The 115343-nt window shown below is 53.0% G+C and carries 102 protein-coding genes, 1 tRNA gene, 1 other RNA gene, 1 pseudogene and 1 riboswitch (2 of these 106 only partly in view); of the genes and pseudogenes, 55 read left to right on the top strand and 50 right to left on the bottom strand.

Annotated elements, in window-relative coordinates; genetic code table 11:
• Positions 1–314 carry the start of a 4,5-DOPA-extradiol-dioxygenase gene (ygiD, locus tag ABOC97_RS06585; protein WP_349595429.1) on the bottom strand. The gene continues 475 nt to the left of window position 1, outside the view, so only the first 314 of its 789 coding nucleotides appear in the window; its start codon is at positions 312–314; the stop codon falls past the left edge of the window.
• Between the two features lie 194 nt (positions 315–508).
• On the opposite strand from ygiD, the gene zupT reads away from it, so the two are divergent.
• The gene (gene zupT / locus ABOC97_RS06580) at positions 509–1282 is read left to right on the top strand and encodes a zinc transporter ZupT (protein WP_061284378.1); all 774 of its coding nucleotides are present in this window, start codon (positions 509–511) and stop codon (positions 1280–1282) included.
• Positions 1283–1336: 54 nt separating this feature from the next.
• Here zupT and ribB read toward each other — a convergent pair whose 3' ends face one another.
• Entirely contained in the window at positions 1337–1990 is a 654-nt protein-coding gene (ribB, locus tag ABOC97_RS06575; RefSeq protein WP_349595425.1) for a 3,4-dihydroxy-2-butanone-4-phosphate synthase, read from the bottom strand.
• 105 nt (positions 1991–2095) lie between these two features.
• A riboswitch (FMN riboswitch) is annotated at positions 2096–2246 on the bottom strand.
• A gap of 121 nt (positions 2247–2367) precedes the next feature.
• Between ribB and ubiK the strand changes: the two genes are divergently transcribed.
• The gene (gene ubiK, locus ABOC97_RS06570) at positions 2368–2637 is read left to right on the top strand and encodes a ubiquinone biosynthesis accessory factor UbiK (protein ID WP_349595422.1); all 270 of its coding nucleotides are present in this window, start codon (positions 2368–2370) and stop codon (positions 2635–2637) included.
• A 56-nt stretch (positions 2638–2693) separates the two neighbouring features.
• Here the strand turns inward: ubiK and hldE are convergent, their stop codons facing one another.
• The 3 genes from hldE to ABOC97_RS06555 are packed head-to-tail and all read right to left on the bottom strand — an operon-like array spanning position 2694 to position 8338.
• A complete protein-coding gene (gene hldE / locus ABOC97_RS06565) occupies positions 2694–4127 on the bottom strand; it encodes a bifunctional D-glycero-beta-D-manno-heptose-7-phosphate kinase/D-glycero-beta-D-manno-heptose 1-phosphate adenylyltransferase HldE (protein WP_349595420.1) in 1434 nt (477 codons plus the stop codon).
• A gap of 47 nt (positions 4128–4174) precedes the next feature.
• Positions 4175–7015, bottom strand: coding sequence for a bifunctional [glutamate--ammonia ligase]-adenylyl-L-tyrosine phosphorylase/[glutamate--ammonia-ligase] adenylyltransferase (gene glnE / locus ABOC97_RS06560; protein ID WP_349595417.1), 2841 nt, complete (start codon positions 7013–7015; stop codon positions 4175–4177).
• Positions 7016–7036: 21 nt separating this feature from the next.
• Positions 7037–8338, bottom strand: a complete 1302-nt coding sequence (locus ABOC97_RS06555; protein ID WP_349595414.1) for a CYTH domain-containing protein — start codon at positions 8336–8338, stop codon at positions 7037–7039.
• Positions 8339–8572: 234 nt separating this feature from the next.
• On the opposite strand from ABOC97_RS06555, the gene ABOC97_RS06550 reads away from it, so the two are divergent.
• Complete coding sequence (locus tag ABOC97_RS06550) at positions 8573–9193, top strand: TIGR04211 family SH3 domain-containing protein (RefSeq protein ID WP_234508360.1); 621 nt, start codon at positions 8573–8575, stop codon at positions 9191–9193.
• 91 nt (positions 9194–9284) lie between these two features.
• Positions 9285–10526, top strand: coding sequence for a multifunctional CCA addition/repair protein (locus tag ABOC97_RS06545; protein WP_349595410.1), 1242 nt, complete (start codon positions 9285–9287; stop codon positions 10524–10526).
• A gap of 11 nt (positions 10527–10537) precedes the next feature.
• Here the strand turns inward: ABOC97_RS06545 and bacA are convergent, their stop codons facing one another.
• Positions 10538–11359 carry an undecaprenyl-diphosphate phosphatase gene (gene bacA / locus ABOC97_RS06540; RefSeq protein WP_349595407.1) on the bottom strand — a complete coding sequence of 274 codons (822 nt, stop codon included), beginning with the start codon at positions 11357–11359 and terminating at the stop codon, positions 10538–10540.
• Between the two features lie 92 nt (positions 11360–11451).
• Positions 11452–11811 carry a bifunctional dihydroneopterin aldolase/7,8-dihydroneopterin epimerase gene (gene folB / locus ABOC97_RS06535; RefSeq protein ID WP_349595404.1) on the bottom strand — a complete coding sequence of 120 codons (360 nt, stop codon included), beginning with the start codon at positions 11809–11811 and terminating at the stop codon, positions 11452–11454.
• A gap of 107 nt (positions 11812–11918) precedes the next feature.
• On the opposite strand from folB, the gene plsY reads away from it, so the two are divergent.
• Positions 11919–12536 (top strand): glycerol-3-phosphate 1-O-acyltransferase PlsY, encoded by a 618-nt coding sequence (plsY, locus tag ABOC97_RS06530; protein WP_349595401.1) that lies wholly within the window; start codon positions 11919–11921, stop codon positions 12534–12536.
• 52 nt (positions 12537–12588) lie between these two features.
• On the opposite strand, the gene tsaD is transcribed toward plsY, so the two are convergent.
• A complete protein-coding gene (gene tsaD / locus ABOC97_RS06525) occupies positions 12589–13602 on the bottom strand; it encodes a tRNA (adenosine(37)-N6)-threonylcarbamoyltransferase complex transferase subunit TsaD (protein ID WP_234508368.1) in 1014 nt (337 codons plus the stop codon).
• A 235-nt stretch (positions 13603–13837) separates the two neighbouring features.
• Here tsaD and rpsU point away from each other — a divergent pair, with 235 nt between their 5' ends.
• From rpsU to ABOC97_RS06490, 7 genes are all read left to right on the top strand, one after another.
• Positions 13838–14053 carry a 30S ribosomal protein S21 gene (gene rpsU / locus ABOC97_RS06520; protein ID WP_001144069.1) on the top strand — a complete coding sequence of 72 codons (216 nt, stop codon included), beginning with the start codon at positions 13838–13840 and terminating at the stop codon, positions 14051–14053.
• A 115-nt stretch (positions 14054–14168) separates the two neighbouring features.
• A complete protein-coding gene (gene dnaG / locus ABOC97_RS06515) occupies positions 14169–15914 on the top strand; it encodes a DNA primase (protein ID WP_234508370.1) in 1746 nt (581 codons plus the stop codon).
• 271 nt (positions 15915–16185) lie between these two features.
• Complete coding sequence (gene rpoD, locus ABOC97_RS06510; RefSeq protein ID WP_234508372.1) at positions 16186–18030, top strand: RNA polymerase sigma factor RpoD; 1845 nt, start codon at positions 16186–16188, stop codon at positions 18028–18030.
• Between the two features lie 885 nt (positions 18031–18915).
• A complete protein-coding gene (locus ABOC97_RS06505) occupies positions 18916–20067 on the top strand; it encodes a capsule biosynthesis protein (RefSeq protein ID WP_181539117.1) in 1152 nt (383 codons plus the stop codon).
• 25 nt (positions 20068–20092) lie between these two features.
• On the top strand, positions 20093–21766 hold the full coding sequence (locus ABOC97_RS06500) for a polysaccharide biosynthesis/export family protein (RefSeq protein WP_104652377.1): 1674 nt from the start codon (positions 20093–20095) through the stop codon (positions 21764–21766).
• A 110-nt stretch (positions 21767–21876) separates the two neighbouring features.
• Positions 21877–23901, top strand: coding sequence for a capsular polysaccharide biosynthesis protein (locus ABOC97_RS06495; RefSeq protein ID WP_349595396.1), 2025 nt, complete (start codon positions 21877–21879; stop codon positions 23899–23901).
• Positions 23902–23930: 29 nt separating this feature from the next.
• Complete coding sequence (locus ABOC97_RS06490) at positions 23931–25175, top strand: capsule biosynthesis protein (protein WP_349595534.1); 1245 nt, start codon at positions 23931–23933, stop codon at positions 25173–25175.
• 20 nt (positions 25176–25195) lie between these two features.
• On the opposite strand, the gene ABOC97_RS06485 is transcribed toward ABOC97_RS06490, so the two are convergent.
• The 5 genes from ABOC97_RS06485 to mug all read right to left on the bottom strand — a co-directional run bounded on the left by ABOC97_RS06485 (position 25196) and on the right by mug (position 30794).
• Positions 25196–25816 (bottom strand): CatB-related O-acetyltransferase, encoded by a 621-nt coding sequence (locus tag ABOC97_RS06485; RefSeq protein WP_349595393.1) that lies wholly within the window; start codon positions 25814–25816, stop codon positions 25196–25198.
• A 3-nt stretch (positions 25817–25819) separates the two neighbouring features.
• Complete coding sequence (locus ABOC97_RS06480; RefSeq protein ID WP_349595390.1) at positions 25820–28111, bottom strand: capsular polysaccharide export protein, LipB/KpsS family; 2292 nt, start codon at positions 28109–28111, stop codon at positions 25820–25822.
• Positions 28112–28119: 8 nt separating this feature from the next.
• A complete protein-coding gene (locus tag ABOC97_RS06475) occupies positions 28120–28791 on the bottom strand; it encodes an ABC transporter ATP-binding protein (RefSeq protein WP_349595387.1) in 672 nt (223 codons plus the stop codon).
• Entirely contained in the window at positions 28788–29564 is a 777-nt protein-coding gene (locus ABOC97_RS06470) for an ABC transporter permease (RefSeq protein ID WP_349595384.1), read from the bottom strand. The genes ABOC97_RS06475 and ABOC97_RS06470 overlap by 4 nt, the downstream gene beginning before the upstream one ends.
• Before the next feature lie 723 nt (positions 29565–30287).
• Positions 30288–30794 (bottom strand): G/U mismatch-specific DNA glycosylase, encoded by a 507-nt coding sequence (mug, locus tag ABOC97_RS06465; protein ID WP_349595381.1) that lies wholly within the window; start codon positions 30792–30794, stop codon positions 30288–30290.
• Between the two features lie 127 nt (positions 30795–30921).
• On the opposite strand from mug, the gene ABOC97_RS06460 reads away from it, so the two are divergent.
• Positions 30922–30997 (top strand) — tRNA-Ile (locus ABOC97_RS06460).
• A 98-nt stretch (positions 30998–31095) separates the two neighbouring features.
• On the opposite strand, the gene ABOC97_RS06455 is transcribed toward ABOC97_RS06460, so the two are convergent.
• The 3 genes from ABOC97_RS06455 to ABOC97_RS06445 form a co-directional block, all read right to left on the bottom strand.
• Complete coding sequence (locus ABOC97_RS06455) at positions 31096–31395, bottom strand: DUF1889 family protein (protein ID WP_234508301.1); 300 nt, start codon at positions 31393–31395, stop codon at positions 31096–31098.
• 201 nt (positions 31396–31596) lie between these two features.
• Positions 31597–33150 (bottom strand): peptide MFS transporter, encoded by a 1554-nt coding sequence (locus tag ABOC97_RS06450; RefSeq protein WP_349595378.1) that lies wholly within the window; start codon positions 33148–33150, stop codon positions 31597–31599.
• A 467-nt stretch (positions 33151–33617) separates the two neighbouring features.
• The gene (locus ABOC97_RS06445) at positions 33618–34382 is read right to left on the bottom strand and encodes a siderophore-interacting protein (protein ID WP_349595375.1); all 765 of its coding nucleotides are present in this window, start codon (positions 34380–34382) and stop codon (positions 33618–33620) included.
• A 237-nt stretch (positions 34383–34619) separates the two neighbouring features.
• Between ABOC97_RS06445 and ABOC97_RS06440 the strand changes: the two genes are divergently transcribed.
• Positions 34620–35189 carry a PadR family transcriptional regulator gene (locus ABOC97_RS06440; protein WP_349595373.1) on the top strand — a complete coding sequence of 190 codons (570 nt, stop codon included), beginning with the start codon at positions 34620–34622 and terminating at the stop codon, positions 35187–35189.
• Here ABOC97_RS06440 and ABOC97_RS06435 read toward each other — a convergent pair.
• A complete protein-coding gene (locus ABOC97_RS06435) occupies positions 35186–36706 on the bottom strand; it encodes a methyl-accepting chemotaxis protein (protein WP_349595370.1) in 1521 nt (506 codons plus the stop codon). The genes ABOC97_RS06440 and ABOC97_RS06435 overlap by 4 nt on opposite strands.
• Before the next feature lie 355 nt (positions 36707–37061).
• Between ABOC97_RS06435 and ygjG the strand changes: the two genes are divergently transcribed.
• The gene (gene ygjG, locus ABOC97_RS06430) at positions 37062–38453 is read left to right on the top strand and encodes a putrescine aminotransferase (protein WP_349595367.1); all 1392 of its coding nucleotides are present in this window, start codon (positions 37062–37064) and stop codon (positions 38451–38453) included.
• Positions 38454–38489: 36 nt separating this feature from the next.
• Here the strand turns inward: ygjG and ABOC97_RS06425 are convergent, their stop codons facing one another.
• Genes ABOC97_RS06425 through ABOC97_RS06400 form a run of 6 tightly spaced genes read right to left on the bottom strand, consistent with a single transcriptional unit; the run spans position 38490 to position 45041 of the window.
• Positions 38490–39410: a DUF1861 family protein gene (locus ABOC97_RS06425; RefSeq protein WP_349595531.1), complete on the bottom strand. Its 921-nt coding sequence runs from the start codon at positions 39408–39410 to the stop codon at positions 38490–38492.
• Positions 39410–40468 carry a glycoside hydrolase family 130 protein gene (locus tag ABOC97_RS06420; RefSeq protein ID WP_349595364.1) on the bottom strand — a complete coding sequence of 353 codons (1059 nt, stop codon included), beginning with the start codon at positions 40466–40468 and terminating at the stop codon, positions 39410–39412. Before ABOC97_RS06420 ends, ABOC97_RS06425 begins: the two co-directional genes overlap by 1 nt.
• Positions 40449–42035, bottom strand: coding sequence for an alpha-glucosidase (locus ABOC97_RS06415; RefSeq protein WP_349595361.1), 1587 nt, complete (start codon positions 42033–42035; stop codon positions 40449–40451). The genes ABOC97_RS06420 and ABOC97_RS06415 overlap by 20 nt, the downstream gene beginning before the upstream one ends.
• An 11-nt stretch (positions 42036–42046) precedes the next feature.
• Positions 42047–42874 carry a carbohydrate ABC transporter permease gene (locus tag ABOC97_RS06410; protein WP_349595358.1) on the bottom strand — a complete coding sequence of 276 codons (828 nt, stop codon included), beginning with the start codon at positions 42872–42874 and terminating at the stop codon, positions 42047–42049.
• Positions 42875–43741: a carbohydrate ABC transporter permease gene (locus tag ABOC97_RS06405; RefSeq protein WP_349595355.1), complete on the bottom strand. Its 867-nt coding sequence runs from the start codon at positions 43739–43741 to the stop codon at positions 42875–42877.
• Positions 43742–43751: 10 nt separating this feature from the next.
• Positions 43752–45041: an ABC transporter substrate-binding protein gene (locus ABOC97_RS06400; RefSeq protein ID WP_349595352.1), complete on the bottom strand. Its 1290-nt coding sequence runs from the start codon at positions 45039–45041 to the stop codon at positions 43752–43754.
• 179 nt (positions 45042–45220) lie between these two features.
• On the opposite strand from ABOC97_RS06400, the gene ABOC97_RS06395 reads away from it, so the two are divergent.
• The 4 genes from ABOC97_RS06395 (at position 45221) to ABOC97_RS06380 (ending at position 50926) form a co-directional block, all read left to right on the top strand.
• Positions 45221–46297: a LacI family DNA-binding transcriptional regulator gene (locus ABOC97_RS06395; protein WP_349595348.1), complete on the top strand. Its 1077-nt coding sequence runs from the start codon at positions 45221–45223 to the stop codon at positions 46295–46297.
• A 29-nt stretch (positions 46298–46326) separates the two neighbouring features.
• Positions 46327–47703 (top strand): phosphohexomutase domain-containing protein, encoded by a 1377-nt coding sequence (locus ABOC97_RS06390; RefSeq protein ID WP_349595345.1) that lies wholly within the window; start codon positions 46327–46329, stop codon positions 47701–47703.
• The gene (locus tag ABOC97_RS06385) at positions 47700–48770 is read left to right on the top strand and encodes an ABC transporter ATP-binding protein (RefSeq protein ID WP_349595342.1); all 1071 of its coding nucleotides are present in this window, start codon (positions 47700–47702) and stop codon (positions 48768–48770) included. The genes ABOC97_RS06390 and ABOC97_RS06385 overlap by 4 nt, the downstream gene beginning before the upstream one ends.
• A gap of 137 nt (positions 48771–48907) precedes the next feature.
• Positions 48908–50926: an NADPH-dependent 2,4-dienoyl-CoA reductase gene (locus tag ABOC97_RS06380; protein ID WP_349595339.1), complete on the top strand. Its 2019-nt coding sequence runs from the start codon at positions 48908–48910 to the stop codon at positions 50924–50926.
• 13 nt (positions 50927–50939) lie between these two features.
• Here ABOC97_RS06380 and ABOC97_RS06375 read toward each other — a convergent pair whose 3' ends face one another.
• The 3 genes and pseudogenes from ABOC97_RS06375 to rlmG all read right to left on the bottom strand — a co-directional run bounded on the left by ABOC97_RS06375 (position 50940) and on the right by rlmG (position 53025).
• Positions 50940–51356, bottom strand: coding sequence for a helix-turn-helix domain-containing protein (locus ABOC97_RS06375; protein WP_349595336.1), 417 nt, complete (start codon positions 51354–51356; stop codon positions 50940–50942).
• Positions 51353–51666: pseudogene (locus ABOC97_RS06370) on the bottom strand (type II toxin-antitoxin system HigB family toxin). Before ABOC97_RS06370 ends, ABOC97_RS06375 begins: the two are co-directional and overlap by 4 nt.
• Before the next feature lie 222 nt (positions 51667–51888).
• Positions 51889–53025: a 23S rRNA (guanine(1835)-N(2))-methyltransferase RlmG gene (gene rlmG, locus ABOC97_RS06365; RefSeq protein ID WP_349595333.1), complete on the bottom strand. Its 1137-nt coding sequence runs from the start codon at positions 53023–53025 to the stop codon at positions 51889–51891.
• 83 nt (positions 53026–53108) lie between these two features.
• Between rlmG and ABOC97_RS06360 the strand changes: the two genes are divergently transcribed.
• The 4 genes from ABOC97_RS06360 to sstT all read left to right on the top strand — a co-directional run bounded on the left by ABOC97_RS06360 (position 53109) and on the right by sstT (position 57402).
• Entirely contained in the window at positions 53109–53609 is a 501-nt protein-coding gene (locus tag ABOC97_RS06360) for a YgjP-like metallopeptidase domain-containing protein (RefSeq protein WP_234508503.1), read from the top strand.
• Positions 53610–53681: 72 nt separating this feature from the next.
• Positions 53682–54668, top strand: a complete 987-nt coding sequence (locus ABOC97_RS06355) for a Gfo/Idh/MocA family protein (RefSeq protein ID WP_349595330.1) — start codon at positions 53682–53684, stop codon at positions 54666–54668.
• Positions 54669–54939: 271 nt separating this feature from the next.
• Positions 54940–55908, top strand: a complete 969-nt coding sequence (locus ABOC97_RS06350) for a TerC family protein (RefSeq protein ID WP_349595327.1) — start codon at positions 54940–54942, stop codon at positions 55906–55908.
• Between the two features lie 243 nt (positions 55909–56151).
• Positions 56152–57402 carry a serine/threonine transporter SstT gene (gene sstT, locus ABOC97_RS06345; RefSeq protein WP_349595324.1) on the top strand — a complete coding sequence of 417 codons (1251 nt, stop codon included), beginning with the start codon at positions 56152–56154 and terminating at the stop codon, positions 57400–57402.
• 19 nt (positions 57403–57421) lie between these two features.
• Here sstT and ABOC97_RS06340 read toward each other — a convergent pair whose 3' ends face one another.
• The 3 genes from ABOC97_RS06340 to uxaC form a co-directional block, all read right to left on the bottom strand.
• Entirely contained in the window at positions 57422–57973 is a 552-nt protein-coding gene (locus ABOC97_RS06340; protein WP_234508494.1) for a YgjV family protein, read from the bottom strand.
• Between the two features lie 84 nt (positions 57974–58057).
• Positions 58058–59545: a UxaA family hydrolase gene (locus ABOC97_RS06335; protein ID WP_349595321.1), complete on the bottom strand. Its 1488-nt coding sequence runs from the start codon at positions 59543–59545 to the stop codon at positions 58058–58060.
• Between the two features lie 14 nt (positions 59546–59559).
• Positions 59560–60972 (bottom strand): glucuronate isomerase, encoded by a 1413-nt coding sequence (gene uxaC / locus ABOC97_RS06330; protein WP_349595318.1) that lies wholly within the window; start codon positions 60970–60972, stop codon positions 59560–59562.
• A 471-nt stretch (positions 60973–61443) separates the two neighbouring features.
• Between uxaC and ABOC97_RS06325 the strand changes: the two genes are divergently transcribed.
• The 11 genes from ABOC97_RS06325 (at position 61444) to ABOC97_RS06275 (ending at position 68811) form a co-directional block, all read left to right on the top strand.
• Entirely contained in the window at positions 61444–62748 is a 1305-nt protein-coding gene (locus ABOC97_RS06325) for an MFS transporter (protein WP_349595315.1), read from the top strand.
• Positions 62749–62877: 129 nt separating this feature from the next.
• On the top strand, positions 62878–63654 hold the full coding sequence (exuR, locus tag ABOC97_RS06320; RefSeq protein ID WP_234508486.1) for a transcriptional regulator ExuR: 777 nt from the start codon (positions 62878–62880) through the stop codon (positions 63652–63654).
• 314 nt (positions 63655–63968) lie between these two features.
• Complete coding sequence (gene yqjA / locus ABOC97_RS06315) at positions 63969–64631, top strand: DedA family general envelope maintenance protein YqjA (protein ID WP_234508484.1); 663 nt, start codon at positions 63969–63971, stop codon at positions 64629–64631.
• Between the two features lie 2 nt (positions 64632–64633).
• A complete protein-coding gene (mzrA, locus tag ABOC97_RS06310; RefSeq protein WP_349595310.1) occupies positions 64634–65014 on the top strand; it encodes an EnvZ/OmpR regulon moderator MzrA in 381 nt (126 codons plus the stop codon).
• A 148-nt stretch (positions 65015–65162) separates the two neighbouring features.
• On the top strand, positions 65163–65531 hold the full coding sequence (locus ABOC97_RS06305; RefSeq protein ID WP_349595307.1) for a DUF1090 domain-containing protein: 369 nt from the start codon (positions 65163–65165) through the stop codon (positions 65529–65531).
• A gap of 26 nt (positions 65532–65557) precedes the next feature.
• Complete coding sequence (locus tag ABOC97_RS06300; protein ID WP_052283711.1) at positions 65558–65863, top strand: ElaB/YgaM/YqjD family protein; 306 nt, start codon at positions 65558–65560, stop codon at positions 65861–65863.
• 2 nt (positions 65864–65865) lie between these two features.
• Entirely contained in the window at positions 65866–66264 is a 399-nt protein-coding gene (locus ABOC97_RS06295) for a phage holin family protein (RefSeq protein ID WP_349595304.1), read from the top strand.
• On the top strand, positions 66261–66542 hold the full coding sequence (locus ABOC97_RS06290) for a YqjK-like family protein (RefSeq protein WP_349595301.1): 282 nt from the start codon (positions 66261–66263) through the stop codon (positions 66540–66542). The genes ABOC97_RS06295 and ABOC97_RS06290 overlap by 4 nt, the downstream gene beginning before the upstream one ends.
• A gap of 284 nt (positions 66543–66826) precedes the next feature.
• Positions 66827–67219, top strand: coding sequence for a DoxX family protein (locus ABOC97_RS06285; protein ID WP_234508472.1), 393 nt, complete (start codon positions 66827–66829; stop codon positions 67217–67219).
• Positions 67220–67328: 109 nt separating this feature from the next.
• Positions 67329–68315 (top strand): glutathione S-transferase family protein, encoded by a 987-nt coding sequence (locus tag ABOC97_RS06280; RefSeq protein ID WP_349595298.1) that lies wholly within the window; start codon positions 67329–67331, stop codon positions 68313–68315.
• A 130-nt stretch (positions 68316–68445) separates the two neighbouring features.
• Positions 68446–68811: a DUF805 domain-containing protein gene (locus ABOC97_RS06275; protein WP_349595295.1), complete on the top strand. Its 366-nt coding sequence runs from the start codon at positions 68446–68448 to the stop codon at positions 68809–68811.
• Positions 68812–68893: 82 nt separating this feature from the next.
• Here the strand turns inward: ABOC97_RS06275 and ABOC97_RS06270 are convergent, their stop codons facing one another.
• A complete protein-coding gene (locus ABOC97_RS06270; protein ID WP_234508466.1) occupies positions 68894–69790 on the bottom strand; it encodes a LysR family transcriptional regulator in 897 nt (298 codons plus the stop codon).
• 104 nt (positions 69791–69894) lie between these two features.
• Here ABOC97_RS06270 and ABOC97_RS06265 point away from each other — a divergent pair, with 104 nt between their 5' ends.
• Together ABOC97_RS06265 and ABOC97_RS06260 are read left to right on the top strand one after the other, a co-directional pair.
• Positions 69895–70596: a pirin family protein gene (locus ABOC97_RS06265; protein WP_234508465.1), complete on the top strand. Its 702-nt coding sequence runs from the start codon at positions 69895–69897 to the stop codon at positions 70594–70596.
• Positions 70597–70618: 22 nt separating this feature from the next.
• Complete coding sequence (locus ABOC97_RS06260; protein ID WP_349595291.1) at positions 70619–70783, top strand: hypothetical protein; 165 nt, start codon at positions 70619–70621, stop codon at positions 70781–70783.
• Positions 70784–70818: 35 nt separating this feature from the next.
• Here ABOC97_RS06260 and ABOC97_RS06255 read toward each other — a convergent pair whose 3' ends face one another.
• The 13 genes from ABOC97_RS06255 to ABOC97_RS06195 form a co-directional block, all read right to left on the bottom strand.
• Positions 70819–72123 (bottom strand): L-cysteine desulfidase family protein, encoded by a 1305-nt coding sequence (locus tag ABOC97_RS06255; RefSeq protein WP_349595288.1) that lies wholly within the window; start codon positions 72121–72123, stop codon positions 70819–70821.
• A gap of 16 nt (positions 72124–72139) precedes the next feature.
• Entirely contained in the window at positions 72140–73465 is a 1326-nt protein-coding gene (locus ABOC97_RS06250; protein WP_349595285.1) for an SLC5/6 family protein, read from the bottom strand.
• A 600-nt stretch (positions 73466–74065) separates the two neighbouring features.
• Complete coding sequence (locus ABOC97_RS06245) at positions 74066–75430, bottom strand: L-serine ammonia-lyase (protein WP_349595283.1); 1365 nt, start codon at positions 75428–75430, stop codon at positions 74066–74068.
• A gap of 78 nt (positions 75431–75508) precedes the next feature.
• Positions 75509–77803, bottom strand: coding sequence for a formate C-acetyltransferase (pflB, locus tag ABOC97_RS06240; protein ID WP_349595280.1), 2295 nt, complete (start codon positions 77801–77803; stop codon positions 75509–75511).
• A 34-nt stretch (positions 77804–77837) separates the two neighbouring features.
• On the bottom strand, positions 77838–79046 hold the full coding sequence (gene tdcD, locus ABOC97_RS06235) for a propionate kinase (RefSeq protein ID WP_349595277.1): 1209 nt from the start codon (positions 79044–79046) through the stop codon (positions 77838–77840).
• A gap of 31 nt (positions 79047–79077) precedes the next feature.
• Complete coding sequence (tdcC, locus tag ABOC97_RS06230; RefSeq protein WP_349595274.1) at positions 79078–80409, bottom strand: threonine/serine transporter TdcC; 1332 nt, start codon at positions 80407–80409, stop codon at positions 79078–79080.
• A gap of 93 nt (positions 80410–80502) precedes the next feature.
• Positions 80503–81492 carry a bifunctional threonine ammonia-lyase/L-serine ammonia-lyase TdcB gene (gene tdcB, locus ABOC97_RS06225; protein ID WP_349595271.1) on the bottom strand — a complete coding sequence of 330 codons (990 nt, stop codon included), beginning with the start codon at positions 81490–81492 and terminating at the stop codon, positions 80503–80505.
• A gap of 113 nt (positions 81493–81605) precedes the next feature.
• Positions 81606–82529 carry a transcriptional regulator TdcA gene (tdcA, locus tag ABOC97_RS06220; protein ID WP_349595268.1) on the bottom strand — a complete coding sequence of 308 codons (924 nt, stop codon included), beginning with the start codon at positions 82527–82529 and terminating at the stop codon, positions 81606–81608.
• A gap of 712 nt (positions 82530–83241) precedes the next feature.
• Positions 83242–83623, bottom strand: an RNA gene (gene rnpB, locus ABOC97_RS06215) — RNase P RNA component class A.
• A 32-nt stretch (positions 83624–83655) separates the two neighbouring features.
• Positions 83656–84801 carry a glycerate 2-kinase gene (garK, locus tag ABOC97_RS06210; RefSeq protein ID WP_349595265.1) on the bottom strand — a complete coding sequence of 382 codons (1146 nt, stop codon included), beginning with the start codon at positions 84799–84801 and terminating at the stop codon, positions 83656–83658.
• Between the two features lie 95 nt (positions 84802–84896).
• Positions 84897–85787, bottom strand: coding sequence for a 2-hydroxy-3-oxopropionate reductase (gene garR / locus ABOC97_RS06205; RefSeq protein ID WP_349595262.1), 891 nt, complete (start codon positions 85785–85787; stop codon positions 84897–84899).
• Between the two features lie 29 nt (positions 85788–85816).
• Positions 85817–86587, bottom strand: a complete 771-nt coding sequence (gene garL / locus ABOC97_RS06200; RefSeq protein WP_349595259.1) for a 2-dehydro-3-deoxyglucarate aldolase — start codon at positions 86585–86587, stop codon at positions 85817–85819.
• 26 nt (positions 86588–86613) lie between these two features.
• A complete protein-coding gene (locus ABOC97_RS06195; RefSeq protein WP_234505611.1) occupies positions 86614–87954 on the bottom strand; it encodes an MFS transporter in 1341 nt (446 codons plus the stop codon).
• A 414-nt stretch (positions 87955–88368) separates the two neighbouring features.
• Between ABOC97_RS06195 and garD the strand changes: the two genes are divergently transcribed.
• Positions 88369–89940 carry a galactarate dehydratase gene (gene garD, locus ABOC97_RS06190; protein ID WP_349595254.1) on the top strand — a complete coding sequence of 524 codons (1572 nt, stop codon included), beginning with the start codon at positions 88369–88371 and terminating at the stop codon, positions 89938–89940.
• Positions 89941–89986: 46 nt separating this feature from the next.
• On the opposite strand, the gene ABOC97_RS06185 is transcribed toward garD, so the two are convergent.
• Positions 89987–90802: a DeoR family transcriptional regulator gene (locus ABOC97_RS06185; RefSeq protein WP_234505618.1), complete on the bottom strand. Its 816-nt coding sequence runs from the start codon at positions 90800–90802 to the stop codon at positions 89987–89989.
• Positions 90803–91051: 249 nt separating this feature from the next.
• Between ABOC97_RS06185 and kbaZ the strand changes: the two genes are divergently transcribed.
• From kbaZ to ABOC97_RS06125, 12 genes are all read left to right on the top strand, one after another.
• Complete coding sequence (gene kbaZ, locus ABOC97_RS06180) at positions 91052–92347, top strand: tagatose-bisphosphate aldolase subunit KbaZ (protein WP_349595251.1); 1296 nt, start codon at positions 91052–91054, stop codon at positions 92345–92347.
• A 19-nt stretch (positions 92348–92366) separates the two neighbouring features.
• On the top strand, positions 92367–92840 hold the full coding sequence (agaV, locus tag ABOC97_RS06175; RefSeq protein WP_061281745.1) for a PTS N-acetylgalactosamine transporter subunit IIB: 474 nt from the start codon (positions 92367–92369) through the stop codon (positions 92838–92840).
• 10 nt (positions 92841–92850) lie between these two features.
• A complete protein-coding gene (gene agaW / locus ABOC97_RS06170) occupies positions 92851–93630 on the top strand; it encodes a PTS N-acetylgalactosamine transporter subunit IIC (protein WP_061281743.1) in 780 nt (259 codons plus the stop codon).
• Positions 93620–94498 carry a PTS N-acetylgalactosamine transporter subunit IID gene (agaE, locus tag ABOC97_RS06165; protein ID WP_349595246.1) on the top strand — a complete coding sequence of 293 codons (879 nt, stop codon included), beginning with the start codon at positions 93620–93622 and terminating at the stop codon, positions 94496–94498. Before agaW ends, agaE begins: the two co-directional genes overlap by 11 nt.
• 17 nt (positions 94499–94515) lie before the next feature.
• The gene (gene agaF / locus ABOC97_RS06160) at positions 94516–94950 is read left to right on the top strand and encodes a PTS galactosamine/N-acetylgalactosamine transporter subunit IIA (RefSeq protein ID WP_349595243.1); all 435 of its coding nucleotides are present in this window, start codon (positions 94516–94518) and stop codon (positions 94948–94950) included.
• Positions 94947–96080, top strand: coding sequence for an N-acetylglucosamine-6-phosphate deacetylase (gene nagA / locus ABOC97_RS06155; protein ID WP_349595241.1), 1134 nt, complete (start codon positions 94947–94949; stop codon positions 96078–96080). The genes agaF and nagA overlap by 4 nt, the downstream gene beginning before the upstream one ends.
• 301 nt (positions 96081–96381) lie before the next feature.
• On the top strand, positions 96382–97536 hold the full coding sequence (locus ABOC97_RS06150; RefSeq protein WP_349595238.1) for an AgaS family sugar isomerase: 1155 nt from the start codon (positions 96382–96384) through the stop codon (positions 97534–97536).
• Between the two features lie 12 nt (positions 97537–97548).
• Positions 97549–98418: a tagatose-bisphosphate aldolase subunit KbaY gene (gene kbaY, locus ABOC97_RS06145; RefSeq protein ID WP_349595236.1), complete on the top strand. Its 870-nt coding sequence runs from the start codon at positions 97549–97551 to the stop codon at positions 98416–98418.
• Between the two features lie 194 nt (positions 98419–98612).
• On the top strand, positions 98613–99089 hold the full coding sequence (gene agaB, locus ABOC97_RS06140; protein WP_349595233.1) for a PTS galactosamine transporter subunit IIB: 477 nt from the start codon (positions 98613–98615) through the stop codon (positions 99087–99089).
• Between the two features lie 43 nt (positions 99090–99132).
• The gene (agaC, locus tag ABOC97_RS06135; protein ID WP_349595230.1) at positions 99133–99936 is read left to right on the top strand and encodes a PTS galactosamine transporter subunit IIC; all 804 of its coding nucleotides are present in this window, start codon (positions 99133–99135) and stop codon (positions 99934–99936) included.
• On the top strand, positions 99926–100717 hold the full coding sequence (agaD, locus tag ABOC97_RS06130; RefSeq protein WP_349595227.1) for a PTS galactosamine transporter subunit IID: 792 nt from the start codon (positions 99926–99928) through the stop codon (positions 100715–100717). The genes agaC and agaD overlap by 11 nt, the downstream gene beginning before the upstream one ends.
• 43 nt (positions 100718–100760) lie before the next feature.
• On the top strand, positions 100761–101480 hold the full coding sequence (locus ABOC97_RS06125; RefSeq protein WP_349595224.1) for a galactosamine-6-phosphate isomerase: 720 nt from the start codon (positions 100761–100763) through the stop codon (positions 101478–101480).
• Positions 101481–101556: 76 nt separating this feature from the next.
• Here ABOC97_RS06125 and rsmI read toward each other — a convergent pair whose 3' ends face one another.
• Positions 101557–102420 carry a 16S rRNA (cytidine(1402)-2'-O)-methyltransferase gene (gene rsmI, locus ABOC97_RS06120; RefSeq protein ID WP_349595222.1) on the bottom strand — a complete coding sequence of 288 codons (864 nt, stop codon included), beginning with the start codon at positions 102418–102420 and terminating at the stop codon, positions 101557–101559.
• Positions 102421–102482: 62 nt separating this feature from the next.
• Here rsmI and ABOC97_RS06115 point away from each other — a divergent pair, with 62 nt between their 5' ends.
• The 4 genes from ABOC97_RS06115 to dolP are packed head-to-tail and all read left to right on the top strand — an operon-like array spanning position 102483 to position 106094.
• The gene (locus ABOC97_RS06115) at positions 102483–104555 is read left to right on the top strand and encodes a penicillin-binding protein activator (protein WP_349595220.1); all 2073 of its coding nucleotides are present in this window, start codon (positions 102483–102485) and stop codon (positions 104553–104555) included.
• Complete coding sequence (locus tag ABOC97_RS06110; RefSeq protein ID WP_349595218.1) at positions 104513–104899, top strand: YraN family protein; 387 nt, start codon at positions 104513–104515, stop codon at positions 104897–104899. The genes ABOC97_RS06115 and ABOC97_RS06110 overlap by 43 nt, the downstream gene beginning before the upstream one ends.
• Before the next feature lie 19 nt (positions 104900–104918).
• Positions 104919–105509, top strand: coding sequence for a DnaA initiator-associating protein DiaA (gene diaA, locus ABOC97_RS06105; protein ID WP_234505658.1), 591 nt, complete (start codon positions 104919–104921; stop codon positions 105507–105509).
• A gap of 9 nt (positions 105510–105518) precedes the next feature.
• Positions 105519–106094, top strand: coding sequence for a division/outer membrane stress-associated lipid-binding lipoprotein (gene dolP, locus ABOC97_RS06100; protein ID WP_349595214.1), 576 nt, complete (start codon positions 105519–105521; stop codon positions 106092–106094).
• An 18-nt stretch (positions 106095–106112) separates the two neighbouring features.
• Here the strand turns inward: dolP and ABOC97_RS06095 are convergent, their stop codons facing one another.
• The 5 genes from ABOC97_RS06095 to ABOC97_RS06075 all read right to left on the bottom strand — a co-directional run bounded on the left by ABOC97_RS06095 (position 106113) and on the right by ABOC97_RS06075 (position 113261).
• Positions 106113–106751, bottom strand: a complete 639-nt coding sequence (locus ABOC97_RS06095; RefSeq protein ID WP_349595211.1) for an NAD-dependent epimerase/dehydratase family protein — start codon at positions 106749–106751, stop codon at positions 106113–106115.
• A 355-nt stretch (positions 106752–107106) separates the two neighbouring features.
• The gene (locus tag ABOC97_RS06090; protein WP_349595208.1) at positions 107107–110250 is read right to left on the bottom strand and encodes a CusA/CzcA family heavy metal efflux RND transporter; all 3144 of its coding nucleotides are present in this window, start codon (positions 110248–110250) and stop codon (positions 107107–107109) included.
• Positions 110251–110260: 10 nt separating this feature from the next.
• The gene (locus tag ABOC97_RS06085) at positions 110261–111502 is read right to left on the bottom strand and encodes an efflux RND transporter periplasmic adaptor subunit (protein WP_349595205.1); all 1242 of its coding nucleotides are present in this window, start codon (positions 111500–111502) and stop codon (positions 110261–110263) included.
• Between the two features lie 5 nt (positions 111503–111507).
• Positions 111508–111852 (bottom strand): copper-binding protein, encoded by a 345-nt coding sequence (locus ABOC97_RS06080; RefSeq protein WP_349595202.1) that lies wholly within the window; start codon positions 111850–111852, stop codon positions 111508–111510.
• A gap of 23 nt (positions 111853–111875) precedes the next feature.
• Positions 111876–113261, bottom strand: a complete 1386-nt coding sequence (locus ABOC97_RS06075; RefSeq protein ID WP_349595199.1) for a Cu(I)/Ag(I) efflux RND transporter outer membrane protein — start codon at positions 113259–113261, stop codon at positions 111876–111878.
• A 514-nt stretch (positions 113262–113775) separates the two neighbouring features.
• Here ABOC97_RS06075 and ABOC97_RS06070 point away from each other — a divergent pair.
• Both ABOC97_RS06070 and ABOC97_RS06065 read left to right on the top strand, forming a co-directional pair.
• Positions 113776–115062, top strand: a complete 1287-nt coding sequence (locus ABOC97_RS06070; RefSeq protein WP_349595196.1) for an ABC transporter substrate-binding protein — start codon at positions 113776–113778, stop codon at positions 115060–115062.
• Between the two features lie 103 nt (positions 115063–115165).
• A protein-coding gene (locus ABOC97_RS06065) for a copper/silver response regulator transcription factor (RefSeq protein ID WP_349595193.1) crosses the window boundary here: on the top strand, positions 115166–115343 show its 5' portion. Its footprint extends 506 nt past the window's final position; 178 of the gene's 684 nt are visible here — the first part of the coding sequence; it begins with the start codon at positions 115166–115168; its stop codon lies off the right edge, out of view.

Raw genomic sequence — 115343 nt, 5'->3', positions numbered from 1 at the left:
GTATCCAACGCGACAGGAACCGGTGACAGCAGCTCCACAAGCTTCTGCGCCAGCTCCGGTGAGCCAGGTGCCGGATAATGCGTGTCGTACAATGCCTGTGGGAAACCGCCAAAATCGTGGATCGTTTTAGGCGCTTCCATGGCCGTGACTCCCGTACCACGGGTAAACCAGTGCGCAGAGACGACGACTATCGCTTTCGGCCGCGGTAATGTCTCACCGAGGTGCTGCCAGGTACGGGTATACAGGTTATCTTCCAGTACGTTCATCGGGCTACCGTGACCTAAAAACAGTGCTGGCATTCGGCTACGAGACATGATGTTATCCTTCCAGAGGCATATTTGAATAACACCACATTAACCTGTTTTCCGTGAGGATAAACTCAGATAAGCGTGATGATGATCTTCAGAAAATTTGAATGTAAGGATGCAGTAAAGAATCTATTCGCCTCTCGCCAGGCGTGATGAATTCCAATATCATGAATGATAATCATTATCATAAGGAGTAAGCGATGTCGGTACCGCTGATTCTGACATTACTGGCAGGCGCTGCCACCTTCATTGGCGCCATTCTTGGTGTTATTGGACAAAAGCCGTCAAATCGGGTTTTGGCCTTTTCACTCGGTTTTGCCGCTGGGATTATGCTGCTGATCTCGCTGATGGAGATGCTGCCCGCGGCGCTTGGCACCGAAGGTATGTCGCCGGTGTTAGGCTACGGCATGTTCGTGGTGGGGCTTATTGGTTACTTCGCGCTGGATCGCGCGCTGCCGCATGCTCATCCGCAAGATCTGATGCAAGAAACCACTCAGCCGCTGCCGCGCAATATCCGCCGCACGGCGGTCTTGTTGACCCTTGGGATCAGCCTGCACAACTTCCCGGAAGGGATAGCCACCTTCGTCACCGCTAGCAACAATTTAGAGCTGGGGTTCGGTATTGCGCTCGCCGTGGCGCTGCACAATATCCCGGAAGGGCTGGCGGTCGCCGGGCCGGTGTATGCGGCCACAGGGTCAAAGCGCAAAGCGGTATTCTGGGCGGGAATCTCCGGTATGGCAGAAATCCTCGGCGGCGTGCTGGCGTGGGCGATTCTCGGTAGCATGGTGTCACCGGTACTGATGGCGTCAATTATGGCCGCCGTCGCCGGGATTATGGTCGCGCTGTCGGTTGATGAACTGATGCCGCTGGCTAAAGAGATCGATCCCAACAACAACCCGAGCTACGGCGTGCTATGCGGGATGTCGGTGATGGGATTAAGTCTGGTGGCATTACAGTCGATGGGGATTGGTTAACAGCCATAAAAAAGCCCGGCACAGTGAGCCGGGCTTTTTCGTAAGGGAGCGCAATTAACTTGCTTTGCGCTCGTGCTCACGACGGTAGGCCACCAGATCTTCGATAGTCACCAGCGCCATATTGTGTTCCTTCGCAAACTTGATGCATTCCGGCGCGCGCGCCATGGTGCCATCGTCATTGGTCAATTCACACAAAACGCCAGCCGGTTTAAAACCTGCCAGGCTTACCAGATCGATAGTGGCTTCAGTATGGCCACCGCGGGTCAAAACGCCGCCCGGCTGCGCGCGCAGCGGGAAAACGTGGCCCGGACGGTTCAGGTCTGACGGCTTAGCGTTGTCGGCGATTGCTGCACGAACGGTAGTCAGGCGGTCAGCGGCGGAAACGCCGGTGGTCACGCCGTGTGCTGCTTCGATGGTAACGGTAAAACCGGTGCCGTAAGCGCTGGTGTTGTTTTCCACCATCATCGGCAGTTCCAGCTGTTTACGACGTTCATCGGTCAAACACAGACAAACGATGCCGCTACCGTGACGGATAGTCAGCGCCATTTGTTCAACGGTCATATTTTCGGCGGCAAAGATCATGTCGCCTTCGTTCTCGCGATCTTCGTCGTCCAGCACCATCGCACCGCGGCCTTCGCGCAGAGCAATCAGCGCGTTTTCAACGCGTTCGAAAGAAGTACCAAAAGAGGAAAGTAGCGTCTGATTCATGGTAAAAAAACCTCATTAATATTATGGTTACCAGAATCAGGGCAGTCTTAGGAGTGCCGATAAACGGCTAATAGATAACGCGAGCGGGCATAAACCCGACTGGATCGTTACTCTCTCCCATCCGGACTCTAACCGTCGGCCCCGGAATTACACCGGATCTGCTGACCTTCCCGTTGGACACAGGAAGCGCTCGCGGGCTTTCAGCCGTAGCTGATTTACCGCCGGTGGGGAATTTCGCCCCGCCCTGAGAATAAGCGTACTTACTATAACGCTATTGATTATCTTCGGCAATGCATAAGCTTCGAACAATTCTGGTTTATCGCACCGGGAGAAGCCACTACAATAGCGGTAATGCCGAAAGAATCAGGGAAACACAGATGATCGACCCGAAAAAAATTGAACAAATCGCCCGCCAGGTCCATGAATCCATGCCGAAAGGTTTGCGTGAGTTTGGCGATGATATTGAGAAGAAAGTTCGTCAGGTTATCCAGTCACAGCTGACGCGCCTTGACGTGGTAAGCCGCGAAGAGTTTGACGTGCAGACTCAGGTTCTGCTGCGCACCCGCGAAAAACTGGCGCTGCTGGAGCAGCGTATTAGCGAGCTGGAAAGCCGAGCAGCTGCACCTGCTGTAGACGATAAAGAGTAAAGCACGTCCCCTCTCCCACACGGGGAGAGGGTTAAAGTGAGAGCAACGCGTCAGCGTTACTTCTCACTATCCTTCTGAATCTTCTTGATAATATTGGTCGTTGAGCAACCATCTTCAAAGTTCAACACCAGCACTTCACCGCCGTTCGCCCACACTTCTTCGCTACCGGCAATCTGCTCAGGCTTATAATCGCCGCCTTTCACCAGACGATCTGGCAAGATCCCGGCGATCAGACGCTGCGGCGTGTCTTCTTCAAACGACACCACCCAATCGACAGACTCCAGCGCGCCCAGCACGATCATGCGCTGATCCAGCGGGTTCACCGGACGGGTTTCACCTTTCAGACGTTTGGTTGACGCATCGCTGTTCACCGCGACGATCAGACGATCGCCCAGCTTACGCGCATTCGCCAGATAAGATACGTGGCCCGCGTGCAGAATATCGAACACACCGTTGGTCATTACCACTTTCTCACCGCGACGACGCGCAGCGGCGACCGCTTGTTTCAGCTCTTCTTCGCTCATCACGCCAAAACCGGTATCCGCACGACCGCGCACGGCATTTTCCAGCTCGATTGGCGAAACGGTAGAAGTCCCCAGCTTGCCGACCACGACGCCTGCCGCCGCGTTGGCAAAGAAGCAGGCTTCTTCCAGCGTTTTACCGGACGCCAGCGTTGCCGCCAGCACGCCAATTACCGTATCACCGGCACCGGTCACGTCGTACACTTCCTGCGCCTGAGTCGGCTGATGCAGCGGCGCTTTACCCGGTTGCAGCAGCGTCATGCCCTGCTCGGAACGTGTTACCAGCAGCGCAGAGAGGTCAAAGTTGGCAATCAGCTGCATGCCACGCTCCACCAGCTCTTCTTCGGTTTTGCACTTGCCCACGACCGCTTCAAACTCGGAAAGGTTTGGCGTCAATAGAGTCGCGCCGCGATAGCGTTCAAAATCAGTACCTTTCGGGTCGATAAGCACCGGCACTTTCGCCTGACGCGCCAGCTTAATCATCTGCTGCACGCTCTCCAGCGCCCCTTTGGCATAATCGGAAAGCACCAACGCGCCAACGTTCGGTAGACCGCTTTGAATGCGGTCATGCAGCGGCTGTGGATCCACGCCGGCAAAACCCTCTTCAAAATCCAGACGAATCAGCTGCTGATTGCGCGATAACACGCGCAGCTTAGTGATGGTTGGGTGCGTTGGCACGGAGACGAAATCGCATTTGACGTTCACGTCGGCCAGCGCTTTATTTAACGCACGCGCCGCATCATCAATACCGGTCAGGCCAACAAGACGAGAACCCGCCCCCAGGGAGGCAATGTTCATCGCCACGTTTGCCGCGCCGCCAGGACGTTCTTCGATAGTTTCCACTTTCACCACGGGCACTGGGGCTTCCGGGGAAATACGGCTGGTTGGGCCATACCAGTAGCGATCCAACATGACATCGCCAACCACCATCACTCCTGCGCGTTCAAATTCCGGCAGCGTTACTTTCATTCGTGTCTCCAAAGAGAATCAAAAATTTGGCGCGATAATAGCACATTTCACGGTTGAACCAGCCACTTCAGCCAGCTCGCGCTCACCAGCTCGCGTTCGCGGGTAAAGCTTGCCAGATCGACATTCCCCGGCAGTTCCTGCAACGCCAGATGGTGTAACGCATCGCGCAGCGTGGTGTAAGCGCGGGTCAGTGCCTGAGCTTCCTGTTCATCCATAATGTCGTTTTGCGCCAGCAGTTCAAGGATGCGCACATTATCCGACCAGCGGGTTAGCTTCGGCTTGTCGTGAGCGTAGCGCAGTACCAGATACTGAGTAATGAATTCAATGTCGGTAATCCCGCCGGCATCGGTTTTGATATCGAAGCGATCGCGCTGCTTACTACCAAGGTGGGCACGCATTTTCTCGCGCATTTCGCGAACTTCGGTTTGCAGCACCGCGCCGTCACGGGCGGTGGTCACAATTTGTCGACGGACAGCGTCGAACTGCCGCTGTAGCTGCGGGTCACCGTAGACCACGCGAGCGCGTACCAGCGCCTGATGTTCCCAGGTCCACGCTTCATTCTGTTGATAGTCAGCAAACGCTTCGGCGGTCGTCACCAGCATCCCCGCCGCGCCGGATGGACGCAGACGGGCATCCACTTCATACAAAATACCGGATGAAGTGCGAGTGCTAAACAGGTGCATAATTCGCTGCGCCAGACGCAGATAGAACTGGCGACCGTCAATTTCTCGTTCGCCGTCGGTCATCGCATCGATTGGACAATCGTGGAGGAATACCAGATCCAGATCCGAGCTATAGCCAAGTTCCCAGCCACCCAGCTTGCCGTAGCCAATAACCGCAAAGCCGCGACCATTCCGCTCGCGCAGATGCGTCGGCTGGCCGTAACGTGCCACCATTTGCACCCACGCCTGCTGAACCACCGCATCAATCATCGCTTCCGCAAGCCAGGTGAGGTGGTCGCTCACCTTCATCACCGGCAGCGTCCCGGCGATATCCGCTGCCGCAATGTGCAGCAACTGCGCCTGCTTAAACTGGCGCAGCGCTTCTAACTGCTGCTCTTCGTCGTCTTCCGGCACGCGCAGCAGATACTGGCGCAACTCATCGCGATAGGCGTCGGTGGCTGTCGGTTGATATAACCGGCTGGGATCCAGCAGTTCATCCAGCAGCAGCGGATAACGCGCTAGCTGGCTGGCCACCATCGGCGAAGCGGCGCACAGCCGAATAAGGTGCTTTAATGCGCCGGGATATTCGCTCAGCAGTTCAAGGTAGGTGGTACGGGTGACGATACCACTCAGCAGCGGCGTAATGCGCGTCAGCAGCACCTGCGCATCCTCACGCGCACACACTTCGCTGAGCAGATGCGGCATCAGGGAATCCAGTACCTGGCGCCCGCGCGGGCCGATGGTGCGCTTATCAAGCTCCTTGCGAAAATCAGCAATCTGCGACAACACGCGCTGACGGTCATCGCTACTGAGATGCATCAACCCTGCAGGGGTATCGTCTTCCTGCAGCGTGTCCTGCCACAATTCACGCCAGTCTTCCGACAGCTGCTCTTCCTGTGACGACTCTTCGTCGTCGCCGATGAGATCGTTAAAGACGCGGCGAACTTCGCCCATCAGCGCATCGAGCCGCTCGGTCAGCGCGGCCCAATCGTCAAGATGCATCCCCCACGCCAGGCGCGCGCGGTTAAGATCATCACCCGGCAGGGTTTGCGTCTGTTCATCGTTAATGCTTTGCAGCAGGTTTTCCAGGCGGCGCAGGAACAAATAGGCTGCACGCAGCGCCTGCGCATCGGTTTCGGACAGCAAATGCAGCGCTTCAATCGCCGCCAACGTCGGCAGCAGCGATCGGCTTTGCAGCGATGGTTCGCGCCCACCGCGAATCAGTTGGAACACCTGAACAATAAATTCAATTTCGCGAATGCCACCCGCGCCAAGCTTGATGTTGTCTTTCAGCCCCCGGCGACGCACTTCGCGGGTGATCATCCCTTTCATATTACGTAAAGATTGGATCACGCTGAAATCGATGTAACGGCGGAACACAAACGGCCGCAGCATCGCGCGTAGCTCGCCGGTATAGACGCCATCGTCATCGCCCATAATCCGCGCTTTCACCATCGCGTAGCGTTCCCAGTCGCGCCCCTGCTCCTGGTAATAATCTTCCAGCGCCGCAAAGCTCAGCACCAGCGGGCCGCTATCGCCAAACGGACGTAGACGCATATCGACGCGGTAGACAAAGCCATCCTGCGTCGGCTGGTCGAGCACTTTAATCAGCCGCTGTCCCAGGCGAGTAAAGAACTGGGCATTGTCCAGCTCGCGACGTCCGCCCTGGGTGCTGCCGTGCTCAGGCCAGGCAAAAATCAGATCGATATCAGAGGAGAAGTTGAGCTCACCGCCCCCCAGTTTGCCCATCCCGAGGATCAGCAGCGGTTGCGGAACGCCATCGGCGCTGCACGGCGTGCCCCAGTCTCGACAACAGGCGTCATAGAGCCAGTTACGCGCGTGGACGATCAGCGTCTCTGCCAGATGGCTCAGCTGCTGGAGGGTATCCTCTTCGCTGACCAGCGAGAGCGCCTGCGACCATGCAATACGCACCATCACCCGACGGCGAAAAACTCGTAGGGCGCGCATCAGCGCCGTTTCATCATGAACCTCGGCCAACTCTGCTTCGAGCCAACCCGCGTATTCTCGCCACTCATCCGCCTGCGGTGGTTCGCTTTCCAGCGACGCCAGCCACTCGGGATACGCCATCAAACTTTGCTGAACAAAATCACTGAAGGTGAAAACAGCCTGCGCATTTGCGCTGAGCGTCGCGATTGGAAAATCTTCCGGAGCGCGCTCCACTAGCGTGTGCCAGTGCTGCTGTAACTGCGAAGAAAGCGGCGTCATACACGGGTTCCCTGAAGTAAATTAACGTTTTCCGCTGTGTAGCCAGAACGGTTCGACCGCCAGTGCCTCGTTGCGGTAATGCTCAATTTCGATGTGCTGGCGCGTTTCGATGGCGTGGCGTAAGCCCTGCCAGTTTGCCAGCCAGCGCTGGGCTTTCTCGGCGTCGTAGTAACCCGCCAGAATCTGCACGCTGTTGATATCGCGCGTCAAACGCGGCAGCTGATCGCCGTAGCTATCGCCGAGCGGGTAGGCAAACGTGGTGCGCAGCTCGGCGGCCTGGCGAGAAAGGTGGGTATCGGCAAAACGTTTGAACGAATCGGCCATTTTTGCTTCGGCTTTCGCATCAAGGAATGCCTGCCAGCCGCGCGTCACCAGCCATTCGGTGAAGGCAAGTTTGGTTAACGCCGTTTCACGGCTGAACGCCGCGTCGTGAGCGGAAATCTTACCGACCATCAGCGCATCAACCTGGGTCAAACCATCACGTAATTGAGCGCTCGCTTTGCGCGGCACGATGCCGCCAAACAGCGTCAGAATGTGGCGAATCAGCCCCTGGGCGTTGAGCACTTCGATTTTCGCCTTCGTCTTACCGCGCAGCCACAGCTCTTCGTGGTACTGCCAATGGGCGAGAGCGCTTTCCAGCGCGGCCTCGAACGCCTGGCCCACCGTCGCTTTTGGCGGCAGCGTTAAAATAGTTAGCGGTTTTATCTCGCGCTCAGGATTGCCCTGCGCCAGATGGTATCCACGGGCGGCTTTGCTCAGACTGCCCTGACGCAACAGGCCGGTTTGCGCCAGTTGCTGAGCCAGCGCCAGCACGTCAGCAGTTTCGCCGCTCAGCAGTTCCAGCTCCAGCTCGCAAATAGCTTCCAGATGTTCACCGGCTTTAACTTCGCCCTGATCCAGTGCGATTTCAATCTGGCTTTTGCCCTGGCTGACAACCCATTTTTCACGATAGAAATCAGTGCTGAACAGCGGGTTAAGCTGCTCTGCCAGCCCTTGCGGCATTTCGCTATTTGGCCAGACTTCAAGCGGCAGCTTTTCGAGCGCCAGCTCCGGCGTGCTAATCGCAATATTGTATTCAGGACGCTGATGCAAACCGCCAACGGTACGACCAGCGATTTTCATGGTCATCTCATAACGACCATTATCACCACGAATGCGCAGCCCCATATCATGGCGGCGCAGCCAGTTATCGGCGGTTTCGTAATAGATATTCAGCAACTGCCCCGGCGGGGTGTGCTCTGCATTCAGCGTTTGCAGGTGGTTGCGTAGCGCATCAACGCCAGCGTCATCGACGATAAATTTTAATTCGATTTCTTGAGCCATGATTGAATTCTTTTGGTTTCGTTGCCCGGAAATACCTTTATGGCGAACTTATAGGTATTCTTTTTGTCAGTACATAGTATTTTGCGACAAATTGCCATGCAATGCGCAATTTGTCAGGTGGACAGCAGACGCCGGTTTTTTCTCCTGGAGGATTCCGATTACCGCAGAATGCTTTGCGTCGTCAGACTGTTGCCACTACTATCGTTCCACTTATATGACAAAAACGATGATCTGATGCCAAAATTACGCTTAGTTGCCATTACTTTACTGACACTTACCGCTTCAACCATCGCCCACGCTGATGAAAAGCGTTATGTTTCTGACGAACTGAACACCTGGGTACGCAGCGGCCCGGGCGATAATTATCGTCTTGCTGGCTCCCTGAATGCCGGTGAAGAAGTCACGTTGTTGCAGACCAACGACAATACTCAATATGGCCAGGTGCGCGACAGCAACGGCCGTACGGCGTGGATCCCACTAAAAGAGCTGACCGCAACGCCAAGCCTGCGAACTCGTGTGCCGGATCTGGAAAACCAGGTCAAAACCCTGACCGACAAGCTCAACAATATCGACACCACCTGGAACCAACGCACCGCAGAAATGCAGAAAAAGGTCGCTGAGAGCGATAGCGTCATTAACGGTTTGAAAAACGAAAACCAGAAGCTGAAGAACGAGCTCATCGTCGCGCAGAAAAAAGTGAACGCAGCCAATCTTCAGTTGGATGACAAACAGCGCACCATCATCATGCAGTGGTTTATGTATGGCGGCGGCGTGCTGGGTATCGGCCTGCTGCTCGGTCTGGTGCTGCCACACATCATTCCAAGCCGTAAACGTAAAGATCGCTGGATGAACTAAGCCATTCCCCTGCGCCTTTGGCAGGGGATAATTCGCCTTATCGGCACTTCTTTCGTATTATCAGAAAGAAAATGATGAGGAGAAGCGTGGCGTGAAGAGTTATCTGGTCGGTGGTGCAGTTCGGGACGGGTTGTTAGGTCTACCGGTCAAAGATAAAGATTGGGTTGTTGTCGGCGCCACGCCGCAGCAAATGCTCGACGCGGGCTATCAACAGGTAGGCCGCGACTTTCCCGTATTTTTACATCCCAACAGCCACGAAGAATACGCGCTCGCCCGCACCGAGCGAAAGTCAGGTTCTGGTTATACCGGTTTTACCTGCTACGCTGCGCCAGACGTCACGCTGGAGCAGGACTTGCTACGTCGGGACTTAACCGTCAATGCGCTGGCCGAAGACGCCGATGGGACGATTATCGATCCCTACGGCGGTCGCCGCGATCTTGAGTTGCGCATTCTGCGCCATGTTTCCCCCGCCTTTGGTGAAGACCCGCTGCGCGTTTTGCGCGTGGCGCGCTTTGCCGCGCGTTACGCCCATTTAAGCTTCCGTATTGCCGACGAGACCATGGCGCTGATGCGCGAGATGACCGACGCCGGTGAGCTGGCGCACCTGACGCCAGAGCGGGTGTGGAAAGAGACGGAAAATGCCCTCGGCACTCGCAACCCACAGGTATTCTTCCAGACCCTGCGCGACTGTGGCGCGTTGAAAGTCCTGTTTCCAGAAATCGACGCACTGTACGGCGTTCCCGCTCCAGCGAAATGGCACCCGGAAATTGATACCGGCGTTCATACGCTGATGACGCTCACTATGGCGGCAATGCTCAGCCCGGACATTGACGTGCGCTTCGCCACGCTCTGCCACGACCTGGGCAAGGGGCTGACGCCAAAAGAGTTTTGGCCACGTCACCACGGCCACGGCCCAGCGGGCGTAAAGCTGGTTGAGCAATTAAGCCTGCGCCTGAAGGTGCCTAATGAAATGCGCGATCTGGCGAAGCTGGTTGCCGAATTCCACGACCTCATCCATACCCTGCCCATCCTGCAGCCGAAAACGCTGGTCAAGCTGTTTGACTCTATCGATGCCTGGCGCAAGCCACAGCGCGTCGAACAGATAGCGCTCACCAGTGAAGCCGACGTTCGTGGCCGTACCCATTTTGAAGCCTGTGATTATCCGCAAGGACGGCTGCTGCGCGAAGCGTGGGAAGTCGCCAAAAGCGTGGGTAACAAAGAGGTTATCGAGGCTGGATTTAAAGGCCCGGAAATTCGCGAGGAGTTGACGAAACGCCGAATTCAGGCGGTGGCAAACTGGAAGGAAAAACGTTGCCCCCAGCCAAAAGACTGAGGGCAAGTCTTTTAGAAGAAGACGACGTAAACGACTGCTGCGACGATGAAACGGTAGATCGCAAACGGAATAAACGAGATACGTTTAATCAGCTTCAGGAAGGTTTTAATGGCTACCAGCGCGACCAGGAAAGCCATCACAAACCCAACGGCAAACATTGGAATATCGCCAACGGTCAGGAAGTGCCAGCTCTTATAGAGATCCAGCGCCGTAGCCCCCATCATCATCGGTACGGCGAGCAGGAAAGAGAACTCGGAGGCCGCATAGCGGCTCACGCCCATCAGCATCCCGCCGGAAATCGTCGCCCCAGAGCGTGAAAAGCCCGGCCATAGCGCCAGACACTGGAAGCAGCCAATCATAAACGCCTGACGATAGGTCATATCATCAATCCCCACCGCGCGAGGCGTTTTCGGCTTCAGACATTCTGCCGCAATCAGCAATACGCCACCGACCACCAGCGCGTACATGACGTTAATCGGGTTAAAGAGCGATTTAATCGCATCGTGGAAGACCAATCCCAATACCACCGCAGGAATCATCCCCAGCAGGATGTGAATCAGCGACAGGCGACCAGAGCCCTCGCCTTCATGCACCGGCGGACGGCCAAAATTAATGCCAATCAGCCCGAACAGGCGACGCCAGAACATCACGACCACCGCGAGAATTGAACCGAGCTGGATAACCACCTCAAACGTTTTCGCCGTTTCGCCTTCAAAACCCAGCAAGTGGCCGACGATGATCATGTGGCCGGTGCTGGAGACAGGCAGGAATTCCGTCAATCCTTCGACCACACCCAGAATTGCCGCCACCAGCAGCGAGTGTATATCGCTCATTAAATAAACCCTTAAAAGTAAACAATAAAATAAACCCGGCACTATGACCGGTATAAATCACTTTGGTTTAAGTTATATGACGTCTAATGACTTTATTTCAGATTATGGCCACGCTCGATAATAACCCCAACGTTGGCCGCCCGGGCGACAGCGCCAGGTTTGCTGACTTTAATACGCACCCACGGCGAGTTAAAGCGCGACATCAGAAGCTCGGCCAGCTCTTCCGCCACGCGTTCAACCAGCGCAAAACGGCTGCCTTCTACGTGTTTGACCACCGCTTCACTGATATCAGCATAGCTGAGGCAGTCTGCGACGTTGTCGCTGGCCGCCGCTTTACGGTTATCCCAGCCTAATTCGATATCGAACACCAGCTTCTGTTCAATGGTCTGTTCCCAGTCATAAACACCAATAGTGGTGATTACCGAAAGTTGCTCTATAAATACAATATCCATCACGACCTGCTTGGTTTTAGGCTAAACCGGATACCACTTCCGGCGAATTATGCGTATTATCCACAGATGCAGAGAATACTTCGACATTTTCAAAATGGAACAGCGTTATGAGTGCAATCGAGCCTGGAATGATTCTCCTTGCCTACCTTTGCGGCTCAATCTCCAGTGCCATTCTGGTCTGCCGCATTGCGGGGTTCCCTGATCCTCGCAGCAGTGGCTCGGGTAATCCTGGAGCCACCAACGTTTTACGTATTGGCGGTAAAGGCGCTGCTGTAGCCGTACTGATTTTCGACGTCCTGAAAGGGATGCTTCCCGTCTGGGGCGCGTACGCGCTTGGCTTATCCCCTTTCTGGCTTGGGCTGGTCGCTATCGCCGCCTGTCTGGGCCATATCTGGCCGGTATTTTTCCATTTCCATGGCGGAAAAGGTGTCGCCACCGCATTTGGCGCAATAGCCCCTATCGGCCTGGATTTGACCGGCGTTATGGCGGGCACCTGGCTGCTCACCATTCTGCTCAGCGGCTATTCTTCGCTGGGTGCCATCGTCAGCGCATTAGTGGCGCCATTTTATGTCTGGTGGTTTAAACCGCAATACACCTTTCCCGTCTCCATGCTCTCGTGCCTGATTCTGCTGCGCCATCATGACAACATTCAGCGTCTGTGGCGACGTCAGGAAACGAAGGTCTGGGAATGGTTTAAAAAGCGTAAGCAGAAAGACGCAGAATAGCGTAAGAGTTGATGTAGCCCGGCGTCGCGACGCTCAGCCGGGTTACTGTAGATCAGGCGGCCGGTAGTTCAGCCAGCGGCCAGCGCGGACGAACGGTCACGCCCAGCGAGGAATTCGCGCCCGTTTTCAGCCGCACCATTCCTGCGTAAGCAATCATCGCGCCGTTATCGGTGCAAAATTCCGGACGTGCATAGAACACTTCTCCACGGCGTTTTTGCATCATTTCAGCCAGTTTCGCCCGCAGCGTACGGTTAGCGCTCACGCCCCCTGCCATCACCAGACGTTTAAACCCTGTTTGATCCAGCGCGCGCTTGCACTTGATCATCAGCGTATCCACCACCGCATCTTCAAACGCCCGGGCAATATCAGCGCGGGTTTGGTCGTCATTGTCGTTATTACGGATCGTGTTGGCGGCGAAGGTTTTCAGGCCCGAGAAGCTAAAATCAAGCCCAGGGCGATCGGTCATTGGACGCGGGAAGACAAAACGCCCTTCCGTCCCCTGCGAGGCCATTTTTGACAGCATCGGCCCCCCCGGATAATCCAGCCCCAGCAGCTTCGCCGTTTTATCGAAGGCTTCACCGGCGGCGTCATCGATAGACTCGCCCAACAGCGCGTATTCGCCAATACCGGTCACGCTAATCAGCTGCGTATGGCCGCCGGAAACCAGCAGCGCCACGAACGGGTATTCCGGTGGATTGTCTTCCAGCATCGGCGCCAGCAGGTGCCCTTCCATATGGTGTACCGCAATGGCGGGGACATCCCACGCAAATGCCAGCGAACGACCGACGGTTGCGCCGACCAGCAGCGCGCCAACCAGCCCAGGGCCAGCGGTATAGGCCACTGCATCAATATCTTTTGCCGTCAGATTGGCTTCTTTTAACGCCGCCTGAATCAGCGGAACTGTTTTACGCACGTGATCGCGCGAGGCCAGTTCAGGAACAACGCCGCCGTAATCAGCGTGTAATTTCACCTGACTATACAGTTGGTTGGCTAACAGACCTTTTTCATCGTCATAGATAGCGATGCCGGTTTCATCGCAGGATGTTTCAATACCCAGTACACGCATGGCTAGATTTACCTCGTTTCAATACCGCGCAGTGTAGGGCGAATAACCCGGGATGTAAAACTTTGCTCACCCCTGGACGCCACTTCGTGTATACTCCTCACCCTTAAAAAGTCTATTTCAAAAAGAGCATCGGTGCTTTACAAAGCAGCAGTAGTTGCAGTAAAATTCCGCACCATTTTGAAATAAGCTGGCGCCGATGCCAGCGGCAAACCGAATTTATAAAGGTGAGAGTTACATGCCGGTAATTAAAGTACGTGAAAACGAGCCGTTCGACGTAGCACTGCGTCGCTTCAAACGTTCATGCGAGAAAGCAGGTGTTCTGGCAGAAGTTCGTCGTCGTGAGTTCTATGAAAAACCAACGACCGAACGTAAGCGCGCTAAAGCTTCTGCAGTGAAACGTCACGCGAAGAAACTGGCTCGCGAAAACGCACGCCGTACTCGTCTGTACTAATCTCTTGAGGGCGTCAGCTCTCAATTGTCAGACCGAGTTGTAGTTGCAAGGCCGTGCTTCCGAAAGGAATGCGCGGCTTGTTTTCGTTTATACGTCATTAAAATAAACGGGGCCTATGGCTGGACGAATCCCACGCGTATTTATTAGTGACCTGCTGGCGCGCACCGACATCATCGATCTCATCGATGCACGGGTGAAGCTGAAAAAGCAGGGCAAGAATTACCATGCGTGCTGTCCATTCCATAATGAAAAATCCCCTTCTTTCACCGTAAATGGTGATAAGCAGTTTTACCACTGCTTCGGCTGCGGCGCGCACGGTAATGCCATCGACTTTTTAATGAACTACGACAAGCTCGAGTTCGTTGAAACCGTTGAAGAACTGGCAGCCATGCACAATCTTGATGTGCCGTATGAAGCCGGAACGGGCCTGAGTCAAATAGAGCGTCATCAACGACAGAATCTCTATCAGCTCATGGATGGATTGAACGCGTTTTATCAGCAATCCTTCGCCCAACCCAACGCCGAGCCTGCCCGCCAGTACCTGGAGCAACGCGGCCTCAGTGCCGAGATTGTCCAGCGTTTTGCTATTGGTTTTGCACCGCCAGGCTGGGATAACGCATTAAAACGTTTCGGCGGAAATGTCGACAACAGAAAGCTGTTGCTCGATGCCGGAATGCTGGTCACCAACGACCAGGGTAGAACGTACGACCGTTTCCGCAATCGTGTAATGTTCCCGATTCGCGACAAACGAGGCCGGGTAATTGGTTTTGGTGGCCGCGTACTCGGTAACGATACGCCGAAATACCTGAACTCCCCGGAAACCGATATTTTCCATAAAGGTCGCCAGCTGTATGGCCTTTATGAAGCCCAGCAGCACAACGCTGAACCACCGCGTCTGCTGGTTGTCGAAGGTTATATGGATGTCGTCGCACTGGCGCAATACGGTATCAACTATGCCGTTGCCTCGCTGGGCACTTCGACCACGGCTGACCACATCCATATGCTATTTCGTGCGACAAACAACGTAATTTGCTGTTACGACGGCGACCGTGCCGGGCGTGATGCCGCATGGCGTGCATTAGAAACCGCCATGCCGTACATGACCGATGGCCGTCAGCTACGCTTTATGTTCCTGCCCGACGGTGAAGACCCGGATACGCTGGTACGTAAAGAAGGCAAAGAGGCTTTTGAGGCACGGATGGAGCATGCACAACCGCTCTCCATGTTCTTATTTAACAGCCTATTGCCACAGGTTGACCTGAGTACGCCAGATGGTAGTACCCAGCTCGCCGCACTGGCGTTGCCGCTTATCAGTCAGGTTCCAGGCGATGCGCACCGTATTCACCTGCGCCAGACGCTAGGGCTGAAGTTAGGGATTTTCGACGACGCCGCGCTTGATCGTTTAATGCCAAAACAGGCAGAAAGTGGCGTCGTACGCCCGACTCAACAGCTAAAACGCACGACCATGCGTATACTTATAGGGTTGCTGGTGCAAAACCCCGATCTCGCGCCGCGGGTGCCACCACTCGCCGGGCTCGATCCGAAAAAATTGCCGGGCCTGAAGCTGTTTTCCGAACTGGTAAATACCTGTTTAGCTCAACCCGGTCTGACCACTGGTCAACTTTTAGAGCAATATCGCGGGACAAATGAAGCGGCAACCCTTGAAAAACTGTCGATGTGGGACGATATAGCAGATAAGGATATTGCTGAAGAAACCTTCACCGACTCGCTCAACCATATGTTTGATTCGTTGCTTGTACTGCGACAAGAAGAGTTGATAGCTCGCGATCGCACACACGGTTTAAGCAGCGAAGAACGCCGGGAACTCTGGACACTGAACCAGGAACTGGCCAGGAAATAGACAAAATCATTCACGTTGTATCAAGGCAGCAAGTGAACGAATTCCAGGGAGTGTACACCAGTACATGACCAGGATTCGGGAATACAGCTAACGCAGAGACAACGTGAAAGATAAAGTATTTAACGGCTTAACTGCCGAATACCTATCGGGTAGCCCCCGACAGCCGCACCGAGGCGCAGCGGCATTAATATAAGTACGCCCTCGCATTAAATGTCGGCGGTTCGTTCGCCGGCCGACACCAATCAAATGAATTAAGTGTGGATACCGTCTTATGGAGCAAAACCCGCAGTCACAGCTCAAGCTTCTTGTCCAACGTGGTAAAGAGCAAGGCTATCTGACCTATGCCGAGGTCAATGACCATCTGCCGGAAGATATCGTCGATTCAGATCAGATCGAAGACATCATCCAAATGATCAACGACATGGGCATTCAGGTGATGGAAGAAGCGCCGGATGCCGATGATCTGTTGCTGGCTGAAACCTCCAACAACACTGATGAAGACGCAGAAGAAGCGGCTGCACAAGTTCTGTCCAGCGTGGAATCTGAAATCGGGCGTACTACTGACCCCGTGCGTATGTATATGCGCGAAATGGGTACCGTAGAGCTGCTGACCCGTGAAGGTGAAATCGACATCGCCAAGCGTATTGAAGACGGGATCAACCAGGTACAGTGTTCCGTTGCCGAATACCCGGAAGCAATCACCTATCTGCTGGAACAGTACGATCGCGTTGAAGCAGAAGAAGCACGTCTGTCCGACCTTATCACCGGTTTCGTCGATCCAAACGCTGAAGAAGACATGGCGCCAACCGCAACTCACGTGGGCTCCGAACTGTCTCAGGAAGAGATGGATGACGACGAAGATGAAGAAGAAGACGACGACGACGATAGCAGCGACGATGACAACAGCATCGACCCAGAGCTGGCGCGTGAAAAATTCGGTGAGCTGCGTACTCAGTACGAACTGACTCGCGATACGATCAAAGCCAAGGGCCGCAGCCACGCAGCCGCTCAGGAAGAGATCCAGAAGCTGTCTGAAGTCTTCAAGCAATTCCGTCTGGTACCGAAACAGTTCGACTACCTGGTTAACAGCATGCGTACCATGATGGACCGCGTGCGTACCCAGGAACGTATCATCATGAAGATGTGCGTTGAGCAGTGCAAAATGCCGAAAAAGAACTTCATCACCCTGTTCACCGGCAATGAGACCAGCGATACCTGGTTCAACGCGGCTATCGCGATGAACAAACCATGGTCTGAAAAACTGCACGATGTGGCGGATGACGTTCACCGTGGTCTGCAGAAACTGCGTCAGATTGAAGAAGAAACCGGCCTGACCATCGAGCAGGTTAAAGACATCAACCGTCGTATGTCCATCGGTGAAGCGAAAGCTCGCCGTGCGAAGAAAGAGATGGTTGAAGCGAACTTACGTCTGGTTATTTCTATCGCCAAGAAATACACCAACCGCGGTCTGCAGTTCCTTGACCTGATTCAGGAAGGTAACATCGGCCTGATGAAAGCGGTTGATAAGTTTGAATACCGTCGCGGCTATAAGTTCTCCACCTATGCAACCTGGTGGATCCGTCAGGCGATCACCCGTTCTATCGCAGACCAGGCGCGCACCATCCGTATCCCGGTGCATATGATTGAGACGATTAACAAGCTCAACCGTATCTCCCGCCAGATGCTGCAGGAAATGGGTCGTGAACCAACGCCGGAAGAGCTGGCTGAACGTATGCTGATGCCGGAAGACAAAATCCGTAAAGTGCTGAAAATTGCCAAAGAGCCAATCTCCATGGAAACGCCAATCGGCGACGATGAAGATTCACATCTGGGTGATTTCATCGAGGATACCACCCTCGAGCTGCCGCTGGACTCTGCGACCACCGAGAGCCTGCGTGCTGCCACGCACGACGTGCTTGCTGGCCTGACCGCCCGTGAAGCGAAAGTTCTGCGTATGCGTTTCGGTATCGATATGAACACCGACCACACGCTGGAAGAAGTGGGTAAACAGTTCGACGTAACCCGCGAACGTATCCGTCAGATCGAAGCGAAGGCGCTGCGTAAACTGCGTCACCCAAGCCGCTCTGAAGTGCTGCGTAGCTTCCTGGACGATTAATATCTCTCGTCAGTTGAACGTAAAACGCCACCCTATCGGGTGGCGTTTTTTATGTCTACAATCTCACACACCCGGAATCAATATTTCCCCTACCGGAATTAACCACGTAGAGATCACATAACTCGCCAAAGACACTACGTATTAATCATTATTTTTTCATTATTAAAGGCTCAGCCATTTATAAGCAATAATAATATTTTATCTGCCTAACTATTTCAAAAAAACAAGTCACCCATGTTAGTAGTGCAGTCCCCTCACCGTCTCATAAAAATGCATTAATTGCTCACTTTTAAACCATTAAACATATTAAAATCAATACGTTGAAATCATAAAATTTCGATCCCACCCCATGTTTTCTATCCATCATTCAGACTAAATACTCGCTGAATTTATCAAGAAAATTATTCATGATGCGAACCCCACCATTAATAATAGTAAGAATCATCCTAATGAGGTTGTTAAAGCACCTAGCCTGTGGTAAAAAAAGTCAAAATAAAAAACATGTCAAATTACACAATTATTCATTTGATTGTATCAATACATTAGCTGTGCTTTAGAGGCAGGGTGTTCTTTTGCCTTTTTAGAATTAGTGATGACTTCACTCCATCGGATTGGTCGGTACATCCGCCGCTTTACCCCAACGCACGGGCTTTGGTTAAGGGAAATGACACGGGTTATACGTAAGTAGAAGGACATGGAACTGTCGACTCAACAGGCTCCAGCACACAAAAAGCTAGCAAAGGCGCAGGCCATTATTCTCAGTCATAAAAGCCACATCATCATCCCTGGGATAAACAAATCGGATTTCGATTATTACCGCGTTAGCAATTAAAGATCTGCACGCGCTGGCGGTACTCGCCAGAGCTTCTTAATGTTGAAAGTGAAATGTTTAAAGATAAAGTAAAGGAATTGGTCAGCACACTGCGTGCCCGCACCTGCAAAATCAATCTTGCCTGGATACAGCAGCATCTCGCCCGCATCATTATTGTGGCCCCTATGTCGTTGTTGGTTGTCTATCTGCTGATCTTCAGCCAGCCGCGCTATATGAGCGAATCCACGGTCGCCGTCAAACGACCTAGCGATATCGAAGGCAGCAGCCTCAACGTCGGCCTGTTGCTGGGTGCCTCTAACCCAAGCTCTGCGGAAGATTCCCTCTACCTGAAGGAATACATCAACTCGGCGGATATGCTGCGTGTGTTGAATAAAATGCTCAATTTCCACGATGCGTGGAGCCAAAGCGGGCTGGATTTTATCAACCATCTGGCGCAAAACACGACGGCCGAACAATTCCTTAACTACTATCGTGACCGTATCTCTATCACCTACGACGATAAGGCAGGGCTACTGGCTATTCAGACTCAGGGATTCACCCCAGAGTTCGCCCAGCGTTTCAACCAGGCGGTGCTGAAAGAGTCTGAGCGCTTTATCAACGAGCTGTCGCACCGTATTGCCCGCGACCAATTGAACTTTGCGCAAGAAGAATTGCAGCAGGCACGCCTGCGCCTTGATAACAGCAAAGCTGAGCTCCTGGCCTATCAGAACAAAAACAACGTCCTCGATCCGGAAGCTTCTGCCGTTGCAGCCAGCACGTTAATCAATACGTTGATGGCGAAGAAAATTGACCTGGAAGCAGAGCTGCGCAATCAGCTTACCTATCTGCGTGAAGATGCCCCGCAGGTAGTCAGTACCCGTAACTCAGTCAACTCATTGCAGGCGCAGATAGACAAAGAGCAGAGCAAAATTACCGCGCCTGGAACCAACAAGCTCAATAGCATGGCTGCCGACTTTGAAGAGATCAAAGCCCGCGTCGCCTTTGATACCGACCTCTACAGCATGGCGCTGAAGGCAATCGAGAAAACCCGACTTGAGAGCGCGCGTAAGTTAAAAGTTCTGTCCGTGATTAGCTCACCGCAGCTCCCTGAAGAGTCCAGTTATCCCAATAAACTCTATCTACTGGCTAGTTGGCTGCTGGTATGCAGCCTGCTGTTCGGCACGGTGAAACTGCTGCTTGCCGTCATCGAAGACCATAAAGATTAAAAGTAAAACGAGCATACAAGTGACCATGAAATTAGTGAAATCGGCGCTGGTGATTCTGGCATGCCAGGCCACCGCGGCCAGCGCAGTCGGTATCAGCGCCGATCCGAATCTTACCGGTGCGGCACCGCTACCCTCGATAATCTCGGGAAAAAGCGGCGAGACACCTGTCGTCTCTGGCTTTGACGACACGCCATCACCGCTACCAGCCGTCGAGAACAGCCGCATGTTCGGCGCCCAGTTGTTTACCGCCACCAGTGCTGCCGGAGGCACAAGCATCGGTTTTAACCCGAGCTATGTTATCGGCCTCGGGGACACCATTCAGGTACGCCTGTGGGGTGCTTTTAACTTTGAAGGCGCGCTGACCGTCGATCCGAAAGGCAATATCTTCCTGCCTAACGTCGGGCCGCTAAAAGTCACCGGCGTGACGAATGCCCAGTTGAACAGCCTGGTTGAAAGCAAAATCAAAGAAGTCTATCAGGCTAACGTGAACGTCTACGCCTCCCTGTTGCAGGCTCAGCCAGTCAAAGTCTTTGTCACCGGCTACGTACGTAACCCAGGCCTGTACGGTGGCGTGGCGTCTGACTCACTGCTCAACTACCTGAGCAAAGCCGGCGGCGTCGATAGCGATCGCGGCAGCTACGTGGATATCATCGTTAAACGCGGCACGAAAGTACGTTCTCGCGTGAATCTGTATGAGTTCCTGCTCAACGGCCAGCTTGGCCTGTCGCAGTTTGTCGATGGCGATACCATCGTCGTTGGCCCACGCCAGCACACCTTTAGCGTTGAAGGCGACGTTTTTAACGGCTACGACTTCGAATTTGCCAATAGCAGCATTCCGGTGACAGAAGCCCTGAGCTGGGCACGACCTAAGCCGGGTGCCACCCACATGACCATCATCCGCCAGCAAGGCACGATGAAGCGCAGTGAGTACTTCCCGCTGAGCTCCGCGGCAGGCCGCATGTTGCAGGATGGCGACAAGCTGATCATCAGTTCAGATCGCTATGCGGGCACAATCCAGGTGCGTATTGATGGCGCTCACTCCGGCGAGCACGCTGTAGTACTGCCATACGGCGCTTCAATGCGTCAGGTGATTGCGCAAATTCGTCCGAACAGCATGTCGCAGCTCAACGCCATTCAGCTCTACCGCAGATCGGTCGCCGAGCGGCAAAAAGAGATGCTGACCGTTTCTCTGCAGAAGCTGGAACAAGCATCGCTCTCCGCCCAGTCAGCCACTCAGGAAGAAGCTCGTCTGCGCATGCAGGAAGCGCAGCTAGTCAGCCGTTTCGTCGCTAAAGCCCGTACCGTCGTGCCGAAGGGTGAAGTCGTGCTTAACGAAGCGAATATTGATTCCGTTCTGCTGGAAGACGGTGACGTTATTGTCATTCCAGAGAAGAGCTCACTGGTGATGGTACACGGGGAAGTTCTGTTCCCGAACGCCGTCAGTTGGGAGAAAGGAATGGATGCTGATGACTACATCAAGAAATGTGGCGGCCTGACTCAGAAGTCCAGCAAAGCGAAGATCATTGTTATCCGTCAGAACGGCGAAACGCTGAGTGCCAGCGATGCTGGATCGCTAAAACCGGGCGACGAAATTATGGTTCTGCCGAACTACGAGACCAAGAACATCGAAGTTACGCGTGGGATTTCGACCATCCTGTACCAGCTGGCGGTCGCCGCGAAAGTGATCCTCGATTTTTAAGTCTGACCTTTGATGTTCACGCTCTCCCTGTGCTGACAGGGAGAGCGAACCCGACAACCTGGGCGATATTTTTTCACCATCCACCCATCGAATTAGGGACATAGATATACATGCTGGGCATTTATTCCTCAGGCATTTGGCGCATTCCATTCCTCGACAATTTACTGCCGGGTAATCGCGTCAAATTAAGCACCCGCGCGCCCATCCCGGAAGGGGTGACGGCGGTGGCTGTCTGGGGCTACCGCCCGAGCGCGCAAAAGCCGGTCGAGCTGGCGACGGAGGCCGGGCTGCCGGTCATTCGACTGGAGGACGGTTTTATCCGCTCTCTGGGGCTGGGGGTAGAAGGTGCGCCGCCGCTATCGATGGTTATTGATAGCCAGGGTATCTACTACGACGCCTCCACGCCTAGCGAACTCGAAGCATTAATTAAAGATAGCGCTGGCAACGCGTGCCATCACCAGCAAGCGCGCGACCTGATGACGGCCATCGTCGATAGCGATCTCTCGAAATACAACAAGGCGCCACCATTTTCCCCTCCGGCTACGATGGCTCCTTGCGTTCTGGTGGTTGATCAGACCTTTGGCGATGTCTCGGTCAGTAAAGGCAATGCTGATGCTGATGCTTTCCGCCGGATGCTCGATACCGCCTGCGCGGAAAACCCGGACGCTGAAGTCTGGGTCAAGGTTCACCCCGACGTGCTGTGCGGCAAAAAAGCCGGGTACTTCGCCGGATTAAAAAATGACGCGCAGGTACGGCTGTTCGCTGAAGACGTTAGCCCACAATCGCTACTGCGCCATGTCAAACATGTCTATGTCGTTACGTCACAGTACGGCTTCGAAGCATTGTTGGCGAGTAAGCCGGTAACGTGCTTTGGCCAACCCTGGTATGCCGGATGGGGGCTGACCGACGACCGCCACCCACAGGCTGCAACGCTCGCCGCCCGACGCGGCAACGCACCGTTAGTCGAGCTGTTTATCGCAGCGTATCTGCGTTACAGCCATTATCGTCATCCAGTGACCGGCAGCGCGAGCACGCTGGGAAGCGTCGTGGCCTGGCTGAGCCAACAGCGCCAGCATCGCCTTACTCGTACTGGAACGCTATGGGCTCCAGGGCTCAGCCTGTGGAAAAGTGCCATTCTCAAACCCTATTTACAGACCAGCGACAACCGGGTTCGTTTTGCCAGCCAATGCCCGACCGCCACGGCGTTGATCGCCTGGGGGACGCGCGGAGAAGCGCGATGGCAACAGCAGGCAAAGCAACAAGGGCTGCCGTTATGGCGGATGGAAGATGGGTTTATTCGCTCGTCGGGCCTCGGCTCCGACCTGCTCGCTCCGTTGTCGCTGGTGCTGGATAAAACAGGCATTTATTACGATGCCACGCGCCCAAGCGACCTGGAAAGTCTGCTCAATGCCAGTCAGCTGAACCTAAGCCAACAGCAACGTGCGGATACTCTGCGCCATTCACTGGTTGCGCATAAGCTCAGCAAATACAACCTCGGCGAGGATTGGCAACTTCCGCCGCAGGCACGGGGCAAACGTGTGTTGCTCGTGCCGGGTCAGGTTGAGGATGACGCCTCCATTGCGACCGGCGCCCTGTCCATCAATACCAACCGCGATCTGCTGCGCACAGTACGCGAACGCAACCCGGATGCCTTTATCGTTTTTAAGCCGCATCCGGATGTCCTGGTTGGCAACCGTAAGGGCGCGGTCAGCGGTGATGACGTGGCGAAGTGGGCCGATTGCCAGGCTCTGGATGCCGATATTATTCAGTGCATTCAACACGCCGATGAGCTGCATACCATGACGTCGCTCTCGGGTTTTGAGGCGCTGCTACACGGTAAGAAAGTGTTCTGCTATGGCCTGCCATTTTACGCCGGATGGGGGCTGACCCATGACGAACACCACACCGACCGCCGAACTCGCCGGCTGAGTCTTACTGATTTAGTGTGGCAGGCGCTTATCGCCTACCCGACCTACATTCATCCGCAACGGCTGGAGCCGATGGCGGTTGAAGAGGCGGTGCAGTGGCTACGCAACGCGCCACGTGGCGAGATGAAGGTGAGCCAAAAGAGTATTGGCCGCCTTGCCAGGCAATATCGAAAGTTGCAGATGTTTTACAAAGTGCGATTCGGCTGACGCCGTCGACAAAGATGCAAGGGAAAATGATGCATAACGCTACCGTAAAAAAACTGCTGGCAGGTAAAAAATACCTGCTGCTACAGGGGCCGATGGGGCCATTCTTTAACGACGTTGCAAACTGGCTGGAAACGCTGGAGCGCGAGGCTGTTAACGTGGTGTTCAACGGTGGTGACCGTTTTTACTGTCGCCAACGTAACCACCTGACCTATCAGCAAACTCCGCAGGAGTTCCCTGGCTGGTTAAAAGAAACCTGGCAGTCCTACCCTTTCGATACGATTCTTTGCTTCGGCGACTGCCGCCCACTTCATCAGGCCGCTCGCGCATGGGCGAAGGCAAAAGGCATCCGTTTTCTTGCCTTCGAAGAAGGGTACCTGCGACCGCACTTTATTACCGTTGAGGAAGATGGCGTTAACGCCTTCTCACCTCTGCCGCGAGATCCTGACTTTTATCGCGCACTGCCTGATATGCCACCACCACAGGTTCAACCACTGAAGCCATCCAGCGGTAAACGTTATGCCCACGCCTGCTGGTATTATCTGGTGAGCTGGCGCTCGCGTCATGAGTTTCCAGCCTACCGTCACCACAAATCGTTCTCCCCCTGGTACGAGGCCCGCTGCTGGACCCGCGCCTGGTGGCGTAAACACTGGTATGGTTTCAAGCAGCGCAAAGTCCTTGGCAAACTTCAAACCACGCTGGATCAGCGCTATTATCTGGCGATCCTACAGGTTTATAACGACAGCCAGATCCGCAATCACAGTCCCTATAACGACGTTCGCGATTATATCAACGACGTGATGTTCTCGTTCTCACGCAAAGCGCCGATGAGTGAGTTTCTGGTGATTAAGCATCATCCGATGGATCGCGGCCACCGTCTGTACGGCCCGCTTATCAAACGACTGAGCAAAAAGTATGGTGTGAAAAACCGGGTGATTTACGTGCACGATCTGTCAATGCCGGAGTTATTAACGCACAGCAAGGCAGTGGTGACGATTAACAGTACGGCGGGGATTTCAGCGTTGATTCACAACAAACCGCTGAAGGTGATGGGCAATGCCCTGTACGACATGAAAGGCCTGACGTATCAAGGGCACCTGCACCAATTCTGGACGGCGGGGTTTAAACCGGATATGAAACTGTTTAAGAAGTTCCGTGGGTACTTGTTGGCAAATACCCAGGTGAATGCGGTGTATTATGGAGAAAAAATCAAAACTATTATTAATGCTAAGTTTGCAGATAAAAAAATTACCGCAAAGCACATTTCACACAGTTAAATAATAGAAATCACACAAAACTATGATTCTCTTATATCTTCTAAAGCTTTTATGCACTCATCAATATTATCAAAAGGTAAACTGCCAATATCCTTTAATGGGAGCGCCCACCATTCAAGTTTTAGCAGTTTACGAATTTGCTCTTCAGAGAACCTCATCCTAATTTGTTTAGCAGGTGTCCCTCCAACAATAGAATACGGAGGGACATCCTTAACCACTACTGAATTAGCTGCAATTACAGCACCATCGCCAATTTTTATGCCGGCCTTAATAATACTCTGAGCCCCAATCCAGACATCGTTCCCAATACTTGTAGGAGGGTGCCCACGCCAAGAAACTCTTTTAATGTTATTTTTATATATAGGATCATTAGGAAATTGAGCACTATGATATTGGAAGCTATGAGATGATAAAAAAGTTGTAGGATGGTTAGCAACTCCAATTTCACACCCCCTAGCTATCGAACAAAATCGGCCAATAGTTACATGGGGATAAATAATGCTGCCAATATTTAAAAAAAGGTAACACCCAACATTACACTCTGCGTGAATTTGAGAAGATGGTCCACAATGAATTGGATGTTCAACTTTTGTTGTCGGTGAAATAGATGAAGATTTTGCGATAACTGAATGCTCGCTCATTGTTTATCCTTGAGATTTACTTTTTGATACATTTTTAAATGCATCAGAGAAAAAGAGAACTGGATTTTTTACCAATTTTTTAGCCTTTCGGCCTAACTTTCCAGTGTTTTTAATATTTTCACTTGAAATAACCCTGCTATTATTAGCCACAGTACCACCGGTACCTACCAGTTTAGCACTCTTTTTCCCATCACTACTTGAGACATCAATCAAAGATTTCTTATTTTCTATTATCGATGCTTTTACGGAAGTTGGTGGTTGTATTTTATCACGCAACAGAATTCCTGATCGATAATATTCATAATAGCAAGTATTTATTTTAAATGGGGTATTCCGCCTTTCTAGACATATTGATTTCATAACACCATCATCATTTGGCATTCTTAATACACTAAAATCCGTATATACAGCATTTGTTGTTTTAGATTTAGTTATGGAATTAATACTTTCTTTATAAAGAGTTTCACCTATCGAATAAAATTCATTCATCAAATAGTGAATGAATTTATTAACCTTATCTACACTAGGTATTTTCAATTCAGGTAAATATTCTAAGAAATCTTGTGCCGAGTTTAATTTAACAGACAACCCAGGGTGCGAATAATAAGCTAAACCAAGGTTAAAAGTTGGTTTTCCAGCCATAATTGAATATAAACCGACACCCGAATTGATAAGCATCACCGCATCAGCAGAAATTATTGCATCACAGAAATTATCAGTATCACTCAATAATGTCACATTGTCAGGACACTTTAAGGAGTTTAACAAACAATCGCTTTCCAGTGGATGTTTCTTTATTATCACATGCCATCCATTCATTTCCGGCATAGAAGCTAAACTTATTACCTCCTCCAAAAAACCATCGACACTAGAAACTTTATCAGAAAAATACTTTATTACTGAATCATTTGGTCTTTGCAAAGGAATAAATAAAACCTTCTTATTTCCGAGGTGATATTTTTTTATGAAATTAGATGCACCAATTCTGTCTCCATTTTTTTCAAGCGAATCACTTGAAGATAATGTTTTTAATATAAACTCACTGACATTATCAACTTGATCACTACTAATTTCTTTATCCCAATTATCAGGCGAGTATGATGAACTCGATGCATTAAAACCATTTGGATCAAAAAACCATGTATCAGGAAGACCACCACGATCATAATTTATAGTTGATAATCCAAGCTGCAAACATTTATTATATAGTTCAAGCCGATGTGCATTTGCATAAGAATTAAAAAACAAAACACGTGAAACACTATTAACACCCAGGTACTCAACAAATTCCTCGACACTGGTAAAATCAGTATCTCGAGCGTATACACAATGAGACAAATAAGGCATTGCTACTCTAATAGAATTAACAGTTTTGCCTTCCTTAGGTGCCAGGACTAAAGTCTTGCCTTGAACGTAGGATGAATAACCAGTCAATGCAGCAGGCATAGATTCTTCTTTATCAAACTTCCTTATTAATTTATTAAAAATATTCCTGTTTATTTGATTTCTTTCAGAATAGTTTTTATTTAAGTTTTCCGGATGCCATAAATGAACGAAAAATATTTTTTCCCCCATAGCCTCTCGACCAAACAAACTGAAGAAAGTACGATAACCATTATAATATGGTGAGTCATATTTATATTCATGACTATAATAATCACGTGAACGCACGAATTTATTCGATCGGTTAGCCACTCGATTCAATAATTCGAAATCCTCGTAACCATGCCCGTGAAACTCGGTATTATTGCCGCCACACTCCATTAAATAATGACGTTTTATAATTATCATAGATGTCACAGGAGCATACATTTTTATAGACTCATGCTTATCTCTATAATATTTATAACTCAAAGAGTGCATATTCTCCCATGAACCATCACATACATAATCCTGAGAAAAATCCTCAGCTAAATAAAGACAAGGAATGCATTCTACTTCGTTGTAATATTCATATCCAGAAATACGGTTTATTAGATTTTCGTAAACTGAATCAGGAGCATACAAATCAATATCTTGAAATGTCACATATTCTGTTTTAGCCATTGAAACACCTTTATTTCTGCACTCACCTGCAGAAAAAGGATTCCCTTGCATACCTAAATTGACATATACAAAATTATGTTCAAAACATTTCCTTTCTAACTCCTCACTTATCGAGGTCAAACTACCAAAATCGACAATTATTCTCTTAATTTTTTCAGATATATACGACCTCTCAATAAAAAAAAGAGTTCTTTCATATATATGATCAGATTTTGACTGACAATACACTGGGGTAATAATAGTTAACATATTATTCCTTAATATTTTGAGTTAATTTTTTCCATATAAACATCTATCGCACTTTGAACAGTTTCATAAAGCTCAACGCCGTCTTCAAAATCAATTAACAATGCGATATCACAATATTTCTTTAATGAGTTCAAACTATGCGATACCATAATAAAATTTGATTCTCTGTGCCGTAAATCAAACAACTCATCACACTTCATCTTAAATTTAGCATCGCCAACCGCAGTAACTTCATCTACTAAATAATAATCAAAATCAAATGCCATGCTCAAGCCAAAGCCTAATCTAGACTTCATTCCTGAAGAGTATGTTTTGATCGGCATGTCAAAATATTTACCTAACTCGGAAAACGCCTCAACGAAGTCAACCTTATCTCGTAATTCATCTTTTTTTGCGTACAATCGTGAGACAAATTTAACATTTTCTCGACCGGTTAGACTCCCTTGAAAACCACCTGATAATCCTACAGGCCAGGAAATAGTTTTATTCGTAGTAATTTTCCCACTATCAGGTCTATCGATCCCACCAATCATTCGAAGTAAAGTTGATTTACCGGCCCCGTTACGCCCAATCAAAGCAATACTTCTCCCTTCAGGAATCTCAATATTAAGATTTTTAAAAACGTAATGCCTACCCTTTGGGGTGCGGTAAGATTTTGTCAGATTTTCAATTTTAATCATGATGTCAACATTGCCTTTTCACGGTTACGATAAAGAGATAGTCCGATAAAAAAGACAATCAGTGAACATAGAGATAAATAGTTAAGACTAACCCCCTGACTCTCATATCCTGCTACAACAGAAGATCGACTTAACTCAACGACATGCACAATGGGATTCCATAGCAAATACGGCCAGTACTCTTTCGGAATCGCATGCAACGGGAACATAACGCATGAAATGAAGTAGAGGGGTTTAATAAATATAGGTAAGAACTTCTCTGTTTCCGGGAGGGTATTTCCCATGACCATAAAGATCAATCCGACACCGCAGGAAAAGATAACCAATAAAAACCACGTACAGGCTAACGATAATAGGTTGGTGATTTCAAATTGTTCACCAGCCAGACCAACCACCGTCATCAATAAGATATAAACAGCGACATAGATAACTGTTTCTAGCAAAGCACGGGCAATAATTGTGTCGATAGGCTTTACAGGCCGATAGTTAAACAATCCCTGGTTGGCGGCGATTGCCCCAACGGATCGAACAGCAATATTGCTAAAAAGAAAATAGGGGATAATGCCGTTCAGTAAAAACACCGGAAACGAAATATCCGGCATAGTCCGATGCATGATGAAACCGAAAACAGCTAACAGGATCATCAGATGCGCGGCTGGCTCCAGGATCGCCCAGAGGTACCCTAATCGGTACTTGCCAAAACGCGTTTTAATCTCGCGCAGAAACAGCGCCTTCACGGCGGCCTGTTGTACTTCTAACCCACTTCTGGCCATTGATATTTGTTACCTTGGTGCGATTGAGCACGCTACCGCCCCTGGCTCTAGCAACCAGATTACTCAATGCATAAATTAGAATAGAAAGCGTCAGAACAATTAGCATGCTAATTGCCAGCTTAAAATAAGATGATTGCTTAAGGATAATTCGTGTATACGTCTGGATGAGAAGAGGACTTAAGGGGGAAAAGCAAACTAGTGGTACATCTCCCTGATAAAAACCACACATCTCCGCAATCAGCTACAAATTTAACCGCTGCATAAGATAATTCCTATAAGTTAAAAACTATTAATTATCGAGTATTAATCCATGATAACTATAAAAACACTCATCATATAAAATTTAAACCATAAAAATCAATAAGTTAAAAACAAGAAAACGGTCTACAAACCAAACCAAAACCAGCAATATATTGCTGGTCAGAGGCTATATTTCTGTACATGTTTCGTACTAATACATTCAAGTCGTTTTACTTTTATTTTTTTCCCAATTTGCTACTGCTAAAAAAGGTAGATTTTGCAATCTTAGATCTCATTAATAATATTTACCAATACGTAACTCCAGGAAGAATTTTTTCCTCTCCCTGGGAAGTGACAGAGTCATATTTAAACGATGGGCTTCTGGCGTAAAATATAAATATCGCCGTTATTTATTGCTAAATACCCTCTTATCCTACAGCCAAGCAGTATCAAATACTCTCAGCCTCTCTTTCATTGCCTTCCCTAAAGACCTCGAGCGACTAACGCTTCGTTCAATTCCCGATAGGCTTCTACCAGCTTTTCAAGTGAAGCACGGTTCAAACCGCTGGGATTGGGGAGTACCCAAACCTGAGTGACGCCGATTCTCACATCCTGCTTGCCCCATTGCGCCCCACGTTGATTGAACGCCCTCTCAAAGGCTTGTTTACCCAGAACAGCAAGGACGGCTGGTTGATACTCTTCGATTTTAGTCAGCAACTCACGACCGCCGCTTCGCAGCTCCTGTACGCTCACCTCAGTCGCCTGCACCGTTGGTCGCTCAACCAGCTTCGTCACGCCGCAGCGGAACTCGAGCATTTGCTCCGCTTCTTCCGGCTTCAATTGGCGCTCGGTAAACCCAGACAGATGCAGTACTTTCCAGAAGCGGTTTGCCGGATGGGCGAACGGGTAGCCTAACGAGGAAGATGACAACCCAGGGTTAATGCCGCAGAACAGGACCCGCAGCCCCGTATCAATAATGTCTTTAACCATAATATCCTCAGCCGATACATCATCAGCTGAGTATAACGAATTGAAAATGCATTGTTTATAAAAACAGCATGTGCGCGCTTAATGCTGGATTGGTGCTCATTGTTACTTTATAATCCCCGCCTACTTAGGCCCCTTAGCTCAGTGGTTAGAGCAGGCGACTCATAATCGCTTGGTCGTTGGTTCAAACCCAACAGGGGCCACCAAATACAAAAAGGGCTGACGAGAAATCGTCAGCCCTTTTTGCTTGAATCAGATGATAACAGGCGCCCCCACGAGGCGGGTGAGAGCGACTTAAGCAGGGTTACACCAGCGAGCTCAGTTCCTCGCGCATGTAGTCAGAGAAGAATTCAGGGTGTTTAATCACAATACGCTCGCCGGATTCGACTCGCTCGGCCCAGTTGGCTACTTTATCCGTAAACCCGGCATTCCAGCCGTCATGCTGACCGCGTTCGGTCACATCGGTAGAACTCACCGGCGTCCCCAACTCTTTTAAATAGTTCAGAATTCCCTTCGCTGTACTCTCATCCATGGACTGTGGTACTGGCTCAGACGTGTTCATACCACCAATGAAATCCAATGCTTTATCAATGACTGCTGGCATATGCTTGTCCTTAAATTAACCACGTAGTAAACAAGTTATACTATGGACTGAAACTGGCGGTCATTACAAAGAAACAGCTCACGTTATTGCACTTTTTCGTGAGCTAAAACGGATTTTTACCTCACTTTTCATCATGGTGACGCCATTCAGCACAAAAAAAAGCCAGCGCAACAGGCGCTGGCTTTCGTCATACTGGTGAGATTACGCGTTGGTGGCCGAATTTTGTCCAGCGCTGGATTTGGTATTTTCCAGCATGCGGCGTACCGGCACAATCAGCACGCACAGTACGGCAGCACAAATCAGCAGCGCGATAGAACAACGGGCGAACAGGTCTGGCAGCATATCAAGTTGATCGGCCTTCACGTGACCACCGATCAAGCCCGCCGCCAGGTTGCCCAGCGCACTGGCGCAGAACCACAGTCCCATCATCTGGCCACGCATTCTTTCCGGTGCCAGCAGCGTCATGGTTGCCAGGCCAATTGGGCTTAAGCACAGCTCGCCGAGCGTCAGCATCAGAATACTGCCTACCAGCCACATTGGCGACACGCCTGCCCCACCGTTGCTCAGCACATTCTGAGCCGCCAGCATCATCAGACCAAAGCCCGCCGCGGCGCACAGAATACCGATAACAAACTTGGTGATACTGCCCGGACGCACGTTTTTACGCGCCAGCGCAGGCCACGCCCAGCTAAATACCGGGGCCAGCAGGATGATAAACAGGGCGTTAATCGACTGGAACCATACCGCCGGGATCTCAAAATCACCGATCATACGGTTGGTGTAGTCGTTGGCGAACAGGTTAAACGACGTTGGTTTCTGTTCAAAGGCAGACCAGAAGAACGCTGCGGATACCAACAGGATGAAGCACACCAACAGGCGCGCGCGCTCTTTGCGGCTAAGACCAGCAAATGCGAACAGATAGATAAAGTACAGCGCCACCGATGCAGCAATCACGTACACCAGCACGCTTGCTACTGCGACCGGGTTAATCACAATGACACCCTGCGCAATCAGCGTGATGATAACCGCAACGCAAACGGCCAGCGCCAGCAGCCATGCGCCTACACCGCGCTTCTTCGCCACCGGGTTATTCCAGGTCGAATCCAGCCCCACTTCGCTGTCATAGCGTTGCATCGCCGGTACAGCAAAGATACGGAAGATAACCAGCGCCACCAGCATCCCGATGCCGCCGATACCAAAGCCCCAGTGCCAGCCGTGCGATTTAATCAGCCAACCGGAAATCAGCGGTGCGATAAACGATCCCATGTTGATACCCATATAAAACAGAGAGAAACCGCCATCACGACGGGCATCGCCCTTTTTATACAGCGTACCGACCATCACCGAGATACAGGTTTTAAACAACCCGGAACCCAGCACGATAAACATCAGGCCGATAAAGAACAGGTTGTCGCCCATAAAGGCAGACAGCGCAATAGCCAGATGGCCCAGAGCTATCAGAATCGAACCGTACCATACGGCCTTTTGCTGGCCGAGCCAGTTATCGGCCAGCCAACCGCCCGGCAGAGCCGCCAGGTACATTGTCCCGGCAAAAATCCCGACAATCGCCGAAGCATTTTCACGCGCCAGTCCCATGCCGCCGTCATATACGGTCGCCGCCATAAACAGAATCAGTAATGGGCGAATACCGTAAAACGAGAATCGCTCCCACATTTCGGTAAAGAACAGCGACCCTAGCGGATAAGGGTGACCGAAAAAGGTTCGGCTTTCGTTTTTGTTAACAGAGGAATGCATAGTTTCTCCAGAGAAGGTGCGCCGCAACGCGTGTAAGTTGTGTAAGCGGACTAGCCATTTTTTAATTTTGTCGATGATTTACATCTAACGCGGTATTTTTTAACCATTTGATAACCATGTTATGGTCATGTCTAGCCCGTTGCCCCATACTTTTAGACGAAAAGTCGATAAACATCTACTTTTACAGATTTTTTATTGGCATCAAAGCAAAGGTGATTGACATCATCACCAGACACGATAAATGGATAATTATTCATATAAAACAATAATATATTCCATTTTCAAACGCAATAAATGGCCGAAAACAGGCCCAAAGATAGGGCTATAAAAAGTGTGGAAAATACGACGTTCGCCTGGCTTATGTGAGTAAGCCGCGATAAATAGCGTAGAATGGATTGAGGGTGAGTGACCCATGCATGGCGGAAGGTCAGCAGGAAAAGCAGGCGCGGGGTGCGCCTGCCGTTGGCTTATTTTGCGTGCCAGTATGCGCTCGAACGTACCAGCTGCGGATCGATAGCGTCAGTAACAAAACCGTCGGTCAGCCCTTTCACCACCTTCCCTTCACCTGTCAGCCAGATAAAGTAGTCGGACTCAGGCACCGTTAACTGCGCCAGACGCGCAGCAACAGCGTCGGCATCATAGCGGGTAAACCACTCAATATTGCAGTTCTCAAACCCGGACAGATAATCTTTATCCGCCTCGTCTCGAACCATCACCAGCGCGTTGACCAGCGGATGTTGCGGCAACTCGCGTAATGCCTCCAGCCGACGGCGCAGCGCAGGCATTCCGGTTTCGTCACAAACATACAGCTGCCAGGCGTAATCCTCAGGCACCACCAGCGAACCACGCGGGCCACCGATGAGTAGCGTATCGCCGACTGTCGCATCCATTGCCCACTGGCTGGCTACGCCGCCGTCATGGATAAAGAAGTCATAGGCCAACTCATGGCGCTCCGCGTTATACAGCGGCGTATAGTCACGCGCCTGTGGGCGAACACCGTCTGCCCAAACGATGCCTTCGTCGCTCACGGTTGGCGGCGTTAATGTCGTGCCGGCCTGCGGGAAAAACAGTTTAGTGTGGTCGTCAAAACCGCGTGAGCTAAAGCCGTTAAGCGCTTCCCCGCCCAACACAATCCGCTGGAAAGCCGCACCGACGCGTTCAACGCGCAGTACGGTCAGTTCACGAAAACGAAGCTCATTGCGTACGCGCTGTGGGTATTTGTTCTCTTTCATTTGGCGTCTCTCTGACAAATAGATATATCTAAAAACTTTGCAAATGATAATGATTGCCAATTAAAAAGAATGCAAGCACTTTTTATGATATATGAACCACATCATATCAAGCATCGCCAAATTAAAATTAACTCCATATATATCAATTAATTAAAAAACATTCACTTTTAGATATTGCTAAAGATATAAAATAAGATATAAGTTAGATATATCTAAATAACAAAAGGAATACCATCCATGAGACCTTTCTCTGGTAGCGAACATCGCGGCCACGGCCATCGTGGCGAGCACGGCGAGTGCGAACATCGCGGTGGACGTGGCGAAGGCCACGGCGGCGGTCGTCGTCAGCGCTTCTTCGGTCACGGTGAGCTGCGCCTGGTCATTCTCAGCATCCTCAAAGAGAGCGCCAGCCACGGCTATGAATTGATTAAAGCGATTGAATCCCTGACTCAGGGCCACTACAGCCCTAGCCCCGGCGTTATCTATCCCACGCTGGATTTATTACAGGATCAGGGGCTGATTACCGTGCAGGAAGAGGACGGCGGGCGTAAAAAAATCGAGATTACCGCCGACGGCAGTCAGATGCTCGAAGCAAGCCAGGAGCCGTTGGCACAAATCCAGACCCGGCTGAAAGCCAGAATGGTGGGGCATGAACTGCGTAAAAACCCGCAGATGAAGCGGGCGCTGGACAACTTTAAAGCCGTGCTGGACCTGAAGGTGAATCAGGGCGATATCAGCGACGCGCAGCTAAAACAGATTATCGGCATTATCGACCGTGCGGCGCTGGATATCACCCAGTTAGATTAATGCAGGACCGTAACTGCATCCTGAAGGCGGCTTGCGCGACGTTTTACCATCGCCGACACGCTTGCGCTCTCCGCCACCAGCCCGGCATTTTGCTGGGTGATTTCATCAAGTTTCGCCACCGCGCGCGTCAAGTCTGACAGACCCGTCGCCTGCTCTGACGTTGACTGGCTAATCTGCGCAATCAGCTGGGTGACATTTTGCACTTGTGAAACAATGTCATCCATCGTGCGCCCCGCCGCATGTACCTGCTCAGACCCGGACTGCACTTTACTGGCGCTGGCTTCAATCAACTGGCGAATTTCGTTAGCGGCAGTGGCGCTTCGGCTCGCCAGATGCCGAACTTCACCGGCAACCACCGCAAAGCCCCTTCCCTGTTCACCGGCACGCGCAGCCTCAACGGCGGCATTCAGCGCCAGAATATTGGTCTGGAAAGCAATATCGTTAATCAGCGTGGTAATCGAGCCAATACGCTGGGTGCTATCGGCGATATCCTCCATGGTTTGCACCACCCGGTGCATCGCCTGCCCACCCTGAGTTGCCGCGCCGCTGGCGGCAAGAGAGAGCTTATCGGCCTGCGCCGCAGTGTGGGAATTGTTCTGCACCGATGCCGCCATCTGATTCATGGTAGTGACCGTTTGCTGCACATTCTCCACCGTTTCCTGCGTCCGCAGATTGAGAGAATCGTTACCACGCGCCAGCACGTCGCTACCATCGCTAACGCTGTTAACCTGGCTTGAGACATCGTTAATCAGCCAACGGCACATTAACCCAAGCTGCCCCACCGAGCGAAGTATCAGCCCTAGTTCATCGCTACGATCCAGATGTTCCACGCTATTACGCTCGCCGGTCGCCACGCGGAGCGCCTGTCGCGTCACGTTCTCGATTGGCCGAACAATCTGCCACTCAAATACCAGGGTGGTCAGCAGCAGCAGAATCGCCGACGTCAGCACCGCCGCAATCGGCGCATTCAGGGCAAACAGCGATCCGGCCAGCAGCAGATACAGCCCGAGCATCATGCTTCTAACCCGCCAGCGCAGCGGCATAGCCGAGAGCTTGCCCCACCAGCGTTTGCTGATAACCCGGCCTTTATGCAGGCGTTTATTGCTGCGATTCTCGCGCAACGCCTGATAAAGCGGTTCAACGGCCGCCACTTCCTGTGGACTGGCCTTGGTACGGATAGACATATAGCCGATGGTTTTACCATTACGCACCTGGGGAATGGCGTTGGCACGCACCCAGTAATGGCCGCCGCTTTTTGGGCGATTTTTCACGATACCGGTCCACGGCTCACCTTGCTTTAGCGTATACCACATATCGGCAAACGCCGCTTTCGGCATATCGGGATGACGCACCAGATTATGCGGCAGGCCGTGCATCTCTTCACGGCCATAGCCGCTTATCTTCACAAAAGCATCGTTAACGTGGGTAATGCAGCTATTGAGGTCGGTGGTCGACATGAGGGTGGTGTGATCGTCCAGCACGGATTCATGCTGGTTTTGGTCGGACAGGGTAGACATACGAACATCCTTTTCAGGTGCGGAAAGAAAATGTATTACAATTGTTATATCGGAGGTTATTTAATTAACCTTAATTGTTAATTTTGCGTTAGATCGCAAAATCGACAAAAGCCCTACTTTTTACAAGCCGCGCTACCCTGGCGCAAAACGCGCACTGCTGTGGAGCGCGCTGCACAAAAAGGTCGCACCTCGCCGACAACCTTTTCAGTCTCCCCGCACCGTTGGACGATTAAATATTGTACATCCGCGTTATTCCCAGGCATTTATCCCGATTTTCACCGCAGCCGCTGAAGTGGCGTAATCCCTGCAATACTTAACTCAGTATCATGTGATACGTGAGCCCCGGGAGCACATTTTGAACAGGTTACCTTCCAGCGCATCGGCTCTGGCCTGCAGCGCACACGCACTGAATCTCATTGAGAAGACAACGCTCTCACATGAGGAGATGAAAGCTCTTAACCAGGAGGTCAGGGAATACTTTAAAGAACATGTGAATCCGGGGTTTTTAGAGTACCGAAAATCTGTAACAGCCGGTGGGGATTACGGAGCCGTAGAGTGGCAAGCGGGAGGGTTAAATACGCTTGTCGACACCCAGGGCCAGGAGTTTCTGGATTGCCTGGGCGGTTTTGGTATTTTCAATGTGGGGCACCGTAATCCAGTGGTGGTTTCCGCCGTACAGAATCAGCTCGCTAAACAACCGCTTCACAGTCAGGAACTGCTCGACCCGTTGCGCGCGATGCTGGCCAAAACGCTGGCCGCCCTTGCGCCCGGCAAGCTGAAGTACAGCTTCTTTAGCAACAGCGGCACCGAATCGGTGGAAGCAGCGCTGAAGCTGGCCAAAGCCTACCAATCGCCACGCGGCAAATTTACCTTTATCGCCACCAGCGGCGCGTTCCATGGCAAATCGCTTGGGGCGTTATCGGCTACAGCCAAATCAACCTTCCGCAAGCCGTTTATGCCATTGCTGCCGGGCTTCCGCCATGTGCCATTTGGTAATATTGAGGCCATGCGCACCATGCTCAGCGAATGCCAGAAAACCGGTGATGACGTGGCGGCGGTGATCCTTGAGCCAATTCAGGGCGAAGGTGGTGTGATTCTGCCGCCTCAAGGCTATCTGCCCGCCGTGCGTAAGCTGTGCGATGAGTTTGGCGCGTTGCTGATCTTTGATGAAGTGCAAACCGGGATGGGCCGTACCGGCAAGATGTTTGCCTGCGAGCATGAGAACGTGCAGCCGGATATCCTGTGCCTGGCAAAAGCACTCGGCGGTGGCGTCATGCCTATCGGTGCCACTATCGCCACGGAAGAGGTGTTCTCAGTGCTGTTCGACAATCCGTTCCTGCACACCACCACTTTTGGCGGCAATCCGCTGGCCTGCGCGGCGGCGCTGGCGACCATCAACGTACTGCTGACCGAAAACCTGCCCGCTCAGGCCGAGCAGAAAGGCGATATGCTGTTGGATGGTTTCCGCAGTATGGCACGCGAATACCCGGATCTAGTCCGTGAAGCCCGTGGTAAAGGGATGCTGATGGCAATTGAATTTGTCGACAACGAAATCGGCTATACCTTTGCCAGCGAGATGTTCCGCCAGCGCGTACTGGTTGCCGGAACGCTCAACAATGCCAAGACCATTCGCGTTGAACCCCCGTTGACCCTGACGATGGAACAGTGCGACCAGGTGCTGAAAGCGGCGCGTAACGCGCTGGCAGCCCTGCGGGTCAGTCAACATCAGGTAGCTACCGAGCAGTAAATTCACGCCCCCTACCACTTCGGTAGGGGGGCGTTTTTATTGCCACCTATCGCCAAATGGCGATGGGATATCCAGCCACTGAACTTCGCAATCGCTGGTGCCGCAAAAAAGCCGGGCGCCGCCTTGACCATCCTTTAGCAACCCGGCGGGGAAAACGACATCCCGCAGATCTTCACGCTTGCACTCCCCACTCAGAAAATCATCCCGGCAGGCTATCATTGCCATCGGAGACGACACGCCGGACTGAGGGTCAAAGATAAAACGTGCCGCATAGTAATGACGGTTGCCCAACGCATCAAAACCAGCAACATGTGCCAGCACGCCAACGTTGCCCGTGGGCAGCAGGTATGCCGCATTGACACCGCACCAGCACTGCTCATCCACATGTGAAATCAGCGAGGCGCTGGCCATCACCTGCGCGTCGAGCGCCTGCAATCGGGGGATAATCGTCCAGCCGATGGTGCCGCGCCCGCCGGGCTCCCCTTGTGGCCGGGTAAAAACCAGAATACGTCCATCGGGCAATTGAAGCAGGCGGATATCTTTCATGCCCCACGGCCCGGTCGTCAGCGGCCGCAATGTGGCAATATTTTCCCCGATGAAAAACTGCGTGCGCCAGCGTAAAGGCTCTCCTTGCGTTGAAAACGAGACCTCTACGCCGCCAAACACCAGTTGCCCATCGATCTCGCTGATAAAAGGATCCTGCAAAGCGAATTCCGGCATATCGGCTAGCAAAGTTGCACGATTCTCGCCATCCCAGGCGAAGAAGCACACCTGAGCGCGTTCGCTGTTGCGCACTTCCACCCGCGCGGCTATGCACCATCCCCCGGCATGACGAAAAGGTGCCGTCGGGTTATACACATCCCGCCCGTCCACACCGTGAAAAGTCATCTTGCCACCGCGGTATAGACGGGGGTGGGAGCAATAACGCCGATAAAGCTCAGCCACGTTGTCGCGCATCATGCCAACCCTAAGTGCTTCCATAACGCATTCATTGGCAGCGTCGCCAGCGCGGTACACTCATCGGCGGCGCCGTACCAGACATGCAGCACCTCATCACGAATAAGCGCCCCGCAGGTGAAAACGACGTTGCCGAAAAAACCTTCTCGTTCATAGGATGCCGTTGGCTCCAGCAGCGGTACCGGCGATTTTGCGAGGATTTTGGTGGGATCGTTGAGATCCAATAACAGCGCACCCAGACAGTAGCGTTGATCCGCATCGACTCCGTGATAGATCTCAAGCCAGCCGCGTTGGGTTTTAATTAACGGCGCGCCGCCGCCTGATTTCCGCGAGTCCCATTCATCCCCTGAACGTCCCAGCAGGTGCCGGTGGTTTCCCCAGTGCAGCATATCCGGAGATTCGCAGATCCAGATCTCTGGATGACCAAAGTGGCACGGTGCCGGGCGCGTTAATGCCATATAGCGGCCATTAACTTTTTCCGGGAAGAAGCAGACGTCGCGGTTGTCCGGGCAAAGGATCAATCCCTGTTTTTCAACGCGCACAAAGTCGCGGGTGGTCGCCAGCGCCGTGGTGATTCCCAACGACGAAGCCGCCGAGTAGTTGATATACCAAAGATCATCTATCTGCGTGATACGCGCATCTTCGCAACCAAACTCTTCATAGCGGCTGTCCGCGATAATAAAAGGCTGGGTATCAACCGCGTAATGCACGCCATCTTTGCTGCGCGCAAGGCGCAAATGGGACATTGAGGTCAGCCACAGCTGCGATGGATCGCTCTTTAAGACAATGGTTCGGGGATCGCTAAAATCGTAGCGCTCATCGCCGCGATAGAACATCTTCGTGGTCTGCCGCCAGCCGCCCGCGTGTGATTCCAGCAACGGCACGACGATCTGCTGTGGATCGTCATTGAGCACGCTCTCGGCAACGCGCAGGAGCAGGATAATTTCACCGTTGTACTCGGTGACGCCGGTATTAAAGACGCATTCTACTTTCCGCCCCGGCAGTGAAGGCACCACATCTTTCGGGGTAATTAGCGGATTATTGCTGTGTCTGTTCATGAACTCTCCTTTTCATCAGAATTTGATTTTTACCTAGCCATTGAGTGTCCTGCCCGTATAGCACGTCGGCGGCAATCGCCCGCCATGGATTTTGTACCGGACCGCCAAAATTAATCGCCACCCAGATTCGTTCGCTTGCCGTCGCGCGCATAAACCAGACGCACTCTTCGGTCTGCACCAACAGTCCGCCATCCCCCTCGCAGAGGGCTGCCGTTTGTCTACGCAGCGCAATCAGCTCCTGATAATCCCGCCACAGTGAGCCGGGCGTCTGCTGCTGGCGCATGGCGTTGATTTTTCGGTAGTCGTTGCTAATGGGCATCCAGGACGTGATGGCAGAGAATCCAGCTAATGGCGCGTCGCTCCACAGCATCGGCGCACGGGATGCATCGCGTGAATGGTCAATCGCCTGAACCAGCGCTTCGGCCTGAGTTAAGCCTTGCTGGAGTGCCGTTTGATAATGGATTTTCCCCTGAATATCGAAAATCTGTTCTACCGTCCTGGGGAGATAGTCGGTCATCCCCAGCTCTTCTCCCTGGAAGACAAACGGCACGCCGCGCACGGTCAGCTGCAGCGCTAGTACCGCTTTCGCGCGTTCAATATCGTGCGGGCCTTCACCAAAACGGCTAATCATGCGCGGCATATCGTGGCTGGAGAAAAAGAGCGTTGGCAGACCTGATTGCTGTGACTGTGTGGCGTTAATTTCCGAGCATAAACGCGAGATATCAAAGGTCTTCTGGCTACCGATATTGAAGTTGAACACCACGTCCATCAGTTCGGGACTCTGATAGCGCGCCAGAATATCCAGCTCGTCGCTGCCGATCTCGGCAATCAGAAACGCGTTCCCCTGCTGACGCACATAGCGACACAGGCGCCGTAAGGTGTCGATGATCCCCGGTTGGTTTATATCAAACTCATGCCGCTGTTCACCGTTGTCTATCGGGTTATCAGGGCCAATGCCGTCAGTGGTCAAAAAGTTGATCACATCAAAACGAAAACCATCAACCCCCTGCGATTTCCAGAAATCAATGACCCGATAGATCTCCTGCTCCACCTGCGGGTTCTGCCAGTTCAAATCAACCTGCTGTGGCGAAAATTTATGGTAGTAATGCTCGCCGGTATCCGGCTCCGCGCACCACGCACTGCCGGAGAAAAACGACTGCCAGTTATTTGGCTGTTTGCTAAACAGAAAGTAATTCCGGTAGCGGCTGGCCGGATTATTCCATGCATCGCGAAACCAGGGATGTTCCGTCGAAACGTGGTTAACCACTAGATCGATGATCACCCGGATCCCGCAGGCGTGGCAGCGTTCCACCACTTCACGAAAATCCGCTGATGTACCAAAACGTGGATCAACGGCGCAGTAGTCACTGATGTCGTAACCGTTGTCCACCATCGGTGACGGGTAGAAAGGGGTTATCCAGATAGCCCCAACGCCCAGCGTTTGCAGATAATCGACCTTCGACAACAGCCCGGGGAAATCCCCGATGCCGTCGCCATTACCGTCGCAAAAAGAGGGCAGATAAATTTGATAGCAGGTACACGCCTGCCACCAGGGTTGATTGCTCACCGGTACGTTCCTTATTTCAGTGATAACGACATGCCCTGTAGGAAATATTTGCGGAACAGGATAAACAGCACGACGACAGGCAGCATCTGCACCACCGCCCCAGCCATTACCGGCCCCAGATACACGCCGTAAGATTTACTGAACGTCGCTAGCAGGACTGAGAACGGCATTTTTTCGACGTCTCGCATCACAATCAGCGGCCACAGGAAGTTGTCCCAGGAGCTTGAGAAAGTGAATAGCGCAACTATCGCCAGAATGGATTTATTCAGCGGCATCATCACATGACGCAAAATGCCCCACAGATTGGCGTGATCGAGACGCGCGGCGTACAGGTAATCATTCGGCGTCCCTTTGAAGCTTTGCGACACCATGAAGATCCCCCACGCGCTCATCGCATAGGGCAGGATCATCGCGCTGTAGTCATTAATCAGCCCCAGCTCCCGCATCAGCACAAACTGCGGAATGATGAACATGAATACCGGAAACACCATCTGCACAATCAGTAAATTGCGAAACGCGTTTTTACCGTGAAATTCGGTCTTCGCCAGCGCGTATCCCACCAGCATCGAGGTGATGGTCACGCAGGCGGTGATGGTGATGGACACAAACAGCGAATTACACAACGTGCGCAAAAACGGTTTGTCCGCACGGTTGCTGTTATCAAAAAGGAAGGTGTAGTTTTCCAGCGTTAAATGCCCGGAGAACAGGCTGCTGGTGTAGATTTCCGCCGTTGGCTTCAATGAGGAGACAACCATCCAGATAAACGGGTAGAGCCAGCTTAACGCCAGTAAAAACATCACCGCATGAATTAACAGGCTCAAAGGAGTGAGTTTTTTCATTCACACTATCTCGATATTTTTTTCAAACAGTTTGCGGAAGAGCCAGATAGCCAGGAAGCTACACCCAGCCACAATGATTGACATTGCAGCGGCCCAGGTCGGTTTCATATTCTGGAAAGCGGCTTCATACATCACCACCATCGGACTGGTTGTACTGTTCAACGGCCCACCGCCGGTAATTAAATAAGGTTCGGTGAAAATACTGAAGGCAACGGTAATCGCCAGCACCATCACCATGACAATTTGCGGATTCATCATCGGCAAGGTAATAGCCCAGACCTGTTTAACGCGCCCAGTTTTATCCAGCACTGCCGCACTATAAATATCGTGTGGAATAGATTGCATCCCGGAATAGAGAATCAGACCGTAATAGCCGACAAATTTCCAGGTCACAATCAGAGCAATAGATAGCATTGCGCAGTCCGAGTTGGTAAACCAGGGAACAGAAATACTAAAAGCTTCACGTAAGAATTGATTCACTGGGCCATATTCACTAAAGAGCTTGGCAAACACGATGGAATAGGCCACGCCCGATGATATATTAGCCAGTAAAAAACTCAGTGCGATAAATCCCTTCCCATATTTAATTCTACGCAGACCGGCGGCAAAAAGTAACGAGGTTATAAAGACGATGGGTAAATACCACATCAGGAACCGACAGATATTCCACATTGATGTCCAGAATAGCTGGTCGTTAACCACGCCAATAATATTCTGTAGCCCCGTAAAGTGGGGCATACCAATAAATTGCCAGTGTGTCACGCTAAGCACCAGCAGCCAGGCCAGCGGATAAAACCAGAACAGCAAGGAATAACCTATCCATACGGAGGCCAGCAGGCCTCCGGTACGGGAATCATATCCGGCCATTGATCCCCCCTTATTTGGATAATAGGGCGTTAATTTCTTGCTCGGAGCGGGCTAATACTTTGACCGGGTCATCCTGATTAAAAATCACCCGCTCAAGCATCTGCGTCATACTACGCTGCACTTCCGTGGTTTGCGTCGTCGCCACCGGCGGCAGCGCGACATCAACATAGGACGCAATGCTTTTCTCCAGCGGGTTCTGGTCAAAGTACTCAGTAAACAGCGGGTTAGTCATCAGATCGGCGCGCGCTGGCGGCATACCGGTAAGTTCCAGCCAGCTACGGTCATGCTCTGCATGGCCAAAAACCCATTGTATGAATGCCCAGGCTTGCGTTTTGTGTTTGCTGGAGCTGAACATCACCATGCCTTTGCTGTCACCAAATGTATGCGGATGCGCGACGCCGCCTTCGGTTAGCATTGGGCCTATCTGAATGGTTTTCAGTATGTCCGGGTACTGTTTACGATAGCGTGCGAGATCCCAAGGGCCACGTGCAGAGGCCAGTACTAGCCCGGTTGCTAGCGGGTCATCAGCGGCGGTGAAGTCATAGCTGCTCCACTTTTTTTCAAACACTTTACCCATAAATGTCAGCACGGCCTGACCTGCGGAATTGTTAAAGTCGGCTTTTTTATCAGCAATATAGGTTTTCCCGCCGCTCTGCGCGTAATACAACGGGATAAAGTCGAACCAGCGCTCCCACCAGTTTTTGCCCGCCGTCAACTGCATTACGTAGCCGTGGTTATCTGCCGCCCGGCGCTCAGCCAATTGGTAAAGTTCGTCGTAACGTGTCGGAACATGGTCGAAACCGTATTTTTTCAGCAAATCACCGCGCCACCACCAGACAATAGGATTGATATAAATCGGCAGGACATTTTGCTGACCGTTGAGTTTCCAGGCGGGAAGAATCGCCGTCATTTGACGCGAATTCACTAGCGACTCAAATCCAGGCATTTTAGATAAATCTTCAATTTGCCCGACATCAACAAGCTGACTGGCAAAACCAATAAATATATTACTGGAAATATCCGGTTCAGTACCTGAGGCCAACGCATTCATGATGGCTTCTTCCGAGCTATTAGCCGCAGGAATAGTTGTAAATTCAACGGGTGTATGCGTGGCGTCTTTATTCCATTCCGTCACCATTTTATTCCAGAACGCCTCTTCATTTTCATTCGGCGCGACCCACATTTTAATCGGTGTTTTAGCGCTATCTTGCGCCTCGCTTTTATCATCCGGGCCACAACCGGAAATACAGAAACTGAGTAGTATTGATGCCGTAAATTTAGCAACCGTTGAATATTTCACGATTTATCTCCCTAACGCTTAATACGTGTTATTGGCTTACCGCAACCCTGCTTTGAATGAGGCGTAAACTAGCACTCCTTTTTTATGTTTAACGTTAAACAAATCACAAAACAATTTTTGTTTAACGATAAACTCAGCGCCTATTAAAGTATAAATAAAAATGTAAATACATAATTCACATGAATATAAAAAATGAAAACCAAACACCTGGTGAATATAAAAAACAAAAACACACCAGGATAACAATTAAATCATTAGCCAGTGAAATGGGTATTTCACACACGACGATTTCAAATGCGTGGAATAACCCTGAAAAACTCTCTGCTGATTTACGTGAGCGTATTTTTTCTTATGCAAAGTCGGTCGGTTTTCAGGGACCCGATAAACTAGCTCGGGCGTTACGTACCGGAAAATCAGATGCCATCGGCGTAGTTTTTAACGACTCAATGAGTTACGTATTTATCGATCCCCATGACATCAAGCTGATGCGCGGGATTGCCATACGTTGCGAAGAACAGAATATAAATCTGGTGCTTATTCCGCTGCAAAAAGGGGCCTCGTGTAAATCGCCATCCCCCACCACGCTGGTTGATGGTTACATTCTCAATGCCACCTACAACAATGCCGAAGTCATCCAGCAAACGCTCGCCCGCCACCTCCCGATCGTGACGCTTGATTTTCAACTGCCGCAATACAGCAGCGTATCCATAGATAACACCTGTGCGATGCGCGATATCGCGACCTATCTGCTCCAGAAGGGGCACCGCCATTTTGGCATCATCGCCTTTTCCTCGAGCCCCGGCGTCCGAGGGATGCGTCATCTTGAGCAGGCTATCGTCGGCGACAACACATTAATGCTGACGCGTGTAAATGCCTGCCGCGACGTATTTCATGAGCATGGAATACCGCTGGGCGATAGCTGGCTCTATGAAACTCAACACGATGAACAGCATGGCGAACTGGCCGCTGAGACGTTATTAACGGCCCATCCCGCCATCACCGCGCTTGTCTGCCTGTCGGATCGTTTCGCGGTTGGCGCAGTCAATTACTGCCAGCGTAATGGCCTGCCCATTCCCCAACGCGTGGCGATCGCCGGCTTTGACAACATGACGCCCGAAGTGAACGGCATTGGGCTTACGACCATCGCCCAGGATGCAGAACGCAAAGGTGAAATCGCCGTTGAGTTACTCCTGAAAAACGGGCCAGTCACCCACTATGCGCTGGAGTATCAGCTCATCGTGCGGGAAACCGCCTGAGTACCTATTGCTTAACCGAAGAGTGGATTATGGATGAACTGACCTGCTTTAAAGCCTACGACATTCGTGGCGAAGTCGATGTCGAACTCACACCCGGAATTGCCTATCGGATTGGTCGCGCCTACGCCAGTTGGTTACACCCTCGGCGCGTTGTGGTCGGGGCGGATATCCGTCTGAGCTCGGAGGCGTTAAAAGCCGCGCTCGCGGAAGGACTAATGTCCAGCGGCGTTAATGTGATTGATATTGGCCTCACGGGCACGGAAGAGATTTACTTTGCCACGCGTGAACTACGTGCGGACGGTGGTATTCAGATCACCGCGAGCCATAATCCCGCCCATGACAATGGCATGAAACTGGTGCGCGAAGAGGCACGCCCGATCAGCAACGACAACGGGCTACTTGAAATTAAAGCGCTGGCGGAGAAAAACGTGTTTCCGCCCGCCGTTCATCGCGGCGTCCTCACCGCCTATGATAACCGTCCCGCATGGATCCGCTGCCTGCTGCGTTTCTTCAGGCATCCGTTGATACGCCCGCTGCGGATTGTCGCCAACTCAGGGCATGGAACAGCAGGCCCGGCGCTCGATGCGCTTGCAGAGGCACTGAATCACGCTGGCGTGCCGGTTGAATTTATCCGTCTGCATCATCAACCCGATGGCCGTTTCCCGGCGGGTGTCCCCAATCCGATGCTGGCAGAAAACCAGCTCGCCACCCGGCAGGCGGTTATTGATAATCATGCTGATTTTGGTATCGCCTGGGATGGCGATTTCGATCGCTGTTTTTTCTTCGATCAGCGCGGCGAATTTATTGAGAGCTATTACCTGGTGGGGCTGTTTGCCCGCCATTTTTTACAGCACTCGCCCGGTAGCAGCGTTATCCTCGATCCGCGCTTAATCTGGAATACTCTCGAGGTTATCAAACGCAACGGCGGGAAGCCGATTATCAGCAAAACCGGACACGCTTTTATCAAAGCCCGGATGCGCCAGGAAGATGCCATCTACGGCGGCGAAATGAGCGGACATCACTACTTTCGCGAATTTGGCTACTGCGATAGCGGGATGATCCCGCTGGTGCTGATGCTGCAAATTATTGGCGGTAGCCATCAGCCATTGTCTGACTTTATCGCAGATGCGCAGACACGTTTTCCGGTGTCCGGCGAGATCAATCGGGTTGTCGACGATCCTGCCGCCATACTCAAAAGCATTACCGCGTACTATCAGCCCCAGTCGCCACAATACGACGACTGCGATGGCGTTAGCCTGGCCTTTGCCGACTGGCGCTTTAACTTGCGCGCCTCGAATACCGAACCGCTGCTGCGTCTGAATGTTGAAACTCGCGGCGATACCGGCCTGCTCGCCGCCAAAACCGCCGAAGTGCTGGCATTTATTGCCACGAAGGAGGCGCTATGACAGCCCTTTACCTGAGCAATATCCATAAAAAATACGACAAGACCACCATCATTGAAAATTTGTCTCTGGAGATAGCTTCCGGTGAATTTATCGTGCTGGTCGGCCCTTCCGGCTGCGGCAAGTCGACGCTGCTGCGAATGATTGCCGGGCTTGAGATGCCCGATAGCGGCACACTGATGATGGGTGATAAAGACGTCACCCACCTTGCAGCGGGCAAACGTAGCCTATCGATGGTGTTTCAGTCCTACGCCCTTTATCCGCATATGACCGTGCGCGATAACCTCGCCTTTGGCTTACGAAATATCAAAACCCCGGCAGATGAAATCGCGCGGCGGATCCACCGTGCAGCCGCCATGCTGAAGCTGGATGAGATGCTCGACAGGCTGCCGCAAAATCTCTCCGGTGGCCAGCGACAGCGCGTGGCGATTGGCCGTTCGATTGTTCAGGAACCAGAGCTGTTCTTGTTCGATGAGCCGCTTTCCAACCTTGACGCCGCGCTACGCGTGGAGATGCGTCAGGAGATCCAGCAGCTACATAACACGCTGAAAAATACCATGATTTATGTCACCCACGATCAGGTCGAAGCCATGACGCTCGCCGACCGTATCGTGGTGCTCTACAAAGGAAAAATTGAACAGGTCGGCACGCCGCTTGAGCTCTACAACGCGCCGGCAAACCTGTTCGTCGCCAAGTTTATCGGCACGCCTAAAATCAATATTCTCCCTGCCGTCTGGTATCAGGGCGCGCTACAGATTGCGGATGACATCGTCTTCCCGCTCTCTCGCCAGCCGGAAGGGATTCGTGAAGGCGATAAAATGTTTGTCGCCATCCGTCCGGAGCATATGCAGTATCAGCAACCCGGTGACTTTACCCTCACCGGACGCACCCGTCTGTGTGAACTGCAGGGAGACTCTACGCTGGTCTGGCTGGAGGCCGCAGGAGAATCAATCTGCCTGAAGTCATTCCAGCAGTTGAGCTTTCCAAACCAGCAATCACTCAGCTTGAGCGTACAAGAGGCCCACCTTCACCTGTTTGATTCGTTGGGTAAGCGGGTCACGCTTCGCTAAGCGCAGCCCCCGGCAACGGGGGCGTTCTTTGAATCCCATCACAATCATCACATTCCCTTTTTCCCTTTTGCTCGCCGACGGCTAAATTAGTAACTCATCCGACCACATAACAATAATTTCACATACTGGACATTCTTATGAGCTATCCGTCGCTGTTCGCCCCGCTCGATCTGGGTTTTACCCAGCTTAAAAACCGTGTGCTGATGGGTTCGATGCACACCGGGCTTGAGGAGTATCCCGACGGCGCGGAGCGTCTGGCGGCATTCTACGCCGAACGCGCTCGTCACGGCGTGGCGCTGATTGTCAGCGGCGGGATCGCACCGGATGCCACCGGCGTTGGAATGGCGGGCGGCGCGATGCTGAACGACGCGAGTCAGGTACCGCATCACCGCGTGATTACCGATGCGGTGCATCAGGAAGGCGGCAAAATTGCCCTGCAAATCCTGCATACCGGTCGCTACAGCTATCAGCCAAAGCTGGTTGCGCCCTCTGCGCTCCAGGCACCGATAAACCGTTTTACGCCACACGCGCTAACCCATGACGAGATCCTCACGCTCATCGATGACTTCGCCCGCTGCGCTCAGCTAGCCCGCGAGGCAGGCTACGACGGCGTGGAAGTGATGGGCTCAGAAGGATATTTGATCAACGAATTTCTGGCCGCCCGTACCAACCAGCGCGATGACCAATGGGGCGGCGACTACGCCAACCGCATGCGTTTTGCCGTGGAAGTGGTGCGCGCGGTACGCCAGCGCGTAGGAAAAGATTTTATTATCGTCTACCGCCTGTCGATGCTCGATCTCGTGGACAACGGCGGCACCTTCGATGAAACCGTCTTGCTGGCAAAAGCCATTGAAGCCGCAGGTGCGACAATCATCAATACCGGGATCGGCTGGCATGAAGCTCGGATCCCCACCATTGCGACGCCGGTGCCGCGCGGCGCATTTAGCTGGGTGACGCGCAAACTAAAAGGCCACGTGACGATCCCGCTGGTGACGACCAACCGTATCAACGATCCGCAGGTGGCCGACGACATTCTGTCGCGCGGCGACGCCGATATGGTGTCGATGGCGCGCCCCTTCCTGGCCGATGCTGAGCTGCTGTCAAAAGCGCAGTCTGGACGAGCCGACGAGATCAACACCTGTATCGGTTGTAATCAGGCCTGTCTGGACCAGATCTTTGTCGGCAAAGTAACCTCTTGCCTGGTGAACCCGCGCGCCTGCCATGAAACCAAAATGCCGATAGTGCCCGCTGCGCGGAGCAAAAATCTGGCGGTGGTCGGCGCTGGCCCGGCGGGTCTGGCCTTTGCCATCAACGCCGCCGCGCGCGGCCATCAGGTGACGCTGTTTGACGCCAACGCCGAGATCGGCGGGCAGTTTAATATCGCCAAGCAGATCCCTGGCAAAGAAGAGTTTTATGAAACCCTGCGCTATTACCGCCGAATGATCGAGATAACCGGCGTCACGCTGAAGCTCAATCAGCGGGTTAGCGCCGACGATCTTCTGCACTTTGATGAGACCATTCTCGCCACCGGGATCACTCCGCGCACGCCGCCGATCGACGGTATCGACCACCCAAAAGTGCTGACCTATCTGGATGTGCTGCGCGATAAAGCCCCGGTAGGCCAGCGCGTAGCGATTATCGGCTGCGGCGGTATCGGCTTTGATACCGCGATGTATCTCAGCCAGCCCGGCAGCCCGACCAGCCAGAATATTGCCGAGTTCTGCGTCGAATGGGGGATCGATACCAGCCTGCAACAGGCCGGCGGCCTGCGCCCGGAAGGGCCACACCTGGCGCGTAGTCCGAGACAAATCGTGATGCTGCAACGTAAGGCCAGTAAGCCAGGCGAAGGGCTGGGCAAAACTACCGGCTGGATCCACCGCACTACCCTGCTGTCGCGTGGAGTGAAAATGATCCCTGGGGTGAGCTACCAAAAGATTGACGATGCGGGATTACACGTGGAGATCAACGGCGAAGCGCAAACGCTAGCGGTCGATACAGTAATTATCTGCGCCGGTCAGGAGCCCAATCGTCTGCTCGCGGAACCGCTGCAGGCTGCGGGTAAAACGGTGCATCTTATCGGCGGCAGCGATGTTGCGGGAGAGCTGGACGCCCGACGTGCTATCGCGCAGGGCACCCGACTGGCACTGGAGATTTAAGCCGCGCAGTCATTCAGTCGATAAATAGCGCTGGTGAAATACCAAACCGAGCGGCAAGCTTTTTGGCATGATCCAGCGTGAGTTTTCGCTGCCCGTTTAATACCCGGGAGACCATCGATTTACTGCCAATTTCTGGCAAATCAGACAGGGTTAATCCGTGTTGATCCATCAGAACACGGATGACGGATACGCCCGCGGGGATTGACTCTAGTTGCGAATTAAAATCACTAAATTCAGGAGAAGAACTCTCCCAGGCGCTGATTTTAGCGCAAACCAGATCTAACAATGGATTATCCGGATCGTTAATCAGCAAATGATCGATAAACATCAGCGCTTCAGCGTACTGCTCTTCGTTCTGAATACCAGCAAGAAAAGGAGCGACCGCCGTTAGCTTCTCCCCCGCCTTTAGAATATCCGCAATAACCATCATTTTTTCCCCTTGGTACGGTGAGCCGCCGTAAAGCTATCGTATTCCTTGTGCGTGAACACATGTCGGATGTAACACTTCTGCGTATCAAAAAAATCAACACCACGACGCGTAACTCATTGCGGCCCACATTGAGAACATAGTGCTTATCCAGATATTTAAAGTTATCCAGCGTGGGGAACATCGTTTTCAGTGCGTCAGGCGTCCTGAAATATCCCTTCGAGATAACGTTTCCTAAAGCCAAAAATTCCGTTCGATATTGCGGAAATCTTTCCGCCGCATCTTTTAATGTCTTCAGTGTTATCAGGTGCATTCTTTATCATGTCCGTTGACAAATTGGCAACAGCATAGCATTAGTTGCCATTTTGGCAACTAATGTATCGGTGTAAATCACAGGGACATTACGTCAGCACAAGTCATACACAATGGGGGGATTTCAGGTTTGCGAGTAAGATTCCAAAGCCAGCCCGGATTCACATCCGGTCGCTTTGAGGCCTGACAGCAGACGCTTGTCAGGCCAACGGTGTGCAGAGAATTAACGGCGACGGCCGAGTTTCACCGCTTTCAGCACCACAAATTTGTTGTTGGTGGCGATGGTTTCGCAGTTACCGAAAATCTTCTTCAGCTTGTGGAAGTAGTCGAGATGACGGTTGGCGACGATATACAGCTCGCCGTTGATTTTCAGGCAGCGGCGCGCGTGGTGGAACATTTCCCACGCAATGTTATCGGTCAGCGCGTGCTTCTGGTGGAATGGCGGGTTGCACAGCACCGCGTTAAAGCGGAACGGCTCCACGCCGGAGAGCGCGTTGTTGATCATAAACTCGCAGCGATCCAGCGCTTCTGGCAGGTTGCTTTCCACGTTCAGACGGCTGGAGGCAACGGCCATTGGGGATTCATCGACAAACACCACGTTCGCCTGCGGATTCTTCTCCAGCAGCGTCATACCAATAACGCCGTTGCCGCAGCCAAGGTCAACAATCTCGCCTTCCAGATTATCCGGCAGATTTTGCATAAAGAAACGTGCGCCAATATCCAGCCCGGTGCGGGAGAAGACGTTGGCGTGGTTGTGGATGGTCCAGTCGGTGCCTTCCAGCTTCCAGCTCAGCGTCAACGAGGTGTCGGCTAATTCCGGCTTGCTGAAGGTACAGTTAATCAGACGCGCTTTTTTCCACGCCAGCGTGGTAGTGGTTGGACCGAGTACTTTTTCAAACAGTTCAAGCGTCGAAGTGTGGATATCGCGGGCTTTCGCACCGGCGATAATACGCGTCTGTGGCGTCACGACGTCGCGCAGCGCGCGCAGCTGCTGTTCGAGCAGCGCCATGGTTTTTGGGATCTTAATCAGCACCACGCCCGGTGCCTGCGGATACTCGGCGGTGCTGTCGAGGAATTTAACGCTGGATTCGGCAATGTCGTTGTGGCGCAGGTTTTCACGCGTCGCCAGCTCGCTTAAGTAAGAATCGCCAATACTGTACGGGGTATGTTCCGCCAGCGCACAGCCCAGCGCGCCGAAAGTATCATTCAGGATTATCACCGGGCCGCTAATCTCGGTATCGTCCAGCTGTTGCAGCAGATATTCATCCGCCGCTTCCCACGCCAGTAGCGGGTTAACGTCATCCGTTTCCGGGAAACGTTTAAGTGTCAGCGAACGGAAACCGTTGTCTATGTGGCTCATCGGCCCTCCTGAATGGTAAAATTACGGCGTATCCCTGAAAAGGGTGCGTGAGTATACACTTTTTATGATTTGCGTGGGTGAAGATGAACCAACTAACTTACCTCCAGGGCTACCCGGAGCATTTACTGACTCAGGTGCGCACGTTAATCACCGAGCGGCGTCTGGGCGCAGTGCTGGAGAAACGCTACCCCGGCACGCACGATTTCGCTACCGATAAAGCGCTCTGGCAGTATACCCAGGATCTGAAAAGCCAGTTCCTGCGCAACGCGCCGCCAATCAATAAAGTCATGTACGACAATAAGATCCACGTGCTGAAAAACGCGCTCGGGCTGCACACGGCGGTATCACGCGTGCAGGGCGGCAAGCTCAAAGCCAAAGCGGAGATTCGCGTCGCCACCGTGTTCCGCAACGCACCTGAAGCTTTTTTGAAAATGATCGTGGTTCATGAATTGGCGCATCTGAAAGAGAAAGAACACGATAAAGCGTTCTATCAGCTGTGCTGTTATATGGAGCCGCAGTACCACCAGCTGGAGTTTGATACCCGTTTGTGGCTGACGCATCTTTCGTTAAAGGAAACTGCGTAGGCGAGCACTGGCATTGTCATAAAGGCGTGATACATTGACGAAAGAATCCCTTTATGGAGCCTGAAGGCGTTTATGATACGTTTCGCTGTGATTGGAACAAACTGGATAACCCGCCAGTTTGTCGATGCCGCTCATGAGACCGGCAAGTACAAGTTAACCGCCGTCTATTCCCGCAGCCTCGAGCAGGCGCAAAGTTTCGCCAACGATTATCCCGTCGAGCATCTGTTCACCTCGCTGGAAGCCATGGCACAAAGCGATGACGTTGATGCGGTATATATCGCCAGCCCGAACTCGCTGCACTTTCCGCAAACCGAGCTGTTCCTGCGCCATAAAAAGCATGTGATCTGCGAGAAGCCACTCGCGTCTAACCTGCGTGAAGTGGAGCAGGCGATTGCCGTCGCACGGGAAAACCAGGTGGTGCTGTTCGAAGCGTTTAAAACGGCCAGCCTGCCTAACTTCCAGCTGCTGCAACAAACGCTGCCAAAGCTCGGTCAGCTCCGTAAAGCGTTTATCAACTACTGCCAGTACTCCTCTCGCTACCAGCGTTATCTCGACGGCGAAAACCCAAATACCTTTAACCCAGCCTTCTCCAACGGCTCGATTATGGATATCGGTTTTTACTGCCTGGCCTCAGCGGTTGCGCTTTGGGGCGAGCCAAAACAAGTTCAGGCTTCCGCCAGCCTGCTGGACAGCGGCGTCGACGCCCACGGCGTAGTGGTGATGGACTACGGTGATTTCAGCGTCACGCTGCAGCACTCCAAAGTCAGCGACTCCAATCTGCCAAGTGAAATTCAGGGTGAAGCCGGGGCGCTGGTTATCGAGAAAATCTCCGAGTGCCAGAAGCTTTCCTTCGTGCCGCGCGGCAGCAAAGCGCAAGATCTCAGCCAGCCTCAGCACATCAATACTATGCTGTATGAAGCCGAAGAGTTTGCGCGCTTGGTCGAAAACAACGAAGTGAATCACCCTGGGCTCGAAGTCAGCCGCATTACCGCCAAAGTTCAGACCGAAATCCGTCGCCAGACCGGCGTCGTTTTCCCGGCGGATACGCAGGCTTCGTAAAACAACGTAAAAGAGAGATGTCGGGTCATTGACGAAACCAGTGACCTGACATATTTTGTTACGTGCAAAGGGGAGTAACTTCCTGGTCGGTGGATCGTCATTACGATACGTGTAAAACGTATCCGGTCGCCGGGCAACGAAAAAGGAATACGAACGCGTATTCCTTTCTTGTTGTAAGTGAGACCTTGCCGGAAGGCGAGGTCTATGCATAAAAAGCAACGGCTATCGTCTTCTGACGTTAGCCGTTTTTTTATGCGTAAGGAAAATAGTTATGAATACAGTCGGCACACCGTTGCTGTGGGGCGGATTCGCGGTCGTCGTGGTTATTATGCTCGCCATCGACCTGTTTTTGCAGGGCCGTCGCGGCGCTCATACGATGTCGATGAAACAGGCTGCTAGCTGGTCGCTGGTCTGGATTACCCTCTCTTTGCTGTTTAACGCCGCGTTCTGGTGGTACTTAGTGCAGACTCAGGGGCGTGCGGTCGCCGATCCGCAGGCGCTGGCCTTCCTCACCGGCTACCTGATTGAAAAATCGCTGGCGGTCGACAACGTCTTCGTCTGGCTGATGCTGTTTAGCTACTTCTCCGTTCCGGCAGCGTTGCAGCGTCGGGTGCTGGTCTACGGCGTCCTTGGCGCAATCGTGCTGCGTACCATCATGATCTTCGCTGGCAGCTGGCTTATCTCCCAGTTCGAATGGCTGCTGTATATTTTCGGCGCGTTCCTGCTGTTCACCGGTATCAAGATGGCGCTGGCAAAAGAAGATGAAGGCGGCATTGGCGACAAGCCGCTGGTGCGCTGGCTGCGCAGCCATCTGCGGATGACCGACAAAATCGAGAACGAGCATTTCTTTACCCGCAAAAACGGCGTGCTGTTTGCTACCCCGCTGCTGCTGGTACTGATTCTGGTTGAACTGAGCGACGTGATTTTCGCGGTAGATAGCATCCCGGCAATCTTCGCGGTGACAACCGATCCGTTTATCGTGCTGACCTCTAACCTGTTCGCAATCCTCGGTCTGCGTGCGATGTACTTCCTGTTGGCGGGCGTTGCAGAGCGCTTCTCAATGCTGAAGTACGGTCTGTCGATAATCCTGGTGTTTATTGGTATCAAGATGCTGATCGTCGATTTCTACCACATTCCGATCTCCGTCTCGCTGGGCGTGGTTGGCGGCATCCTGCTGCTTACCTTGCTGATTAACGCATGGGTGAACCACCGTAACGATGCGAAAAAGCAGGTAATGTAATCCCCTCTCCGGACGAGCCGTTTGTGGCTCGTCCAAACCACCGCTCATATTCATATTTGCGCCGCAAAAATGTAAATTTTTAGTTAAGAACTATGACGCATGGCGTAAATTCCAGCATTTTGCACTTCCCCAAGCGCCGACTTTCCTTATACTCGATCGAGCAAACACTTTTTTACATCCAGACATAAACGTAACAAATAATACGTCGCTGGATAGACACAACTCATCATCCTAAGGAATGCAATGATGACACAACAACCCGCATCATCCGGCTTTATGCGTTTTCTAACTCGGGGCAGTCTGGTCAAACAGATCCTGGTTGGGCTTGTCCTCGGTATTGCGCTGGCGCTGGTTTCCAAACCTGCCGCGGAAGCCACCGGTCTGCTTGGTACGCTGTTCGTTGGCGCGCTGAAAGCTGTCGCGCCGGTACTGGTATTAACGCTGGTGATGGCGTCAATCGCTAACCACCAGCAGGGGCAGAAAACCAACATCCGCCCTATTTTATGGCTCTATCTGTTCGGCACCTTCGCGGCTGCGCTGACCGCCGTGGTGGTGAGCTTCCTCTTCCCTTCCACGCTGCAACTGGCGACCGGGGCTACGGACATCACGCCGCCAACCGGTATCGTTGAGGTGATGCACGGCCTATTGATGAGCATCGTGGCCAACCCGATTCATGCGCTGATTAACGCCAACTACATCGGTATTCTGGTCTGGGCAGTGGGTCTGGGTTTTGCTCTGCGCCATAGCAATGAGAGCACCAAAAATCTGGTCAACGATATGTCGAATGCGGTGACTTTTATCGTGAAGGTGGTTATCCGCTTCGCCCCTATCGGGATCTTTGGCCTGGTCTCTTCCACGCTTGCCACTACCGGCTTCTCGGCGCTGTGGGGCTATGCGCAGCTACTGTTGGTGCTGGTTGGTTGTATGGCGGTGGTCGCGCTGGTGATAAACCCGCTGCTGGTATTTTTGCAGATTCGCCGCAACCCGTATCCACTGGTGTTCCTGTGCCTGCGCGAAAGCGGCGTGACCGCCTTCTTTACCCGCAGCTCGGCGGCAAACATTCCGGTCAACATGTCGCTGTGTGAGAAGCTGAATCTGGATCGTGATACCTATTCGGTGTCAATTCCATTGGGGGCCACGGTCAATATGGCGGGAGCGGCGATTACCATCACCGTGCTGACCCTGGCGGCCGTACATACGCTGGGTATTGCTATCGATCTGCCAACCGCGCTGCTGTTGAGCGTCGTGGCATCGCTGTGCGCCTGCGGTGCATCCGGCGTGGCGGGTGGTTCATTACTGCTGATCCCGCTGGCCTGTAATATGTTTGGTATTCCCAACGAGATTGCCATGCAGGTGGTTGCCGTCGGCTTTATCATCGGCGTGCTTCAGGACTCATGCGAAACCGCCATCAACTCCTCTACCGACGTGATGTTCACCGCCGCCGTTTGCCAGGCGGAAGATGCGCGTCTGGCAAAGGATGCGCTGCGTAGCTAATCCTTCGGCCCCTTCGCCATCAGGCGGAGGGGTTTTCCTCCTGCACTTTCTTCTCGACCTTAAACGGGTCAATGCCTTTACGCTGCATCCGCCAGAAGCGAATAATGTTCAGGCCGTTCATCACGAGGAAGCTGCCTTCAATCAGCGTGCCACCAATAGAACCGAGCCAGAAGTTATGCATCACCCAGCAGGCCGTTGAGCACCACATCACGCAGCGCACCGTCAGCCCTTTGCAGCGAAATAGCGCCCAGGTACTGGCTACCGTACCGATGACCGGCAGAATTTCCATCGCATGCTGGAGTTTGCCGATACCGATAATCAGTGTCAGGGCGATAAACAAGAACATCACCCACAGGCGTCGGGTGTAGACCGAAATCACCGTGCGAATCACGTTAAGCTCGGCGCTCGCCCCGGCAGGGATCGCTCCCATCAAGAAGAAATGCAGCCCAATCACGCCGCTGTAGATAGCCAGTTGAAACTTGAAACGACGCTCGTCGCGGTTGATAAAGGTAGTGATACCGATCAGAAAAGCGATGATACCTACGCCCTGGGCGAGCCAATACGCAGTCATGAAGAATCCCTGAAAAACGAAGCCATAAAAAAACGGCGCTTCAGGATTTGAAACGCCGTTTTATCGTATCAGATTATCGTGCGACTACAACGTGACACCGCTCTTAAACAATGCCAGCTCGCGGAAGTCATTGCGCTCGTTGCAGGTCTGCTTGCCGTTGGCGAAGTCCACAATTGTATCGACAAACTCATTGAGCAGCTGAGGCATCGCTTTACCGTGAATCAGCTGGCCGGCGTCAAAGTCGATCCAGTGTTTTTTCTTCGCCGCCAGTTCGCTGTTGGTGGCAATTTTCACCGTTGGTACAAAACCGCCGTACGGCGTACCGCGACCGGTACTGAACAGCACCATATGACAGCCCGCACCAGCCAGTGCGCTGGTAGCAACCGCATCGTTGCCCGGCGCGCTCAGCAGGTTCAGCCCGTGGGTTTTCAAACGCTCGCCGTAGCGGAGTACGTCAACCACCTGGCTGGAGCCCGCTTTTTGCGTGCAGCCCAGCGACTTGTCTTCCAGCGTGGTGATACCGCCCGCTTTGTTGCCCGGAGACGGATTCTCGTAAATCGGCTGATTGTGAGCAATGAAGTACTGCTTAAAGTCATTGACCATCGTCACCAGCTTGCCGAAGGTCTCTTCATCGCGACAGTGATCCATCAGCAGCTGTTCAGCACCGAACATTTCCGGAACTTCAGTCAGCACGGTAGTGCCGCCGTTGGCAATCACGTAATCAGAGAAGCGACCCAGCATCGGGTTAGCGGTGATACCGGACAGACCGTCAGACCCACCGCACTCCAGACCAAACTTCAGCTCGCTCAGTTTACCCGGCTCGCGCTGGTCGTTACGCATCACATCGTACAGTTGGCGGAGGTGTTCGATCCCCGCTTCCACTTCGTCTTCCTGGTGTTGGCAGATCATAAAGTGAACGCGTTCAGGATCGAACTCTCCTAACGTTTCGCGGAAGGCATCAACCTGGTTATTTTCACAGCCAAGACCCACTACCAGCACCGCACCCGCGTTCGGGTGACGTACCATGTTTTGCAGCATGGTACGGGTGTTAATGTGATCATCACCCAACTGCGAACAGCCGTAGGTGTGGCTGAAGAGGTGAACGCCGTCAATACCTTCAGCATCGTTGCTTTCTTTGAGGAAGCGCGTTTGCATCTGACGTGCCATCGCGTTGACACAGCCAACGGTCGGCAGGATCCACAGTTCGTTACGCACCCCAACTTCACCGTTCGCGCGGCGATAAATCTGCACCTCACGATCGGCGTGCTGTGCCACTTCAGCCTGGAAATCCGGTTGGTAGCTATACGTGTCCAGATCGCTCAGATTGGTACGGGTGTTGTGAGCGTGAATGTGCTCACCTGCCGCCACATCGACCAGCGTATGGCCGATTGGCAGACCGTATTTAATGACGTTTTCGCCTTTCGCAATGGCACGCAGAGCGAACTTATGGCCGCGCGTCACCGGCTGGCGCAGGGTGATAACCTGGCCATCAACGGTCACTTCGGTTCCTTCCGCTAAGTCAGCGAGCGCTACCGCGACATTATCCAGCGCATGGATCTTGATGTATTGCATACCAACCCCAGACCTTAGTTCAGTTCAATGGCGAAATAGTCACGCGCATTGTTAAAGCAAATATTTTTCACCATCTCACCCAGCAGCTGGATATCGGCAGGCGCTTCGCCCGCAGCAACCCAACGGCCAATCATCTGGCACAGAATACGGCGGAAGTATTCATGACGGGTGTAAGACAGGAAGCTGCGGCTATCGGTCAGCATGCCCACAAAGCGGCTCAGCAGACCCAGCTGCGCCAGCTGCGTCATCTGACGTTCCATACCGTCTTTCTGGTCGTTGAACCACCAGCCGGAACCGAACTGCATCTTGCCCGGCATCCCTTCCCCCTGGAAGTTACCGATCATGGTGCCCAGCACTTCGTTGTCGCGCGGGTTCAGACAGTAGAGGATGGTTTTTGGCAGCAGGTTCTGTTCGTTCTGCTTGCTCAGCAGCTTAGACAGCTCTTCAGCCATCGGGCGGTCGTTGATAGAGTCAAAACCAACATCCGCGCCCAGCAGTTTGAACTGACGTTGGTTGTTATTACGCAGCGCACCAATGTGGTACTGCTGTACCCACTCGCGACGTGCATATTCAGCGCCGAGGAACACCAGTACCGCGGTTTTGAACTGCGCCACTTCGTGCTCGCTCAGGGTTTCACCGGCCAGACGACGGGCCAGGATGCTGTCGAGTTCCGCTTCGTTTGACTCGGCGAACAGCACCACGTCCAGCGCGTGGTCGGACACTTTACAACCGTGGGCGGCGAAGTGATCCAGACGTTTGGTCAGCGCGGTCTGCAGATCGGTGAAGCGGCGGATTTCAGTGTCAGACACTTCGCTCAGCTTCGCCATATAGTCGTTGAAGGTCGCCTGTTCGATATTGAAGGCTTTATCCGGGCGCCAGCTCGGCAGCACTTTCACGTCGAAAGAGCCATCTTTAGCAACGGCCGCGTGGTGTTCCAGAGAATCGATAGGATCATCGGTGGTGCCGACCATTTTCACGTTCATCTGCTTCATGATGCCGCGCGCGGAGAACTTGTCCTGCGCCAACAGCTCGTTGCACTCATCCCAGATCTCGCCAGCGGTGGCCGGAGACAGCAGTTTACCGGTAATGCCGAACGGACGGCGCAGCTCCAGATGAGTCCAGTGGTATAACGGGTTGCCGATGGTGTGCGGAACGGTCGCCGCCCACGCGTCAAATTTCTCACGGTCAGACGCATCGCCGGTACAAAGGCGCTCAGCAACACCATTGGTGCGCATCGCACGCCACTTGTAGTGGTCGCCTTTCAGCCAGATGTCATACAGGTTTTTAAAGCGATAATCTTCTGCAACCTGCTGCGGCGGTAAATGGCAGTGGTAGTCGAAAATCGGCTGGTCTTTTGCGTAGTCGTGGTACAGACGGCGGGCAAATTCGGTATCTAACAGGAAATCTTCAGTCATAAACGGGGTCATTATCGTCTTCCTCTCAACGAGTGGGTCAGATGTTTATCTGTAATGCTGACAAAGTTATCACACCAATTTCATTGGGCCGAAGATTTTTTCGTGAGTTAGATCAATAAACGCTGACAAAAAATGACAATAAAACTGGCAAAAATAAGCTGCAAGCCGCGTCAGTACTGGCCTGCCTTATCTACCCCTTAAACCCTATGGAAAATACCTCTTTTGTGACGGTATTCACCTTTTAAAGTTGTATGACAAGTTATCTTGCCCCCGTCGAATACATACACAGACACAATGCATTAGCAGTGGTCGATACAGACACCTGATTTAGCGGTACGGATACCGAATTCAGCACACGTACTAATGGCAAGTTCGGGCCGTACCGGGATTCACGTCCTCGGTAAGCCCTTCGAAAAAACATCATCTCCTGGCACAGGATGATGGCTGCGAACCCCGCAGAGATAACAAAACGATGAGGTTTACATGCGTAAAATTAAAGGATTACGTTGGTACATGATTGCACTGGTGACGATGGGCACCGTGCTAGGATACCTGACACGTAATACCGTGGCGGCAGCGGCGCCAACCTTAATGGCTGAGCTGCATATTTCCACTCAGCAATATTCATACATCATCGCTGCTTACTCCGCAGCTTACACCGTCATGCAGCCCGTTGCGGGCTATGTGCTGGACATTCTGGGTACCAAAATTGGCTACGCCTTCTTCGCCGTTGCCTGGGCTGTATTCTGCGGCGCTACCGCGCTGGCAGGCAGCTGGGGTGGTCTGGCGATTGCCCGTGGTGCAGTCGGTGCCGCAGAAGCGGCCATGATCCCTGCGGGTCTGAAAGCGAGCTCCGAGTGGTTCCCGGCGAAAGAGCGTTCTATTGCAGTGGGCTACTTCAACGTCGGTTCTTCTATCGGCGGTATGATTGCTCCACCGCTGGTCGTCTGGGCTATCGTGATGCACAGCTGGCAGATGGCGTTCATCATCTCCGGCGTACTGAGCTTCATTTGGGCGATGTCCTGGCTCATCTTCTACAAACACCCACGCGATCAGAAGAAATTAACTGACGAAGAACGCGATTACATCATTGGTGGTCAGGAAGCACAGCACCAGACCAACAACGGTAAGAAGATGTCGCCATGGCAGATTATTCAGACCCGTCGCTTCTGGGGTATCGCACTGCCGCGTTTCCTGGCAGAACCAGCCTGGGGTACTTTCAACGCCTGGATCCCGCTGTTCATGTTCAAAGTGTATGGCTTTGACTTGAAAGAAATCGCTATGTTTGCATGGATGCCAATGCTGTTTGCTGACGTAGGCTGCGTACTGGGTGGTTATTTGCCGCCGCTGTTCCAGCGCTGGTTCGGCGTTAACCTGATTGTTTCGCGTAAAATGGTTGTCACCATGGGCGCACTGCTGATGATTGGCCCTGGGATGATCGGCCTGTTCACCAGTCCTTATATTGCTATCGCCCTGCTGTGCCTCGGTGGCTTCGCTCACCAGTCTCTGTCCGGCGCGCTGATTACGCTCTCTTCCGATGTATTCGGTCGTAACGAAGTCGCTACCGCCAACGGTTTAACCGGGATGGCAGCGTGGATGGCGAGTACCATGTTTGCTCTGGTGGTCGGTGCGCTGGCCGATACCATTGGCTTCAGCCCGCTGTTTGCCGTACTGGCTATCTTCGACCTGTTAGGTGCGCTGGTTATCTGGACCGTCCTGCAGAACAAACAGGCGGACGATGGCGAATCGGATAGCCATCACCCGACGCAGCAGGCAACGCAAAACTAATCGGTTCCTGATATCTTTTCTCTCTCAAGCCGCCTTGATTCAGGCGGCTTTTTTCATTGCTAATTGTGGTTAGCTGTGCGTAAAAGTGGTATAACAAATTTAATCTGCCGTACCCTGCCTGGAGAGCATATGGAAATCACCGATGTCCGCCGTTTGTATCAGCAACTTGCCGCTGAGTTAAAAGAGCGCATTGAGCAAGGGGTTTACCTTGTGGGCGATAAACTGCCTGCTGAGCGCTTCATTGCCGATGAAAAGAGCGTGAGTCGTACGGTGGTCCGCGAAGCCATTATCATGCTGGAAGTGGAAGGGTACGTTGAAGTCCGCAAGGGCTCAGGCATCCATGTCATTTCCAATCAAGCCAAATACCATCAGGCACCCGATGAAAACCTCGAGTTTGCCAACTACGGCCCGTTTGAACTGCTACAGGCTCGTCAGCTGATTGAAAGCAACATTGCTGAGTTTGCCGCGACCCAGGTCACCAAGCAGGACATCATGAAGCTGATGGAGATCCAGGAAAAAGCGCGCAAAGAGAAGTGCTTCCGCGATTCAGAGTGGGATCTCCAGTTCCACGTGCAGGTCGCGCTAGCCACGCAAAATACCGCGCTCGCCGCGATTGTCGAAAAAATGTGGACCCAGCGCGTACATAACCCGTACTGGAAAAAACTGCATGACCATATCGATGCGCGTACCGTCGATAACTGGTGCGACGATCACGACCAAATCTTAAAAGCGCTGATTCGTAAAGATCCGCATGCGGCCAAAATCGCTATGTGGCAGCACCTCGAAAACACTAAGCTGATGTTATTCAATGAAACCAGCGATGATTTCGAGTTCAACGCCGACCGTTATCTGTTTGCGGAAAACCCGGTTGTCCACCTTGATACCGTAGCCATCGGCGGTAAATAAGGCCCCCTTTCCGCGCTACGCGAAACCGTTGAAATCTCTATAAGGCTTGCCCGACTTTCAGTGTGGGTAAGCCTTTGTAAATCCCCTAGCCACTCCCCGCGCTAAGCCGCAAAATCAGTCTGCAACAAATTGCAATTTCTGTGACGAGAAACCAGACCATTTGTTACAATTGAATGCAATTTGTCGTTTTGCACATTTTCTGCCAAAACAAGGACTGTTCAGCGCGCATTTACCGCGATGCTATTAAAATAAAAACAGCGAAGATATCGCAGCGTGTTCAGGCATTACGTTAATCGATGTACCAGGAATCGTGAATGGAACTACTAACCCAACTCTTAAATGCCTTATGGAGCCAGGATTTCGAGACTCTCGCTAATCCATCCATGATTGGTATGCTCTATTTTGTCTTATTTATGATTCTGTTCCTTGAGAACGGTCTGCTGCCGGCTGCCTTCCTGCCGGGTGATAGCCTGCTGGTGCTCGTCGGTGTGCTGATTGCCAAAGGGGCAATGGGCTTCCCGCAAACCGTCTTCCTTCTGACTGTCGCCGCCAGCCTCGGCTGCTGGGTGAGTTACATCCAGGGCAAATGGCTCGGCAATACGCGTATCGTCCAGAACTGGCTATCGCATCTTCCCGCCCACTACCACCAACGCGCGCACCATCTGTTCCACAAACACGGCCTTTCCGCCCTGTTGGTGGGCCGCTTTATTGCCTTCGTCCGTACCTTGTTACCGACCATTGCTGGTCTTTCCGGGCTGAATAACGCTCGCTTCCAGTTCTTCAACTGGATGAGCGGCCTGCTGTGGGTTCTGATTCTGACGACTCTGGGCTATCTGCTCGGTAAAACCTCCGTCTTCCAGAAGTATGAAGACGCGCTGATGTCATGCCTGATGCTGCTGCCGGTCGTGCTGCTGGTATTTGGCTTGATAGGCTCACTGGCCGTGGTGTGGAAGAAAAAATACGGTAATCGAGGGTAATTATGGGGTCTAACCACATTCTGCTCCGCCGATTTGCACTTAGCCTGAGCGTGATGCTGATGTTATGCATCATGCTCTGGCTGTGGGCTGCGCTTCAGCGCGAGGAGTCCACGCTGGCGATCCGCCCAATGAACCAGGCCAATATGCCCGATGGTTTCTCCATCTCGCACCACCTGGACGCCAACGGCATTCGTTTTAAAAGCATCACCCCGCAGGACAATGCGTTACTCATTACCTTTGAATCCAGCGAACAAAGCGCGGCGGCAAAACGCGTACTGGATAGCACGCTACCGCATGTTTACGTTATCGCCCTGCAGGATGAAGATACCGATCCGGCAAGCTGGCTGTCCCTTCTTCGTGATACCTCTCATCGATTTGGTTAGCCACTTCCAGGATTCTGAATAATTTCACCGACTTTGGTGATTTTGTAATTTACTTACTATGCTTAGTGTTGTGAATGTGGCAACGCCGCTACTCACAAACTGGGAAAAGTACATAATAGATGTACTTCGCACAATGGAAGGCTCATACATGAAATACCGCATCGTACTTGCGCTCACTCTCGCTTCGCTTAGCGCGAGCGCTGCAGCAACATCACTGTGTCAGGAAAAAGAGCAAGACATCCAGCGCGAGATTGGCTATGCCGAGAAGCATAACAATCAACACCGTATTGACGGTCTGAAAAAAGCGCTGAGTGAAGTGAAAGCTCACTGTACTGACAGCAAACTACGCGCCGATCATCAGGAAAAAATCGCTGAGCAGAAAGATGAAATTCGCGAGCGTGAGCAGGATCTGAAGGAAGCGAAACAGACCGGTAATGCGGGTAAAGTAACCAAACGTGAGCAGAAACTGAAAGAAGCCCAGCAAGAACTTAACGCGCTGGAATCCCGCGCGTATTGAGTAGAAATCCTTACAGGAGAGATACGATGGCTAAAGATTCGACATCAGAGCAGTTACGTGCAGAGCTCAAAGCCCTGTCCGATACCCTGGAAGAAGTCCTGAATACTTCCACCGATAAATCCAAGGAAGAGCTAAGCAAGCTGCGTAGCAAAGCGGAAAGCGCGCTGAAAGAGAGCCGTGACCGTCTGGGTGAAACCAGCGACGCGCTGGCAAAACAAACGCGTGAAGCTGCGGCTAAAGCCGATGGCTACGTGCGTGAAAATCCGTGGACCGGCGTCGGCATCGGTGCAGCCGTAGGCCTGGTACTGGGCGTTCTGCTGACCCGTCGTTAAGCATGAACGATTCTCACCACGCACAAGGCCCGGGAAAAAACATCCTTGGCATGGGTCAGCGTATTGTCACCCTTGCGGTGCAGATGGTGGAAACGCGGCTGCGATTAGCGGTCGTCGAGCTGGAAGAGGAGAAAGCTAACCTCATCCAGCTGCTGTTAATGGCGGGGCTTACCCTGCTGTTTACCGCTTTCGGCCTGATGAGCCTGCTGGTGTTGGTCATCTGGGCGGTTGATCCGCAGTATCGTTTACACGTGATGATGGCAACCACCGGCACGCTGCTCTTGTTGGCATTGATTGGCGGCATCTGGACAATACGTAAGGCCCGCCGTTCAACGCTGCTGCGCCACACGCGCCATGAGCTGGCAAACGATCGTGCTCTACTGGAGGATGATAAGCCATGAGTCCACGACAGGCGCGAGAGGAACGCAAAGCCTTTCTGCTGCGGGAGATTCAGCAGCAGCGGCTCGATCTGATCGCTACCCGCCGCGACTGGCTCGATGCCACCGCGGTCTACGACCGTGGCTGGAGCAAGCTTGTCAGTTTGCGCTCGTGGGCGATTGTCGCCAGCAGCGCCATGGCCGTGGTTTCACTGCGTCATCCCCGGTTTCTGGTGCGCTGGGCCCGTCGCGGCCTTGGCATCTGGAGCACCTGGCGCATGGCCAAAAACCTGCTGCGCTAAGCCGTTGCGTTAATTATCCCGGTATCTGAGAAAGGGTATTTCACTCAATACCCTTGCTTAGTCTTGTCCGTCTACTGGTACACCCCGTACCGATATTCCCCATCAATCTACTCGCTGCCATACATCGTTGCTCAGATTCTTTGAAGAAGTTCAACAGTTTTCCTTGCTAACAATTGTGATACACCGCGGTTATATTTCTCTCCATCGACAGCAGATACACGCTATCGACGTGTAAACGCTCAATAATATGGTTTAACTACCCGCAAGGTTCTCTGGAGAGAAAGATGAAAAAATTAGAAGATGTTGGTTTCCTGGTTGCTCGTATTCTGATGCCTATTCTGTTTATCACAGCGGGCTGGGGAAAAATCACCGGCTATGCGGGTACACAGCAGTATATGGAAGCAATGGGCGTCCCAGGGTTCCTGCTGCCGCTGACCATCCTGCTTGAGTTCGGCGGCGGTCTGGCGATTCTGTTCGGTTTCCTGACCCGTACTACCGCGCTGTTCACCGCAGGCTTCACCCTGCTGACCGCGTTTATCTTCCACAGCAACTTTGCGGAAGGCATGAACTCTCTGATGTTCATGAAAAACCTGACCATCGCTGGCGGCTTCCTGCTGCTGGGTATCACCGGTCCAGGCGCATTCAGTATCGACCGTGTACTGAATAAAAAGTGGTAAGCGCACTATACTGAGTTAACTAAAAAGCGAGGAGATATCTCCTCGCTTTTGCTATCTATACTCGGCGTAGCTCAAGCGACAGCGCGCCCAGTATTAAAAGGAGAACATCATGGGACAATTAGTCGATGGCGTCTGGCAAGACGTCTGGTATGACACCAAATCCACCGGTGGACGTTTCCAGCGTTCAGTCTCCGCCTTTCGTAACTGGCTGACCGCCAACGGCGAACCCGGTCCAACCGGCAACGCAGGCTTTGCCGCCGAGAAAGATCGCTATCACCTGTATGTTTCTCTTGCCTGCCCTTGGGCTCACCGCACGCTAATTCTCAGAACGCTGAAAGGACTGGAGCCATTTATCTCCGTTTCCGTCGTCAATCCGCTGATGCTGGAAAACGGCTGGACCTTCGATGCGGACTTCCCGGCGGCGACGGGCGATGCGCTCTATCAACACCAGTTTCTCTATCAACTCTATCAACACGCCGATCAAAACTATTCCGGCCGCGTGACGGTGCCGGTGCTGTGGGATAAAAAGAACCAGACTATCGTCAGCAACGAATCTGCAGAAATCATCCGCATGTTCAATACGGCCTTTGATGCACTGGGTGCCAAAGCGGGTGACTACTATCCGCCTGCGCTGCGCGAACAAATTGATGAGTTGAATGGTTGGATCTACGACAACGTGAACAACGGCGTCTACAAGGCCGGTTTTGCCACCAGCCAGGCCGCCTATGATGAAGCGGTAGAAAAAGTCTTTAGCTCGCTGGACCGCCTGGAAAAGATCCTCGGACAGCATCGCTACCTGACCGGCAATCAGCTCACCGAAGCCGATATCCGCCTGTGGACCACGCTTATCCGTTTCGATCCGGTTTATGTCACCCACTTTAAGTGCGACAAACACCGCATCAGCGACTATCTGAATCTGCATGGTTTCCTGCGTGATATCTACCAAATGCCGGGCATCGCGGACACCGTCAACTTTGACCATATCCGCACGCACTATTTCCGCAGCCACAAAACCATCAACCCTACCGGCATTATCTCCATCGGGCCATGGCAAAATCTGGATGAACCGCACGGGCGTGACGAACGTTTCCGCTAAGCGCACAGGGCATCGTTCATCGATGCCCTAATTAATTCACCCTATCAATATTTACCACCTTTTCATTCGCGACTATCCTTAGCTTGATCGCTTTAAAAACAAGTGATTAATGATCAACAGAGGCATGAAAATGGATTGGTATCTCAACGTTCTACGTAACTATATTGGATTTGGCGGCCGCGCCCGTCGCAAAGAGTATTGGATGTTCATCCTGGTGAACGTCATTTTGACGGCCGTGTTAAGCGTGGTGGATAAAATGCTGGGCTGGCAGCGTGCCGGTGGCGAGGGGATCCTCACTACCATTTACGGCATTCTGATCTTTCTGCCCTGGTGGGCCGTACAGTTCCGCCGTCTGCATGACACTGACCGCTCGGCATGGTGGCTACTGTTGCTGCTTATTCCGATCATTGGCTGGATAGTGATTATTATCTTCAACTGCCAGAACGGGACGCCGGGCGATAACCGCTTTGGGCCAGACCCGAAACGCATTCCTTGATTGTATTGCACAATCAGGTAGCCCGTAGCCGGTGCTGTCGCACCGACTACGGGTGAAATCTCTCCCCGCTGATAACAACCCTCTATCTGGCGGTCAGCAGTTTCTGGATTTCACGCAGGCACCAGGATTTGGCTTCGCCCATACTGTCGCGTCGCCAGGCCATGATGATATCGATCTCACTGCTATACTCCGGGCTCACAACCCGCAGTCGCCCCTGCGCAATATCATCCTCGACGAGCGGATACGGCATGGTCGCCACCCCTAACCCGGCCAGCAGCGCCTGACGTTTTTCTTCCATCGACGTTACCGTTAATCGCGGCTGTTTATCGAGCAATTGCACCGTCAGCACCGGGCGTTCGCGGGCGGTATCGGCAATCGCCACGCCGCGATACTTCACGCGCGTCACTTCGGAAAGCGGTTCCGCTTCCTGGTGAATTGGATGATCCGGCGCAGCAACATAGACGTTCATTACCGAATACAGTTTGCGTGAGTTGATCTCCGTCGATGAACGGAAATGCATATCCGGCGCAATCACGATGTCGGCACGCCCCTGCTCCAGACGCTCCCAGGCCCCCGCTAGCACTTCGGTGATAATCGACAATTGGGTGTTGGATTTGGTGGCCAGCTTCTCAACCAGCGGGAAAAGCGTGGGCGTTGGGATCAGCGCCTCTGCAACGATGGTGAGATGCGTCTCCCAGCCGCGCGCGAGGGCTTCAGCATCGGTGGTCAGCTTATCCGCCGCTTCCAGCAGTACCCGCCCACGTTCCAGCAGCATGCGCCCAACGTTGGTGAATTTTGTTCGATGACCTGAGCGGTCAAATAACACCACGTCCAGCTCTTCTTCCAGCTTTTGCATGGTGTAGCTCAATGCCGAAGGCACACGGCCCAGCTCATCGGCCGCGGCGGCAAAGCTGCCACGTCTGTCGATAGCGTCCATTACTCGTAGTGCTTCCAGCGTCAGTGCTCTCTCTTTAGCCATGGCGTTCTCATTCAGGGAATTTGAACATACCGGGCAGAATATCTGGCTAACAATGCAGCGTCCATACCTTTACCATTGATTTAATGTAAAGGAGGGTCAAGAAGATGATTACCACAAGAACAGCAAAACAGTGCGGACAGGCTGACTTCGGTTGGCTGCAGGCCCGCTATACCTTCTCTTTTGGGCATTATTTTGATCCGAAACTGCTGGGTTACGCCTCTCTGCGCGTGCTGAATCAGGAAGTGCTTGCGCCCGGCGCCGCCTTCCAGCCGCGAACTTACCCAAAAGTGGATATCCTGAATCTGATTCTGGAAGGTGAGGCTGAGTATCGCGATAACGAGGGCCACCACATTAAGGTCAAGGCCGGTGAAGCGCTGCTGATTGCCACTCAGCCTGGCGTCAGCTATAGCGAACATAATCTCAGCAAAGATAAATCGTTAACCCGGATACAAATCTGGCTGGACGCCTGCCCGGAACGCGAAAACTCGCGCGTGCAGAAGATGAAACTGCATGACGCAGCGCATCAATTGCTGGCATCTCCGGACGGCAGCGAAGGCAGCCTGCAGCTGCGCCAGCAGGTCTGGCTGCATCATATTGAGCTGGATAAAGGTGAGCAGGTTAATCTGCAACTGCACGGGCCACGCGCCTATCTGCAGTCGATTCACGGTACGGTGCACGCGGTTGCCCACGACGCCGAAAAGCAGGCTCTAACCTGCGGCGACGGCGCATTTATTCGTGATGAAAGCAATATCACACTGGTGGCTGATACCCCTCTGCGCGCTTTACTGATAGATTTACCGGTATAGCGTTTTCAGGGAGCCGGGGAAAATGAGTAAGAGAAACAAGAGGCAGCAGCGCACAGCGGATGTCGTAACATCGGCACCAGTAGTCACGATACCCACAGAGTTTGGGTTTGAAGAGATGCTCAGCGAGCTGGAAGCTATCGTGACAGAAGCGCAAAGCCGCCAGACCGATGAGGCCGAAGCGGCATAAAGACGCGGGCCCCGGTCAGATACCGGGGCGCTCGGCTAAGCGATTTTACTCGCCATAATTTCAATCACCTGCTTGTCGGTTTGCTGCATAGAGCGGCAGGCCAACGCGCAAAGGTTGCTGATCGACTGTTCCACATCGTTTGCCACGATACCTTCATTGCCGGTGACGGCCGTTTCATCCAGCGCCATCAGTACCGCTTTCCACGCCGACGACACGCTGGTAGAAACCTTCATCGCACAACTGTTGGATGCGCCATCGCAAATGATGCCGCTCACATCGCCAATCATGCTGCTTATCGCCATCGCAATACAGCGGTAGCTGCCATCAATCAACCAACAAATCCCGGCAGCGGCGCCCATTGAAGCGGTCGTCGCGGCGCATAGTGCGGACAGCATGGGCAGCTGATGGTGAATGTAGATAGCCGTCATGTGCGACAGGAGCAGCGCACGCGCCATTTTCTCCTGTGAACACTCCAGATGTTCAGCCACCACCACCACCGGCATGGTGGCGGCAATACCCTGATTGCCCGAACCGGAGTTGCTCATGGCAGGTAAGCAGGCCCCGCCCATCCGCGCATCGGATGCAGCCGAGGTGCGGATCATAATATCGCTGAGCAAATCTTTCGCCAGCAGTCCGCGCTCACGCTGACGCTGTAAAGTAACGCCGATGTGCAGGCCATATTGGGCGCGCAGCCCTTCATGGGACAGCGCATCATTGAGCAGGGCCGCATCAAGAATAAAGCCGATTTTTTCAAACGGTACCTGCTCGGCAAACTCGACTACCTGCGCCAGCGTTACGTTCTCCAGCGATACCGCCGGCTCTTCTCCTGCTCCTCCACAGCAGCCAGCATCCAACAGCACGACGCCATTCTTCACGATACGAACAACCCGCGTGTGCCCTCCCGCAATCGTCACCGTCGCAGACTCATCCGCCGTATAAACGGTCGCGCTGGCGTACAGCACTTCCTCGCACGGCTCCTGAATAGTGACCGAGACCTTGCCGCTGGCGAGCAGCACCTTTCCCGCCGCAATGGCGTCAACCGACGCGCTTTTCAATACTTCCAGCCCGGCCTGCGGATCGCCGCCCAGGGCCCCTACAGCGGCGGCAATCGGCAACCCCACCATTCCCGTGCCCGGTACGGTGACGCCCATACCGTTTTTCATCAGATTGGGTGACACTTTAGCGTCAACACGGATGACGCGACCGGCCAGATGAGAGGCCGCGATGGCGCTGGCTAAAGCCAGGGACACCGGCTCGGTACACCCCATCGCAGGTTTGACGTTCTGTTTTACCGCCTGAATCAGCACGTCCCACAGCGGGTTCATTTTCACTTCATCCATTTTTACCACCAATTAATCAAGAGAATGCCAGGAACGGAGACACGCAGAGCAGCAGGCCAGTGATGATAATGATCACCAGGGAGACACCTTTGTATTTGTGTAACGCCGGCACTTTGTAAACCAGCCAGGCCGGGATAAGACAGCCGACCATACCGAAGATAGGACTACAGATAGAGGTGAAGCTCAGCACCGGCGCGTTGAGTACAATCGCACTCCACGCCAGCAGGATGGCGAACAACATGATCCCGCGCTGCACCAGCTTCTGGTTGATTTTTTCCTCCGGCATTTTGCGGCGCAGCAGGTTAATCACAATCCCCTGAGTCGCTTCGCGAAAACCAAGATAAACACCGAAGAAAGCGGTCATCACCGCAAAGATGTTGAGGATAACGCTGACCACGGTCACCCATGCCCCTGCGCTGCCATTGATAAACTGTGCCGCAATCGCCAGCGCCGAGATATTCTGCTCATAGGCTTTAACCGCTTCATCATGGCCCATCGCCAGGGTGAATGAGACGGCGTAGAAAAAGACCACCACAAACAGAATGCCAAAGGCGATATTCATGGCGCGCAGCGCCTTATGACGTGCGACTTCGCGTGATTTCTCCTTCGAACGATAAGAGATAACCATCGGGCTAAGGGTCTGAATAAACAGAATCGAGGTCAGCGTAAACGGCAGCGTGATGATGGCATTTTTGATCAGTAGCCCCATCGGCGGCAGCGTACCGGCGTTATACAGATGCCACATCCCCACCATCGAAACCCCTAGCGCGGCGACTACCAGCAGCTTGGTCAGCACCATAAAGCTGGAGACTTTAAACAGCAGCTTTTCACCCCGTGAAGAGATAGCCACCAGCACGCAGATCAGCACCAGACCATAGAACGGGTTTTCGGATAACAGACCGTCGGTGACGCCAAAGGTATGCAGGTAAGAGGCGCTGTCGTTGGTGATGGCTGTGGAGTAGACGAACATCCAAATCACCAACATGATGAAATAGAGCGCCCCCAACAATATCCCCCAGTTTTTGCCGAGGTAGCCGCTAATTACGCTAGGGTAGTCTTTACACTCCGGGGATTCCGCCAGGGTGTTAATAAACAGCCGCTGGAACAAATACATGGCCGGATAACCGACGATAGAAGAGAGCAGAAATACCCACAGGCCCATCAAGCCAACCTGAACGGGGAGAAACACAATCCCCGCACCGATAGCCATCCCGATACTCATGATGACCCAGCCCACGTCGGTACTGTCGAATTTTATTGCCGCTTGCCATTCACTTTCCGACATGCCCGCTCGTGCTGCCGCGCTAGAGGTTTGTGCCGGTGCAACTGAGATTGTTTCCATAACAAAGTCTCACTCTTGGTTTGTAGGGTTTATTGTTTTAATACAGATTGATATTCCACATATTTTTAGCAATGCAGGGTTATTAACCACATTTTTTATAGTGGATAGATGATAGCGCGGGTTAAGGAGAAAAAACTTGCCACTGCTGGCATGGGAAACGCCATATGGAGAAAAAAATGCTCCATATAGCGATATATGGGTAAGTTTATTTCTATCCTTATCAATTCATAAAGGATTTATATTTTTCACCATCACACAAAGTCAATGTAATGCATTGTTTTATAAGACATTGTGTGTTTATGGTGATTTCTGCACGCCCGCATGGCACAGCCATTTTGTGAGACAGCGCAAACCGGCGAGTTAATGGGTTGTAACTGGCAGCGCCAGCAAAAAATGATGGCTATCACAGTGTCAGATTGATTTAGCCAATAACTCCAATGTTTGTAGAAAAAATGTAAGAAAACAAAATAATACACTGCTTATATGATCCGGCCCGCGGCGGCCCGCAGCCAAAAAAAAACGCCCCGGACCATCAGGCCAGGGGCGTTGCAACGGATCGTATCCACATGCTTACGACGTCATTGTTTTTGGCACAATCGACTAATCACACAGCACTTTAATCGCCAGACCACCGCGCGACGTTTCGCGGTATTTCTCGTTCATATCCTTACCGGTTTCATACATGGTCTCGATAATTTTATCGAGAGAAACCCGCGCTTCACTGGTGCGTTGAATTGCCATCCGCGCCGCGTTAACCGCTTTTACCGCATTGATCGCGTTGCGTTCGATACAAGGGATTTGCACCTGTCCACCCACCGGATCGCAAGTGAGCCCCAGATTGTGCTCCATGGCTATCTCTGCGGCCATGCACACTTGTTGCGGGCTGCCGCCAAGCAGCTCGGCCAATCCCGCGGCCGCCATTGATGCCGCCACGCCGACCTCGCCCTGACACCCAACCTCTGCGCCGGAAATCGAAGCATTACGCTTATACAGCCCGCCAATCGCGCCAGCGGCCAGTAAATAACGGGCGATGGAGTTACCGTTCGCCGTGCGCCTGAACTTATCGTAATAGGCCAGCACCGCCGGCACGATGCCGCACGCGCCGTTGGTTGGCGCTGTCACGACTCTCCCGCCCGCCGCATTCTCCTCGCTCACCGCCAGCGCAAACATGTTGATCCAGTCGATCACATTCATCGGATCGCTGGAGGTACTGTCGCTGGAGACCAACTGTCGCCGCAGCGCGACGGCACGGCGCGGAACGTTCATCGGCCCCGGCAGCACGCCTTCCGTATTCATCCCGCGTTCAATGCCGGTACGCATGACGTGCCAGATGCGAGTCAGACCGGTATCAATCTCGCTCTGGCTTCTGAGCGCCAGCTCGTTTTGCATCATCAGGCCAGAGATAGAAAGCCCGTGCTCTTTGCACTGCTGTACCAGTTCGCTGGCGGAATTGAAGGGATACGGCACAGGTTGTTCAACCTCAAACTCCTGGCCAAATTTCGACTCTTCAACAATAAAACCGCCGCCGGTGGAGTAGTAGGTTTTGCTGAGCAAAATCCCCTCTTTACCCCAGGCGGTAAAGCGCATGCCGTTTTCATGGCGCGGCAGAGCTTCATTATGGAAGATGACATCGTCGCTAAGGGAAAACGGCACTTCCGCTTCACCCTGTGCCACGCTGAGCAGCCCGCTACGCTCTACGGCGCGCATAAATGGCTGCATGGCATCGATGTCGACGCTGTCAGGGCGATTGCCCGCCAGCCCCATAATCACCGCGACATCGGTCGCGTGTCCTTTCCCGGTAAGAGAAAGCGAACCGTAAAGATCGACAGTCAGGCGTGTGGTCTGGGATAAAAAGCCCCCGGCCGCCAGTTCGTCAATGAAAGATTTTCCGGCATTCATTGGCCCCACGGTGTGTGAACTAGACGGCCCAACGCCAATTTTGAACATATCGAATGTACTAATCATATCCATGACCTCGATACGGCTTCAGAGACGGGCTGCCGGATGGCAGCCCGGTGTAGCAATGCGCACACAGGTCGACGGTTAGATTGCCTGAGTAAAGGTGCGCGAAATAACGTCCTGCTGCTGCTCGCGGGTTAATGCATTGAAACGCACCGCATAACCCGAGACACGAATGGTTAAATTCGGGTAATTTTCCGGGTGGGCAATCGCATCCAGCAACATATCGCGGTTCATCACGTTGACGTTGAGATGCTGCCCGCCTTCAATTGACGCCTCATGGTGGAAGTAACCATCCAGCAGCCCTACCAGGTTGGTTTTACGCACGGCATCCTCTTTGCCCAGCGCCGCCGGGACAATCGAGAAGGTGTACGAAATACCGTCCTTCGCGTAGGTAAACGGCAGCTTCGCCACCGAAGTCAGCGAGGCCACGGCCCCTTTGCGGTCACGGCCATGCATCGGGTTTGCACCCGGCGCAAACGGCGTTCCTGCGCGGCGACCATCCGGCGTGTTGCCCGTTTTTTGCCCGTACACCACGTTGGAGGTGATGGTCAGGATGGACTGAGTCGGTACCGCGTGACGGTAAGTTGGCAGCACTCTGATTTTCTTCATAAAGCGTTCGACCAGGTCGCAGGCAATGCTATCCACGCGCTCGTCGTTGTTGCCATATTGCGGATAATCACCCTCAATCTCGAAATCGATCGCCAGGCCATTTTCATCACGGATAGGCTTCACGCGAGCGTGTTTGATGGCCGACAGAGAATCCGCCGCCACCGACAACCCGGCGATACCGCAGGCCATGGTGCGATAAACATCGCGGTCATGCAGCGCCATCAGCGAGGCTTCATAGCTGTATTTATCGTGCATGAAGTGGATAACATTCAGCGCACTGATGTACTGCACCGCCAGCCAGTCCATAAAGTGGTCGAGGCTTTCCATCACCGATTCATAGTCCAGCACGTCGTCCATCAACGGCGCGGTTTTTGGCCCGACCTGAATCTTCAGCTTCTCATCCACCCCGCCGTTAATTGCGTACAGCAGCGTTTTCGCCAGGTTAGCGCGGGCACCGAAGAATTGCATCTGCTTGCCGATGACCATCGGGCTCACGCAGCAGGCAATGGCGTAATCATCGCTGTTAAAATCAGCACGCATCAGGTCGTCATTTTCATATTGCAGCGACGAGGTGACGATAGAAACCTGGGCGGCATACTGCTTAAAGGCCGGCGGCAGCGCTTCCGACCACAGGATGGTCAGGTTTGGCTCCGGTGCCGGGCCCATGGTATGCAGCGTATGCAGATAGCGGAATGCGTTTTTGCTCACCAGCGTGCGCCCGTCCAGCCCCATCCCACCGATAACTTCCGTCGCCCAAATTGGGTCGCCGGAGAACAGCGTGTCGAACTCCGGCGTGCGCAGGAAGCGCACCATGCGGATCTTCATAATGAAGTGGTCGATAAGCTCCTGCGCCTGCTCTTCGGTGAGACGCCCTTCCTGCATGTCACGTTCAATATAGATATCGAGGAATGTGGCGGTGCGGCCCAGCGACATCGCGCCGCCGTTTTGCGATTTCACCGCTGCCAGATAGGCAAAATAGAGCCACTGCACCGCTTCCTGCGCATTAAGCGCCGGGCGGGAAATATCGCAGCCGTACTTGGCAGCCATCTCCTGCATTTGCAGCAGCGCGCGGCGGTGCTCCGCCAGCTCTTCACGCAGGCGTAGCGTAGCCTCCAGATCCTGGCCCCACTCCATTTTGGTTTGCAGATCGGCAAACTGCAGTTCGCGCTCACGCACCAGATAACGAATACCGTACAGCGCTACGCGGCGGTAATCGCCGATGATGCGTCCGCGTCCGTAGCCGTCCGGTAAACCGGTCAATACGCCTGATTTACGGCAGCGCAGCATATCCGGGGAGTAAGCATCGAATACGCCCTGGTTATGGGTTTTACGCAGCGAGGTATACTGATATTCAAAATCAGCATCCATTTCGCGACCATAAGCTTCAAACGAGCTTTTGATCATATTGATGCCGCCAAACGGATGCAGCGCACGCTTGAGCGGTTTATCGGTTTGCAGGCCGACGATTTTTTCCAGACTCTGGTCGATATATCCCGCGTCGTGCGCGGTGATTGTCGTCGCGACGTTGGTGTCAAAATCAACCGGGGCGTGGGTGGCGTTTTCAATACGAATGCCCGCCATCACCTTTTCCCACAGCGCGGTGGTCGCCGGCGTTGCCGCCGCGAGGAAAGATTCATCCCCTTCATACGGCGTATAGTTGTGCTGGATAAACTCGCGAACGTTAATCTCTTCTTTCCATTCGCTACCGTTAAAACCGCGCCATGCATCGGCAAAATGCATATCGTTAATATCGATATTTACCTTCATGAAAACTCTTCTCTCAATAATAAAAGCGATTAACTCAGGCGTATTCCGCTACCGTATTGCTGTTTCCTAAACGGATAGCGTCCAGTGCAATCATTTTCTCTTCATTGGTCGGAATAACCGCGCAGACTACGCTGGAGCGTTCGTCGGAAATAATCCGTTCCCCGTCGCTGTTTGGCCGGCTATTCATGTCATCATTCGCTACCACGCCGAGCACGCGTAAATGCGCCATCACCAGGCGGCGGATAAGCTGGGAGTTTTCACCGATACCGCCGGTGAAAATAATGCCGTCGAGTCGGGTGAGCGAGGCCGCGTGTCCGGCGATATGCCGAGCAATGCGGTGAACGAAGGTCTTAATCGCCAGCTGCGCGCGTTCATGCCCTTCGTGCCATGCCTTTTCCAGAGTGCGCAGATCTGACGACAGCCCGGAGATTCCCAGCAGGCCAGACTCTTTATTGACGATGCGTTCCAGGTCACTCATCGTCTGGTTGGTCTGAGCGGCAATCCACGCCATCGCGCCAAAATCGACATCTCCGCTACGGGTGCCCATCATCAGCCCTTCCAGCGGCGTCATCCCCATTGAGGTGTCGACGCTTTTGCCGTTGTGAACGGCGCAAATCGAAGCGCCATTACCGAGGTGCGCAATCACCAGTCCGGAATCTTGCTCCTGTAGTTTCAGCAGATCATAAGCCTGACGGGCAACGTAGCGGTGTGATGTGCCGTGGAAGCCGTAGCGACGTACCCCGAGTTCTTCGGTGTATTTCCACGGCAGCCCATAGAGATAGGCTTCCGGCGGCAGGGTCTGATGGAAGCTGGTATCAAACACCGCCACCTGCTGTACGCCGGGGAACAGATGCCGCGCCGACTCAATCCCACTGAGGTTGGCGTAGTTATGCAGCGGAGCCAGCGGCGAAACCTGACGAATGCCGTCAATCACTTCATCGGTAATCAACACTGACTGAGTGAAGATACTGCCGCCGTGGGCAATACGGTGGCCGATTAAGGCCACGCTATCGATTAAATTGCGGGTTTCCAGCTCATGGGAAATCGCCTGTAACGCGGCTTCGTAGGTCGGGTGAGACAGCGGTGAAATATCACCGCCGTTAACCGATAATCCCGCCTGCGCTGTATTAATACCCTCAGCAATACCCGCCAGTAACACATCACAGGTATCTACATCCAGTACCGAGAATTTAATAGACGATGAACCGCTATTAATAACCAATACAACCGGGAACTCATTCATATTGCGACTCCGCTCATCCTGAGCTTGTTAATTAAAAGAGCTTGTAAACGATGTTCAGAATGGTCAGCAGACCGATAGCCGTGACGAAGACGTTGTCCAGCTTGCCGCGATATTTCGCCAGCGCTGGGGTCTTACGGATGGCATACATCGGCAGCAGACACAGCAGGGAAGCGATAATCGGCGCGCCCATGGCTTCAATCAGGTCCAGAATGTTCGGGTTGGCGTAAGCCACCACCCAGGTAGAGCCCATGATGAAGACCATGCTGATGGTGCTCAGCTTGCGGCTGGAGACCTTGGTTTTATCGCCTTTGTAGCCAAACTTCAGTACCAGACCGTTCAACCCTTCCAGGGTGCCCAGATAGTGGCCGAAGAACGATTTGAAGATAGCCACCAGTGCAATGATGGAAGCGCCGTATTCAAGAGTGGTTGCAAAGGTTGATTTCTCACCCGCCATGGAGGCGAAGTGGTTTGCCAGATAGGAGAGTACCGGGATGTTTTGCGCTTTCGCTTCCGCCATGTTTTGCGGGGAGAGCGTGAACAGGCAGCTAAAGGCGAAGAACATCACCACCGCGACCATCAGCATGCTGGCACGGGAGATAATTTTGGAACACTTGCGTTCGGTATATTCACGACCAAAGTCGGCTTCGTATTCTTCACGCTTCGAAACCACAAACGAGGAGACAATTGGTGAGAAGTTGAAGGAGAACACCATAATGGAAATACCCAACCATACGGTCACCAGGATGCCGTCGTGGCCGGTCAGGGAGATATCACTCAGGCTTACCTGATCGATAACCGCGGAGTTCCAGTAAGGGATCAACGACAGGGAAATCAACACCAGGCTGGCGATGAATGGGAACACCAGGTAGCTCATCACCTTAACCATCAGGTCTTTACCAAACCAAATGACGAACGCCATCAGCAGCAGAAGCAGTAGCGCAACCACACCACGGTTAAGCGCTGGCATCTGGAGCTGGTTTTCCCAGAAGGTCATAAAGGTGTTGGTGATGGTGACGCCGTAAATCCACAGCAGTGGACAGATAGCGAAGAAGTACAGGAAGGTGATCACTACCCCGCCGGTTTTACCAAAATGCTCTTCGACCGTTTCGGTAATATTCCCGGATGGATTCGAGCCGGAAAGACACAGGCGCGCCAGCGCGCGGTGGCAATAAAACGCAATCGGATAGGCCAACAACAGCATCAGCACGATTGGAATAAGACCGCCAAAGCCTGCACGAATTGGGAAAAATAAGACCCCGGCACCAATTGCTGTACCGAATAAACCTAACGTCCAGGTGGTGTCAGATTTACGCCAGGAGGATTCTTTGGTTTGGCTAACATTAATACTTTCTGTCGTACTCATAATATGTCCTTGAATTAATGTTTTTGTCATTTTTGAATAACAGGCAGCCGGGCATCAAGAGAGCTGCCTGAAATAAACCAGGAGAAAATTTAATTATGCACCGACAAATCCGGTAATTTGTGAAACACGCGACAGGTCGATATTGCCGCCAGAAATAATACTTACCGTTTTACGGCCCTGAATATAATGGTCGAGTTTACCACTTAATAATGCTGCAGATGCTAAAGCACCGGCGCCTTCGGTAACGACTTTATTACGCTGAATGAGTGCGATCATGCTGTCACGAATTTCATCTTCAGTGACCAGGACAATATCATCAACCAGCTCACGAACGATTTCGAAGGTCAAATTACCCGGGCGAGCAACGTCGCAGCCATCGGCCAGCGTCGTGCAGGTACGGTGATTCATTATCTCGCCGGCATAGAACGATGCGGCCATACCGTGTACGTTTTCCGACTGCACGCCAATGATTTTGATCGTCGGGTTAATGGATTTGATTGCCGTCGCAATCCCGGCAATCAGGCCGCCGCCGCCAATCGGCACAATGACGTTATCCACATCGTATAGATCTTCCAGAATCTCCAGCCCGATAGTGCCCTGACCGGCAATCACCAGTGCGTCATCGTATGGTGGGATAAAAATGCGACCTTCCATTTCAACGATTTCACTCACTTTAGCGATGGTATCGTTGAAGTTATCGCCGTGCAGAATCACCTCAGCAGAGTAATCCTGAGTGGCCGCCACTTTTGATTTTGGCGCCCCTTTTGGCATCACCACTTTGCCATCAATACCCAGCATCGCACAGGAGAGTGAAACGCCCTGTGCGTGGTTTCCCGCCGAGCAGGCTACGACCCCTTTACGGCGCTCCGCTTCGGTCAACGCGCTCAGCTTGTTAAACGCACCGCGAATTTTAAATGAGCCGGTGCGCTGCATATTTTCGAACTTCAGGAATATTTCACCTTTGCAGCGTTCGCTCAGATAGTTAGAGCGCGGCATCCCGGTTTTATAAATTTTTCCAGCGAGTCTTTTTTTCGCGGTTTGAATGTCATCAAGGGTCACAGGAAGATCGTAAGTAATATGCATCGTATCCTCTTATCAGAATAAGGTTCTGACGTTAGATAATATCTGGGTAGCAGAGCTATAAAATAACTCTGGAGTTCTCTTTAATTCTTTCGCTTTATTACATCAGCTTGCGTTTAATTTATTGTGGCCTGTTCTGGTGGCGAAGAGTATTTCTTGGCCAACTCGACTAATACTGAGGCCGGTTTTTTTATTCGATAATTTTTAGACCAAATTGCTGCATAGCGCGCTATAGGTAATATGTCTTCGACCGGTAGAATAATAAATTGGTCAGAGCCAAATGGCGCAATCATATCTTTAGGGATCACCGTCAGGAAACCGGCATTTAATACCAGGTTGTAGATAGTGACCACGGAATCGGTTTTGACGATATTTTCGGTGCTGATGTGGTGAAGATGGAGGGTGGAGAGGAGTTCTTTGTAGTAGCCCATATCGGTTTGTGGAAAGACCCACTGCTCATTGGAGAGCGACTCCAGAGCGACCGTTGACGTACACGTTCGTGATTTGGAGGCAACGACAACAAACTCAGACTCAAAAAGCGGCTCCACGTGCAGATCCTGCAGCTGCATCTCATCGCTTAACGTACCAATCGCAAAATCCAACCGCCCATCGCGCAGCGCCGGTAAAAACGACGAGAGCTGCGCTTCAAACATAGTGACCTGTGCCGCCGGGAATACCTCTTTAAAGGTTTTAATCATCTCCGGCAGGAAGGTGAACCCAATCAGCGAAGGGTAGCCAAATGAAACATCAACCACGCTGCTGCAGCTCAGGCTGTTCATCTCATTGACCATATTTTTCATTTTTCGGGTAATTGACTCAGAGTAGCCGAGCAGCACCTGGCCCGCGCTGGTCAGAGTCACACCGGTATTTTTACGCACCATCAGCTCGATACCGAAGTTGGATTCAATATCGTTGATGATTTTGCTGACTGCCGGTTGAGTCAACCCAAGTTGTTTTGCCGCCGAGCCGAAAGATCCACTTCTAATGACTTCCTGAAACACGACAAGGTGTTGAGTTTTAGGCAGAAGAACATTATCCATTTTTCTTTCTCCTCTTATTTCCATTTGGCGATGAGGATTCTATTAAATATGGGCATGTGAGATGTGTGCTACCACTCACAATTTACTTTAAACCTTGATTATCGCAACGATAAAATTACAATAAATCACTTAAAAATCATTAAGTTACAAATACAAAATATGGCATTACGCTGACTTTTATCAATAAAAAAGAGGCATATAAATTTATTTTATGGCGATAAAAAATGAGATTTCCCACCCCTTTAAAATTATAAATACAGATCATCTACCAATCAGTTTTAGGGTGTTTTTTGCACGAAAAAGATCTATTAATATTATTTGATAAAATAAAATTAACTGATAAAAAATGGTCCTATTGGTCCATTTCTTCGCGCACCATCACACAACACCCGCATGAACATGCATGTACGTTAATATATTCACATCAATTACGTTAACAAATTGAACACATAAAGGTGACATTATAAAACGTAAATCAGCCTGCTTTTTAGCTGATTTTTACGCTATCCAGGAGGATGTATACGGCGTCGGCAGCACAAAAACCCAATCGAAACGTTTATATTAGTGTTTTGTGCATTGTGTCGCATTTCGACAAAATGAATGGATTTTTAACATTTTTATCAAGGTCAATAAAGAAGCATGATGGCTTTTTCAAGGTTATCCTGCCCGCATCCTCAAAAGCAAAAACCCCGCCGAAGCGGGGTTTTTTAAGAGGTGAAACTGACCGATAAGCCGGGTTCTGTCGTTGGACAGTCATTCATCTAGGCCAGCAATCGCTCACTGGCTCAAGCAGCCTACCCGGGTTCAGTACGGGCCGTACCTTATGAACCCCTATTTGGCCTTGCTCCGGGTGGAGTTTACCGTGCCACGGACTGTTACCAGCCGCGCGGTGCGCTCTTACCGCACCCTTTCACCCTTACCTGATCCCACTTGCGTGGGCCATCGGCGGTTTGCTCTCTGTTGCACTTGTCGTGGGCTGTTACACCCCCCAGGCGTTACCTGGCACCTCGCCCTATGGAGCCCGGACTTTCCTCCCCTCCGCCCGTCTCCCCCGAAGAGGACGACGACGAAGCGGCGACTGTCTGGTCAGCTTCGGCGCGCAGTATAGAGGGTTTGCGCGCCAATGTCACCTTTGAGTCTGCATCCCCAGTAGAATGGTCGCCGCAACGTTACGCGAGGTAAGGTAAATATTGTCCGCCGCATCGCGGAACGCCTCCTCCAGCGAACCAATACGGTTGAGGACGCTGAACACCGAATCAATACCGTACTGATGCACAATCCCGACGTCGCGGGTCAAACTCCCGGCAATACCAATCACCGGCTTGTGATATTTTTTCGCCACGCTGGCCACGCCAACTGGCACTTTGCCGTGAATACTCTGGCTATCAAGACGCCCTTCACCGGTAACCACCAGCGTGCAGTCATGAATGTGTTCCTCCAGATTGAGCGCCTGGGTCACAATCTCAATCCCACTGCGCAGATCCGCGCCAAGAAACGCCATCAGCGCCGCGCCCATACCACCTGCGGCCCCGGAGCCAGGAACTTCTTTCACATCCACGCGCAGCGATTTTTTAATGACCTCGGCAAAATGGTCAAGGTTATGGTCCAGCTCGCGAATCATCGCCTCTGTAGCCCCTTTCTGCGGGCCAAAAATGAAAGAGGCACCAGATTCGCCGGTCAGGGGATTGGTGACATCACAGGCCACGCGAATGCTGCACGCCTGTAGGCGGGCATCAAGACGGCTAATATCAATCTTGTTCAGGCTCATCAGGCTGCCGCCGCCAAAACCGATGTCAGCCCCGTTGGCATCGCACAACTTCGCGCCCAGCGCCTGTACCATTCCGGCACCGCCATCGTTAGTGGCGCTGCCACCGATGCCGATGATAATGTTTTTCACCCCACTCTCCAGCGCCTGCAGGATGAGCTCCCCGGTCCCGTAAGAAGTGGTGATTAAGGGGTTACGTAACTCAGGTGGCACCAACGCCAGCCCGCTGGCTGCTGCCATTTCGATAAATGCCGTGTGACCATCGCCCGAAATCCCCCACTGTGCCTCGACGGCTTCACCCAGAGGACCGGTGACGATTGACGTCACTGCTCGCCCCTGCGTTGCCGCGATCATCGCCTCAACCGTTCCTTCTCCACCATCGGCGACCGGCACGGAGACAAACTGCGCTTCCGGAAAGATTTCCCGAAATCCTTTTTCTATTGCCTGTGCTACCTCGGTAGCAGAGAGGCTTTCTTTATAAGAGTCTGGGGCGATTACGATTTTCATATCTGAGCCTATTAGCGCACGACGGCGGATGGCGTATGACTTATCCGGCCTACAAGGTAGGCCCGGTCAGCAAAGCGCCACCGGGCACGACGTCATTAGCGAGAAACTTCCACTTTCGCCAGTTTTTCGTAGTAGCACGCGATAGCGCTGTGGTCGGCGGTTCCCAGACCGTCGGCGCGCAACGCCTGCATCATCTCCATCACCGCCGCCGTTAACGGCAGCTGTGCGCCCACGCCGTGGGAGGTGTCCAGCGCATTGGCCAGATCTTTAATATGCAGGTCGATACGGAAACCAGGCTTGAAGTTGCGGTCCATCACCATCGGTGCTTTGGCATCCAGCACGGTACTTCCCGCCAGGCCGCCGCGAATGGCCTGATAGACCAGATCCGGGTTCACGCCCGCTTTGGTAGCCAGCGTCAGCGCCTCGGACATCGCTGCGATATTCAGCGCGACAATCACCTGGTTTGCCAGCTTGGTCACGTTACCCGCGCCAATTTCACCGGTGTGCACCACCGAGCCGGCCATCGCTTTCATCAGGTCATAGTACTTATCGAAAATCGCCTTATCGCCGCCAACCATCACCGACAGCGTGCCGTCGATAGCTTTTGGCTCACCGCCGCTGACCGGGGCATCCAGCATATCAACGCCCTTCGCCTTCAGCGCCTCGCTGATTTTGCGGCTTGCCAGCGGAGCGATTGAGCTCATATCAATCAGAACCGTCCCGGGCTTCGCGCCATCAATAATGCCGTTTTCACCCAGCGCGACTTCTTTGACGTGCGGGGAGTTTGGCAGCATGGTGATAATCACTTCGCACTGCTCCGCAATCGCTTTTGCCGTGCTCGCCGCTTCCGCACCCGCCGCCATCACTTCGGCAACGGTTTCAGGATTACGGTCACAAACCACCAGCGAGTAACCCGCTTTCAGCAGGTTTTTACTCATCGGTTTACCCATGATGCCCAGGCCAATAAAACCAACTTTCATCGTCATTTCCTCAATTTTGCGTGTATGCGTGGTGGTTACTTTTTAAAAGCGTCGGCCAGCTTCTGCGTTCCGGCACGGAACACGCCCAGATCGCTGCCAACGGCCACAAAGGTGGCACCCCATTCCAGATAGCGACGGGCATCCGCTTCAACCGGAGCCAGAATGCCGCTTGGTTTACCGTGCGCTTTGGCACGGGCAAAAATGTGTTTAATCGCCTGCTGAACTTCCGGATGCGAGGCGTTGCCCAGATGACCTAAGGCTGCCGCAAGGTCGCTTGGGCCTACGAAAATACCGTCAACGCCTTCCGTCGCGGCGATGGCATCGACGCTATCCACGCCGAGCTGGCTTTCAATCTGCACAAGAATGGTGATGTTCTTGTTGGACTGTGCGAAGTAATCCGGCACGGTGCCAAACATGTTGCCGCGGTGGGAAACGGATACCCCGCGAATGCCTTCTGGTGGATAACGCGTTGAGGCGACCGCCTGCTCTGCCTGCTCCTGAGTTTCAACAAAGGGAATCAGGAAGTTATAGAAGCCGATATCCAGCATGCGCTTGATAATCACCGGCTCGTTGGTCGGGATACGCACCACCGGCGCGCTGGCGCTGCCTTTTAATGCCATCAGCTGCGGGATTAACGTCGTCACATCGTTCGGCGCGTGTTCACCGTCCAGAACCAGCCAGTCGAAACCGGCCAGGCCTAACACTTCGGTGCTGATTGGGCTGGAAAGCGCTGACCAGCAGCCAATCTGAACCTGGTTTGCAGCCAGCGCTGCTTTGAATTTGTTAGGGAAAATCGCGTTATCCATTTTCATTACCTTAAGTTAGTTGTGACTTACTTCCGCAGTTCCAGACGTTTGATGTCACCGACCACGAACAGGTAGCAAACCATCATCATCAGTGCAGAACAGCCTACAAAAATCAGTGCGCCATTAAAGGAGTGCAGCTCGCTGACGATATAGCCAATGACCAGCGGCGTAACGATGGAGGCAACGTTGCCAAAGACGTTAAACAACCCGCCGCACAGCCCCACAATCTCTTTCGGCGCCACATCGGAGATAACCGGCCAGCCCAGCGCGCCAAAACCTTTACCGAAGAAAGCCAGCGCCATTAACGCCACTACCAGCACCGTATTGTCGGTGTAGTTACACAGAATAATCGTCGATGCCAGCAGCATACCCAGCACGATAGGCAGTTTTCGCGCAAAGGTCAGCGTGCAGCCACGGCGAATCAAGTAGTCAGAGAACAGCCCGCCCAGCACGCCGCCGCCGAAACCGCACAGCGCAGGAATTGACGCCACCATCCCCACCTTCAGAATCGACATCCCTTTATCCTGCACCAGGTAAATCGGGAACCAGGTCAGGAAGAACCAGGTGATGGTGTTTAAGAAATACTGACCAAAGAAAATACCTAGCATCATACGGCTGCTGAGCAACTGCTTGATATAATCCAGTTTTGGACCTTTCGCCGCATCGCTGCCCGGCTTTTTATGGTCCATATCAACAACCGCACCGTTATCCGCAATGAACTTCAGCTCTTCTTTGCTCATCCGTGGATGATCGGTCGGGTTGTGCATAAACTTGACCCACATGGCGGTCAGCACAAAGCCAATCACCCCCATGACGGTAAAGACATGCTCCCAGCCCCAGGCAAAAGTCAGCCAACCCAGCAGCGGCGAGAACAGCGCTAAGGAAAAATACTGCGCGGAGTTAAAGATTGCCGAAGCCGTTCCGCGCTCTTTGGTGGGGAACCAGGCCGCCACAATACGGGCGTTCGCCGGGAAGGACGGCGCTTCAGAGAAGCCCAGCATAAAGCGCATGAAGAACATTGAGACGCCAGCCCATGCCAGCGGGAAGAAGCCAACAAAGCCCTGCAGGAAAGTAAACAGCGACCAGAAGAACAGGCTATAGCTATACACTTTCTTCGAGCCAAATTTATCCAGTAACCAGCCACCGGGGATCTGCATGAGCAAGTAAGCCCAACCAAAGGCAGAGAAGATATACCCCATTGAAACCGCGCTCAGATTCAGTTCCTGAGCAACAGACGTACCTGCTATGGAGAGCGTTGCTCGGTCTGCATAGTTAACGGCCGTAACAATGAAAATAACCAATAAAATTAAATATCGGGTAGGCATACCCTTTTTTGATTCAGCAACATCAGCAGTATCGTGCATCATTTTATTATCCTCGGGTACAGGACACCTTAATTTTATTATTTTTTATTAAGGCGTATTTCTCTGACTATTTATTGATAACGGATGCTTTCAAAAAACAAATCAGACACCATGAAATCGATGTTCAGTATAATCATGAAGCTACATCGACACATTGTGCATAAATCCAATTTAACCTCTTTTAAAATACATTAAGTTGAGCATACGCACATAACACTGGGCGCTAATGCACAATTTCAACCATTGCTACCCTTGCCCCACGTGGCATCACGGCGAGAGGTGATCTGCGTCACATTCTTATATCCGAACTCCTGACATTCTTTATTCCATCATCAATGTGTTTCTATTTCCTATAACCAGAAGCGAAACACTTATATACATTATTCTTTTTACCCCGTTGCTGGAGAATGCTGGACAATGGCTAACATTGAAATCAGACAAGAATCGCCGACTGCCTTTTATATAAAGGTGCATGCCACCGATAATGTGGCGATCATTGTTAACGATAACGGATTAAAAGCCGGAACCCGTTTTCCTGATGGTCTGGAATTAATTGAACATATTCCCCAGGGCCATAAAGTGGCATTGGTTGATATCCCTCATAACGGCGAAATTATTCGCTACGGTGAAGTCATTGGCTACGCGGTTCGCGACATCGCCAAAGGCAGCTGGATAGACGAATCTACGGTCGCGTTACCGAAAGCACCACCGCTCAATACCTTGCCGCTGGCCACCAAAGTGCCGGAGCCGCTGCCGGCGCTGGAAGGCTATACCTTTGAAGGCTATCGCAATGCCGACGGCAGCGTGGGGACCAAAAACCTGCTGGGCATTTCCACCAGCGTGCACTGCGTCGCAGGCGTGGTGGATTACGTGGTCAAAATCATTGAGCGCGATCTGCTGCCAAAATTCCCGAATGTCGATGGCGTAGTTGGCCTGAACCATCTGTACGGCTGCGGGGTGGCGATCAATGCCCCAGCGGCGATTGTTCCTATTCGCACCATCCACAATATCGCGCTGAACCCGAACTTCGGCGGCGAAGTGATGGTCGTTGGCCTTGGCTGCGAAAAACTGCAGCCGGAACGTCTGCTGGAAGGGACAGAAGATGTGCAGAGCATCCCGGTCGACAGTGCCAGCATCGTGCGTTTGCAGGATGAGCAACACGTCGGCTTCAAATCCATGGTCGATGACATTCTCATTGTCGCCGAACGTCACCTGGAAAAACTCAATCAGCGCCAGCGAGTCACCTGCCCGGCATCAGAGCTGGTAGTGGGAATGCAGTGCGGCGGCAGCGATGCATTCTCCGGCGTCACCGCCAACCCCGCGGTGGGCTACGCCTCCGACCTGCTGGTTCGCTGCGGTGCCACCGTCATGTTTTCGGAAGTGACTGAAGTACGCGACGCTATCCACCTGTTAACGCCACGCGCCATTAATGAAGAGGTGGGCAAACGCCTGCTGGAAGAGATGGCCTGGTACGATAACTATCTAGAAATGGGGCAAACCGACCGCAGCGCCAACCCGTCCCCGGGTAACAAAAAAGGCGGGCTGGCGAACGTCGTCGAAAAAGCGCTGGGCTCGATTGCGAAATCCGGTAAAAGTGCCATCGTGGAAGTGTTATCGCCGGGTCAGCGCCCAACCAAGCGCGGCCTGATTTACGCCGCAACGCCAGCCAGCGACTTTGTTTGCGGCACTCAGCAGGTGGCTTCCGGTATTACCGTGCAGGTGTTCACCACCGGTCGCGGAACACCGTATGGCCTGATGGCCGTGCCGGTTATTAAGATGGCCACCCGCACCGAGCTTGCCAACCGCTGGTATGACTTAATGGATATCAACGCAGGCACGATTGCTACTGGCGAAGAGACCATTGAAGACGTCGGTTTGAAACTGTTCCTTTTCATTCTTGACGTCGCGAGCGGGCGTAAGAAAACCTTCTCGGATCAGTGGGGGCTGCATAACCAGCAGGCGGTGTTTAACCCCGCGCCGGTGACCTGATAGCCGTTTACCGACAAAAAGGGGGAGCATATATGCTCCCCCTTTTTTAATCCGCCAGCGAAACCAGAATCACGTCGATACCGCTTTTACGCAGCCCTTCGAGGCTTTCTACCGGGATCCCTTCATCAACAATAATCATATCGACGCGCTGCATATCGATAATTTTATGCAGGCTGGAGCGGTTAAACTTGCTGGAATCGGTGACCACCACGATTTTTTCCGCCACTTCGCACATCCGCCGATTCAACCGCGCCTCATCTTCATTATGGGTACTGATCCCACGCTCAAGATCGATGGCATCCACGCCTAAGAACAGCATGTCGAAATGGTAATTTTGCAACGATTGTTCGGCCTGATCGCCATAAAAAGACTGCGACTGACGACGAAGATGACCACCGGTCATCAGCAGCTCAACGCCGTCGGCTTCCAGCAGCGCATTGGCCACGTTCATCCCATTGGTCATGACAATCACGTCGGTATGCTGGCGCAGCATACGCGCGATTTCAAACGTGGTTGTCCCGGAATCAAGAATGATGCGATTTCCAGCTTTAATCAGCTGCGCCGCCTCGGCCGCGATACGCCGTTTGATGGCGGTATTGAGCGAACTTTTATCTTCAACAGAAGGCTCATTACCCGGCACGTTGCTGTCGCAAATCAGTGCGCCACCGTAAGCACGAACCGCGATCCCCTGTTTCTCCAGGAAAGCTAAATCATTGCGAATGGTGACCGTTGAGACGCCAAAATCATTGGAAAGATCGTTAACCTGCACGCTTCCTTGCTGGCGCAAACGCTGAATGATGAGCTCACGCCTTTCACTGGTGCCCGTAATACGTTTTTCAGTCGACATTGCAGTGCTGCTCATAGTGCATCCCTTAACCCAATCTTTCGTTTCATTTCGATTTTCATATTAACGCCTTTCCTTTGCCAGAATGCAAGTGCCACTCCCCCATTAGCCGCCTATCATCAGTATCCCAAATCTTTCATTATGTTTCTTTTGTGAAATAGATCGGAAAACTATTATCTTTCGTTTTATTTTTACAACACCATAATGCAGTATTAAACGAAACAAACCGAAAGATAACTGTCACAGCAATCTGTTCTGGAGAGGAAAGTGAAACATCTGACTGATACGGTAGCGCTGCATAAACAAGGTAAAGCAAACGGGATTTACGCCGTTTGCTCCGCACATCCGTTGGTACTTGAATCAGCGCTTCGCTTTGCCCACGCGCATCATACCCCTTTACTGATCGAGGCAACGTCCAATCAGGTTGACCAATTCGGCGGCTATACCGGAATGACCCCAGCCGATTTCCGAGGCTTTGTCTGCCAGCTCGCTGACTCGCTGCACTTCCCCCAGGATCTACTGATTTTAGGCGGCGATCATCTGGGGCCTAACCGCTGGCAAAATTTACCCGCCGAACAGGCGATGCTCAACGCCGACGATCTCATCAAAAGCTATGTCGCGGCGGGCTTTAAAAAGATCCACCTTGATTGCAGCATGTCCTGTGAGGGCGATCCGGTGCCACTGACGGACGAGATCGTCGCTGAACGCGCCGCGCGTCTGGCAAAGATCGCTGAAGAAACCTGCCTTGCCCACTTTGGTATCGCCGACCTGGTTTACGTTATTGGTACAGAAGTGCCCGTTCCCGGCGGGGCCCATGAGACATTAACCGAGCTGGCCGTTACTACACCGAATGCCGCCCGCGCCACGCTCGAAGCCCATCACCATGCCTTTGAAAAACAGGGTCTGACTGCGATCTGGCCGCGAATCATTGCCCTGGTTGTGCAGCCTGGGGTTGAGTTTGATAACAGCCATATTATCGATTACCAGCCGCAGAAAGCCGTTGCACTGAGCAAAATGGTTGAGGCGTATGACACACTGGTCTTTGAAGCGCACTCCACGGACTACCAAACACCGCAATCGCTGCGTCAGTTAGTGAAGGATCATTTCGCGATCCTGAAAGTCGGCCCGGCGCTGACGTTTTCCCTGCGGGAAGCGCTCTTCTCATTAGCCGCCATTGAAGAAGAATTGCTGCCAGCCAAAGCCTGCTCTGGCCTTCGTCAGGTACTGGAAAACGTCATGCTCGACCGCCCGGAATACTGGCAGAGCCACTATCATGGCGATGGCAACGCTCGCCGACTTGCGCGCGGCTATAGCTACTCCGACCGGGTGCGCTACTACTGGCCTGATAGCCAAATTGACGACGCATTCGAACGGCTGGTGCGCAATCTGGCAGACGACCCGATTCCACTGCCACTCATCAGCCAGTATTTACCGCTGCAATACGTGAAAGTGCGCGAAGGAGAGATCGGTGCCGCGCCACGTGAGCTCATCATTAGCCATATTCAGGACATATTGCAGCAGTACCACCACGCCTGCCTGGGCGTGACATCCGACAACGAATAACAACAAAGAGGAAAATACGATGCCAAATATTGTACTGAGCCGCATTGATGAAAGGTTAATTCACGGCCAGGTCGGCGTGCAATGGGTTGGGTTTGCGGGGGCAAATCTGGTGCTGGTCGCTAACGATGAAGTGGCCGAAGACACCGTGCAACAGAACCTGATGGAAATGGTGCTGGCCGAAGGGATCGCCGTACGTTTCTGGTCGCTGCAAAAAGTTATCGACAATATTCATCGCGCTGCCGATCGGCAGAAAATTCTGCTGGTCTGCAAATCACCGGCCGATTTTCTCAAACTGGTTGAAGGTGGCGTTCCCGTCACCCGTATTAATGTAGGAAACATGCACTACGCCAATGGCAAGCAGCAAATTGCCAAAACGGTTTCTGTCGATGCCCAGGATATTGCCGCGTTTAACGGTCTGAAAGAGGCCGGTGTGGAGTGCTTTGTACAGGGCGTACCAACGGAAGCTGCCGTAGACCTCTTCAAACTCCTCTGAGGGATTCACCATGGAAATTAGTCTATTGCAAGCTGCCGCGTTAGGCCTACTCGCCTTTATCGCGGGGCTGGATATGTTCAACGGCTTAACGCATATGCACCGCCCGGTGGTGCTCGGGCCGCTGGTCGGCCTGATTCTGGGCGATCTGCATACCGGTATTCTGACCGGCGGTACGCTGGAGCTGGTTTGGATGGGCCTGGCCCCACTGGCCGGCGCTCAACCGCCTAACGTAATTATCGGTACGATTGTCGGCACCACCTTTGCTATTACCACCGGCGTGAAGCCAGAAGTCGCCGTCGGCGTGGCCGTACCGTTCGCCGTGGCGGTACAGATGGGCATTACCTTCCTGTTCTCCGTGATGTCCGGGGTCATGTCCCGCTGTGACCGCATGGCGGCCAATGCCGATACCGATGGCATTGAACGCGTTAACTACCTGGCGCTACTGGCATTGGGTATCTTCTATTTCCTTTGTGCTTTCCTGCCCATTTACTTCGGCGCAGAACACGCAAAATCCGCCATTGATGTGTTGCCAGAGCGTCTGATTGACGGCCTCGGTGTCGCAGGCGGCATCATGCCAGCCATCGGTTTCGCCGTGCTGCTGAAAATCATGATGAAAAACGTCTACATCCCCTACTTCATTATCGGGTTTGTTGCCGCAGCCTGGCTCAAGCTGCCGGTGCTGGCTATCGCCGCCGCCGCGCTGGCAATGGCGATGATTGACCTCATGCGTAAATCTCCTGAAGCAGCTGCACCAGCGGCGAAAAAAGAGGAATTCGAAGATGGAATCTAATCCACAGGCGCTGCCGAACGTGTCGGAAAATGAACAAACATTGCTCACCGGCGTGAATGAAAACATTTATGAAGATCAGAATATTGGCGCAGATCTGACGCGAAAAGATATTAACCGTGTCGCCTGGCGTTCTATGCTCTTACAGGCTTCATTTAACTATGAACGTATGCAGGCTTCCGGCTGGCTCTACGGGCTGCTGCCGGCGCTGAAGAAGATCCATACCAACAAACGAGACCTGGCCCGGGCGATGAAAGGCCATATGGGTTTCTTCAACACCCATCCATTTTTGGTGACGTTTGTTATCGGCATTATTCTGGCCATGGAGCGTTCAAAGCAGGACGTTAACAGTATTCAAAGCACCAAAATTGCCGTCGGCGCGCCGTTGGGTGGGATTGGCGATGCAATGTTCTGGCTCACCCTGCTGCCAATTTGCGGCGGTATTGGCGCCAGCCTGGCGCTACAGGGGTCAATACTCGGTGCGGTTATCTTTCTGGTAATGTTCAACGTCGTCCACCTGGGCCTGCGCTTTGGTCTGGCGCACTATGCTTATCGTATGGGCGTTGCCGCTATCCCGCTTATCAAAGCGAACACCAAAAAAGTCGGCCACGCCGCCTCTATCGTCGGGATGACCGTCATCGGTGCGCTCGTAGCCACCTATGTTCGCCTGAACACCACGCTTGAAATCAAAGCGGGTGACGCGGTTGTTAAGCTGCAGGCCGACGTTATCGACAAGCTGATGCCCGCCTTTTTACCGCTGGTCTATACCTTGACGATGTTCTGGCTGGTGCGTCGCGGCTGGAGCCCGCTGCGCCTTATTGGTATCACCGTGGTACTGGGTGTTGTCGGCAAGTTCTGCCACTTCCTGTAAAGCAAATGAGGTCCGAAATGTTAGGTATTATTTTGACGGGGCACGGCGGGTTTGCCAGCGGCATGGAAAAAGCGATGAAGCAGATCCTCGGCGAGCAGTCGCAGTTTGCCGCTATCGATTTTCCTGAGACCTCGAGTACTGCGCGTCTCACCGCACAGCTTGAAGAAGCGGTGGCTGAACTGGACGGCACGGAAGGCATTATCTTCCTGACCGACCTGCTTGGCGGCACACCGTTTCGCGTAGCCTCTACGCTGGCGATGCAACAGTCGGGGCGTGAAGTCATCACCGGCACCAACTTACAGCTGTTGCTGGAAATGGTGATGGAACGCGACGGGCTCAGCAGTGAAGCATTTCGTTTACAGGCGCTGGAGTGCGGACATCGTGGCCTCACCAGCCTGGTGGACGAACTTGGGCGCTGCCGCGACGAGGCGCCGGTCGAGGAAGGCATATGACGCAAGTCCTGCGCGCCAGACGTTTGCTGACTGAACAGGGCTGGCGAGACGATCATCAATTGCGCATTGCCGATGGCGTGATTACGGCGATTGAACCGATCCCTACTGGCGTCACGCAGCGCGATGCCGAACTGCTGTGTCCAGCTTATATCGATACCCACGTCCACGGCGGCGCGGGGGTCGATGTGATGGACGATGCGCCGGATACGCTTGATACGCTGGCGATACACAAAGCGCGTGAAGGGGTTGGCGGCTGGCTGCCGACCACCGTCACCGCCCCCTTAAACATGATTCACCGGGCGCTGGAGCGTATTGCGAAGCGATACCACGCCGGTGGTCCTGGCGCCCAGGTGCTGGGAAGCTATCTGGAAGGCCCCTACTTCACGCCGCAGAATAAAGGCGCGCATCCTCCGGCGCTGTTTCGCGAGCTGGATATCAGCGAACTTGATGAGCTGATAACGGTCTCTCAAGGCACTTTACGCGTGGTCGCTCTCGCGCCAGAAAAGCCCGGGGCAGTAGAAGCCATTCGTCACCTCAAGCAGCAAAACGTACGGGTGATGTTGGGGCACAGTGCGGCCACCTGGGAACAAACCCGTGCCGCATTTGATGCCGGAGCGGATGGTTTGGTGCACTGCTTTAACGGCATGACCGGCTTACATCACCGGGAGCCGGGGATGGTCGGCGCAGGATTAACCGACCCGCGCGCCTGGCTGGAACTGATTGCCGATGGGCATCACGTGCATCCGGCGGCGATGAAACTGTGCTGCAGTTGTGCCAAAGAACGGGTGGTGCTGATAACCGATGCCATGCAGGCCGCCGGCATGCCGGACGGGCAGTACACTTTGTGCGGTGAGCAGGTTGAAATGCGCGGCGGGATTGTGCGCACCGCGTCCGGCGGCCTGGCTGGCAGCACGCTATCCGTGGATGCTGCCGTGCGTAATATGGTGGAGCTCACCGGCGTTTCGCCTGCAGAGGCGATTCATATGGCATCGCTGCATCCGGCTCGTTTGTTAGGTATTGACGGACAGCTCGGGTCGCTGAAGGTGGGTAAACGCGCCAGCATTATCGCCCTTGATGGCGGGCTACACATTCAAAATATCTGGGTTCAGGGCCAGCGGCTCTCCCTTTAATCCCCCTTATGGTGTGCCCCTTTGGCCTTCGGTCGTCGATCGCAAGGCCTTTCTTTTCCTTTCTTTTCACAAAAGAACTTAATATTTTCTTATTTTAACTACTCATTAAAAATCAATTAGATACCCACAATCTACGGTTCACCGATCACAGATTTCGTTTTATTTCATTTTTCATCATTGAACTTTCGTTTTCTTTTCTATAGATTTTAATTAACTGATATACGAAAAAGTGAAACGAAACGAAAGACAACGACAATTTGCCTGCGTCTGATGTGGAATTCACAAGACTAAGGACTGAGTTATGCCAGAAACCTATACCCCAGCTCTCTCTGCAACCGGTACATGGACAGAAGAAGAGATCCGCCAGCAGCCGAACTGCTGGATCCGTTCACTCTCCAACATTGAAAAGATTCGCGCTGACATTGATGGTTTTCTTGCACCACTGCTAGCGAAAGAAGATCTGCGAATCGTGCTAACCGGCGCCGGTACTTCGGCCTTTATCGGCGATATTATCGCCCCCTGGCTCGCCAGCCATACCGGGAAAAACATCAGCGCGGTGCCGACGACCGATCTTGTGACCAACCCGATGGACTATCTAAATCCGGCCCATCCGCTGCTGCTGATCTCTTTTGCCCGTTCAGGCAACAGCCCGGAGAGCGTCGCCGCCGTTGAGCTAGCCAATCAGTTTGTTCCCGAGTGCTACCACCTGTCGATCACCTGCAATGAAGCAGGCAGCCTGTATAAGAATGCCGTCAACTGTGACAATGCCTTTGCGCTGCTGATGCCAGCTGAAACACACGATCGCGGCTTCGCAATGACCAGTAGTATCACCACCATGATGGCGAGCTGTCTGGCAGTATTCGCACCAACCACCATCAACAGCCTCACCTTCCGCGACGTCGCAGACCGCTGCCAGGCTATTTTGAGCTCGCTGGGCGACTTCAGCCACGGCGTATTTGGCGAAGGAAACTGGAAGAGGATCGTTTATCTCGGCAGCGGCGGCTTACAGGGCGTTGCGCGTGAATCAGCCCTGAAGGTACTGGAGCTGACCGCCGGAAAACTCGCCGCGTTTTACGACTCGCCGACCGGGTTCCGCCATGGCCCTAAATCCCTGGTCGATAGCGAAACGCTGATCGTGGTGTTTATCTCCAGCCACCCTTACACCCGCCAGTACGATCTCGACCTGCTGGCTGAACTGCGCCGTGACCAGCAGGCTAAACGTGTCGTTGCCATTGCGGCAGACACCGATGCCATCATCGAATCAGGCCCGCATATCCTGCTGCCGCCAGCCCGTCATTTTAACGATATGGAGCTGGCGTTCTGTTTCCTGGCCTACGCCCAGGTCTTTGCGCTGACGCAGTCAATCAACGTCGGGAATACCCCCGATACGCCATCCGCCAACGGTACGGTTAACCGTGTGGTACAAGGCGTCGTTATTCACCCGTGGCAGGCTTAAGAGGAATCGACCATGAGCATTATCTCCACCAAATATCTTCTGCAGGACGCTCAGGCAAAAGGCTACGCGGTACCGGCTTTTAACATCCACAACGCCGAAACGATCCAGGCGATCCTCGAAGTGTGTAGCGAAATGCAGTCTCCGGTAATCCTCGCGGGGACGCCGGGAACGTTTAAGCATATCGCGCTGGAAGAGATCTACGCGCTGTGCCGCGCTTACTCCACCAGCTACGACATGCCGCTGGCGCTGCACCTCGATCACCATGAGTCGCTGGATGACATCCGCCACAAAGTGAATGCCGGCGTACGCAGCGCCATGATTGATGGCAGCCACTCACCGTTTGAAGAAAACGTGAAGCTGGTGAAATCGGTCGTCGATTTTTGCCACGCCCACGATTGCAGCGTCGAGGCTGAACTGGGGCGCTTAGGCGGCGTTGAAGACGATATGAGCGTCGATGCCGAAAGCGCATTCCTGACCGACCCGATGGAAGCCAAACGCTTTGTTGAGCGTACCGGCGTAGACAGCCTTGCGGTCGCCATCGGTACCGCGCACGGCCTATATACCAAAACGCCAAAAATCGATTTCCAGCGGCTGGCAGAAATTCGTGAAGTGGTTGATATCCCGCTGGTGCTGCACGGCGCAAGCGATGTACCGGATGATTTTGTTCGCCGCACCATTGAGCTAGGCGTCTGCAAGGTCAACGTCGCGACGGAGCTGAAAATCGCCTTTGCTGCCGCGGTGAAAGAGTGGTTTGCGGAGAACCCTGAAGGTAACGACCCGCGCTATTACATGCGCGTCGGTATGAATGCGATGAAAGAGGTGGTGCGTAGTAAGATTAATGTGTGCGGCTCAGCAAACCGCTTATTGCCTAATCAAAAATAATCTTAGAACCGCTTACCTCTGATATTTAAAATAAAGAGCGTTACCTCTATAGAGTAGTTAACGCTCTTTATAAACACTATGCGGGAGGTATTGTATTTTAATATGTGTCAAATATATTCATGACTTAAATACCATAATAGTAATATATCCAATAAAACATGTTCATGCAATATTTTTATGGTGAGGATTTAATTATGAGTGGCCCTAATATTTTATTAACACGTATAGATAATCGTCTGGTTCACGGCCAGGTTGGAGTCACCTGGACATCTACTATCGGTGCCAACCTGCTAGTCGTGGTTGATGACGAAGTGGCGAAAGATGACATCCAGCAGAAGCTAATGAGTATCACAGCCGAGACCTATGGTTTTGGTATTCGATTCTTTTCTATAGAAAAAACCATCAATGTCATCGGTAAAGCAGCGCCACACCAGAAAATATTCCTGATCTGCCGTACACCGCAAACGGTCAGAAAAGTTATCGAAGGTGGTATTGACCTGAAAGATGTTAACGTTGGAAATATGCATTTTTCCGAAGGGAAAAAACAAATTAGCAGTAAAGTCTACGTCGATAATCAGGATCTTAGCGACCTGAAATTTATTAAACATCATGGCGTAAATATCTTTATCCAGGACGTTCCCAGCGAAGCAAAAGAATCCATTCCAGAATAAAGTAACGCATTAATAAAAGGACTTATTTTCCTGAGGTAATAAAATGCATGAAATAACACTTATTCAAGGCATATCCCTATCAGCTCTGGTTTTCTTCTTAGGTATTGATTTTTGGCTGGAAGCCTTATTCTTATTCCGCCCAATTATCGTCTGTACATTAACCGGGGCAATTCTTGGCGATCTGCAAACGGGCCTGATTACCGGCGGCTTAACCGAACTGGCCTTTGCTGGCCTCACGCCAGCCGGCGGTGTGCAGCCTCCTAACCCAATCATGGCGGGGTTAATGACCACCGTTATTGCCTGCTCTACCGGCATAGATGCAAAAACAGCCATCGGTCTAGGCCTGCCGTTCAGCTTACTGATGCAGTACGTCATCTTGTTCTTCTACTCTGCATTTTCGCTCTTTATGACGAAAGCCGATACCTGTGCTAAAGAAGCGGATACCAGCGGGTTCTCCCGCTTAAACTGGTTAACCATGCTTATTGTTGCGGCAACCTACGCCATTATTGCGTTCCTGTGCACCTATCTGGCACAAGGGGCCATGCAGGCGCTGGTGAAAGCCATGCCAGCCTGGCTGACCCATGGGTTCGAAGTGGCCGGTGGCATTCTGCCTGCCGTCGGTTTCGGGCTATTGCTGCGCGTCATGTTCAAAGCCCAATACATTCCATACCTGATCGCCGGTTTCCTCTTTGTTTGCTATATCCAGGTCAATAACCTTCTCCCGGTAGCCGTACTAGGCGCAGGATTTGCCGTGTATGAGTTTTTCAATGCCAAAGCAAAACAGCAGGCTCAACCGCAGCCCGTCACGGACAACAATAACGAAGAGGATTACAGCAATGGCATCTGAAATCAGTAAAAAGGACATTACCCGTCTGGGTTTTCGCTCATCCCTGCTTCAGGCCAGTTTTAACTATGAAAGGATGCAGGCGGGTGGTTTTACCTGGGCGATGTTGCCTATCCTGAAAAAGATATACAAAGATGATAAAGAAGGCCTGAGCGCGGCCATGAAAGATCATCTGGAGTTTATCAACACCCACCCGAATCTGGTCGGCTTCCTGATGGGATTGTTGATCTCCATGGAGGAGAAAGGCGAAAACCGCAGCACGATTAAAGGGTTAAAGGTTGCTCTCTTTGGGCCAATAGGAGGAATTGGTGACGCTATTTTCTGGTTCACTCTGCTGCCGATTATGGCTGGGATCTGCTCATCCTTCGCCAGTCAGGGCAACCTGCTAGGGCCAATTCTATTCTTCGCGGTCTATTTGATGATCTTTTTCCTGCGCGTGGGCTGGACACATATTGGTTACACCGTCGGTATTAAAGCGATTGATAAGGTCCGGGAAAATTCACAGATGATAGCCCGTTCGGCCACGATCCTTGGGATCACGGTTATCGGCGGTCTTATCGCCTCCTATGTCCATATTAACGTCGTGACATCGTTTGCTATCGACAGCACCCATAAGGTGGCATTACAGCAGGATTTCTTCGATAAGGTTTTCCCGAACATTTTACCGATGGGCTATACCCTATTGATGTACTACCTGCTGCGGGCGAAGAAAGTGCATCCGGTATTACTGATCGGAATAACGTTTGTACTGTCTATTATCACGTCTGCGTTGGGCATTCTGTAAACGGAACGGGGGCATCACTGCCCCCACAGCACAAGGAACACTTATGCACGATATCCAACAATGTGATGACTACGATGCCTTAAGCCATCGAGCCAGCGAGCATCTGATTACACTGATAGAAAATAAACCTGACGCCACTCTCTGTCTGGCAACAGGTGCTACGCCTTTACTCACCTATCGCTACTTTGTCGAGAAAGTCCGCCAACGCAGAACCGATATCAAACATGTCAGCTTTGTGAAACTGGACGAATGGGTGGGCCTTCCTTTGCTCTCACCTGGAACATGCGAATCCTTCCTGCAGCAGCACATCATGCAGCCTCTGGGTTTGCGCGACGATCAGCTCATCAGTTTTCAATCTGAGAATATTGATGAGAAAGAGTGTAAGCGAATCACTGATTTAATTGCCCAGCGCGGCGGCCTCGATTTATGTCTCTTAGGGCTCGGCAAAAACGGGCATCTGGGGCTGAATGAGCCCGGAGGTTCCCTCGAACCGTTTTGCCATATCAGCCATCTTGATGCACAAACGCGCCGGCATGAGATGTTAAAAACGGCAAACCACGACGTTAAATCGGGAATAACGTTAGGCCTGAAGGATATTCTCAATGCCAAAGAAGTCTTGTTGTTGATTGCCGGAGAGGGAAAAGAAGCTGCGGTAGCGCACTATCTGACAGCCAGCGTGAATACCGCGATACCGGCATCATTTCTCTGGTTGCATAACCACGTGACATGCCTGGTGGACGGCGCGTTATATTCTTCAACGTAACTCTTCCACAGCAATCCTTCTGCCTTAAGCGTCGTCATCTACTGACGCTTAAGGCATGGAGCTATGTGGCCCGCGCTTACTCGCCCTGCTGCTCCAGCGCGTACTTATACAGCGCGTTTTTCTTCACGCCGTGAATTTCCGCCGCCAGCGCCGCCGCTTTTTTCAGCGGCAGTTCGCTTTGCAACAGTGCCAGGGTGCGCAGCGCGTCGGCTGGCAGCTCATCGTCCTGAGCTTTATGGCCCTCAACGATCAGCACCATTTCGCCTTTGCGACGGTTTTCATCCTCTTTCACCCATGCCAGCAGTTCACCGACCGGTGCGCCGTGAATGGTTTCCCAGGTTTTGGTCAGCTCGCGGGCCAGCACCACATAGCGCGCCTCGCCCCACACCGCGACCATATCTTCCAGGCTATCGAGAAGACGATGGGTGGATTCATAGAAAATCAGGGTCCGTGGTTCCGTTTCGATAGCCTTCATCGCATCGCGGCGGCCTTTTGATTTCGCCGGCAAAAAGCCTTCGTAGCAGAAACGGTCAGACGGCAGCCCCGCGGCGCTCAGTGCGGCAATCGCCGCACAAGGGCCCGGCAGCGGTACCACGCGAATACCCGCTTCGCGACAGGTACGCACCAGATGGTAGCCCGGATCGTTAATCAGCGGCGTTCCGGCATCGGAAACCAGCGCGATGTTCAGCCCCTCTTTGAGCTTATCCACCAGCATTTGCGCTTTTTGTTGCTCATTGTGATCGTGCAGAGCAAACATCCGGGCGTTAATCGCGAAGTGTTGCAGCAATAAACCGGTATGACGAGTGTCTTCAGCCGCAATTAAATCAACAGCTTGCAATACTTCGAGCGCTCGTTGGGTAATATCAGCCAAATTTCCGATAGGAGTAGGTACAATAAAGAGTTGGCCTTGAGAATTATCCGCCGATTCGTGTTGTTTCATTGTTTAGTCCGTATTGCCGATTTAATATTGAGCATTGCGTAAAAAATATCACTGGATACAGTATGGTACCCTCAACATTTTCTCGTATGAAAGCCGCGCGCTGTCTGCCTGTTATCCTGGCTGCGCTGATTTTCGCAGGCTGCGGAACCCAGGCTCCCGATCAGAGTGCCGCCCAACTTCAGGGCGCGACGCAGGCTGACTCCGGCTTTTATCTGCAACAGATGCAGCAAAGCACGGATGATAGCAAGACCAACTGGCAATTACTCGCCATTCGTGCACTGCTGAAAGAAGGAAAGAGCCAGCAGGCGCTGGAATTGTACAACCAGCTGCCGCAGGAACTTAACGCAGCCCAACGTCAGGAGCAGTCGCTGCTGGCTGTTGAAGTGAAGCTAGCGCAGAAAGATTTTGCCGGTGCGCAGGCGCTACTGCAAAAGCTGAAAGCCGATGACTTCGACAGCGCGCTGCAGGCGCGTTTCTGGCAAGACACCATCTCCGCCGAGCAGGGTAAACCGTCGCTGACGTTGCTGCGAGCGTTAATCGCTCAGGCTCCGCTGCTGACCACCCAGCCAGAAAAACAGCAAAATAGCGATGCCACCTGGCAGGTACTCTCCTCCATGACCCAAGCGCAGGCAAACGCGCTGGTGATCAATGCGGATGAGAATGAGCTACAAGGCTGGCTGGATCTGCAGCGCGTGTGGTTCGATAACCGCAACGATCCTGACATGATGAAAGCCGGGATCAAAGATTGGCAGACCCGCTATCCGCAAAACCCGGGGGCGAAAGTGTTGCCGTCGCAGCTGGCCAACGTGCAGAGCTTTAAACCGGCTTCGGTCAATAAAATCGCCCTGCTGCTGCCATTAAGCGGCCAGGCGTCGGTCTTTGGCCGCACCATTCAAAAAGGCTTTGAAGCGGCGAAGAACGGCATCACGCCGGTCAGCGGCAGCGCGGTGCCAGAACAGGTTGCGCAGGCAGCCTCCACGGATGTCGTCAGCCCTTCGCAGGCTGAAGTTACCGATCTGACCAGCCCGCAGACCCAGGCTCCGGTTCAGGCTCCTGCTTCCGCAGCGCCGGTTCAGGCCGCAACCTCCGCGCAGCCAGAAACCACACCTGCACCAGCACCGGTCACACAGCCGCAGGCAGTCGCCAGCGTCGCAGCGAATCCATCGGCTGAGCTGAAAATTTATGACACCTCCACCCAGCCGCTGAACCAGATTCTGGCGCAGGCGCAGCAGGATGGCGTCAGCCTGGTGGTCGGCCCGCTGCTGAAAAATAACGTCGATGAGCTGCTAAAAAGCAACACCTCGCTGAACGTACTGGCGCTTAATCAGCCGGAAGCCGTGAGCAATCACGCTAACATCTGCTACTTCGCGCTCTCGCCAGAAGATGAAGCCCGGGATGCCGCGCGTCATATCCACGAACAGGGCAAACAATCCCCGCTGCTGCTGGTGCCGCGTAATACCCTCGGCGATCGCGTCACTCAGGCCTTTGCCGATGAGTGGCAAAAGCTGGGCGGCGGCACGGTGCTGCAGCAGAAATTCGGTTCACTGTCTGAACTGCGCGGCGGCGTAAACGGCGGCTCCGGCATTGCGCTGTCGGGAACACCGGTTATCTCCGCACAGTCGCAGCCGCAGGGTGTGACCATCGGCGGCCTGACTATCCCACCAGCACCAACCGATGCGCAGATTAGCGGCAGCGGTAAAGTTGATGCCGCTTATATTCTGGCAACGCCGGAAGAGATTGCGTTTATCAAACCAATGATTGCGATGCGTAACGGCAGCCAGAGCGGCTCCCTACTTTACGCAAGCTCACGCAGTGCCCAGGGTACCTCCGGCCCAGACTTCCGTCTGGAGATGGAAGGTCTACAATACAGTGAAATTCCAATGCTGGCGGGCAGTAATCCTGCGCTGATGCAGCAGGCGCTGAGCGCGGTCAACAATGACTACTCGCTGGCGCGTCTATATGCGATGGGCGTTGATGCCTGGGCGCTGGCCAACCATTTTGCCCAGATGCGCGGCATGCCGGGCTTCGAGCTTAATGGCAACACCGGCGATCTCAGCGCCAACCCAGACTGCGTGATTAACAGGAAGTTATCATGGCTCAAATACCAGCACGGACAGGTGGTCCCCGCCAGTTAACCACTAAACAGGTCGGTGATGCCGTGGAGCTCCACGCGCGTCACTGGCTGGAAAAGCAGGGATTGAAGTTTATCGCCGCCAACGTGCATGAGCGCAGCGGCGAGATAGATCTGATTATGCGGGACGGTACGGTGACGGTATTTGTCGAAGTCCGTTTTCGCGCCTCGGCGGCATACGGCGGCGCAGCCGCCAGTGTGACCCGGAGCAAACAACATAAATTATTACAGACTGCCCGCTTGTGGCTTGCCCGGCACAATGGGAGTTTTGATACTGTGGATTGCCGTTTCGATGTGTTAGCCTTCACGGGCAATGAGATCGAATGGCTCCAGAACGCTTTTAGCTAACAGAATGTAAAGGGATATCGTGCTCGAAAGAATCAAAGTGTGCTTCACCGAAAGCATTCAAACCCAAATCGCCGCGGCGGAAGCGCTCCCGGACGCTATCTCCCGAGCAGCGATGACCCTGGTACAGTCACTGCTTAACGGCAACAAAATTCTCTGTTGTGGTAACGGTTCGTCCGCAGCCAACGCACAGCATTTTGCTGCCTGCATGATTAACCGCTTCGAAACCGAGCGCCCTGGTTTACCGGCGATTGCACTTAATAGTGATAATGTGGTCTTAACCGCGATAGCGAACGATCGCTTACACGATGAGATTTACGCCAAGCAGGTGCGCGCGCTGGGTCACGCCGGTGATGTGCTGCTGGCCATCTCAACGCGGGGCAACAGTCGCGATATCGTCAAAGCGGTCGAAGCCGCCGTGACCCGTGATATGACCATCGTCGCCCTCACCGGCTATGACGGTGGTGAACTGGCGGGCCTGCTCGGGCAACAGGATGTCGAAATTCGTATTCCTTCGCACCGCAGCGCGCGTATCCAGGAGATGCACATGCTCACGGTTAACTGCCTATGCGATCTGATTGATAACACTCTTTTCCCACACCAGGACGACTAAGGAGAATAAATGAAGGTAATTTCGACCCTCGCAGTCCTTATTTCCGCATTGCTGCTTCAAGGATGTATTGCAGCGGCCGTTGTCGGCACGGCCGCAGTCGGCACCAAAGCCGCCACTGACCCGCGTACCGTGGGAACTCAGGTAGATGACAGCACGCTGGAAGTTCGCGTAAACAGCGCCCTGTCGAAAGATGCACAGATTAAGAAAGAGGCCCGTATTAACGTGACCGCGTATCAGGGCAAAGTCCTGCTGACCGGTCAAGCGCCGGATCTTAGCCTCGCCGCTCGTGCGAAGCAGATAGCCGTCGGCGTTGATGGTACGACTGAAGTCTTCAATGAAGTTCGTCAGGGCCAGCCAATTAGCCTTGGTACATCGTCCTCCGATACGTGGATTACCACCAAAGTTCGCTCTCAGCTGCTGACGACCGACCAGGTGAAATCCTCAAACGTGAAGGTCACGACGGAGAACGGCGAAGTTTTCCTGATGGGTCTGGTCACCGACCGTGAAGGTAAAGCCGCAGCCGACATCGCCAGCCGTGTGAGCGGTGTTAAGCGCGTCACCACCGCGTTTACCTACATTCAGTAATCATGCTGCCCGGCAGATTCACTGCCGGGCCATTTCTCTAAGCTGGCTCGAGGACAGTATCGTCACCGGTGCGCTTGCCGGATGCTTCGCCATTCTCAGCATCGCTTTCGCTACATCTTCCGCTTGAATCGACTTCAAGTTCCCCGGCAACAGGCTAAACAGCGGGGCCAGCAGCTGCTCATTGAGTCGCGGCAAACGTCGTTCGCCCAGCAGCATAGAAGGACGCGCCAGCGTCAACTTCGTCCAGCCTTGCGCGATCAGCGCCGCCTCCGCTTGCCCTTTGACACGATTATAAAAGAACGGCGATTGGCTATTCGCCCCCATCGCGCTGACCATCAGCATCTGCTGCGCGCCGAGACGTAAGCCGGTTAATCCGGTTTCCACCACCAGATCGTAGTCGACGTGAGTGAACGCTGACTTCGAGCCCGCCTCGCTCTGCGTGGTGCCCAAACAGCAAAACACGGTATCAATCGACACGTTGACCTGCGCCAGCGCCTCACGCAGGTCCGGGTTATGGGGATTGCCGATACCAAAAGCATGCTCCAGCGGGTAACGAGTTGGGGCAATGATCGACTCAACCTGCGCCTCGCGGCGCAGCATGTTAAGTAAGTGCCCACCAACCAGACCGGTGGCGCCGGTAATCAGTACATGGTGCATGAGGGTCTCCGTATTTCCCTGGCGTCACTGCGCCCGGTTAAATCCCCGGGCTGACTCTTTCGTAGGTCGGATAAGGCGTCTACGCCGCCATCCGACTAAAGGCCGCACAATACCCGCGTAGGTCGGATAAGGCGTTTACGCCGCCATCCGACTAAAGGCCGCACAATACCCGCGTAGGTCGGATAAGGCGTCTACGCCGCCATCCGACTAAAGGCCGCGCAATACCCGCGTAGGTCGGATAAGGCGTTTACGCCGCCATCCGACAAAGGCCGCACAATATCCGCGTAGGTCGGATAAGGCGTCCACGCCGCCATCCGACAAAGGCCGCACAATACCCGCCAGGAGTCAGATCAACTTATCCACTACGTTTGTGCCGATACAAACCAATCAACTTATAAGCGGCAGGAATAATAAACAACGATAGCAGCGGCGCGGTGATCATGCCGCCAATCATCGGCGCGGCAATACGGCTCATCACTTCCGAACCCGCTCCGGTTCCCCATAGAATAGGCAACAGACCGGCAATAATCACGGCGACGGTCATCGCCTTCGGTCGGACACGCAGTACCGCACCATGATACAACGCCTCATCCAACCGTTGCTCGCTAAAGGTTTGCCGGTCTTGTAGCTGCGGATCGGCCTCAATGGCATGACGAAGATACATCAACATCACCACGCCAAACTCTGCCGCAACCCCGGCCAGCGCAATAAACCCGGTTCCCGTTGCCACCGACATATGGAAACCCTGCCAGTAGAGGAACCAGATTCCCCCGACCAGCGCAAACGGCAGGCTCATTAAAATCAGCAGCGCCTCTTCCACCCGACGGAAAGCCAGATACAGCAAGATGAAGATAATCATTACCGTCATCGGCACCATCAGCTTGAGCTTCTTATTCGCATGTTCCAGCAGTTCAAACTGACCGGAGAACGCCACGCTGGTGCCAGGTTTTAACGTAACATTACTGCTGATTGCCGCCTGCAGGTCACGCACCACCGAAACCATATCGCGGTCGCGGGCATCGATATAAATCCAGCTCGCCGGACGGGCATTTTCGGTTTTCAGCATCGTCGGGCCAGAAACCACTTTCACCTGTGCCACATCGCCCAGCGTAATTTGCTGCTTGCCAGGCGTCAGAATCGGCAGTTGGCGCAGCGCCGTAGGACCGTCGCGGAACCCCTGCGGATAGCGGATATTAATCGGGTATCGCGCCACGCCCTCCACGGTTTCCCCAATCGTTGCGCCACCAATGGCGGATGAGACAAACAGCTGCACATCACCCACGGTCATCCCGTAGCGCGCGGCTTTTTGTCGGTCGATATCCACATCAATATAGCGCCCACCTTCCAGCCGTTCAGCCAGCGCCGAAACCACCCCTGGAACCGTTTTCGCCACCGTTTCAATATGCTGCGCGGCATCATCAATATCGGCCAGCGAAGTGCCCGATACCTTAATACCAATGGGACTTTTAATCCCGGTGGAGAGCATATCGATACGGTTACGGATTGGCGGCACCCACAGGTTTGCCAACCCCGGCAGACGGACGGTGGCATCAAGTTCGTCGATAATTTTGTCGAGCGTCATTCCCGGACGCCACTGATCCTGAGGCTTAAGCTGGATCGTGGTTTCAATCATCTCCAGCGGTGCAGAGTCGGTTGCCGTCTCCGCCTTGCCGGACTTGCCGAATACCGAGGCCACTTCCGGCACCGTTTTAATCAGCTTATCGGTTTGTTGTAGCAACACCGCCGCCTGCCCCGGTGAAATACCCGGCAGCGTCGATGGCATATACAGCAGGTCGCCTTCGTTGATTTTCGGCAAAAATTCACCGCCCACTTTGCTGAGCGGCCACAGCACGGTAAACATCGACAGCAGCGCCACCAGCAGCGTCAGCTTCGGCCAACGCAGTACTTTCAGCAGCAGCGGGTGGTAAATCGCAATCAGAAAACGGTTCAGCGGATTACTCGCTTCCGCCGGGATTTTCCCTTTGATCCAAAAGCCCATCAGAATTGGGATCACCACGATCGCCAGCGCCGCCGCTCCTGCCATGGCGTAGGTTTTAGTAAAGGCCAGCGGACCAAACAAACGCCCTTCCTGCCCTTCAAGGGTGAAGATCGGGATAAACGACAGGGTGATAATCAGCAGGCTGATAAACAGCGCCGGCCCCACTTCCACCGCGGCATCGGTTATCTCCCGCCAGCGGGTGCCGTTGTCCATCGGCTGTCCGGGATGCGCATCCTGCCAGTGTTCCAGCCGCTTGTGGGCGTTTTCGATCATGACGATCGCCGCATCTACCATCGCTCCTACGGCGATGGCGATCCCACCCAGCGACATAATGTTGGCATTCAATCCCTGGAAATGCATGACGATAAAGGCAATGCACAGCCCTAGCGGCAGCGAGACAATCGCTACCAGCGCCGAGCGCAGGTGCCAGAGGAACAGCGCGCAGACCACCGCTACCACGATGAATTCTTCAATCAGCTTCGAGCGCAGATTGTCGATAGCCCGGTCAATAAGCTGGCTGCGGTCGTAGGTGGTCACCACCTCAACGCCCGGCGGCAGGCTTTTTTGCAGCGATGCCAGCTTTTCTTTGACCGCCGTAATCACTTCACGGGCATTTTTACCGGAACGCAGCAAGACCACGCCGCCGGCCACTTCGCCCTCACCGTTAAACTCGGCAATCCCACGGCGCATTTCCGGGCCAATCTGCACCCGAGCCACGTCCTTCAGGTAGACCGGCACGCCGTTCTCTCCGGCCTTCAGGACGATATGGTTAAAATCTTCCAGACTTTTGAGATAGCCGGTGGCGCGGACCATGTATTCCGCTTCGGCAATCTCAACCGAAGAACCGCCCGCTTCCTGATTAGACGACGCCAGCGCCTGTTTGACTTCACCCAAGCTGATGCCGTACTGGGCGAGCTTCATCGGGTCAACCTGCACCTGATACTGCTTCACCACGCCGCCCACCGAGGCCACTTCCGCCACGTTGGGGATCGTTTTTAGCTCATATTTGAGGAACCAGTCCTGCAATGAGCGCAGCTGTGAAAGATCATGTTTGCCGCTTTTATCCACCAGCGCATATTCAAAAATCCAGCCCACCCCGGTGGCGTCAGGGCCGATTTCCGAACTGACGCCCTGCGGCAGCTTGCCCTGCACCTGGTTTAAGTACTCTAGCACACGCGAGCGCGCCCAGTACAGATCGGTACCGTCTTCAAAAATGACGTACACATAGGAGTCGCCAAACTGCGAGAATCCGCGCACCGTTTTGGCACCCGGCACTGAGAGCATGGTGGTAGTCAGCGGATAAGTGACCTGATTTTCAACAATCTGCGGCGCCTGACCCGGATAACTGGTTTTGACGATCACCTGCACATCGGAGAGGTCCGGTAGTGCATCGACCGGCGTATTCACAATCGTCCAGCCGCCCCACAGGCTCAGAAACAGCACGCCCATCATCACCAGAAATCGGTTGGCGACCGAGCGCCGGATAATCCATTCAATCATCGCCGTCTCCTTAATGCCCGGCATGGGCATCGGCGGTATGCCGCATCCGGTCCAATGCGCCGCTAATATTGGCTTCAGAATCAATCAGGAACAGGCCGTTAACCACGATGGACTCTCCCACCGAAAGACCGGCAGCAATACCCGTCTTATCGCCGGACTCGTGTAGCACCTGTATTTTCTTCGGTACAAACTCGCCGTTGCTATCCACCGTAATCACCCGCTGTTCATCCCCGGTGTCAATCACCGCCTGTGACGGGATCAGCAGCATTTCGTCGCTCAGCGCGTTGAGCTTCAGGTAAGCGTTCATCCCGGGCTTTAGCAACTCGTCGGGGTTATTGACCTGTAGGCGCACCTGTAGCGTGCGGGTGGCCGGATCGACGCTCGGCAGAATAGACGTTTTCTGGATCGGGAAAGATTTGCCCGGATAGGCCGGAATAGAGACCGTAAATTGAGAGGAATCCTTGAGCAGCCAGGCAATCGACTCCGGCACTGCCGCGCTGATCCACACCGGATCCATGCCCTGGATTTGCGCCACCACGTTGTCTTTGGCGATATTCATTCCACTTTTCAGGCTGAACGCGGTCAGCACGCCGTCAATCGGCGCGGTGAGGGTAAACTGCGTCTGCACGCGGCGCGTGGTGCGCATCCGCTGGATATCCGCTTCCGGCATCCCAGCCAGCCGCAGACGTTCCAGTACGCCTTCTAGCTGAGTTGTCGTGCCGCCGGTGCTGGCAAGCAGCAGGTATTCACTCTGCGCTTCAACCCATGATGGGATCGTCACCGCGACCAGCGGCGTGCCTTTATGGACTTTGTCGCCAACCGTCAGCGGGTAGACTTTTTCGATAAAGCCTTCTGCCCGCGCCTGGACAATCACAAACTGGTATTCGTTATAGCTGACGTTCGCCGGAAGGGTCAGGGCGTAGTCGAGCCGCCCCTTGCTCACCTTTGCAGTACGCAGCCCCAGATTGTGCACCTGCGTCGGGTCAATGCGCACACCGCTCGACTGCGCATCGCCGCCTTCATCGGCGTATTTCGCCACCAGATCCATATCCATAAACGGCGATTTACCGGGCTTTTCAAAGCGCACATCCGGCTTCATCGGATCGTACCAGTACAGCACCTTGCGTTCGGTCGGCGCAGATTCAGCCTGTGCTGAGGGTGCAATAAAGTGGCTAATGGCGGCCGTCGACAGCCCGCCAATCATCAGGCTGCCGACAATCGCGGCCGTATATTTTAGTTTGGCTGTCGTCATGGTGATTACAGCGCCTTGATGTCCTGAAGAAGGGACAGGTTGCCCTGCTGCACGAAGCTGAAATTAACTTTCTCACCTTCTTTAAGCTGCTTGATTGCCTCAGTTGGCGCATCGAACGTAAAGCGCATAGTCATCGCGGGCCAGCCAATCGCCGGGATGGCTTCATGGGCGATGGTGATTTTCTTCGCATCCATATCGACAAGTTTTACGACGCCCGTGCCTTGAATCACTTCCGCTTTCACACTCATGTCCATCATCTGGCCATGACTGTCATGCTGCATTTCTGCGGACTGTACGTTCAGCGTCAGCATCATAAAAGCGCCGCCCATCAGAGTGATAAATTTACGCATATCTCAAGACTCCTGAATAAAAGTTAGGCTTTCCAGCCGCCGCCAAGGGCGCTGAACAGATTGATTTCGTTAACCTGCTGGGAATAAATCAGATCGAGGATCGCTTGCCGGGTAGCAAACAGTGAACGCTCGGCGTCCAGCACTTCGATATAGCTCACCGCCCCGCTGGTATACAGCGCGCGAGCACGTTGCAAGGTTATCTGCAGCGACGCCAAATAACGCTGCTGCGCCACCAGCTGTGCCTGAATGCTGTCGCGCAGCGAGAGCGTGTCGGCAACCGTTTTAAACGCCGCCTGAATTTTTTGTTCGTAGTTCACCACCGCCTGGCGCTGCTTCACGTTCGCCATCGCGAGGTTGGCTTCGTTACGTCCGGCGTTAAAAATCGGCAGGTCAATCTTCGGCACAAAATTCCACATACCGCTGGCTGCGTTAAACAGGCTGGAGAGCGTCGAACTACTGGTCGAGACGCCGCTGGTCAGGGTAATCGATGGGAAGAATGCCGCTCGCGCCACGCCGATATTGGCATCCGCCGCGCGGAGTTGATGCTCGGCCTCCATGATGTCCGGACGCTGAAGCAGAATGGTGGACGGCAGATTGGCTGGCAGCGGCAGCGGGTTGACCGACTCGGCCGACTGCGTGGAGTCTGCAATCGTTGTGTTATAGACGCCCAGTAGCTGCTGGAGCGTATGGTTGGCCTGCGCCAGCTCGCCTTCCCGCTGGGCGATATCGGCGCGGGTGCTTTCAATCACCCCACGCGCCTGTTCCAGCGCCAGCACGTTGGTGCTGCCAGTGACCAGCTGCTGTTCCACAAAGGCGTAGGATTGCTGATAGTTTTGTAGAGTCTCTTTGGCAATCGCCAGCTGCGCGGTCAGCCGACGCTGGTTGAAGTACGCCTGAGAGACGTTGGTCACGACGACGATTTGCGCCGCACGTTGCGCCGCCTGGCTGGCGAAGAAATTCTGCCTGTCCGCCTCGCTCATATTTTTCAGCTTGCCGAAAAAGTCGAGTTCATAGCTAAGATTCAGCCCCACTTCGTAGCTTTTGCTGGTGGATTGTTGCCCCTGAAGATCCCCTTTGTAGTTTGCGCCAGAGCTGCCATTAGCCTGCGGATAACGCCCGGCATCGGTCACGTTATACTGCGCACGCGCGGCTTCCACGTTCAGCACCGCCATGCACAAATCGCGGTTGTTTCGCAGCGCAACGTCAATTAACCGCTTCGCCTGCGGGTCGGCGAAAAAGGTTTGCCAGCCTGTTTCCTGCCATTGGCTACCGGTAGGTACCAGTGCGCCATGGGAAAGCGAAAACTGCTCCGGGACCACCTTTTCAGGCGGCTGATAGTCTGGCGCCAGCGAGGTGCAGCCAGCCAAAACAAACGCCATCATCAGCGTCAGTGGTTTTAGATTAAACATGTCACGTCCTGTTCAGCCGAATCAAAAGGGGCTGGTAATGTGCATACCTTACGGGAGTGACTCTGTTTGCTCGGTGACAGGATAATGACAAAGTTGTCATTTAAGGCGCAGAGGGAAATTCGGCTGTGATCGCGTTGGCGAAAAATAGCGCTAATAAAAGACCCGGCTTTATTTCATCGGTAAAAAGACGATTATTTAATTCCAAATATTCGACGCCATCACACTCTATGATGAAAATAATAATCGGCTCACACTTTCACGACCATTCTGGTCGATAAAAGAAGAAAATAAAAAATACAAAAACCAATAATTTCATGCAGATAAAAATAATCCGTTAATTACAGCCTATTTTTACTGTGAAACTCGCCACACAACGGCACAATATCTACGTCGTGCCAATATTAAAACATTGTTTCACCCTAAGCCCCCTTCTATCATCATTTTGCTTCACCTTTTCACCCATCCTTACCTCTGTTCAGGGATAGATAGTCTCGCCCGTCAACCGGAGTCAAAAATGAAATTTAAAACTAAAGCGCTAGGTCTGGCCCTGTTATTCACCCTTTCCCCCCATGCCTTCAGTGAACAACTCGACGTCTGGATCCGCGCCAGCAATGATTCAAAAGTTATCTATCAAAAGCTCGCCGACCAGTTCCAGAAGGAGACTGGGATATCGATAAAGTACTTTAATGCCGTCACTGACTTTGACCAACGCCTGGCGCGAGCAGCCACCGGCGGCGCGTTGCCCGACGTGGTGTTTAACGACGCGATTATCGTCGGCCAAATGGTCCAGCTGGGCATCGTAGATGAAATTAAACCCAGCGATCTAAAGGGCGGCGGCGATGTGTATGACGCGGCATGGAAATCCACCCAGCAGCCGGATGGCAAATACTACGGCGTACCTACCTCGGCGCATACTTACGCGCTGTTTATCCGCCAGGACTGGCTTAACAAACTGAACCTGAAAGCGCCAACCAACTGGGATGAACTGAAAAAGGTGGCCCAGGCATTCACCCACGACGATCCTGACGGCAACGGCAAAAAAGATACCTACGGCTTTACCATGCCACTGGCCACCACCCGTGGCTACGCCAGTTCGTTCTCCTCATCTTATCTTTGGCAGGCGGGCGGCAACTATTTAGTCGCCACCCAACCGGGGAAATTCAAGGCGGCGCTGGACAGTAAAGAGATCGCCAGCGCGATGGCATTTATGCGCACAATGGTGTGCGAAGGGCTGGCACAGCCTGGAGCCATTAACCACACCACCGCCGATGCCAACACCTCATTCCGCTCCGGCCAGACCGGGATGTACTCTTCCGGCCCGTACCATATCGCCCTGTTCGATAAAGATCCGGGCAAGCAAACCTACACCGTCGTGCCACCGCCTGCTGGCCCTGGTGGCGCTATTTCGATGGCGGAAGGCACCACTGCGTTCCTGATGAAAACCAGCCCGCGTAAAGCGGCGGCGAAGAAATTCCTTGAGTTTCTGATCTCACCGGAAGGACAGAAGATCGGTATGGCAGTGGATAGCACCTCGATGCCTATCGTCCGTCTGCCTATCAATAAGACGCTGAACATCAAGGATTATCACGACGATCCGCGCTGGGAAGTGTTCGCGGAAACCTATGCCAAAGAGGGACGCTATATGCCGCAGATCCCAAACTGGATCCCGGTGCGTCAGATTACCGCCGATGGCTTTAACAAAATTTACGCCAGCTGCGATGGCGATATTCCCGCAGTACTCAAAGAAATAAACGACAAGGTGAACGAAGAGCTAAAACGGCAGAATGCCTGGGCTGAGTAAGACTCAACCATGAGCCTGCGCCAGCCGCAGGCTCTTCCCTCGTCTTGCTATCGCCCCGCGCTCCTTTAGAATGGCCTCATCACACAGTGGCGATGGAGGGCGCGTGAAAATACTGGTTGTCGAAGACGAGGTCAAAACAGGTGAATACCTGAGTAAAGGGCTGACGGAAGCGGGCTTTGTGGTGGATCACACCGACAACGGCCTCAACGGCTATCATCTGGCAATGACCGCTGATTACGACCTTATCGTGCTGGATATTATGCTGCCGGACGTGAACGGTT

The organism is Kluyvera huaxiensis, assembly GCF_040149365.1.
In the GTDB taxonomy this organism is placed as follows: Bacteria; Pseudomonadota; Gammaproteobacteria; order Enterobacterales; family Enterobacteriaceae; genus Kluyvera; species Kluyvera intermedia_A.
The sequence above is the reverse complement of the archived record's forward strand: the minus strand, read 5'-3'. Positions and strand labels throughout refer to the sequence as shown.

What these genes read in the sequence shown, in the direction of transcription:
- ABOC97_RS06450 (WP_349595378.1), bottom strand. Translation starts at nt 33,150, where the DNA reads ATGCATTCCTCTGTTAACAAAAACGAAAGCCGAACCTTTTTCGGTCAC.
- tsaD (WP_234508368.1), bottom strand. Translation starts at nt 13,602, where the DNA reads ATGCGTGTACTGGGTATTGAAACATCCTGCGATGAAACCGGCATCGCT.
- ABOC97_RS06340 (WP_234508494.1), bottom strand. Translation starts at nt 57,973, where the DNA reads ATGACTGCGTATTGGCTCGCCCAGGGCGTAGGTATCATCGCTTTTCTG.
- ABOC97_RS06295 (WP_349595304.1), top strand. Translation starts at nt 65,866, where the DNA reads ATGAACGATTCTCACCACGCACAAGGCCCGGGAAAAAACATCCTTGGC.
- agaC (WP_349595230.1), top strand. Translation starts at nt 99,133, where the DNA reads ATGCATGAAATAACACTTATTCAAGGCATATCCCTATCAGCTCTGGTT.
- ABOC97_RS06085 (WP_349595205.1), bottom strand. Translation starts at nt 111,502, where the DNA reads ATGACGACAGCCAAACTAAAATATACGGCCGCGATTGTCGGCAGCCTG.
- garK (WP_349595265.1), bottom strand. Translation starts at nt 84,801, where the DNA reads ATGAAAATCGTAATCGCCCCAGACTCTTATAAAGAAAGCCTCTCTGCT.
- ABOC97_RS06435 (WP_349595370.1), bottom strand. Translation starts at nt 36,706, where the DNA reads ATGTCTACCCTGTCCGACCAAAACCAGCATGAATCCGTGCTGGACGAT.
- ABOC97_RS06555 (WP_349595414.1), bottom strand. Translation starts at nt 8,338, where the DNA reads ATGGCTCAAGAAATCGAATTAAAATTTATCGTCGATGACGCTGGCGTT.
- bacA (WP_349595407.1), bottom strand. Translation starts at nt 11,359, where the DNA reads ATGAGCGATATACACTCGCTGCTGGTGGCGGCAATTCTGGGTGTGGTC.
- plsY (WP_349595401.1), top strand. Translation starts at nt 11,919, where the DNA reads ATGAGTGCAATCGAGCCTGGAATGATTCTCCTTGCCTACCTTTGCGGC.
- ABOC97_RS06265 (WP_234508465.1), top strand. Translation starts at nt 69,895, where the DNA reads ATGATTACCACAAGAACAGCAAAACAGTGCGGACAGGCTGACTTCGGT.
- ABOC97_RS06070 (WP_349595196.1), top strand. Translation starts at nt 113,776, where the DNA reads ATGAAATTTAAAACTAAAGCGCTAGGTCTGGCCCTGTTATTCACCCTT.
- ABOC97_RS06475 (WP_349595387.1), bottom strand. Translation starts at nt 28,791, where the DNA reads ATGATTAAAATTGAAAATCTGACAAAATCTTACCGCACCCCAAAGGGT.
- agaE (WP_349595246.1), top strand. Translation starts at nt 93,620, where the DNA reads ATGGAATCTAATCCACAGGCGCTGCCGAACGTGTCGGAAAATGAACAA.
- sstT (WP_349595324.1), top strand. Translation starts at nt 56,152, where the DNA reads ATGATGACACAACAACCCGCATCATCCGGCTTTATGCGTTTTCTAACT.
- ABOC97_RS06080 (WP_349595202.1), bottom strand. Translation starts at nt 111,852, where the DNA reads ATGCGTAAATTTATCACTCTGATGGGCGGCGCTTTTATGATGCTGACG.
- ABOC97_RS06490 (WP_349595534.1), top strand. Translation starts at nt 23,931, where the DNA reads ATGCATAACGCTACCGTAAAAAAACTGCTGGCAGGTAAAAAATACCTG.
- garL (WP_349595259.1), bottom strand. Translation starts at nt 86,587, where the DNA reads ATGGATAACGCGATTTTCCCTAACAAATTCAAAGCAGCGCTGGCTGCA.
- ABOC97_RS06360 (WP_234508503.1), top strand. Translation starts at nt 53,109, where the DNA reads ATGAACCAACTAACTTACCTCCAGGGCTACCCGGAGCATTTACTGACT.
- ABOC97_RS06300 (WP_052283711.1), top strand. Translation starts at nt 65,558, where the DNA reads ATGGCTAAAGATTCGACATCAGAGCAGTTACGTGCAGAGCTCAAAGCC.
- mzrA (WP_349595310.1), top strand. Translation starts at nt 64,634, where the DNA reads ATGGGGTCTAACCACATTCTGCTCCGCCGATTTGCACTTAGCCTGAGC.
- ABOC97_RS06355 (WP_349595330.1), top strand. Translation starts at nt 53,682, where the DNA reads ATGATACGTTTCGCTGTGATTGGAACAAACTGGATAACCCGCCAGTTT.
- ABOC97_RS06480 (WP_349595390.1), bottom strand. Translation starts at nt 28,111, where the DNA reads ATGTTAACTATTATTACCCCAGTGTATTGTCAGTCAAAATCTGATCAT.
- ABOC97_RS06500 (WP_104652377.1), top strand. Translation starts at nt 20,093, where the DNA reads ATGAAATTAGTGAAATCGGCGCTGGTGATTCTGGCATGCCAGGCCACC.
- agaF (WP_349595243.1), top strand. Translation starts at nt 94,516, where the DNA reads ATGTTAGGTATTATTTTGACGGGGCACGGCGGGTTTGCCAGCGGCATG.
- rpoD (WP_234508372.1), top strand. Translation starts at nt 16,186, where the DNA reads ATGGAGCAAAACCCGCAGTCACAGCTCAAGCTTCTTGTCCAACGTGGT.
- ABOC97_RS06425 (WP_349595531.1), bottom strand. Translation starts at nt 39,410, where the DNA reads ATGCGCGACAACGTGGCTGAGCTTTATCGGCGTTATTGCTCCCACCCC.
- ABOC97_RS06385 (WP_349595342.1), top strand. Translation starts at nt 47,700, where the DNA reads ATGACAGCCCTTTACCTGAGCAATATCCATAAAAAATACGACAAGACC.
- folB (WP_349595404.1), bottom strand. Translation starts at nt 11,811, where the DNA reads ATGGATATTGTATTTATAGAGCAACTTTCGGTAATCACCACTATTGGT.
- ABOC97_RS06260 (WP_349595291.1), top strand. Translation starts at nt 70,619, where the DNA reads ATGAGTAAGAGAAACAAGAGGCAGCAGCGCACAGCGGATGTCGTAACA.
- tdcD (WP_349595277.1), bottom strand. Translation starts at nt 79,046, where the DNA reads ATGAATGAGTTCCCGGTTGTATTGGTTATTAATAGCGGTTCATCGTCT.
- ABOC97_RS06550 (WP_234508360.1), top strand. Translation starts at nt 8,573, where the DNA reads ATGCCAAAATTACGCTTAGTTGCCATTACTTTACTGACACTTACCGCT.
- rlmG (WP_349595333.1), bottom strand. Translation starts at nt 53,025, where the DNA reads ATGAGCCACATAGACAACGGTTTCCGTTCGCTGACACTTAAACGTTTC.
- ABOC97_RS06325 (WP_349595315.1), top strand. Translation starts at nt 61,444, where the DNA reads ATGCGTAAAATTAAAGGATTACGTTGGTACATGATTGCACTGGTGACG.
- dnaG (WP_234508370.1), top strand. Translation starts at nt 14,169, where the DNA reads ATGGCTGGACGAATCCCACGCGTATTTATTAGTGACCTGCTGGCGCGC.
- ABOC97_RS06275 (WP_349595295.1), top strand. Translation starts at nt 68,446, where the DNA reads ATGGATTGGTATCTCAACGTTCTACGTAACTATATTGGATTTGGCGGC.
- dolP (WP_349595214.1), top strand. Translation starts at nt 105,519, where the DNA reads ATGAAGGTAATTTCGACCCTCGCAGTCCTTATTTCCGCATTGCTGCTT.
- zupT (WP_061284378.1), top strand. Translation starts at nt 509, where the DNA reads ATGTCGGTACCGCTGATTCTGACATTACTGGCAGGCGCTGCCACCTTC.
- ABOC97_RS06270 (WP_234508466.1), bottom strand. Translation starts at nt 69,790, where the DNA reads ATGGCTAAAGAGAGAGCACTGACGCTGGAAGCACTACGAGTAATGGAC.
- agaB (WP_349595233.1), top strand. Translation starts at nt 98,613, where the DNA reads ATGAGTGGCCCTAATATTTTATTAACACGTATAGATAATCGTCTGGTT.
- exuR (WP_234508486.1), top strand. Translation starts at nt 62,878, where the DNA reads ATGGAAATCACCGATGTCCGCCGTTTGTATCAGCAACTTGCCGCTGAG.
- ABOC97_RS06185 (WP_234505618.1), bottom strand. Translation starts at nt 90,802, where the DNA reads ATGAGCAGCACTGCAATGTCGACTGAAAAACGTATTACGGGCACCAGT.
- agaW (WP_061281743.1), top strand. Translation starts at nt 92,851, where the DNA reads ATGGAAATTAGTCTATTGCAAGCTGCCGCGTTAGGCCTACTCGCCTTT.
- tdcA (WP_349595268.1), bottom strand. Translation starts at nt 82,529, where the DNA reads ATGGATAATGTTCTTCTGCCTAAAACTCAACACCTTGTCGTGTTTCAG.
- hldE (WP_349595420.1), bottom strand. Translation starts at nt 4,127, where the DNA reads ATGAAAGTAACGCTGCCGGAATTTGAACGCGCAGGAGTGATGGTGGTT.
- agaV (WP_061281745.1), top strand. Translation starts at nt 92,367, where the DNA reads ATGCCAAATATTGTACTGAGCCGCATTGATGAAAGGTTAATTCACGGC.
- nagA (WP_349595241.1), top strand. Translation starts at nt 94,947, where the DNA reads ATGACGCAAGTCCTGCGCGCCAGACGTTTGCTGACTGAACAGGGCTGG.
- ABOC97_RS06395 (WP_349595348.1), top strand. Translation starts at nt 45,221, where the DNA reads ATGAATATAAAAAATGAAAACCAAACACCTGGTGAATATAAAAAACAA.
- rpsU (WP_001144069.1), top strand. Translation starts at nt 13,838, where the DNA reads ATGCCGGTAATTAAAGTACGTGAAAACGAGCCGTTCGACGTAGCACTG.
- ABOC97_RS06455 (WP_234508301.1), bottom strand. Translation starts at nt 31,395, where the DNA reads ATGCCAGCAGTCATTGATAAAGCATTGGATTTCATTGGTGGTATGAAC.
- ABOC97_RS06420 (WP_349595364.1), bottom strand. Translation starts at nt 40,468, where the DNA reads ATGAACAGACACAGCAATAATCCGCTAATTACCCCGAAAGATGTGGTG.
- yqjA (WP_234508484.1), top strand. Translation starts at nt 63,969, where the DNA reads ATGGAACTACTAACCCAACTCTTAAATGCCTTATGGAGCCAGGATTTC.
- ABOC97_RS06350 (WP_349595327.1), top strand. Translation starts at nt 54,940, where the DNA reads ATGAATACAGTCGGCACACCGTTGCTGTGGGGCGGATTCGCGGTCGTC.
- ABOC97_RS06375 (WP_349595336.1), bottom strand. Translation starts at nt 51,356, where the DNA reads ATGATGGTTATTGCGGATATTCTAAAGGCGGGGGAGAAGCTAACGGCG.
- mug (WP_349595381.1), bottom strand. Translation starts at nt 30,794, where the DNA reads ATGGTTAAAGACATTATTGATACGGGGCTGCGGGTCCTGTTCTGCGGC.
- pflB (WP_349595280.1), bottom strand. Translation starts at nt 77,803, where the DNA reads ATGAAGGTAAATATCGATATTAACGATATGCATTTTGCCGATGCATGG.
- ubiK (WP_349595422.1), top strand. Translation starts at nt 2,368, where the DNA reads ATGATCGACCCGAAAAAAATTGAACAAATCGCCCGCCAGGTCCATGAA.
- ABOC97_RS06335 (WP_349595321.1), bottom strand. Translation starts at nt 59,545, where the DNA reads ATGCAATACATCAAGATCCATGCGCTGGATAATGTCGCGGTAGCGCTC.
- ABOC97_RS06245 (WP_349595283.1), bottom strand. Translation starts at nt 75,430, where the DNA reads ATGATTAGTACATTCGATATGTTCAAAATTGGCGTTGGGCCGTCTAGT.
- ABOC97_RS06090 (WP_349595208.1), bottom strand. Translation starts at nt 110,250, where the DNA reads ATGATTGAATGGATTATCCGGCGCTCGGTCGCCAACCGATTTCTGGTG.
- ABOC97_RS06115 (WP_349595220.1), top strand. Translation starts at nt 102,483, where the DNA reads ATGGTACCCTCAACATTTTCTCGTATGAAAGCCGCGCGCTGTCTGCCT.
- garD (WP_349595254.1), top strand. Translation starts at nt 88,369, where the DNA reads ATGGCTAACATTGAAATCAGACAAGAATCGCCGACTGCCTTTTATATA.
- rsmI (WP_349595222.1), bottom strand. Translation starts at nt 102,420, where the DNA reads ATGAAACAACACGAATCGGCGGATAATTCTCAAGGCCAACTCTTTATT.
- ABOC97_RS06470 (WP_349595384.1), bottom strand. Translation starts at nt 29,564, where the DNA reads ATGGCCAGAAGTGGGTTAGAAGTACAACAGGCCGCCGTGAAGGCGCTG.
- ABOC97_RS06255 (WP_349595288.1), bottom strand. Translation starts at nt 72,123, where the DNA reads ATGGATGAAGTGAAAATGAACCCGCTGTGGGACGTGCTGATTCAGGCG.
- ABOC97_RS06195 (WP_234505611.1), bottom strand. Translation starts at nt 87,954, where the DNA reads ATGATGCACGATACTGCTGATGTTGCTGAATCAAAAAAGGGTATGCCT.
- uxaC (WP_349595318.1), bottom strand. Translation starts at nt 60,972, where the DNA reads ATGACCCCGTTTATGACTGAAGATTTCCTGTTAGATACCGAATTTGCC.
- ribB (WP_349595425.1), bottom strand. Translation starts at nt 1,990, where the DNA reads ATGAATCAGACGCTACTTTCCTCTTTTGGTACTTCTTTCGAACGCGTT.
- ABOC97_RS06075 (WP_349595199.1), bottom strand. Translation starts at nt 113,261, where the DNA reads ATGTTTAATCTAAAACCACTGACGCTGATGATGGCGTTTGTTTTGGCT.
- glnE (WP_349595417.1), bottom strand. Translation starts at nt 7,015, where the DNA reads ATGACGCCGCTTTCTTCGCAGTTACAGCAGCACTGGCACACGCTAGTG.
- ABOC97_RS06440 (WP_349595373.1), top strand. Translation starts at nt 34,620, where the DNA reads ATGAGACCTTTCTCTGGTAGCGAACATCGCGGCCACGGCCATCGTGGC.
- ABOC97_RS06285 (WP_234508472.1), top strand. Translation starts at nt 66,827, where the DNA reads ATGAAAAAATTAGAAGATGTTGGTTTCCTGGTTGCTCGTATTCTGATG.
- ABOC97_RS06095 (WP_349595211.1), bottom strand. Translation starts at nt 106,751, where the DNA reads ATGCACCATGTACTGATTACCGGCGCCACCGGTCTGGTTGGTGGGCAC.
- ABOC97_RS06390 (WP_349595345.1), top strand. Translation starts at nt 46,327, where the DNA reads ATGGATGAACTGACCTGCTTTAAAGCCTACGACATTCGTGGCGAAGTC.
- ABOC97_RS06125 (WP_349595224.1), top strand. Translation starts at nt 100,761, where the DNA reads ATGCACGATATCCAACAATGTGATGACTACGATGCCTTAAGCCATCGA.
- ABOC97_RS06405 (WP_349595355.1), bottom strand. Translation starts at nt 43,741, where the DNA reads ATGGCCGGATATGATTCCCGTACCGGAGGCCTGCTGGCCTCCGTATGG.
- ABOC97_RS06410 (WP_349595358.1), bottom strand. Translation starts at nt 42,874, where the DNA reads ATGAAAAAACTCACTCCTTTGAGCCTGTTAATTCATGCGGTGATGTTT.
- garR (WP_349595262.1), bottom strand. Translation starts at nt 85,787, where the DNA reads ATGACGATGAAAGTTGGTTTTATTGGCCTGGGCATCATGGGTAAACCG.
- ABOC97_RS06290 (WP_349595301.1), top strand. Translation starts at nt 66,261, where the DNA reads ATGAGTCCACGACAGGCGCGAGAGGAACGCAAAGCCTTTCTGCTGCGG.
- ABOC97_RS06280 (WP_349595298.1), top strand. Translation starts at nt 67,329, where the DNA reads ATGGGACAATTAGTCGATGGCGTCTGGCAAGACGTCTGGTATGACACC.
- tdcB (WP_349595271.1), bottom strand. Translation starts at nt 81,492, where the DNA reads ATGCATATTACTTACGATCTTCCTGTGACCCTTGATGACATTCAAACC.
- tdcC (WP_349595274.1), bottom strand. Translation starts at nt 80,409, where the DNA reads ATGAGTACGACAGAAAGTATTAATGTTAGCCAAACCAAAGAATCCTCC.
- ABOC97_RS06305 (WP_349595307.1), top strand. Translation starts at nt 65,163, where the DNA reads ATGAAATACCGCATCGTACTTGCGCTCACTCTCGCTTCGCTTAGCGCG.
- ABOC97_RS06485 (WP_349595393.1), bottom strand. Translation starts at nt 25,816, where the DNA reads ATGAGCGAGCATTCAGTTATCGCAAAATCTTCATCTATTTCACCGACA.
- ABOC97_RS06150 (WP_349595238.1), top strand. Translation starts at nt 96,382, where the DNA reads ATGCCAGAAACCTATACCCCAGCTCTCTCTGCAACCGGTACATGGACA.
- ABOC97_RS06445 (WP_349595375.1), bottom strand. Translation starts at nt 34,382, where the DNA reads ATGAAAGAGAACAAATACCCACAGCGCGTACGCAATGAGCTTCGTTTT.
- agaD (WP_349595227.1), top strand. Translation starts at nt 99,926, where the DNA reads ATGGCATCTGAAATCAGTAAAAAGGACATTACCCGTCTGGGTTTTCGC.
- ABOC97_RS06495 (WP_349595396.1), top strand. Translation starts at nt 21,877, where the DNA reads ATGCTGGGCATTTATTCCTCAGGCATTTGGCGCATTCCATTCCTCGAC.
- kbaY (WP_349595236.1), top strand. Translation starts at nt 97,549, where the DNA reads ATGAGCATTATCTCCACCAAATATCTTCTGCAGGACGCTCAGGCAAAA.
- ABOC97_RS06110 (WP_349595218.1), top strand. Translation starts at nt 104,513, where the DNA reads ATGGCTCAAATACCAGCACGGACAGGTGGTCCCCGCCAGTTAACCACT.
- ABOC97_RS06505 (WP_181539117.1), top strand. Translation starts at nt 18,916, where the DNA reads ATGTTTAAAGATAAAGTAAAGGAATTGGTCAGCACACTGCGTGCCCGC.
- ABOC97_RS06380 (WP_349595339.1), top strand. Translation starts at nt 48,908, where the DNA reads ATGAGCTATCCGTCGCTGTTCGCCCCGCTCGATCTGGGTTTTACCCAG.
- ABOC97_RS06250 (WP_349595285.1), bottom strand. Translation starts at nt 73,465, where the DNA reads ATGGAAACAATCTCAGTTGCACCGGCACAAACCTCTAGCGCGGCAGCA.